Source organism: Marinobacter sp. AL4B, assembly GCF_019916045.1.
GTDB lineage: Bacteria > Pseudomonadota > Gammaproteobacteria > Pseudomonadales > Oleiphilaceae > Marinobacter.
Window position 1 is genome coordinate 634,386 of sequence record NZ_JAILWZ010000011.1, and the last position, 115,343, is coordinate 749,728.

Here is a 115,343-nt window from a genome sequence, read left to right on the forward strand (position 1 = left end):
CGCCCGGCACCGGCGCAATCTCGGTGTACCGGAGCACTTCCTGGATTTGCATCACGTTGATGCCGTATGTCTCCTCATCCAGGTGAAAGGTCACGTACTGAAGTACCTGATCTTCCTGGGCCTGATTCTGCTGTCCGCTCGGGGCTGCCATAGCTCGTTCTCCTGTTAGGCCACCCGGCGGGCAACCTGATCGTCAAAAAATCATCATCAGCGCCCAATACTATAGTTATGGGCATAATCCGTGCCAGCATTGCACGGTTTCATTCAGTAACCGGGAGTTAACTTAAATCCAACCGTTGTTCCCGCTCTGCGCGCATGAGCAGTTCAGACATGGTCCGCACATCAATCAACGCACACATATGATCAATCACCGTGCCAGCCAACCAAGGCCTTTGGCTTCTGGCAGTGCGCCATCGCACCTGTTCTGGATCGAGCGTGAACGATTGGCCCACACTGTCGCAGGCCAGCCCCCAAGGGCTGTCGTCCAGACGGATAATGAAGCGGTAGTTCTCTCTGGCATTTTCCGGAACACGACCCGCCATAATCCATTGTGCACTATCCACCACTCTCAGATTACCGGCGCTGCCCGGGCGAATACCCATGTACCAGTCAGGGCTCCCAGGAAGTGAACGGATCTCTTCTTCAATCTTATGTATAGCACCCAGCAACACCAAGGGCACAGCCAGTTGAAGCCCTGCCACTGTAAAGATCAGGCACTCGAACGGCTGCTCTGACCAGTCGGGTCTTGCGGGTGGAACGGTGAAAACCGGCTCCGCTTTTTCTTGAACCTCGGGAGCAGGTTCCGACACTTGCACTACCGGTTTTGCAGCCACTGGCTGAGGTGCTTCGGCAATAGGAAGTTCGACAGGGGCAGGCTCAGGCTCAACTGTCGTAGGAACCGGCTCCAAAAGCTCTTCTTGCTCTGCAGTTGACGTTGCGGTGTGCAACAGCTCGTCAAGATAACTGGCAATGGCGGCATCGGCTGTCGTTAGCTGTGTCATTTTTTCGTCAGCCATGATGCTGCCCTTTCACCGCTTCCGTCTGAGCGAGCAAGTCGTCAAGTAAATGACTATAGGCTCTCACACCGTGAGTGCGGGCATCGAGGACCGATGGAAACACGCCTTTCTCACTAGAATCGCGAAACTTGGTGTCTACCGGCACCGCAAATCGCCACAGATGATCCGGGTAGGTCTTGCGCAACAGGTTCAAACTTTTAACGGAAGCTTGTGTCCTTCGGTCATACATAGTCGGCACAATGGTGAAGGGCAACTCGTTCTTCTGCGAGCGCATGACCATGTGCAGCGTGTGCAGCATTCGCTCAAGCCCTTTGATCGCCAGAAACTCGGTTTGCACCGGAATAACCAAATGCTGGGCTGCTGCCAAAGAATTCACCATCAACACCCCCAGAGAAGGGGTATTGTCCAACAGAACGTAATCGAAATCGTCCCGAAGCTGCGCCAACGCCTTGGACATGATTAACCCCATGCCGCCAACGCCCACCATTTTCCGCTCAAGCGTAGCCAAAGCCGCACTTGCCGGCAGCAAAAACACATCGGGATGACTGGTGTCGGCAATTAACTGGGCTGGCAAACCTTCCGGCACCTTGCCTTGGTGCTGAAACAAATCAAAGACACTGTGGGCGATGGTATCCGGGTCGTAACCAAACCAGGAGGTCAGCGAACCATGGGGGTCCAAGTCAACCATAAGCACACGCTTGCCCCGCTGAGCCAACATTCCACTCAGTGAAACAACAGAGGTGGTTTTACCCACTCCACCCTTTTGATTGGCTACTGCCCAAATACGCACACGTGTTACTCCAGCTACAAGCCCGAACGTTCAATAACGGCTCAACAGTTATATCGGCGACAGCGCAAACAACTTGAAGAACGAACGTTCTACAAGCGGCAAGTATTTGCCGTTTCTGATTATAAGAATGAGTTAATACAGAAAGTGTGCCAGATCGGCTATACGCATGAACAACCTGTTGCTCTAACGGACAATGCCGCGAATGCTTGAATCTTTTGAAATTAACAAGATAACTCGACGATTCCGTCGCCGTCCCTCTTCCGTATCGTTTCGCGCAACAGGCTGATGTTCACCATAGCCGATAGCGGCCAGTCGTTCTGGCTCAATGCCCTGCATCACCAGCATTCGCGAAACTGCAGAAGCCCGGGCGGTTGAGAGCTCCCAGTTAGACGGGTAGCGCCCTGTGCGGATAGGCTGATTATCGGTAAAGCCCTCTACCTTTACCGCGTTATCTCGATCGCGCAACACTTTGGCGACCTTTTCAATAACGGCAAACGAGTCATAATGCGGTTCCGCGTCGCCGCTATTGAACAGCATACTGTTTGGCAGGCTCAGCTCTATCCAATGGTCACTGGTTTCAAGGCTGACCACGCCCTGATTAATCAGATCATCAAATTCCATCGCCAGCTGGTCAGCCATCGCTCGCAGTGTTTCAATTCTATCGTGCTCACTGACATCAGAGTTAGCAGGCGCGTCGGTGACAACCGGGGGAATGACATTTTCATGTTGCTGCTCAGGTACTGCTGCCACATGCTCCCCTACTTCAATAGGCTTCACCGAGCGCTGAGGCGCATTGAATACGCCGGTAAACGTTTCAGACAATACTTTGTATTTGCCTTCGTTTACGGACGACACCGAGTACATCACCACGAAAAAAGCGAACAACAAGGTGATGAAGTCCGCGTAGGAGATCAACCAACGTTCTTTATTGTGAGCTTCTTCTTTCTGGTATCTACGGCGACGCATAGGCAACCCGACTCCTGATCACTGCGGGTCAGAGAAAGCCCCGGAGCCGGAGCTCAATGGTTTTGGGGTTCTCACCTTCGGCGATGGCGATAATGCCATCAATCATCATGTCTTCGTAGCGCGTGCGCTCTCTGACAATACTGCGGAGCTTATTGGCAACGGGAAAGAACAACAGGTTCGCCAGCGCCACACCGTATATGGTGGCAACGAAAGCAGTTGCGATACCGTTGCCCAAGGATTGAGGGTCTTCAAGATTGGTCATGACCTGTATCAGCCCCATCACCGCACCAATAATACCGATGGTCGGCGAATAACCACCCATGGCTTCGTAAACCTTGGCCGATTCGGTATCTCGCTCTTCCCGGCACTCTAGATCGACTTCGAGGGTATTTCGTATGGTTGATGGTTCGGCACCATCAACCAACAACTGGAGCCCTTTCCGGGCGAATTTCTCTGGCTCGCGTTCGGCGAGTCCTTCCAACCCTAACAAGCCTTGTTTGCGAGCCTTCACACTCCAATCGACCACCTTACCGATGCCATCTTCCAAAGAAATATAAGGCGGTATAAACACCCAACGCACCTGGACGAAGGCTCGTTTCAGCGTTGGCCAAGATGTCTGAAGAATGGTGGCCGCCAGTGTCCCGCCGATCACGATCAGTGCCGCAGGCGTATTGAAGAGCGAACTGACGGCACCGCCTTCTAACAAGTTGCCACCTAAAATGGCAACGAAGGCAAGAATGATCCCCAGCAGGCTCAAGATATCCATTAGCTTACGCCTTCAATCAATCGTAAACCCACGTCGTTAAGCGGCAACACCGCGTCAGACAACCCCGCGGTCGCGACAGCCATAGGCATGCCGTAGATCACCGACGTTTCTTCATCCTGCGACCAAATCACGGCTCCGCCTTGCTTCATCATACGGCAGCCTTCACGGCCGTCGGCGCCCATACCGGTGAGAATAATCCCCAAGGTTTTGCCGGGAAAACTTCGAGCCAGCGAGCCAAAGGTAACGTCAACGCAGGGCCTGTAGTTCAACCGATCATCACCGGGCAAAATCCTCACACGCCCTCGTCCTCCACGATTTTCAATCATCATTTGCTTGCCACCAGGAGCAAGCAACGCAAGGCCCGGTTGCAGCAAATCACCGTCTTGGGCCTGACGAACTTCAATCTTGCACAGCTTATTCAAACGCTCGGCGAATGCCGGGGTGAAACTCGCGGGCATGTGCTGCACCAGGACAATGGGCGCGGGAAAACTGGCAGGCAATACACTGAGGACTTTCTGGAGTGCAACAGGACCACCTGTTGAAGTGCCAATACCCACGACACTGTATTGGCGTGCTGGTGTTTTATTGGCGCTGCGCCGAGGCGGGCTTGCCGCAGCCACTTCGTGACGGGCGGGCTTGGCAGTGGGCCGCACGGAAGTTGCCTCTGCCCGAGGAGCAAAGCCTTTTGGTTTCTCCGAGATAACCGGTGCCGACTTGGGTGGCGCGATAGGCGCGCGAGCACGGGGCTGACTTCTTGCAATATCCAGCACTCGGTTAATCAACACGGCCTGCAGCTGGCTGGTATCGCGGGCGATTTCTTCGAAATTTTTGGGCAGGAAATCTACGGCGCCCGCTTCCAACGCATCAAGTGTAACACGGGCCCCCTCATAGGTAAGCGACGAAAACATCAACACCGGTATCGCTTGTTTCGCCATGATTTCACGCACTGCCGAAATGCCGTCCATCACCGGCATTTCATAGTCCATGGTAATCACATCCGGACGCAGTTTTTCGGCCAGCTCGACCCCTTCGCGGCCATTGGTGGCGGCACCTACGACGGTGATCTGGCCCGAAGCCGTCAGGATTTCCGTCAATCTTTTTCGAAAGAAACCTGAATCATCCACGACCAGAACAGAAACTGTCATCATTTCTCCTAAATGCCCGGAATCACCCGTAATGCTGAAGCAAACTGGGCACATCAATGATCAGGGCAATGCGGCCATCGCCCGTAATGGTTGCTCCCGCCATCCCCGGCGTACCCTGAAGCGCACGCCCCAGGGGTTTGATAACCACTTCTTCCTGCCCAACCAGCTGATCCACCACGAAACCGACTTGTTTCGTACCCATAGCCACGATTACCACATGGGCATTGGCCACCTCATTCTGAGCCTCGGCGCCATGGACAAGCCAGCGCTTGACGTGAAACAGGGGGAACACTTTATCGCGAACCACAATGCATTCGCGCCCATCGACCATATTGGTCTTGGTCAGATCAAGATGGAAAATTTCCACCACATTAACCAAAGGCAGCGCGAACGACTGCTCGCCCAGCATGATCATCAGCGTAGGCATGATGGCCAGCGTGAGCGGAACCTTAATGATGATTTTAGTGCCTTTGCCCAACTCCGATTCTATGGAAATCTGGCCATTTAATTGGGCAATCCGGTTTTTGACAACATCCATGCCGACACCGCGGCCGGATACGTCCGAGATCTGCTCTTTGGTGGAAAAACCAGCAGCAAAAATAAGGTTAAAACATTCGTTGTCGGTCAACCTGTCTGCTGCATCCTGATCATACAGCCCCTTTTCAACGGCCTTCCTGCGCAACACATCGGGATCCATACCGCCGCCATCATCGGCAATTGACAGCAAGATGTGATCGCCTTCCTGTTGCGCCGACAACGTGACAGTTCCGACTCGCGATTTGCCTGCCTCCTCCCGAACACCCGGCCCTTCTATGCCGTGGTCAACGGAATTACGAACGAGATGGACCAATGGGTCAGCAAGTGCTTCTACCAGATTCTTATCCAGATCTGTCTCTTCGCCGTGCATCACAAGATTGACCTCTTTCTTCAGGTTACGCGCAAGATCGCGTACCACCCGAGGAAAACGGCCAAACACCTTCTTGATGGGCTGCATGCGGGTTTGCATGACCGCCGCCTGCAAATCGGTTGTCACCACATCCAAATTGGCAACCGCTTTGTGCATATGCTCGTCTTCGCTTTGCGACCCCAAACGCTGCAGTCGGTTTCGAACCAGTACCAGCTCACCCACCATATTCATGATGTCATCCAAGCGCTTGGTATCAACCCGAACGGTGGTTTCGCCTACCGGAGCTGTTTCCCTGGCCGGCGCTGCAGTTTTAGCTGTGGGTGCAGGCGCTGCTATGGGCTGGGATTTGGCTGCCGATTCCGGAACGGGTTCTGGCGAAGCACTGGCGGCCGGTTTAGATCCTTCATTCGACTCTGACTGCCCACCGGGGCCTCCGCCTTTGCCATGAAGCTCATCCAGCAGTCGCTCGAACTCATCGTCGGTGATCAGATCTGAACTTTCATCGCCCGCGGGCTGGCCGCCCGAGCCTGTTCGTGGGTCGTCGGTTTCAGCAGCATCGGGAGCGGCAAACTGCCCTTTACCGTGAAGCTGATCCAACAATGCCTCAAACTCGTCGTCGGTGATTTCATCATCGCCGCCCGCTTCGGACGCAGTTGCTGGTGTTTGCTCAACTACATCCTGCTGGGCCGACGCCTCGGCCTTGTCGTCCGCAATTGCGTCAAGCAGCTTTTCGAACTCTTCGTCGGTGATATCGCCTTGGTCCTGAGACACCGGTGTCGAGACTCCAGTGGGCGTTTCGGATTCGGGGATTGCCAATGCATCCAAAGCCTCAATCAAACTGGCTGGCGCCGGAGTCAGCTCTTCACGGTTACGCACTTCTTCGAACATGGCATTGACGTTGTCGAGGGCTTGCAGCACAACGTCCATCAACTCGGGGGTAACCTTGCGCTTGTGATTGCGCAAGATATCGAACACGTTTTCTGCGGAATGGCAGCAATTCACCAGCGCGTCTAATTGCAGGAATCCGGCGCCACCTTTCACCGTATGAAATCCGCGGAATATGGCGTTAAGCAGATCGCTGTCGTCTGGATGCTGTTCCAGATCAACCAATTGCTCCGACAGCTTTTCGAGAATCTCGCCGGCTTCTATCAAGAAGTCCTGGAGAATCTCTTCATCGGCATCAAACGCCATGGGGTACCCTCTTTGTCATTCAGAAACCGAGACTGGATAGTAAGTCGTCAACGCCGTCTTGCCCCGAGACAACATCGTCTCGCTCAGCGGCTTTGATTTGTGGACCTACTCCCTTTTCGGCCGATTCTTCTTTTTCTTCAATCTGATGGACTGTACCTGTCAACTGATCGACATGACTGGCCATGACCACCAAGCCCAACAGATTCTCTTCGACTTCTTTCACCAGCGCCGTGACTTTCTGAATCACTTGACCGGTGAGGTCCTGGAAATCCTGGGCCAGAAGAATCTCCGAGAGGTTTTTGTAGAGGTTGTCCGAGTCGTTACCCAAAGTTCCGAAAAAAGCATCGATTCTTGCGTACAGCTGACGGAACTCGGCAGGCTCAATCTCGCGACGACGCAAGCGCTCCCATTCGTCCTTGAGGCTTATGGCCTCATCACGGATGGCATGCGCCACGGGCATACTTTCCTCAACCAGATCCATGGTGCGGTTAGCGGCCTGACCGGTCATTTGAACCACATAAGCTAAGCGGTCTGAAGCATCCGACATTTTCGAAAGGGCTTCTTTCTGCTCCGCATTCCGGGGATCAATCTGAAAGTTGCGGATGGCCTCGTGCAGACTCCGGGTCAACCGCCCAACCTCTTGGTACAGACTTTGGTCACGAACTTCACTCAGCTCGTTGATGATGGTCATCGCCTGAGCGAAATCACCGCCGTTGACGCTTTCAACCAATCGAGAGGTCTGTTCCTGCAGCTTTTGCGTGACCTCCGGATCGAGACCCCGTTGGGTGTGCTTGCTGTCACTCATGGGAGCTACCCGACCTTTGGTTACTGAATACGTTCAAAAATCTTCTCGATTTTTTCTTTGAGAACAGCAGCGGTAAATGGCTTAACAACGTAACCATTTACCCCGGCCTGGGCCGCAGCGACAATCTGGTCACGCTTGGCTTCAGCGGTGACCATCAGTACTGGCAGGTTCTTAAGATTTCCATCAGCACGGACAGCCTTCAAAAGATCAAAGCCGGACATACCGGGCATATTCCAGTCGGTTACCAGAAAATCGTATTGGCCATTCTTGAGCATCGGCAACGCCGTGTTACCGTCGTCGGCTTCATCGGTATTGGTAAAACCCAAGTCACGCAACAGGTTTTTGATAATTCGTCGCATTGTGGAGAAATCGTCCACAATGAGTATTTTCATGTTCTTGTCCAAAGGGACCTCCAGTAAATAACACCCGGATGTAGGTCAACCTGCTGATATCCGACAGGCTGTGTAAGATTCTTTTCAGAACGCCAGTCGGTCAGCTGTCGCCGTTTTCTTGCCAATCTGACAAACGACCACGAAGACGCAAAGCCGCCTGGCTGTGAATCTGGCTGACTCGGCTTTCGCTGACCCCGAGCACCGCCCCGATTTCCTTAAGATTCAACTCTTCCTGATAATACAAACTCAATACTAACTTTTCTTTCTCTGGAAGCGCTTCAATCGCTTCGGCCAAACTCCGCTGAAAAGCACCGGCAGAGATGCCATCGAGAGGATTATCACTAGCTTCTTGTTCTTCTATCGGCAGTTCACCGGATTCATTGAGCTCATCCAGACTAAATAACCGTCCACTATTGGCGTCGGCAAGGGACGAGTGATATTCCGACAATTCGATATCGAGCTCTTCCGCCACCTCGGCATCCTGAGCTTCCCGGCCAGTGCGATCTTCAACGATTTTGATTGCGGCGGAGATTCGGCGGGCATTGCGATGCACGGAACGAGGCACCCAGTCGCCTTTTCGGATTTCGTCAACCATCGCGCCCCGAATACGAATGCCCGCATAGGTTTCGAAGGTTGCGCCCTTACCCGCAGAATAACGCTGGGCTGCTTCAAGCAAACCGATCATTCCAGCTTGCATCAAGTCTTCAAGCTGAACCGATGCAGGCAAACGGGCCATCAAATGTAGGGCTATCTTTTTGACCAGCGGCGCCTGATCTTCGATCAAACTCGAAGCGTTTGAGGCGCCCGCCTGATGATATATTCCCAGATTCTTCGTCAATGTCATGTATCCGGCTTTTATTGGACTGGATTCAGATCAGACTTCGACGAGCCGCTCCACGAAGAACTCCAGATGGCCTCGAGGAGAAGATGGCAGTGGCCAACTATCCACTCTGTCTGCCAATGCTCGCACAGCAATAGATGCTTTTGCACGGGGGTATGCCTCCAGAACAGCACGCTGGCGTTGAACGGCTTTTTTTACCGCTTCGTCGTAAGGCACGATACCCACATATTGTAACGCTACATCCAGAAAACGTTCGGTAACTCGCGTCAACTTTTCAAACAAATGCTTACCTTCTTCTTCGCTTCGAACCTGATTGGCAAGCACTCGGAAGCGGTCTGTTCCGTAATCACGATTCATTAGTTTAATGAGCGCGTACACATCCGTTATCGAGGTTGGCTCGTCGCAGACAACCAACAACAACTCTTGGGCGGCGCGCAGGAAACTCACAACCGACTCAGAAATACCGGCAGCGGTATCCACAATCAGCACGTCGATCTGATCGCCCAGCTCACTGAACGCATTAATCAAGCCCGCATGTTCCATGGGGCTGAGCTGGGTCATACGCTGGGTACCGGATGAAGCAGGTACGATTTTGATACCTCCCGGCCCATCCACCAGCACGTCTTTGAGATCACACTCTCCATTGAGGACATCGTACAAATTCTTGTTGGCTGTCACGCCCAGCAACACATCCAGATTACCCAACCCCAAGTCGGCATCCAGCACGACAACACGACGGCCTTTTTCTGCCAACGCTATCGCCAGATTGACCGACACATTGCTCTTCCCGACACCGCCTTTACCGCCGGATACCGCAATAACCTGAACCGGATGTGGTTTGCTCATACTGTTTAATGTCTCTTACTGCGTCGTTAAGGGGACTCTATGCCGGTGTCTGATTCGCAATAGCTATGCCAAAGCACCTTCAACAGCATCCTGCGAATGTTGCATCGTTCTCAGGCGCTCAACGCCCATTCGAACCAACGGAGCTGCCTCGGCTCGATGCAAATCTTCCGGTATTTTTTGACCGTCGGTATACCAAGCGACCGGAAGACCGGTTTCCATCACAAACCCTAGAGATTCGCCCAAGGTAAGCGCTTCATCAATTTTAGTCACGATGCAGCCGGCAAGGCTTGCCATCTTATAGCAATGCCAAACGGATTTCATGATACGCGGCTGGCTGGTCGCAGACACCACCAAGTGTGTATGAATATTGTGGTCGCTGCGAACCAACTCCGCGAGCTGCTCCTGATAACCCCGGTCGGCACTGGTCAGTCCAGCAGTATCGATAAGCACTAAATGTCGATCGGAAAGTTCATCCAGAATGTCGTCCAGCGAGTGGCTTTCGTCAACCACCCGCACTGGCACGTTCAGAATGCGACCAAACACAAACAACTGCTCGTGCGCCGCAACTCTATAACGATCTGTGGTGACCAACGCCAAGCTGTCAGCCCCGTGTTCCAACACATAGCGAGCGGCTAATTTTCCGATCGTTGTTGTTTTACCGGATCCAGTCGGACCAACCAAAGCGTACACGCCGCCAGACTCCAGCCAATCTTCCCGCCCGGTCCGAAGGCCGGTGGCGACCATTTTCAATGAGGCTTTCCACCCATCCTCCAACCGGCCATTTCGGTGCTGCCGCGCAACGGATGTTGCCAAATCGGGGCTCAAACCAAACTCTTGCAGGCGCTCGCTCAATAGTTGCTGAACGGCATTCTTAGCGCCCCCCTCGGCCGGCACATTTGAACCAGCAACAGGGGCGGATTGCGCCCCCATCATCTCCCGCAGCGAGCTGATCTCCGCTTTCATTGCGGCCAACTCATCGGAGTAACCTTGAGCCTGCTTTGACGCTAGCGCTTGAGACTCCCGATCCTCCACTAAACCTGCATTCACATCCCAATCCATCCCCGAATCATTGGTCAACGATACTTGAGGATAACGTGCACCCGCGGCCGCACGCTTCTCACGTACGCCCTGGATGCGACTGCGAGTCCGACTAAGTTCATCTTCCAAGCGACGATGCTGATCGGCCTGCATTTCAGCCAAACGGGAACCATTGGTAGCTTCCGCCGCTTTGTCACCCAGGCTTTGGCGAGCCATGTTTTCGTCGTAGTCGAGAGCCGTCACAATTTCGACGCCTCCATCTACCCGGCGATTGGACAAGATAACGGCATCAGGCCCCATTTCGTGACTGACCTGCTTCAGGGCCTCGGCCATGGACTGCGCAAAAAACCGTTTAACCTTCATAACTTCCATCCTCTGTCGTCGAGCTGCACTCAGCTGACTGCGTTGCGCTAATCACCTTTACTGGCCGACCGACGCAACGATCGTGATCTGCTTGTTGTCCGGAATCTCTTGGTACGAGAGCACGTGCAATCGCTCTACCCCGTAGCTGGCAAACTTCGCCAGCCCAGGCCGCAACGGCCCGGAGACCAACAGAATGGCTGGTTTACCCAACATTTCTTGCCGCTGCACGCTGTCTTGCAATGAACGCTGCAGCTTTTCGACCATGTTCGGCTCTAGCACCATGCCAATATCATCCTGTCCGCCGGATTGTTGACTCTGCTGAACAGACTTAAGCAACATTTGTTCCAGGTCCGGATCCAAGGTGATCACCGGAATTTCGGAATCGTTGCCACAAATGCTCTGCACGATCATTCGACGCAGCGACTGACGCGCCAACGTGGTAAGCAGCTTCGGATCCTGACTCTTTGGGTGAACGTTAACGATGGCCTCGGCGATCGAGCGCATGTCTCGAACCGGCACTTCTTCTTTCAGCAAGTTCTGGAGTACCTTGAGCAGAATGCTGATAGATATGGTGGTCGGAACCAGTTCTTCCGCCAGCTTAGGGGAGATTTTTTCAAGCTGATCCAGCCATTTTTGCGCCTCGTCGTGACCGATCAATTCGTGGGCGTGCTTCTGAAGGATCTGATTCAAATGGGTCGCAACCACAGTGCTGGCATCAACAACGGTATAACCCAGAGTCTGGGCTTGATCTTTCTGGTCCGGCTCAATCCAGATGGCATCCAAACCAAACGCGGGATCTTTCCCGGCAATACCCTCAACCTTCCCGAACACCTGCCCCGGGTCAATGGCCAGTTCCCGCTCAGGATGGATCTCGGCTTCCGCAATGGTGACGCCCATCAGGGTAACTCGATAAACGTTCGGCATCAGGTCCAGGTTGTCCCGGATATGCACCGACGGCATCAGAAAACCCATGTCTTGAGACAGCTTTTTCCGAACACCCTTGATACGGCTAAGCAATTGGCCACCCTGAGACTTGTCTACCAAAGGAATCAACCGGTAGCCCACTTCCAGACCCACAATATCGACCGTGGCTACATCATCCCAACCCAGCTCGCGAGTCTCACCGGGTGGCGGCAGTGCCTGCCCGTCACCACCTCGATCCGGAACAACCTCGCCTCCCTGGCGCGCCACGCTGGCCGGCATGCTGCCACGCCCCGCAAACACGCCATCTTCTTCAACTGTCTGACTTTGCCTTTTCCAGATAAACCAAGCCGCTGCTGCGGCCAGCGACCCCAGCCCCAAAAACGCTACATGCGGCATCCCCGGGATCAAGCCCAATAAAATCAAAATACCCGCGGCGATTCCGAGAACTTTAGGCGCACTGAACATCTGTTGCAGAATCTGACCACCCATATCCTGGCTGGACGTCACTCGGGTCACCATGATGGCGGCTGCCGTGGACAGCAACAGGGAGGGAATCTGAGCGACCAGACCGTCGCCAATGGTCAGCAACGCGTACCGCTCCATTGCCAACGTAAAGTCCAGGCCATGCTGAACCATACCAATGGCCACACCGCCAATGATGTTAATAGCGAGAATCAACAAACCGGCGACCGCATCACCTTTCACAAACTTAGACGCACCGTCCATGGAGCCGTAAAAATCAGCCTCTTGAGCAATTTCCGAACGCCGCGCTTTAGCTTCTTCCTGATTCACCAAGCCGGCGTTCAGGTCTGCGTCGATGGCCATTTGCTTACCGGGCATGGCATCCAAGGTAAAACGCGCGCTGACTTCGGAAACCCGGCCCGCACCTTTGGTTACTACCAGAAAGTTGATGATCATCAGAATTGCGAATACCACCAAACCAACGGCGTAGTTACCGCCAATCAACACCGCGCCAAACGACTCGATAACCTTACCAGCGGCATCGCCACCTTCATGCCCATTGAGAAGAACAATCCGGGTAGAGGCTACGTTCAACCCCAATCTAAGCAACGTAGCGACCAGCAACACAGTCGGGAAAGCAGCAAATTCCATTGGCCGGAGCGCATAGACACACACCAACAGAATCACGATCGACAGCGTTATGTTGAACGTAAAGAACACGTCGAGCAAAAAAGCAGGCATGGGCAAGATCATCATGCCCAACAACCCCATCAGCATCAGCGGGACACCGAGATTCCCTCGCGTCAGAGTTTTGACGTTATTCAGAACGAGCGCTCTGTCCATACTGCGTGCTTCTCCGGATCACTGTGCTTTGAGGCCATTCGGTGTCATCACCGGGTCGAAAATCTGACGCAACCCCCCTTCATGAAGACTGCTTCGCAAGATCTGTACCATCCCCTATAAATTTTATGATTTCTCACTAACAGATCGCCTGACGTGAGCGCCTGGATACGGTATCCTTTTGCCGTTTGACTGATCAAAAACCAAGCCAGAAAATCCGAACCCACAGGTGACCCCGATGCCTATCCACGAAGTGAAGCACCCACTGATCCAACACAAGCTCGGCCTAATGCGTCGTTCAGACATCAGCACCAAAAATTTTCGTGAACTGGCTCAAGAAGTTGGCGCACTACTGACCTACGAAGCGACGAAAGATTTCACCCTACAAGAAGAAACCATCGACGGCTGGGCCGGACCGGTAGCGGTAGAACAAATACACGGCAAAAAGATCACCATTGTCCCCATCTTAAGGGCAGGTTTGGGCATGCTGGATGGCGTACTCAGTCTGATTCCTGTGGCCCGAGTCAGCGTGGTCGGTCAGATCCGTAACGAAGAAACGTTCGAAGCAGAAACCTATCTGGAAAAACTGGTGGGTGAACTGGACCAGCGCACAGCGCTGATCATCGATCCCATGTTGGCCACCGGCGGCTCCATGATTTCCACCATCGACCTGCTCAAACAAGCCGGCAGCACTGAAATCCGGGCACTGGTTCTGGTTGCAGCACCGGAAGGAGTAGAAAAAGTACTGGAGAAACACCCGGACGTTTCCATCTACACTGCCTCTGTAGATGACTGCCTGAACGAAAAAGGCTACATCCTGCCGGGCCTCGGCGATGCGGGAGACAAGATCTTCGGCACCAAGCAAAAGGATGTTTAAGGATGCAGGACATCACGACTGACTCGACCTGGAAACAGGCCATAGCCGGCTCGCAAATGCTACTGGTCGCCTTCGGCGCACTGGTACTGATGCCACTGATCACAGGACTTGATCCTAACGTCGCGCTCTTTACCGCGGGGCTCGGCACACTGATCTTTCATGTCGTCACCGGCGGCCAGATTCCCATTTTCCTTGCCTCATCCTTCGCCTTCATTGCCCCGATCATGGCGGCCAAAAGCCAGTTCGGCCTGCAAGAAACCCTTGGCGGCCTGATGGCAGCAGGCATACTCTACATCGCCCTCTCCGGCATCATCCGCCTGCGCGGAACCGGCTTCGTCACCCGTTTGCTCCCGCCCGTGGTCATCGCACCGGTTATCATGACCATCGGCTTGGGGCTGGCCCCAGTCGCCGTGAACATGGCTTCGGGTCGCACCGGTGATGGTGGCACCCAACTCGTGCCCGAAGACACCGCATTGGTGATCGCAATGATCTCACTGCTGGTAACCATCATCATGACCGTCTGGGCAAAAGGCATCTTCCGCCTGATTCCGATCATGATAGGGATCATCGTGGGTTACATCCTCTCGGCCTTCGCCGGCATCGTAGACACCACCCCCGTCCAGGAAGCGGCCTGGTTCGCCATTCCGAACTTCGTCGCCCCGGCCTTCAGTTGGGGAGCCATCCTGTTCATGATCCCCGTCGCAATCGCCCCCGCGATTGAGCACATCGGCGACGTACTGGCCATCGGCAACGTCACCCGCAAAAACTACCTGGAGAAGCCGGGCCTGCACCGCACCCTGCTCGGCGACGGCCTAGCCACCAGCGCTGCCTCCATGCTTGGCGGACCACCCAATACCACTTATTCCGAAGTCACCGGTGCCGTCATGCTGACCCGTAACTTCAACCCTAAAGTGATGTGGTGGGCAGCTGGTACGGCCATCGTACTGGCCTTTGTTGGCAAATTCGGCGCGACCCTGCAAACCATCCCGGTCCCTGTTATGGGCGGCATCCTGTGTCTGCTGTTCGGCTCCATCGCTGTGGTAGGGCTCAATACCCTGATCCGTCATCAGGTGGATCTGTCCCAGGCCCGCAATCTGGTGATTGTCGGAGTGACCTTGGTATTCGGCATCGGTGGCATGGTCATCGGCCACATGGAAGGCATCGCCCTGTGCTCGGTGGTCGCAATTGTCCTCAACCTGCTGCTTCCGGGCGGCCGGGAGGCGTGGGGCAAGACCATTTACCAGCAAAATCAGGAATAGCCCCTCGGGCAGAACCAAAAACCGGTCTGGCACAGAGGTGACAGACCGGTTTTTTTGTGTCGGCTACCGACAGGCGTTTTACCGAATCAAAGTATTCCTACCGAAGTAATCATCACCTTCGTACTTTTCGATGACCGACATCAGGGACGCCCCGTTCTCTTTCGACAGCAGTTTGTGGCTCATGGCCGCCAGCTTGATCAGTATATCTTTGCACTCGATTCTAGCCTGCTGAACCTGACGGGAAATACCCATCAGTATCTGGGCAATGAACGCATTAGGCCGGTTAATAAGGCCAATCGAGAAATTCAGCAGCAAATCCCGGAACAGGTCAAAATCCTTTTCCATGAGCTCGCCAGACTCCACCAGTTCCTGGAAACTGTCTTCCTTTTCATCCGGGCACAGTGAGCGAGTCCAGTCCAGGTAATCACTGTCAGAAATCACGGAATAGGCCATGGCCTGGAACTCCTTGCTGTCCAGCAACACGTCCAGGCGGTCGCTGGCTTCCTCCGAGGTCACGTCCTGCAAAAGCCGATCTACGAACTGCTGAGTACTGATTACTTCCCTGAGCAACGAAAAGTGGCCGCCGGCCATGCTGTTATACATGCGGCTGATGTCGGCCATGTCCTCCAGGAACACCTTCAGAAACTGCTGCTGACCAGGAATCGAATCCAGAACCGGAATCAGGGTGTAACGGCGCTTCTCGATGGATTCATAGTAATTACCTACGGCCTCTTTGAATTCATCGGTCTTGGCAACCAGCCGTTCAAGAAATGCCGGATCACGGCCCACCTTGTCCGCCAACGCAGTGAGACCTTCAGATCGGCTGGCCCAGCGATCAATGGGATTTTCGAGTTTTGTGGACACATCCACCATGGCGCTGAAGGCATCTTCAAATTCAGCCTTGATACTGATGACCTTTTCCAGCGATGTGGCCTTCACCCGCTCATTGATGCCCTGGCGCTTCGATGCGACGACACGATAGATGGATGAAAAAGTAACCGCCAGTCCGGCAAAAATAATCGATATGCTGGTGGCGATATCAAAACCGAACTGTATATCTTCAACAAACGCGAAATCCATGGATAGGTTCTCTCCGAGGTGTATAGCGACGACGCCGCCATTAAGAAGCAAGCTATAGTACTCAGCGGGACTCTGGCAGGGCAAACGATTCGTGAGGGTATGAAGATGTGACCGGAGCAACCGGACCATCGGCCCGGAACTAAAATCAGTGGCGCAAATCCCGGGGAATGGGGAAATCGGGCATTCCAGGTTTGGGACCGCGCCCCTTCCGGAACTGCCGCAGCTGAAAAACGTAAGCCAATACTTGAGCTATCGCCATATACAGCCCGTCGGGAATTTCCTCACCAACATCCGAGTTATGATAAACCGCCCGAGTCAAAGGCGGCGTACGCAACACCTCCACCTTATGCTCCCGAGCTATCTCCATAATCTTGAACGCCACCTCATCAGCACCCTTCGCCACCACCACAGGCGCACCCATGGCATCCTGATCGTACTTTAGCGCCACCGCATAATGCGTCGGGTTCGTAATCACCACATCCGCCGTCGGCACATCCTGCATCATCCGGCGCTGCGCCATCTCCCGCTGAAGCTGACGAATCTTACCTTTAACCTCCGGCTTGCCCTCCGAATCCTTGTACTCGTCCTTCACCTCTTGCTTCGTCATCCGAAGCTTCTTCTGATGGTCATAAATCTGAAAGGGCACATCAATCATCGCAATAATGATCGTGGCGCAAGACAACACCAAAAAACTCCAGCCCAGCGTCCACAACACATGCTCCATCGCCGGCACCACCGGCTCTTCCGCAATGCTCAACAAATCATCCGTACGAAGATTCAGAATCATGATCGCAATCGCCAACACCAACCCCACCTTGGCAATAGCCTTCACCAACTCAATAAGCGATCGCATCGAAAACATCCGACCCAAGCCTTTGATCGGGTTCATCCGATTGGCTTTCGGAGCAATGGCCTTAGCACTGAACAACAAACCACCAATACCGATCGAACCGGCAATAGCGGCAATCAGCAGCAAAATCAGAATGGGAGATAAAGCCAGGGCGGCCTCTTTGGCCGAAACAATTAACTGCACACTCATGTGGCGAGTATCAAAAATCGACGCACGCTCGATCACAAACGCATCCCGCATGATGCCTTCGAAGGTGAGTGCCAACGACGTACCAAACATCAGTAAACCACCTGCCCCGGCAAGCAACACCGCCATGGTCGCTAGCTCTTTCGAGCGGGCGGCCTGGCCGTCCTCTTTGGCCTTTTCAAGCCTTCGGGGGGTAGGTTCTTCGGTTTTCTCCTGACTGTTGTCGTTCTCTTCAGCCATGATTAACGCCCCTGCAACTGGCGCATAAAGTCGAACGTCTCACGGGTGTACTGATCAAAGTGTGGCAGGAAATTTCCGTGTAAGACCCAAATGGCGAACAAACCGAAAATCAGACCTATCGGGAAACCCAACGCAAAAATGTTCATCTGCGGCGCAGCCCGCGTCATCACACCGAACGAAATATTCACGATCAGCACCGCCGTTACCGCGGGCAGCGCCAACAACATAGCCGACGCGAACATCCAGCTGATCCGATGCGCCAATGCCCACACCCCGCTTTGCCCTAAACCATCCAAACCAATTGGCATGGTATGAAAGCTTTCGATGAAGATCTCGAACGCCACCAGATGGCCGTTCATCAACAAAAACAAAAGGGTAATGGTAATTGTATAGATCTGAGCCAGCACCGGCACATTCACGCCGTTGGCGGGGTCCACCATGGAGGCAAAGCCCAAGCCCATCTGCATGGCAATCATCTGGCCGGCAATCACAAATAGCTGCCATAGAGCTGTTAACGCAAACCCCAACCCGACACCAATCAGAATCTGTTGAAGTGTGATCACAACAGCATCAGCACTCAAGGCTTCAACCTTGGGCACTTCAGGAATCATAGGGACAATCAGAATGGTCATCAGTAAGGCCAGCCCCAAGCGCACTCGCGCTGGCACCAGCTGCGTGCCGAAGATGGGAATAACCATCAGGAAACTGGCCAAGCGGAACAGCGGCCAAAGGTGCTGCCCGACCCACTGCCCCAACAGATCTGTACTGAACTCCGCCGGAAACATCCGCTAGCCAATCAAGTAAGGAATACTGGAAATAAGCCCGCGGGCATGGTCCAGCAGGGTGGTGAGCATCCATGGTCCGGCCGCAATGATCACGATCAGAGTAACCAACAACCGTGGCAGAAAACTCAACGTTTGCTCGTTGATTTGGGTGGCAGCCTGAAAGGTACTGACCACCAAACCAATCACCAAGCCGGGGCCAATGATGACGCCTGCGAACAGAACAATCATCCAAAGTGCTTCACGGACAATATCAATCGCGGTTTCAGGCGTCATGTCTTGCCTCCTATATGCCGTAACTGGCAGCAAGGGTACCCATAATCAGGGCCCACCCATCTACCAGCACGAAGAGCATGATCTTGAACGGCAACGATATGATGATCGGCGACAACATCATCATACCCATCGCCATCAAGACGCTGGCAACCACCATGTCGAGAATCAAAAAAGGTATAAACAGTATGAAACCAATCTGAAAAGCGGTTTTCAGCTCACTGGTAACAAACGCCGGCATCAAAACCCAAAATGACACGTCTTCCGGGGTTTCGTACTCCACCTCCGCCAGCCGCATAAACAACGCCAAATCTGATTCTCGCGTTTGCTCCAGCATGAATTTCCGGAACGGCTCACTGGCCAATTCCACGGCTTCCAGTGAAGTGACCTCCTCCTGCAGATAGGGCTGCAACCCCACCTGATTGGCCTCTTCCAGAACCGGCTTCATGATAAAAATACTGAGGAAGAGGGCCAGCCCTAACAAAATCTGGTTCGAGGGCGTAGCTTGAAGCCCCAATGCCTGCCTCAGGATTGCAAAAACGACAATGATACGAGTGAACGATGTCATCATCATCAACATCGCAGGCAAGAATGTCAGCGCTGTCATCAGCGCCAATATTTGTAGAGTTACCGTATATTCTTCTGTACCGTCTTCACCCGGTTGAACGGAAAAGGCCGGTATACCTGGCAAATCCGCCGAGGCGACAGCCGGCAAGAACAGGCCAGCAAGAAGGGCTAAATAAGGCAGACAAGATCGAATAGCGGCATTCACCATAGTGTTACTCTTTAGGCTCCGGGGCTGTCCAGGATTTCCCTATCAACCCCTGCAGCTTGCGGGCGAAGTCGCTGGTACCCGTATTGCCGGCATCCACGACGGGTTCGTCAAACACCTGTAGTGTTCTAATGCTGCCCGGCGTAATGCCCAGAAGGATTTGTTGGCCACCCACTTCTACCAGAGCGATGCGTTCGCGAGTGCCAATGGCGAGAACAGAAACCACTCGAATCGCGTTGTTATTCATGCCTGCCGTACCCGTCATGCGACGAATCAACCAGGCACACCCGTATATGACAGCAATAACCGCCACCAACCCGAGCCCGAGGCTAATAATCATACCGACCGTATCGGGCGTGTTGCGCGCAACTTGCTGAACAGGCTCTGCAGCCTGTTCAGCAATAGCCGGCATACTTAACAGTGCGGGTAGCAGACAACGCAACCAATAACTCACGCTATTTCTGCAACCGTTTGATACGCTCGCCCGGGCTGATGACGTCTGTCAGCCGGATACCGAACTTTTCATTCACCATAACCACTTCGCCGTGGGCAATCAGCGTGCCATTAACCAGCACGTCCAAAGGCTCACCGGCCAGCCGGTCCAGTTCGATAACGGAGCCTTGGTTCAACTGCAACAGGTTGCGAATAGGAATCTGCGTGTTACCCACTTCCATTGAGATCGTTACCGGGATATCGAGAATAACGTCCATATCCGGCGATCCCACGCCTCCTTCTGAACCGCTGTCTTCCGAAAACTCTTCCATCGGGGCGGCACGAACCTGCTGTTCAGCAGTTCCTTCAGACGCACTTCCCTCGGCTTCAGCCATAGCTCCGGCCCAGGCATCCTCGGTAGACTCCTCGGTGTTCGTATCGCCGGATTCACCCATCGCTGCTTCCCACTCGGCCGCCAGCTTTTCGTCTTCCGTGAGCTCTTTATCGTCTTTTTTATCGTCGTCAGCCATTGCGTCCCACCTTCAGTTGTTTCTTCACCTTGGGCAACGTCGCCCTTTCATGAATTCGTAGCGCCAACTTGCCGTCACGGGTTCCCATCGTTGCCTTGTATACGGGAACGCCGTTGGCCGTTACCGTGAGATGCTCAGCAAGCTCGACAGGAATCACGTCGCCCGCTTTCAACTTAGCAAGATCCCGAAGCGAGATTCTGCGCTGACAAACCGTGGTATTGATCGGCACGCTGATGTCTTTGACATCTTCCTGTAAGGCATTGACCCAACGCTCATCAACGTCATCAATATCACTCTGAACGCCCGCATCCAGTACATCACGAATGGGTTCGATCATGGCATAAGGCATCGCGAGATGAAGTTCGCCCCCGCCGCCATCCAATTCAATGTGAAAAGTGCTGACAACCACTACTTCACTCGGGCTGACAATGTTGGCCATTGAAGGGTTAACTTCAGAACTCATGTAATCGAAATCAATGTTCAAGACGGCTTGCCAGGCTTCCTTCATATCCGCGAATACCTGATTCAATACCATCTGCACAATCCGGTTTTCAGTCGGCGTAAACTCACGCCCTTCAATCTTGGCGTGCCGCCCCTCTCCTCCGAAGAAATTATCAACCAGTTTGAACACCAATTTGGCATCTAATACAAACAATGAAGTACCACGAAGCGGACGGACTTTGCAGAGGTTGAGACTGGTTGGCACGTAGAGCGTGTGCACGTACTCACCAAACTTCATAATCTGCACGCCGCCCGTCGATACATCCGCATTCCGGCGCAACAAATTGAACAAACTGATTCGGGTGTATCGGGCAAAGCGCTCGTTAATCATTTCGAGCGTGGGCATACGGCCACGGACGATACGATCCTGACTGGCAAGATCGTAATTCTTTACGCCAGTGTCGTCGCTTTCATCATAGGTATCGATATCGCCATCATCCACACCGTGGAGGAGCGCATCGATTTCTTCCTGTGATAATAAATCCTGCATAACGGGTCCTGCCCTGACAATGGCCTACTGCACAACAAAGTTCCGGAACAACACCCGAGCAATAGCAGGCTCCCCCTCTTGCTCCAGCATTTTGTTGACCGCTTCCAGCATTTTCTCAGACAGAGCGACCCGCCCTTCCGGCGTCTGCAAATCCGCAAATTGCGTGCTACCCAGCAACATGTTCAGCTGATTCAGAATCAACGGCATGTGCTTTTCAGCCCCCTCCAGCGCAGAAGTGTCTTTTGCCTCGAACGACAAGTAGATCTGGGCATAGCGCTGTCGACCTTGCGCTTGCACCGTGGTTCGCAAGGGTTTCTGGATATCACTGTAAATACTGGGCTGAAACTCTGGTTCAGAGGGTTCCGCTGAAGTGTCCTCAACCGCACTGGATGCACCATCTTTCAGAAACCAGAGTGTACCTGCGACAGACAAGCCAATTGCCAGCAGTGTGATCACCACCACCGTGATAACCATTTTCATTTTGCCCTTTTTCTCGGGCGCTTGTGCGGTATTGTTTTCTGCCATGATGTCCGCTTTGTCAGATTATCGTCACCCTGAAGTATTCAGAGTACGTTTTCCGAGGTTGATGCAAAGGGTGGGCCAAACGCGCCATCCTTTCTATTCAAACCAGCAGTTTAGCGCCGCGGAGGAGGATGGGCAAAAACGTTTTGAAGGGAGCTTCTCTCTGCCGTCAACCTGTGGACTTCAAGCAAAGATATCGAGCTCGCCTTTCCAAGCCAAATCGAGATGGCCCGATGCTGTTTCTTTCCCCTCAAGCTCAGCGGTATTCAACCCGCTCGTCCCCTGTCGGGAACCTTCGCCCTGCCCGGAGCTATCTCCTTCTGCATCGGCCTGACCTCCCCGCTGATCAGAGACATCGAACTCACTCAAGGCAACGCCCTGCTCCGCCAGCATGTCTCGCAATCGGTTGGAATGAAGCTCCAACTGCTCCCGAACCACTGGGTTAGCGGCGTGCACAGTGACCGCCGCCTGATCATTCTGAACCCTCACCTTCACCTCCATAGGGCCCATATCGGGAGGCGTGAGGTGAATTTCGGCAACTTGCAGGTTTTTAGCGGTAAGCCAACTTAACTTACCCATCACTTTATCACCCCACTCGGCCTGCCCCACCGGCACATCCACAGTGGTGGAATACCCCCGTAACGGTATGTTCGCATCACCTGCCAGCTTGCCTTGCATGACCTGTTGTGCGGCGTTATCCAGAGCACCTTGGAATCGGGGCGATGAGAGCATGCTGGTCGGATCAACTGGCCGCGCCGTTTCGGTTGTCACATTGGCCGCCAGTAAATCTGAAAATTGAGCGTTAGATATTAATCCGCCTGTGCCGGCACCCTGGCCATTCGCAACGAGCGGCTTTCCAGGCAGACCACTGTTCACCATTGCTACGTTGACGGTGCCCCCAGCGGTTCCGGCACTCCCATTGGTCGGCATCAAAGATTGCAGGTTGGCGAAGGTAAGAGGTGCCGGAGAGTCTGCCTGTTCGTGAGATTCACCCACTGGCGCGGTGTCTGAAGCTTCGTCAGCCGCTTGCGAACTGGGCTTCGTTTTATCACCTGCAGTATTTTTGCTGGTTTCGGCCGACACTTTGTTACTGGCGACTCGCTCTTGAGGCTGCGCATTTTGAGCTCTCGAGTCTTCCTGAGCGGCACTCGAAGCTTCTTTACGATCGGCGCGTTTTTGCTCCAGTCGACGCTTTTCAAGGCGGTCCTGCTCGGCTCGCGAAACCTGATCAAAAGGACTATCGCGTTTTTCTGAACGTCGACTGTTGGCAACAGTCTTAGGCCCGACAGCGTCTTGCTGTGTGCCGGAGGATGGCATTTGGGAAAGAATTGTCTGCTGCATGGCAACCTCTTGCCGTTTTATGTCTCAGGAGCACCCCCGATGGGACCCATCCTGTAACGCAGCAAAAGCGATGCCAAGTCTTGGTGTTTCTGGCTTTACCGATTAAAGCTTTCCAGCTCTCGCGCGACTTCTTCAAATTCCTGTTCGACCGAAGCCAGCAAATGCTCTGCCTCTTCCAAGCGATCTTCTTTACCCAACACCTCCAATTCAAAACACAAACTGCCGAGTTTCGGCACACCAATATTGATACAGCTTCCTTTCAGACTATGGGCCGCTTTTCCAAGACGCTCCGAATCGCCGGCACCCACTGCCTCTTTCAATCCGGATATCCGAGTACGCGAGTCCGCCAGATAAGTTTCGATGAGCACGCTAAACTCATCTTCCATAATATCCTGCAGCTCCGCTAAGGCTTCTTCATCCAAACGGGGTATGTGGCTCATTATGTGTCCTCGCGGTTGCGTTCAGCATCTTTCATCACCGATTCGTAGCCCCTTGCGCCGGGAATTCCCAATCATAGACGATTTCGACACAGTTACCCGAACCGCAGATGCTGACCTCTTTGGCCAAACGCTTCAAGATCCCCATTCCTCTCCCCGAATACTCGTGAACAGAATTCGTAGGGACGCTCGTTGTGTTCACCTTTGGATCAAAACCCTGACCACTGTCTTCGCAGCGAATTCTTAGCCGGCCCGCCTCTGCCAAGGGTTCATGATCCAATGTAAACCGGATATAGTGCCCGTGCGTGTCATACAGTCGGCGCATTCGCTCCTCATAGTAAAGGCTAAAGCCTTCCGCGGATTTTTTCCATTCTGAGGAGAGTTTCAGAACACCGTGCTCCAAGGCGTTGCTGTACAACTCCGACAAAAGGGTAAACACCTCACCACTTCGCCGCCGCAATCCCGGCACTTCCATGCATATGTGCAAAAGCAGTGGCAATGGGTTGAAATCCGCCAGAGCCTGGTCACGAACTTCATACACACAATGCCAACTTCCCGGGCCAGACAGCGCGGATTCAGGGGCTGATTCCGTGACTTCCTTAATGGCACCTTGGGCGACGACCTCCAAACAACACAACGTCATATCATCGGCCGGATCAGGGTGCCCGGTAAACGCTTGCAGTCGAGCCAGCAAAACGTCGAACGGGTGATCACCGGGGCCAAGCTCCGCGAGCACTTGACGGACAAGGTCCTCACCGAGGCGCTTACCGTGAGCGTCACACGATTCAGGGAAGCCATCGGTCATCAGGACCACGTAATCCCCAGGCGCCGAAGTGAGCAGTTCCATAGTCGCGTCAAACCGCTCCAGCGACTGAACTCCTAGGGGCAAGTGTAGTGAAGGAATGGCAAGTCGCTCACCACTTTTACGAACCAGCCAGCCATCTGGCAGCCCACCATTCCAAACACCTATTGTCCCCTGCTTGCCATCTGCCTCAAGCAACGCGCCACAACAAAACATGCCGACGGGTAAAATATTACATAACTTCTGGTTTATTTCTGTAAGAAGATCTGTCGCACCAAATCCCTTTGCGGTCATGCCATAAAACACTTCGGCGATAGGCATCGCACCGATGGCCGCGGGCAAACCGTGGCCGGTGAAATCCCCCATAAAAATCAACGTACCGCCCCCAGGGCGCTCAGCAGCAAACAAAACATCGCCGTTAAAAATTGAAAGCGGTGAGGCGTGATAACGAATATTCGGCGCATCCAGGCAGCCGGTATGTGCAACGTTGTCGAAAACTCGTCTTGCCAAACGCTGGTCTGCAAGCATCTGCTCGTTTTGCATTCGGATTTGATCGCGCTGCTGCATCACCGAACGTTGCAGGTTAAGCATTCGGCTGTAGGCATTAATTTTGGCTTCGAGGATCACGCGGCTGTATGGCTTCAGTAAAAAATCATCGCCCCCAGCTTCCAGGCATTGCGCTTGTTCGCGTTCGCTGGCCAGCGCGGTAATAAAAATTACAGGAACAAAACGTGTACCTGCCAGCGTTTTAATTCTTCGCGCTGCTTCCATGCCGCTCATGGTTGGCATCAACGCATCCATGAGCACAATGTCGGGCTCGAACTTTACGAACACCGAGACAGCCTTTAGCCCGTCAGAGGCCTCATACACATGATGCCCTAAGCGACGAAGCAGCGTGGCGAGAATCATCCGGTCGCCGTCGCTGTCTTCCGCGATTAAAAGATTCACAGTGGAAGTCTCAACGAATGCTGAAAAGCTGTTCGAAATTAGAGATGGAAAGGATTCGCCGCACATCGGCATTGCAGTTTTCGATTACCACACTGGCAACATCACCGTCAGCATGATCTCGCAGTAGCAACAGCATGCCCAACGCAGAGCTATCAAGATAAGTCGTATGAGTCAGATCAACCACGTACTCTTTAACCGGCTCATCACAATGCTCGTACGCATCCCGGAATGCCTGATGAGTGCTGAAATCGAACCGGCCCTGCACCTGAATCACCAGCACCTGACCGCTATCACTTCGCCGCGTACTTACCGTCATACGCCGTCCTCTGAGAGCTTTCGCTTAACGATCATCGCTACTCCTTATTCCGCAACGGAGGGGGTATCAGACTAAGGATAGACAAGATTAGTGGAAATGCACTGACGAGTGCAGGTACAAAACGGTGATCCCTATAGCGTCAGCGCTGACGCTGGGCAAAGGCTCTGCCGGCTGCTTCATCCGCCAGTTTTTGTTCTTTTGCATCTCGGGCTTGGTACTCCTGCTGACGGCAGGTCTCGATATAGCGCTCCATACCGCGCTTTCGTTCCCACGCCTGCAACCACTCCAGCCGTCGCGCCTCGAATATCTGCTCCGCTTGTTGAAGTTGTCGTTGCTGCTGGGCAATAACCTGATCGAGCTGCGCAATAAAGGCCTGCCAGGCTTGCAATCGGGCGACGGCCACAACACCTTGCTGGTTCGCCCGAATCTGATCCCGGTATTCCTCTTGGTAGCGTTCAAGATTCTCGACTTGCTCTTTGTGCGCTTCAACCTGCTTTCGGGCTTCCCCCAAGCGCTCAAGAGCCTCGCCCTCTTTACGCTCCTCCAATGCCAACACAACTTCCAACCGTTTGGAACGCAACATCAACCATTACTCCGGTCGGTCGCCGCGCCCGGAGCCGGGCTCTTGGCCCGGTCTGGCGAGCGTCGTTCCGGCACAACGGCCAATAGCTGCTCAATACTGTCGGCCAAAGGCGCGCTTTCATTGAGCTCCTGCTGAAGAAACTGTCGCATGTTGGCAATGTGCTGTATGGCAAAGTCAGTTTCGGGGTCGGAACCTTTTACGTAGGCTCCAACACTGATGAGATCGCGGGCTTGCTGGTATCGGGAGTAAACCTGTTTGAAACGCTGGGCACGGGAGAAATGGTCCGGCTGCGTAACTTGCGGCATGACCCGGCTGATGGAGGCTTCAACATCGATGGCTGGATAGTGCCCCTCTTCCGCCAGCCGGCGGGACAACACAATGTGGCCATCGAGTATCGCTCTCGCAGCATCGGCAATCGGATCTTGCTGATCGTCCCCTTCCGTCAGCACGGTGTAGAATGCGGTGATGGATCCGCCGCCCGGGCGGCCATTACCTGTGCGCTCGACTAATTGAGGCAATTTAGCGAACACCGAGGGCGGATACCCTTTGGTCGCCGGCGGCTCACCCACTGCGAGCGCGATTTCCCGCTGGGCTTGAGCGTAGCGGGTCAGCGAGTCCATCAGGAGCAAAACCCGTTTGCCTTGATCTCGATAGTATTCGGCAATTCTGGTGATCAACATAGCCGCACGCAGCCGCATCAACGGTGAATCATCGGCCGGAGATGCCACAACCACGGAGCGCGCCAGACCTTCTTCGCCAAGAATATCTTCGATAAATTCTTTAACTTCCCGGCCTCGTTCACCGATCAAACCAACGATGGTGATGTCCGCATTCGTAAACCGGGTCATCATACCCAGCAACATACTTTTACCAACACCACTACCAGCAAACAATCCCAATCGCTGTCCCTGGCCGACGGTCAAAAGTGAGTTGATAGCACGGATCCCCACATCCATCGACTCACGCACGGGTGCCCGATGCAGCGGGTTAATGATGTCGCCACTTAGCGGAACACGGGCTTCGGCCTGAAGCGGCCCTTTTCCGTCCAATGCTTCACCGGCACCGTTCAGAACCCGGCCTAGCATATGGGGGCCAACCGGCACTCTACTGGCAGATGAAAGAGGGATAACTCTGGCTCCGGGCTTCAGGCCCTCAATGGCGGCAAGGGGCATGAGGTAAACTTTATCTTCTTCGAACCCCACCACTTCGGCTTCCACGCTGCCGGTGCCCTCACCTTCAATCAGGCAGCGGTCACCAACCACCATCGGACAGCCCACGCACTCGAGCGTAAGCCCCACCATTCGGGTCAAACGACCAGAAAGCTCAGGCTCCGGTTCTTGCCCGATCGCAGCCTGAAGCTGGTTCAGACGATCAGCCAGTCGGGAGGTCATCACTGTCATCCTGAACGCCGTGATCGGGCTCGGACTTTGCGGAGCCCCCGGTATCGCTAAGAAGATCCCGATGAAAATCGGTCAGTTCGCCCATGGAGGTACCGGCTTGGCTGCTTTCGGATTCATCCTCGCTGGCCAACTGCTCTTCAAGCATATTCTGAACCGCCCGTTGAAAACGCTTTTCGACGGTGTAATCAACCAAACTGTTACGGGTTTCAACTCGGCAACCGCCAGGCATCAGGCTGTCATCCTGAATGATGGACGGTTTGACTTCTAAGCGTTCAGCTACTTCACTGACCGGTTCAAAATCGTCTGGATGGATGGACACGCGCACATTGTCTGCGGTTGAAGGTAGCGACTTGAGAGCCTTGCGGACCACGTCACGAATCTGAGAGGTGTCGATACTGAGCTCTCGATAAACCACTGCTCTGGCCAACACCGTGGTCAGGTTAACCAATGCAGACTCCAACTCGGCTTCATGGCGCTCGATAGGAAGCAACAACTCACCCAGAATGTTGTCGAGACGCGCCATTAGGGCTGCGTTTTCCTGCTGAATAGCCTCAGTCGCTTGCTGACGGCCCTGTTCCCTGCCTTCAGTTTCACCCGCCGCAACGCCCTCTTGATGGCCCTCAGAGCGCCCCTGTTCGAAACCTTCCTGATAACCGGCGTCGCGTCCCTCCTGATAACCGTCTGCGCGGGCAGCTTCCCGGATTTCCTGCAGATTGGCAGCCGTAAGCGGTTTCAGCTCTTCTTCACGAGCCACCTGATTGCCTTGCTCATCCAGCAAAGGCAGTTCCCACCGCTCCCAGGCAGTCAGGTTTTCTTTCGGGATAAGCTTGTCGTTTTGGTCGGGGTCTTTCATCACATCATTTCTTCACCGGCACCGCCCAGCGATATTTCGCCGGCTTCTGCCATTCTGCGAGCCACAGTGATGATGTCTTTTTGAGCCGCTTCGACTTCGCTGACCTTAACCGGCCCTTTAGCCTCAAGATCATCTTGCAGTAACTCAGATGCCCGCTTCGACATGTTCGAGAAAATTTTGTCTTTCACAGCGTCATCGGAGCCTTTAAGCGCAACCACCAACACTTCGGATGAGACTTCCCTGAGCAGAGCTTGAATGCCTCGGTCGTCCACGTCTTTAAGGTTATCGAACACGAACATAAGATCTTCAATGGTCGTCGCCAGATCAGGATCCATATCCTTGATGGAATCCAGCAAACTGCCTTCGATCGAACGATCCATGAAGTTCATAATATCCGCAGCCCGTTTTACACCGCCAATACGGCTCGCCTGGCCTGCGGACCCACCCGAGAATTGTTTCTCAAGGATGCTATTGAGCTCTTGCAACGCTTGCGGCTGAACCGTTTCAAGCGAGGCGACACGCATTACAACGTCTAGCCGTACTTTGGGGTCGAGCGTCGCCAAAATCTCGGCAGACTGGTCTGGGTCCAGATAGGAAATAACGATGGCCTGAATCTGCGGGTGCTCATAACGAATAATGTCCCCGACGGCGCGAGGCTCCATCCATTTCAGGGTATCAAGCCCCGTCGTGTTGCCTCCGACCAGAATCCGGTCAATCAAGCTGGCCGCCTTGTCGTCGCCCAGCGCCTGAGTGAGCATAGCCCGAATGTAGTCATCATTGCCCACTCCCAGACCGGTTTGCCCGCCTACGGCATCAACAAACTGATTCAAGACAAAGGAGACCTCGTCTTTGGTGACGTCTTGCATCTGCGCCATGGCTACCCCCACACGTTGGACTTCTTTCGGGCCCATGTGCTTAAGCACTTCTGCCGCGTCGCTTTCACCCAGCGACATCAGCAAGATCGCAGCCTGTTCAACGCGTGAGATTTTACGTTGCGGGGCTTGCCCCTGTGCGGCATTTTGTTCAGTCATCGACGTTCACCCATTGACGCATAACCTGTGCAACCCGACTGGGATCTTCTGCAATCAGGCCTTTGAGTGCATTCAACTGCCTATCATAGCTGTCTGTGGCACCCGGCAACAGCAGATCATCTTGTGGAGACATGGCTTTCTGCAACGCCTTGTCACCCTCGAACCCGTCGAACGAATCATAGCCATCACCGTCCGAGCCAAGGCCGCGATCACGCTGCCCGCCGCCCGACAAAGCTTTTAAGGTTGGCCGCAACAAACCGAGCACCAAAATCAGGATGACCAAACCCGCCAGCACTTGCTTCATCAAGTCCCAGAACCATGGCTGCTCCCAAAAGCCTGGCTGCTCGAAGGTTACAGCGTCCTCTGGCGCGAACGGGGTATTCATAACGGTTACACTATCACCCCGCTCTGCGGAATAACCTACCGCATCACGCACCAGCATGGCCAACCTCTGCAACTCGGCCTCTGGCCAGGGCTCATAGGTCACTTCACCTGTTTGAGGGTCAACGACCTTCATATCATCAACCGCTAGCGCGACAGTAACCCGCTTCACGGCGCCCATCTCTTGGCGGGTGTAGCTCACGGTACGGTCAATTTCGTAGTTGCGAGTGGCCTCTTTACGCACGTTAACCGGTGGCGCAATAGGATCACCATTCTCATCAACTGCAGCGCCTGCTACCTCAGGCACGGTTGCATCACCCGGTGGCTGATTCGACAACGCACCCGGCACACCCGACATCAGGTTACCCGCGCCACGCTGTTCTGTCAGTTCACGCTCACTGCGAATGGCTTGCTGTTCGGGGTTATACAGTTCTTCTGCTCGCTCAACTGCGGAGAAGTCCAGATCTGCCGAAACCTCTGCACGGTACCGGCCATCACCGACAATGGGCGAGATCAAAGATGTCACACGACGAGACAAGCGTTCTTCAACGCGGCTGGTGTATTCATACTGATCTTTCATCCGATCGGTATCGGCCTTGAGCTTGGACTCTTCCCCGGTCAGCAAATTACCGTTCTGATCAACCACCGTCACCTGATCACGGTTCATCATTGGAATGCTACCGGCAACCAGATTAACGATGGCCCGGATCTGCTCTTGCTCAGGACGTCGGCCCGCGAAAACTTCGAGAAAAATCGAAGCACTGGGCTCTCGGGCATCGCGAATAAACACAGAACGCTCAGGAATGGCCAAGTGAACCCGGGCATTGCGAACGCCACGCATGCTGGCAATGGTTCGGGCCAATTCGCCTTCCAGCCCCCGACGGTAGCTGATGGTTTCCATAAACTGAGAGGTGCCCAATCCACGTTCTTGGTCGAGCAATTCGTAACCGATGGTCTTCCGGTCGGTAACACCTTCTGCCGCTAGCTTCAGACGAGCGTCGTAAACTTGATCTGACGGCACCAGCAATGCACCGGTGCGCGTGTCCATTTTGTAGTCAATTCCGCTGCTATCCAGAATACTGGTCACGTCTTGCGGGTTATAGGCGGACAAGTCCCCTACTACAGGCTGGTAGTTAGGCTCCTGAGCCCAAAGCACCACGGCAACCCCCAACGCCACGCTGGCGGCCAATCCCACCATCAGGCCAACCTGCCGCAATAGATTCAGGCGATTAAACCCAAGCAACATGTCACTGCGAGTTTCTGCGGCACCGGAATCCTGAGAGGGCCGAAGATCGGAGGCGTTGGTTTCTGCAGGTAAGCTTGCCATGCTATTGCTCCGTTATCAGATCGGCATATTCATGATGTCTTCATAAGCCCGAACCACGCGGTTTCGCACCTGGGTCAGAGCCTCAAAAGACACGGTCGATTTCTGGGCGGCAATCATCACCCGAGTAATATCGACGTTGGGGTCACCCATTTCATAAGCGGTACGGAGTTCACTGGCCTGCTTCTGCACATCGTTCACACCATTGACCGCTTTACCCAGCATATCGTTAAAACTGGGTACTTCTTTCGTTTCCTGAACCGGCCGTGGACCGTCCACCCTGCCACGTACAGATTGATCCTGATCGATACGCTGATTTTGCACCATCTGGGATCGCAGATTCCGAATCTCTGACAGAACATTGTTTATATCGGCACGCTGGACCATTTTCCTCTCCCGGCTACCCCGATGGGGTATCAGTTATTCGCTCTATGCTGAACAGAAAAGCAAACAACAGGCCAGAACTGAGTTTCAGTTATATTTCAATACTTTAATTAAAACCAAAAACGAATGACAGAATGATTTGACGAGATTTTGACGACTAACAATAATCGCAAGCGGGGCAGAAAAAAAAGCGGCACCCAGAAAGGGTGCCCGAAGGAGTCAACACAAAGGAAAACAAGCCTGGTCAGACCAAGGCAAGCTCAACATCAAGGTCAATACCGGCATCGCGCATCTGCGCCAATTTGTAACGCAGAGTGCGGGGACTGATGCCCAATTGTTCCGCCGCACGATTCCGGCGACCACCCTCATGTTTGAGAGCTTGTATAATCATACGAAATTCTTGCTGGCGTAGATCATCTCCCAGTGAACCGACCGTATCGCCGGCCGGCGCAGCCTCATCCGTCACGTCATGTGCGGGAGCAGATAACTCAGCAACGGGCACCGATGCATCGGGATAAACCGTGGTTTGCGACATGTCGGCCGAACCGGTTATGCCCATTTCAAGACAAAGATCGCCCGCGTGAATCACATTGCCCTGATGCAATACCAAGGCCCGCTGAAGGGCGTTGTCCAGTTCCCGGACATTTCCCGGCCAACTGTAGTCCGCCATGGCCTTGCGAGCATCCTCAGCAAAACTGATGCCCGTCAGCTTCATTTTTCGGCAATGCTTTTTCAGAATCGATTTCGCCAACGGCATTATATCCAGCGGCCGCTCACGCAGCGGCTGCCAACGCATCGGGAATACAGTTAAACGATAGTACAAGTCTTCTCGGAACTTGCCTTCGCGGACATAGTCACCCAGATCCCGATTGGTGGTCGCCAGCACACGCACATCCAGAGGAATTGTCTTTCGGCCACCCACTCGCTCCACTTCTCGCTCCTGCAAAACCCGCAGCAACTTGGATTGGAGGCCTAGCTCCATTTCAGAAATTTCGTCAAGCAGAAGGGTACCACCGTTGGCCTGCTCAAATTTACCCGGAGACGTTGCTACCGCACCCGTAAAGGCGCCTTTCTCGTGACCGAACAGGATCGCCTCAAGCATATTCTCAGGGATCGCCGCGCAGTTAATGGCAACAAATGGCTTGTCTGCACGAGGAGACTGCTCGTGAATAAAGCGCGCCAGCACTTCTTTGCCGGTTCCACTTTCACCCGAAATCATCACCGTTGAATCGCTGGCCGCCACTTTTGTGGCGAGCTGAAACATGCGCTTACTGAGCGGGTCTTCTGCTATTGGCTGGTCACCGGAGGTTTGGCGAACACCACCCACAACTTTACTTACCGCCTCTACCAACACTTGTGGCTCAAAAGGCTTCACAAGGTAATCAATCGCACCAGACTGCATAGCAGAAACTGCGTGGCTTATCTGGCCATATGCGGTAATCAACATCATTGGTAACCCCGGGTACAGACGCTGCACTTCACCCAGCAGCTCGTGGCCAGACAAACCCGGCATATTCACGTCGCTGATTACCATGTCCACCGGCGTGCGCACCAAACTCGCGAGAGCCTCATCTGCATTGGCAGCCTCACAAACTCGATACCGAGCTAACTCCAGCGTCGTGACCAACGCCTCCCTGAGATCACGGTCATCTTCGACAATAAGAATATGAGCCTTTGCCATGCTTGATGCCTCCACCTATTCTTTAAACCCGACCGGCCAGGGTTGGTAGCTGTATGCGTGCAACCGCCCCACTTTGGCCAGCAGGGCGAATCGAAAACTCGCCTTGATGAGCCTTAACCACCGCCTGAACCACCGCCAAGCCCAAGCCCGTGCCATGGGACTTAGTGGTATAGAATGCTTCCATCATTTTTTGCGCCTGCTCCGGCTTGAAGCCTGGCCCGTTATCTTGCACTCGAATATCCAGACCGTCTGCCGAGGTTATAAGATGCACCGTGACCTCGGTCGCACCGGCTTCAAGGCTGTTGTTAACCAAATTTGTACAGGCTCCAACCAACGCGTCTAGGTTGCACATCAGGCTGCACGCTTTATGAAGCTCGTTGACGACCGATACCGAAATCCCCGCCTCTAGGCTCAAGCCGTCGACAGCGGCCTCCAGGGCTCCACTCAAAGTTTCCACTGACAGCTCTTCGGCAAGCCGGGTTTCGCCTCTCGCAAAAATCAACATATCGCGGACCTGATGCTCAAGGTGACTGAGCCGCGACATGAGCTTGCTAGCACAACGCTGACGCATTTCCTCATCAAGATCCGGTTGCCCTAAATGACCACCGTAAAGAATCGCTGCAGAAAGTGGCGTACGAATCTGGTGAGCCAACGAGGCCACCATCTTTCCCATAGCCGACAAGCGCTGGGCATGGGCCAATTGGGACTGAAGTTGGCGAGTTTCAGTGAGATCAGTCAGCAAAATGAGCTGGCCGGGCTGATTTTCCATGGTCCGGATTTCAATACTGACCCGACGACCATCTTTCAGAGACACCTCGTGACCATCGTCACTACGCGGAGCGAAGCATCGGTTGATCACGTCAATCCACCGTTCACCGTCCAGCGGCTCACCCAAAAGCGCCAGTGCGGCCGGGTTGCACTGACTGACGACACCCCGCTCATCCAAAACCACTACACCGGCGGGCAAGGCTTTTAACAAGGTAGACAAGCGATCGGCCAGTTGCTCTTTCTCTTCCAGCTCTTGCTGTCGTTGCTGGGTTTCTTGAGTAAGCTCGCCGGATAATTGATTCACTCGAGACTCGAGTGTTCGATAGGAATCCGTGATCTGTCGAGACATCTGGTTAAACAGTTCCAGCGCCGAACCTACCGCTTCGTTATCCTGCTGAGGAAACAGTGATGTGACTTTATCGTTCACATCAGCAGCCGCGTTGGGCGCTGTCTCAGCTCGAGCTGATTCGACGACAAACTGTACCTGACTCATAACTTCCCCCTGAGACCGGCCTGTCGGCCAGAACACTCGGATGTATCATTTAGAGTCGGTCAAGCCAGGAACGTGCCAAAACCTGTTTTTCTTTATATTTCAATGAGAAGGAAAAACAGGAGAGAGGAAGGTGACGACTTTACGTCGTTCTAAGATCAACGTAGTGCCAAAGGTATTCAAACCTTTGACACCCAAATGAAGGAGGAATCAGGAATCCGCTGCGTCGTCCCGCAGGCCGTACTTGCGGACTTTTTCAACCAACGTTGTACGCCGAATCCGCAATTTCTCAGCGGCTCTTGCGACCACACCCGAAGCTTCATCCAACGCTTGCTGAATAAGCTGGCGTTCCAAATTCGACAGATAGTCTTTGAGATCGATGCCATTAATCGGAAGCAGTGCCGGGGAGTCGAGCCCTACAAGCCCCGGAATGGCAGATGGCATGCCGGTTTCTTCCACCGGGCGGCTTTCATCGTAATCGTCCACATAACGGAATTTCTTCGGCAGCTCTTGCACTCCGATCACGCCGTAAGGGTGCATAATCGCCAGCCGTTCAACCAAGTTGGCCAACTCCCTGACGTTACCCGGCCAATCGTGCCGGCAAAGGCTCATGATGGCTGCCGAGTTCATTCGCAGGGAGCCACGCTTTTCTTTTTCCATTCTGGAAATCAACTCGTTGATCAACAACGGAAGATCTTCAACGCGATCTCTTAATGCGGGCATTTCGATGGGGAATACATTGAGGCGATAGTAGAGGTCTTCCCGGAAGTCGCCGGATTCGATCATATCCTCAAGATTTTTGTGAGTCGCGGCGATGATGCGAACATCAGCCGACTGAGTCCGGTTACTGCCGACCCGCTCAAAGGTCCGTTCCTGCAGGACCCGCAGTATCTTGACCTGCATATTGAGCGGCATATCGCCGATCTCGTCCAGAAACAGGGTGCCCCCCTCAGCGAGCTCAAATCGCCCCACCCGCGACGTAATCGCCCCGGTAAAGGCGCCCTTTTCATGGCCAAAAAGTTCACTTTCCAATAACTCTGCGGGGATTGCGCCGCAGTTAACCGGCACAAACGGCTTGTCCCGGCGCGAGGAATGGTAATGCAGGTTGCGGGCAACAACTTCTTTGCCGGTACCAGACTCACCCGTAATCAGAACACTGACATCTTTATCCGCCACCTGCTCCATGAGCTGGCGAACCTGTTGCACGCGCCGACTGGTGCCCACCAAACTGCGAAACAGCTGAACGCCTCGCTGCATGCCTCGTTCCGGAGCACGGCTATACTGGTCGCGGTAGATCTGTGCGCGATAGAGCGAATCGACGAATTTGGTGTAATTGAGCGGCCACTCCATATGGGCGATCAAGCGCGATACATGATCTTCGGGTAATTGCTCCGCATCGAGATCCCCCACCAATAGGATTGGCAGCCCTGGCGTGGCCTCACATACCGAAGCAATCACCGTCTTGGCGTTATGATCTTCACCATGAACAAGAGCAACCGATGCCTGCTCTATCTGAGCCGCTTCACCACTTTGTAAAAGCGCCAACGCCTCGTCACCGGCAACAATCTGCTCTTCGCCCACAAACTCCAGAATGGTGATCAAATCACGCTGTCTGGCTTCGTCGCTGCTGAGCACCAGCACTTTATTATTCTGAGGCATTCACGAAGATCTCTGTCGAAGGATTTGAGCCGTATTTAAGACTGTCTTTGGCCCGGAGTCAATTTTATGACACTTATGCCTTTGTTGATCCGAATGCAACCAAAAGTTACTGAGAGCGATTAGTGGAAACGTTCGCGTAGGCAGCGGCCGCATTACGATTTTGATTTACCCCCTGTAACGACTCCCGAGCTTCATCCCTGGCTTTGACCGCACCTTGCCCAGCCACCTCGACAAACCGGTTAAGGGCTTCCAATCGCTGTTTAACCGGCGTGGGTGCTATTAAGCCTTGTTCCATTGCCTCCATCAATGGGGCAACAGCGGGTTTCACCTGCTGGTTAAGAACAACCAACGCCTCCCAATCTTCAGCGTTTAGCGCCGCTTCAAGCTGCTCTTGCAAAGAATCGAGATCTGCCAGGAGAACATCTGGATTAGCCACCGCCGAATCACCTCTTAGAGTTGATGAAAATGAGATCTGGAGAAAACCAGTCATGCAGCCGCTACCCGGCCGGATAGCGGCTTGAGGTAACGACTTAGCGACGGGCCGCCCGACGGGCAGCAGAAGCCGTAAATTCGTTTCGACGATAACCCGGTGAAAAATCGTAGGCCGGGTAGCCATCATCCAGACCATCAATATAATAACGCTGAGCTTTGAGATCGTACGTCATTTCCATAGTAGTCCAGAACACGGGCTGACTGTAATAACTAATATTGTGCGCTTCAGAAACCCGCCACAGTTCGCCTGTGTGATCGTATTCCTCTGAAGCCAGGATCTGCCAGCTATCCTCATCGATGTAGAAGACGCGCCGGGCATAGATGTGCTGAATTCCGGTGCGGCGCTTTGCTTCCACCACCCATACCCGATGAAGCTCGTAGCGGGCCAGCTTCTGATTAATGTGATTGGCACGAATCACATCATTCGGACGAACATCTTCATCGTGCAATTTGTAGGCGTTATAGGGCACCAACACTTCGCGCTTGCCTTTCAATTCCCAGTCGTACTGGTTCGGGGCACCGTTATACATGTCTTTTTGATCCACCGACCGCAAAGACGAAGAGTTAGGTAAATCCGTTTCGTAAGCCAGATTAGGTGACCTACGCAGGCGGCGAGAGCCGGAATCATAGCGCCACGCCAATCGAGGTGACCGCACCTGATCAAGCGTCTCGTGCACGAGGGTGATGGTGCCCGCTAAAGTACTGGGCTCTAACGTGTCTGTTTTGAGGTAGAAAATTTTGTTATCGATGTCGGCAAGGTCCGCCCCGGGCCGGCTATACGCGAAGAAATAGTCGTACTGATTAACCACCGGGTTGAACGACCCATCTCGCTGGGGCGTGGCAGAGCCACTTCGGAAAGAAACTTCTTCACCTCGATAGCGAAGAATATGGTTCCAAACCACTTCCAAGCCATTTTTGGGAATGGGGAAGGGGCTAGTCATAATGGTATTTCGGACACCGTTGCCGTTATCGAGCAACTCAGCACTCAACGCATTCTCGTAAGATTTTTGATAAACCTCTTCGGGAAATGCAGCCGTTCGGCGTGTTTTATAGACTGGCATAAAGAAATTGGGGCCATACTGCTCAAGCATCTTAATATGACCATCCGTGAGCTTGTCCCGGTATAAATCCAGGTTGTCCCGGGTTACAACGAATAACGGTTCATCTTGGGGAAAAGGATTTACTTCAACGTTTCCCTCTTTCCAATTTGCTGGAGGGGTTGCCAAACCACCCTGCCAGGCCGGAATAGTACCGGCATCGTTGGCAGCCCGCACTGCGCCTACCGGTGTTAACTCGCTTTTTAAACGCTTCGCTTCCTCTGGAGCCACCGTGGCCCACGCGGAACCGGACACACTTAACGCAGCAATAGTGACGACTGCTAACAATCGGTTTCGCATTCCTTATTCTCCAACAATGATCTTTTGAGCACCTGCACTCTGCTCCAAGTGGCCCTTTTTGCCAAATTCAAACGATCGTTTCAAGAAATTCTTTGTAGTTTCTTGTGTCTAAGCACAAACCACGGGCGGAAGAAATGCCTGTTTAAAAATGATACGCTAAGCAGCTAACTTTAAAGGATCGGCTTAATTCAGCACGGGTCAACTATGGCGTCTCAATGGTACTCACTGACTTCCCAGAAATTGTATCTGGCGAAGATTTTACTAGCGCAGCTGGAACAACCCATTGAGCAAGCTCAAGTTAACCCCCAAAGCACTATGCTGAATGAAGCCACGACGCAGGGCGTTATTGAGCTATTGCTGCGAGCCCGAAGCACCTTGATGGTGATGATCGCACAGCATCATCAGCAAAAAGTCTCGGAACCACTGTCTCTTGAAGCACTCAGAACCCGAATCCCCTACGAGACTGAAGATCTCGAGGATTTAGAAACGTTACAGCGTTCTCCAGCCAGCTGGTGGTCTCATCTTGAACAACTTGAAAAGACTCTGAAGCAGCCGCCCACACCTAAAAAAACCGTCTCGGCTGACAACATCATTGCGGTTTCTGCAGAGGATGGTGCGGATCGATCAGCCAAGAGCCTGCAAAACACCCTGACGGCCATGACCGATTTTGCCCGAGCCGTAGAAAACAGACATAACGAGTGGTAACCACCTCTCCTGAACCGCTACTCACGAATAAATCGCACCAAGCAAAGGCCTAAAGAATGTCACCATCGTTTTTTGAAATCGTTGAATTACCTAACGGAGACTATGCTTTACGTCGCGTTGATGACGATGCCGCACCGCTGGTCCGCATTTCTTTCTCACCCGAAGCGAAGGAAATGATGGCAGACCGAGACATGAGCATCGCAAAAGCTATGATCGCGGCAGGCATCGAAGCCACCGGAACTATTTCTGAAGAAGTTGATTGGGGCGACGAGGAAGGCGACTTTGGCGACGCCCAACCTCACTACACGCTCCACTAGGTTTCGACATTACCGCTGGCGCAGTACGACTCCGTGACTCTTTCCTTTCGCAGAAGCTTTTTGCAGCGACTCGAGCGCAGAGCGCGCCAGCTTGTTAGTCCACAACACAACCGCATGGCAGGTGCCCGCTCCAAGCGCCAACTCAGCCAACTGCTGAGCCGGAATCTCTGGTGTTGAACGCAGCACCAGAATCTCACCCGTCACAATGCCATGCGTGTTTTGCCACTTCCCTACCAAAGAATGAGGGGGGTCTATCCAGGCCAACCAACGTTTTTCCTGATTCAATTGCGTCAACATCGGCAACAGCAACTGAAAATTCTCAACCTGACCCTCCGGCAGGATAATCTCAGTCACGTTCCCCCTGAGATCGACCTGCCCCGAGGTCGTGCGCCGAGATTCAGGTCGGCGATAATGCGATGAAGCTGCCTGCGCAGAAATCACAGCTGCGGGTTGAAACGCCATATTATGATTGAAGCTCAACTGTTCCATCACTCACCTACCTGCGTTGTTCGCATGTCTAATTGTCAGCTTTCAGTGCAACTCTGAACGCCGGATGACACCCACACCAAGCCCTTCAATGAAAAGCTCTTGCTCCGTCAGATCTACCTCAATGGGGCTGAACTCTTCGTTTTCGGCAATCAACCACACTTTATCGCCATCCTTACGGAACCGTTTAACGGTGACTTCGTCTCCCACACGCGCGATAACAATCTGACCATTCTGGACATCTTGAGTCCGGTGAACCGCCAGCAAATCCCCATCAAGAATACCGATGTCTTTCATGCTCATGCCTCGCACACGCAGCAGGTAATCCGCCTTTGGCGAGAAAAAGTTAGGCTGGAGTGCGCAATGATCTTCAACGTGTTCCTGAGCCAGTATCGGACTACCCGCCGCAACCTGACCGATAACCGGCAACCCCAAATCCGGCTCGGCTTCCGGCAGCCTTATGCCCCGACTGGCCCCGGGTACCATTTCAATAGCGCCCTTGCGCGCCAGAGCTCTTAAGTGTTCTTCAGCTGCGTTCGCTGAACGAAAACCCAGTTCTGCCGCAATCTCTGCACGGGTTGGCGGATAGCCAGTCTCATCAAGATATCGCCGAATAATATCCAGTACTTGGGACTGCCTGGCAGTTAGTTTCATGTTGGGCCACTCCAGATAATGATGACTGGTTTTTTATACAGTGATTTGACTATATACAGTGTTTTATCCAGTGTAAAGTCTGTTATCGATCATTTGTGGCCACTAACGTGAAACGTCATACCGCTGTGTTATGGTGGCTAACAAAGTCTTCAAAGGAACCGCGACATACTATGAGCTCTTCAAAACTCAGCAATATGCCTGTCAACACGCGCACCACTGATGGCAATGAACGCAAGGTTGGAGTAGAAATTGAGTTATCCGGGCTCAGTTATGATGCACTTATAGACCATGCCAGTCGGTTGCTTGGCGGCAAACCGGAACTCCAATCCCGGTATGTCACAAGCATCAAAACCAACGATGGTGATTACACAATTGAGTTGGATTCCGATCCGATCAAAGATCTTAATCTCGCTGATGAAGGGCTGCCCACTTCCATTCGGGAACTGGCCTCTCACGCGATGGATGCCATCGATTTCGCTGCCGAGAAAATTGTGCCCTTGGAAATTGTGGGCCCGCCCTTGCCACTGTCCAAGCTACACATCATGGAAACGCTGGTGGACGAACTCCGTGACTTAGGCGCGCTGGGAAGCAGGGAAGCGCTCTATTTTGCATTTGGACTGCAGCTAAACCCGGAACTGCCAGACTTGGAACCCGGCACCCTAGTGCGCTATCTGCAAGCGTTTGCGGCCTTGTATGAGTGGCTAAAATCGCGACACCAAATCGATATCAGTCGCAAGTTCACCACCTACATCGAACCGTGGAGCACTAAATATACGGAGAAGCTGATGCAGGATAACTACGCTCCTGACATCAGAGGTTTGATGAAAGACTACCTTGACAGCAACCCGACTCGAAACCGCGCTCTGGATTTGCTGCCGCTGTTTGCTCATCTCGACGCAGATTATCTGGCCGAGTATGTGCAAGATCCTCGCATCAAAAGCCGCCCTACTCTTCATTACCGGCTTCCAGACTGCGACATCGACAATCCGAACTGGCATTTTTCCACCGTTTGGAACGATTGGGTGGTACTTGAGAAACTAGCCAATAACGCTCAGGATCTGGCGGTACTGCGCAGGAAGTTCCGGGAAGCGCAAGAATTGAGCTTTCACAACCTGACCCATTCCTGGACCGACACCACTCAGCAATGGCTTCAAGAACACGGCTATGTCTAATACAGAAACCGAAACAGACATTCCGGGACTGACGATCGGTATTAGTGGCCCCGCCCGACGAAGTCTTGCTCAGAGGCTAATCAGCCTCGGTTTGCGCTTGTCGGGCGCACGTACCCACTACATTCGCCCTGGCTCACGGATCAACGTTGCGCTGCTGGACGGGTTGGTACTTTCCGGTGGTACCCACGTGCACCCGGAACGCTACGGCCAACAGTCCCAGGTGACAGCCAAGTACAACCCGAAAAGAGATGACACCGATCACCGATTACTGGAACAGGCGGAGGCCCTTGGTATTCCGGTACTCGGTATCTGCCGCGGAGCGCAGTTCATCAATATTTTCCACGGTGGGTCTTTGTGTCAGAACGTCACGCCTCTTCGGGTAAATACCCGGCATCGACCTTTGCTGCTACCACTGCAAACCGTAAGACTGGTTTCAGGCAGTCGGCTAGCGGAATTGATGCAGAGCTGGCGAATTGGTGCCAATCGCATTCATAGCCAAGCCATCAAGCAACTCGGCCAAGGCCTTCGGGTTACCGCGGTGGACAACGACTTGTTTGTTCAAGCTATCGAAAGTACCGGAAAACAATGGCTACTGGGCGTGCAATGGCACCCTGAATATCTGCTCTATCACGCCGGTCATCGGCGTATTTTTCGTCGGCTGGTTCAAGCAGCCTGCGAACGAAAGCTCCAACGTCTCGAGAACGAGAGTGCTCAATGGAGTGACGAGGCAAAACGCCTGTTCGAACGGGACAATAGTCGTTAAAAATCCCGGGTATAAAAGATGTCTAAAGAGGCGGCCAATCCACTGGCCGCCTCCAGATAGAAATACCTGCCAAGATCGTAGCGCAAAGCAACGGTGGTGATCGGCTCGAAAATACCAACGCCGTAGCGAATACTCAGCTCATCGGTAATGTAGCCACTCGCGACCACAGACGCCGTTTCCCCGGACCCTTCTGCTTCCAGCATCAGGTTTTTAATACCCAATTCGTCGCCGATGCTTTGCGTCAGATCGTTGGTCTGGGTCAAGCCGAGGGAAATAGCGGCCGCGCTCATTTGTCCTTCATCCCCACGCCCTTGCGGTGGTCGACCTAAAATCACATACGATAAGGCTTCGCTTTGGGGCATGGATGGTTCGGAAAACACTTCGGTTTCCGGTTCACTGATAGGCCCGCTAAGCCTTATACCGGCAACCACCGTATCGACCTCTCGCACGGCTTCGATATCCAGATAGGGCTCGGCCAGGGCTCCCACAAAGACGACCCGCGCCCTTCGCAAATCAAGGTCTTGGCCGTAAGCTTCGTAACGGCCATTCACCAATTGCAGAGCGCCACGTGTGTCCATGTCATTTCCGATGCGCAGCGTTCCCTTTAAGTCTCCGGTCAAGCCGAACGCGTCTAACGTTACTTCATCTTCACCGACCACCACGACCACGTCCATCAACATCGTGCGGATTGCGGGCTCTTCAGCCTCTGCACCGACAATTACTTCATCGCTTGATACCGATACCGCCGATTCAGGCAATGATTGAACTTCGATCCGTCCGCGAGGCACCTCAACACGCCCCGATACCGACAGCTCACCTGGCCGGAAGCGAATATTAATGTCCGGCCCCGCTTCCACCGATGCATAAGGCTCAAAATGCACTGGCAGCCTTTCACCTTTCACATTCAAGTTGAGCTCTGGCTCATCGCGCCAGTCCAGACTGCCAGAGAGCTGCCCCTCGCTGCGGTCGTTGCTCTGCCAACGCCCGCTGATATCCGCGTTGTAGCCGGAAAACTCTACCGCCAGTACCACATCTTCCATAGGTAGCGGCAAATCCGGATCTTGGAAGCGCCCTTCGGTGAGTGCAAGCTCACCGGTAACCGCCGGTTTTAGCAAGGGGCCGTCTAACCGGCCTTCGCCATTGACCTGACCCGCTACCTCATCGATACCCGAAAACGCCGAAACAAAGGCAAGATCGAGTTTTTTCAAAGAAAAGGTCCCGTCAACGGATCGATCTGCGGATACCGGGTCGACAGACAACTGCGTTGAGAACTGCCCCAGTTCAGGGCCTTTTAACAGCATCGACAGCTCGGCCAATTCGGGTTTGAGTATCGCGTTTAAAGTAAGCTGTTGGTGGCTCAATTTTTCCCAATCATCCAGAACCAAAAACTCAAAGGTGCCCTCACCGGCATCAACCTCAACCCGACCATCGGGCCCGGCGTCAGTCATGGCGACCTCAATATTAGCGTTCAAAAGGGCCTTCCACCGGAAGGTATCCGGCAACAACGGCTCTAAGGCAAGCGTTGGGAACTGGTTAATGCGATAGGCAACCGCTGGGTTTGGCCAAAGCTGCTGGTCCTCGGCACAAACGGAGCTGTCCTGCCAGCGCCAGCAGTGTTGTCCTAACTCCAGCACCCCCTGGTTGCTGTAAGAGAGGGCTGTGCGCTGATCCAATTCCCAAAGATGCCCTGGCTCCGGTACGTTTATCTCGCCGCGGGTTATAGCGCCACTCCAACTGGTAAAGGCCTCCCCCAACCCACCGGCCAGTTCCATCAACAATGACACATCCGGATGTTTTGCTTCTAACGAAAGCTGGTGTTGGCCCCGCGTGCCTTGGGCTGAGACGTTCACTTCGTCCAACACCTGGTCCGCCGCTTTAATAGCTCGCGCCATAATGTTGGCATCCAGCACCTCGCCAGAGCCCAGACTGGCCTGAATTTCTAGCCGGCCAACCTGCGCTTCGTCACGCCACGCCAACTGGTCAGCGTTCAGACGTATTTGCCCTTGAGGGTCTTCCAAAGAACCCCGCGCACTCAAATCGCCAGACAACTCGCCCTGCAGACCGGGTACGATTAGCTCAGGCTTGGGCAGCATAACGGATAAGTCAGCCCCTATTTCCGTGCCGTAACGTCCGCTACCTGTTACTTCGTTTTCTGCAACCGACACCAACAAATCCTTAAGCGTCCAGTCGGCGCCATCGCTACTTAACTTTCCTTCGGCTTTAGCTGGCTGCTGCTGCCATTCACCGGCAAGATCCCAGTCCGCCGTCATTACCGGCAACCCGCTATCCTGCATATGCCCCTGACTGATCACTTGGCCATTCAGGTCTGCCTCGAGAACGGGCAGCCAGTAACCCGGGTTGAAGGCGTTTAACTCAAGCGCAGCCTGCCAGGACAAAGGCCCAGTTAACCCGAGCTCCGCCTGCGCCGTGAGCGATCCAGCGCCCGTTTTCATATCTAATCGGTCTACAATCAATGCGTCGGAATCACCTTCCAAGCTGGCCACCAGATCGGCAGTTCCCTGAGGTCCTTTTACGCTTGCTTCGAGGTTTGCCTTATAATTGTCGCCCTGATAACTGGCTTGGCCCATTAACGTTTCCAGCACCACAGGTGGTTCTGAAACGTCAGGCAACAAACCAAACCAAGGGAAAGCGTCCAGACTGATATCGGCATTGGCCTGCAAGCCCTCCTTCCAAGATAGGTTCCCAGAGGCATTGAACGTGCCGGGGTCCGCGCGATCGATAACAGCGGGACCCGAAAGTGACAGGTGCAGATCAGAAGCGGCCTCTGTCGTCACTAACCCGTCCAAGCCAAGCTGCACGTTACCCGTCGTGCCGGGAAGCACCGCCCGAGCTTCTGTCTGAAACCCTTTAGCCAGAGAGCCCCCTAAACTCAACACAAGATCTTGTAATAACAGGGTGGACGGCAGGGTGTGATGGGCCATAAAGGCCGGCGAGGTTAATTTGAGCTGAGCGGGCAAACGCTCATCCAGTGGCTTAGCAGTGCCTTGTAAGTTCGCTTCCAGATAGCCGGTGCTTTGACCATCTACTCTCAAGTCCCGCACGCTGCCAGCGAGTTTCAAATCCACCGTCCACTGATCACCTGACGGCGGCGGCAAATCTACCTTCACATTCAAGTCCAGCGGCCAATCTCTGCGCATCTCCACCCAACCACTTGCGTTAACGCGAAGATCACCAAGGACATAGGAGGCTTGATCGATATCTAGGCTGGCCCCGGAACCACTCGTTTTCAACGAAAAAAGATCCCAGATGCGGCTACCGTTGACGGTCAATTCACCCAAAGCCACGTCTTTGACGTTCACTGCCAATGGCAAAGTGATGTCTGGCAGGCTTATTCCGCCGCTCGATTGCTCTTCCGTATCTGACGGTTGCACCGTGACATCAATACGGCTGGCCTTCAGAGCATCCAGGCACACGGTCAACTCGAACAAACACGTTGGAGACCAATCCACCTCGGGCGACTGAACGTCCACCCCCACGCCATAGCCTTGCCATTCAAGACGTTCGGCCTGCCATTGCCCCAACAACGAGCCGTAAGCCGCTTCTGTGTGTAGGCCCGGAATTTTTTCCAATGTCCACGCGGTGCCTTTATCGGTATTGAGTGCTACCAGTACAAGCCCCAACAAAACCAATGGCAGCAGTAAGGCCACCGCAAGTAAAACCAATAGCCAGAACCACCAGCGCCGCCGAGGCGTTTCTTTGGCCATCCCACTCTTCGGGTTATCGGTTGCTTCAGGCTGATCACTCACAATTCAGGCCCCATTGAAAAGTGGATTCGCCAGCCGCCACCAAGGGACTCGCTCAGCCCTTCCGCAATATCAAGGCGCAAGGGCCCAACCGGGCTTACCCAACGAATCCCCACCCCCACTCCTGTGGCTAACGGATCAAAGACATCGTCCACGGCATTACCTTCATCAATGAAGGCGGCAAGCCGCCAGCTTTTCGTGAATTCATATTGGTATTCGGCGCTCCCCACAATAAGGTAGCGACCACCCACCGCATCACCATCGCTGTTTTTTGGTGACAACGATTCGTAAGCGTAGCCTCGAACCGATTGGTCGCCGCCGGCGAAGAAGCGCAGAGATGGCGGAACGTCATCAAAATTATTCGTCGCCACGCCACCAAAATTAAACCGAGCCAAAAAGCGATGCTTGTCCGCCAAGGTATAAAGGCCTCGGGCCAGAAAGTTCACATGCAGAATATCCGCATCGGACAATGCAGCCCGGTGCGCCCCCGTCACATCTACCTGCAAGCGATAACCTTGAGAGGGGTCCAGAGGAGAATTGGAGTGCAGCTTCGAATAACCGACACTGGGCAGCAACAGGCTGGAAGTGTTCTGTGTTTCCTCACCGATAGTGTAACGCTCACCTTCCCATCGCAAACCCAGAATTTGCATCCACTCGGTATCAAGCTGATGTCGCCACTGCTGGCCCAGGGTTAAACGCTCAGAGGCAACGTCTTCAATTTCCTCGCGTTGGTAACCGGTGCTCAAACGAATGGAGTCGGTCATCGGCGGATCCAGCGGCAGTTCATACCAACCGGAAATGCTCTGACGCAATTCCGACACTTCGGTATCCAGTCCGCGCCGATGCCCCATGGGGTTTATATAATGCTCGCGCCAGGTACCACGGAACCTAGGCCCGACGTCGGTTGAGAAACCCACACCGGCTGCGATTGAACGGGGATCTCGCGGTGTCAGGTCGATATTGATAGGGATAACCCGATCTTCCGCATCGCTGGGCGAAGCATCCAGGTCCACCCCTGAAAAATAACCACTGTTCGAGAGGTCACCGCTCAGTTTGGCGACTTTCCCGGCATGGAATGGCTCACCGGGCTCGAACGTCACAAACTGATCAAGCAGCCTCTGCTCGAAGCCATGCCCTTCCAGAAAGGTGACTTCTCCAAGCCGATAACGCTCGCCGGATTCAAAGCTTAAATTGATGTCTGCGGTTTTCTCCGCCGGGTCCACCTTCAGCTCCCGTGCCTCAAACTTACCCTCGAAGTATCCCAGGCGCCGGGCTCTGTTATTAATGCTGCTTCGGAGATTGTCGTATTCGCCGTGGTTCAACACATCACCAACCCGAGGTCGCTCGGGCAGCTCTTCAACAAATTCGGCATCCTTTAACCCTGGCCCGTGAATATCCACGTTGCGCTGACGAACCCGAACCGGGGTTCCAGGTTCTACGGTGAGCTTGAGCTCCGCCAAGCCTACGTCGCCGTCATTCACTTCCCAGGTGATTTGCGGGTTGTAGTAGCCCAGTGCTCGAAGGGCCTCCTTAACCTGGCCTTCAGCTGTGGGGGCATACCGACGCAGACCATCTGCAGTGCGCCCTTCAACTTCCCCCAAAAAAATACGTGCATTGTCTTCCAGAGCGTCGTGATCGCCCTTCACTTGCACATCGACCTGATTTGCCAACACCAGTGCTGGAATACAGAGTATGAACAACGCTGTAGCTTTTATAGCCGTCTCTTTTGATAAGAAAGGTGGCAGCATACGGTGTACCGGCATCCCAACCAGATTGTTTTATGAAACGTAGAGTTAGACCTCGGAGTTTACCGGTCCCCCCACTCACGTGCCATGCCTGTTGCCCCAAATAAACGTAGATTAATTAGGTGTTCGAGCTTCGCCAGACTTCGCCAGAAAGTCGTGCCCAAGATGTAAATAGGCTACCCTGTCATAGACTTACGACTGGTTCCCGCTCCACTCACAGGTAACGAGAATGCTCAGGATCAACCGCGAAAACCTGAAATCCAGCCATCAGATGTTCTGGCTCCTCGTCGACTTTGCGATGCTGGGCCTGCTGATCGTCAACCTGGCGTTCATTATCTGGGATTCCATCTATAACTTCGTTGCCGTACAAAACCTGCTGAAAGACTACCTGCCAGCTGTGCAGAGTGCTTACCACCCTATTCACGAAAGGTTCATCTTCTACGACATGATTTTTGTGTCGATTTTCCTAAGTGAATTCGTCATCCGGTGGGGGTACTCCATTAAAGCGAAGATCTATGACCGCTGGTACTTCTACCCGTTCATTCACTGGTACGACCTTTTGGGTTGCATCCCGATCGGCAGCTTTCGTTTTCTGCGGGTGCTACGGATTATTTCCATCGGCTATCGGCTGCAGCAATACAAGATCATTGATTTCACCAATACCCGCATCTACACGTTCTTTGCGTTTTATTTCGACGCGTTTATGGAAGAGCTCTCGGATCGGATCGTTATCAAGGTGCTTTCCGGCGTTCAGCATGAGATTCAGCAAGGCTCCCCGCTGTTTGACCGAATCCAGAACGACATTTTGTACCCCAGAAAAAGCATGCTCGCCGACTGGTTGTCTGACCGAGTTGCCCATGCAGCGGAGCAAGGCTATATGCCAAACCGAGGCGCATTGCGCGCCTATCTGGAAGATCGGGTTGACCACGCATTAAAGCAAAACCTGGAACTGTCCCGGCTCAAGTACCTGCCGGTGGTCGGACCGACCATTCAGGACACTCTGGAAAATGCCGTGGGGGATATCGTCGCCAATGTCATACACCAGATACTTGAAGATCTTGCATCGTCGTCAAATCACGCGTTTATTGAGGACATCGTCAACGCCCTACTCCCCGACCCGAACGCAACGGCCGAAGAAGACAGCGATCAAGAGGCTTTGATTTCGTTGATTAATGAAATAATCGACGCGATAAAGGGGCAGGTTCGAGTGAAGCATTGGCGGAAGAACCTGCCTTAACCCATTGGCAACTGGCGCGGGACGCATCCCATTCATTACAGCAATAAATTTTAGCGAACGAACTTATGTCATAATGAGCTTATTCATTTTCGAAAAAAGAAGAGGCAAACAATGAAACCACTAAAAAACATGTGGATTAAAACCTTAGCTCTCAGCGCTATCGTTACGACCTGCTCAGTACAAGCAGGCATGCTGGAAGAAAGAATCGAAGAAGGTGATACCATACGCCTAGGCTTCGCAGCGGCGCCGCCTTGGGCCTACGCAGGGAACGACGGTTCGCCTCAAGGTTTTGTTAACGGAATCGCTGTAGACGTGCTGGAACGCATGGGGCATACCAACATCGAGCCTGTGCTGACTGACTGGTCTAGCCTGATCCCAAGCTTAAAAGCCGGGCGAGTCGACTTGGTAACCGGCGGGATGTATGTGGTTAAGGCGCGCTGTGAAAATATGGATTTCTCAGATCCGATCGGCGCATTCGGCGACACCTTTCTGGTGCCCAAAGGCAACCCTAAGAACATTCAAACCTATCAGGACTTGATTGATCAGGACCTAACGATGGTTGCGTCCTCGGGCTACAACACCCTGAAAGATGCCAAGGATGCCGGGGTGCCCTCAAGCAACATCACCGAAGTGCCCGGGCCGACACAAGCCCTTGCCGCCCTGCGCACAGGGCGTGTCGATGCAGCTCCGACAAACGTGCTCGAAGCTAAGCACGCCGCCGACATGGACGACAGCTTTGAAATGACTGACCCCGAGCAATTTGTCGGCCGTGACAAGCAAGTGGTCGGGATCGGCTTCCGTCCGGAAGACAAGGCGTTTCGTCTTGCCTTCAACAAAGCCCTGAAAGAGTACTTGGGCTCGGATGAAATGATGGCAACGGTGACACCGGACAACTACATCAAGGCCTTCTTGCCAGGCGACTTGACCACCGAAAACGCCTGTCAGTCAAACTAAGCCAGCGTTGACTTAGTTTGACTCAAGGACCGCACTTAAAAACTGCTGAGTGCGGTCTTTCTGGGGAGTATCGAGAAGCACTTCTGGAGCTCCCTGTTCCTCAATCCGGCCACTGAAGAAGAAGCAAATACGGTCAGAAATATCCCGGGCAAAGCCAATCTGGTGCGTGACCATCAACATAGTCAGATTGTGTTGATCAACGAGTCCGCGAATAACCCCAGTCACCTCACTGATGACTTCCGGGTCCAAGGCCGAGGTAACCTCATCGAACAACATGACTTTCGGGCGCATCGCCAAAGCTCGCGCAATCGCAACACGCTGCTGCTGACCACCTGAAAGCCTGGATGGATGCTGATCACGCTTATCCGCCATGCCAACCATCTCCAGAAGCTCCAGGGCGCGTTCCTCAGCCTCCTTTCTGGACATACCCAACACTTGCATCGGCCCCTCAATACAGTTCCCCAGCGCCGTCATGTGCGGGAACAAATTGAAGTGTTGGAAACACATACCGATCTTTGAACGAATTTTGCGTAAGTGAGCAGCATTGGCACGCACTAAACGACCGTTCTTTTCCATGTGCGTTAGAGGCTCTCCATCAACGTAGATCACCCCGCTGTCTATGGTTTCCAGCGTCATCAACATGCGCAGAACGGTGGTTTTACCCGAACCGGAAGGGCCAATGATAGTCACCATTTCACCTTCGGTGACATCAAGATTCAGGCCATCAAGAACAGTCAGGTTGCCGTATTTCTTGGTGACGTTATGAAATCGCACCATGGGCACATTGTCGCCCTCGAGTTTCAGGGGGTATTGGCTCATGTCGTGCTTCATCTGGTCAGTCCCATTTTGCGGCGTAATACAGTCTCGAATCGGCGAATAAGCCAAGCAATTGGTAGTGATATCGCCAGGAAGATCAGCCCTACGATGGTGTAAGGCTCAAGATAACGGAAATTTTCTGCGCCGATAGAGTTGGCGGCATGCATCAGCTCCGCGACCCCGATCACTGACAGCATTGGTGTATCTTTGAAGATCCCGACAAGATAATTCCCCATCCCGGCCAACGCCGGTGGCAAAGCCTGTGGAATGACGATTCGGCGATAGGTTTTGATCGTTGAAAGATTGATGGCCTTCGCCGCTTCCCATTGCCCTTTCGGAACATTCTCGATTCCGCCTCGGTATACCTCGGAAAGATAAGCTGCGTAATGTAACCCAATGGCAATAAGACCTGCGGTCCAGGGCGATAGGCGCAAACCAAACTGCGGCCCAACGTAAAAGATAAAGAAAATCTGCAGCAGCAACGGAGTTGAACGAACAAACTCGACCAGCTCACGCACCACAAAGGTAACGGCTCGTGATGGAGTGCGCTGAGCCAACGCGAAGATTAAGCCGAGCAGAACTGCGACGATATACCCTCCGCCGGCCGCCAGCATGGTATTACCGGCCGCAGCTAATAAACGAGGTAATATTTCCCAGGTAAAATCCAGTTTCCAATCAAGCATGGTTTAAGCCCGCCCAATTTTACGAGCCATAAACCGCTCGAGCCAACGCATGAGCGGCGTGACCATAAATCGTGCAAAGATGTAGTAAATGATGAGTGCCGTGCCAAAAGCCTGAGCTGACAGATAGGTATTACTGTTGACCTGACGAGTTTCAAACATCAGGTCCGCCACCGAGATCAGCGCCACCAATGCGGTCCCCTTCAATATCTCAATCATGAGATTGCCCCAAGGCGGCAGTATAGCCACCAACGCCTGCGGCAAGATGATCCGCTTCATGCGTTGTGCCGCTGACATGTTCAATGCCAGAGCAGCTTCCCACTGCCCTTTAGGCACCGACTGTATGGCACCGCGTACCAGCTCTGCGCCGTAAGCACCATAACACAGCCCCACGGTCAGGAAGCCAACCGTAAACTTGTCCATGGTGACACCAAACAATGGCATCACAAAGTAAAACCAATACAACTGAACGAGAAGAGAGGTACCTCTGAAAAGTTCAATATATACGACAGCGATGCCGCGCACCGCTTTTGACCGGGCCATCTTCATCAGGCCTGAAATAAGGGCAACCACAATCGCCACCACTACAGCCAGACCGAACTGGCCCAAGGTGACCAGCGCACCCTCGATAAATCGGTCGCTATAGGTTGTAAGGAATTCGAAATAAGACATCTTTTATGTAGCCTTCAGACTCATTGCCAGGGGTTCAATTCGAGACAACGAAGAAACTGAAGGGGGAGACCACCCCTTTACACAGCTAAATTCCATAGCGCTGTAAACATCCGCATCGCCAATTATGTTGGTTATTATTACACAAAGAGAGACGGACGTGCGGAACGGGCGCAACAACCATTCGTGCTGTAAGCTTTTCCAACCCAGCTTTCCGGGTTGAACGACATACAAAATGAGGGAATTTCGAGTGATGATTGTATTGGGTTAGGCGTGCGGCAAACTCGTCGACACGCCTAACCGTGAGCTTCAACTATACCGCCATCTCTGGAACATCGTCAGGAATAATAAGCGGCCCGGCTGTCTTTTCCGCAATTTCTTCAACAGAAACGCCCGGTGCCCGCTCTTTCAATATAAAGGTACCGTTTTCAATTTCCAGGTAGGCCAAATCTGTCAGTACCCTTTTGATGCATCCGGCCCCCGTCAATGGCAGCTCGCACTTGCTCAACAGCTTGGACTCTCCGGTTTTCGAGGCGTGGGTCATGGTGACAATGATGTTGTCTGCACCGGCAACCAAATCCATCGCACCACCCATTCCTTTGACCAACTTACCCGGTACCATCCAGGATGCGATATTGCCCTGCGCATCCACTTCGAAAGCACCCAATACGGTCAAGTCAATGTGACCACCACGGATCATTGCAAAGGATTCTGCTGAATCGACAATTGATGCACCAACACGCGCGGTTACGGTTTGCTTGCCGGCATTGATCATATCGGCATCAAGCTCTTCTTCGGTCGGAAATGCGCCCATCCCAAGCAGCCCATTCTCCGACTGCAGCATCACCGATATGTCGTCCGGTACATAGTTGGCCACCAAGGTTGGAATACCAATCCCCAGATTGACATAAAAACCATCTTTCAGTTCGCTGGCGACACGCTTTGCCATCTGCTCTCGTGATAAAGCCATGTGATTCTCCCCGGTTTGAATTAGTTGTTTTTGGCGATCAGGCCCTGACGGTGCGCTGCTCGATACGCTTCTCAAATGTGCCGCAAATCAGGCGATCCACATATATGCCTGGCGTATGAATCTCTGCCGGATCCAGCGTGCCCGCCTCGACGATTTCTTCCACTTCAACAACAGTGATCTTTCCGGCCGTGGCCATTAGCGGGTTGAAGTTCCTGGCCGTGTGTCGATAAATAACGTTGCCATAGGTGTCCGCTTTCCAGCCTTTAACGATGGCAATATCGCCGGTGATCGCCTGCTCCAAAACGTAGTTTCGGCCATCGAAATCACGCACTTCTTTGCCTTCGGCCACTTGCGTGCCATATCCGGTTGCGGTGTAAAAGGCAGGAATACCAGCACCACCAGCGCGCACACGCTCTGCGAGATTGCCTTGGGGAGTCAATTCAACCTTTAACTCGTCGTTTAATAGCTGCTGTTCGAACAGTTTGTTCTCACCCACGTATGAAGCAATCATGCGGCTAATCTGGCGGTCTTCCAGCAATAAACCCAAGCCAAAACCATCCACGCCACAGTTATTGGACACCACTGTCAGGTCGCGATTACCCCGGCGCTTGATCTCAGCGATCAGGTTTTCCGGGATACCACACAAACCAAAGCCACCGGCCAGAATGGTCATGCCATCTGCCAAGCCTTCCAAAGCCTCTTCGTACGAAGATACGCGCTTATCGAATCCAGCCATTTGAACCTCGTTATTTCTTGTTAATGAAACCCCATTATTACGAACGAGGTTTATTTATTTAATCGAATTTTTCGAAGTAATTATTTCGAAAAACAAAACAATAATACGATAGAATATTTCTTACAATCATCACAACGCCGAGCCTCATGAACGTAAAACAACTCAGATCATTCCTTGCCGTTGCCGAAACCCTCAGTTTCGTCATCGCCAGTGAAAGACTGCACACGTCACAGTCTGCTTTGAGCATGGCCATTAAAGGTCTTGAGGAAAGTTTGGGCGGGAAGGTGTTTGTGAGAACCACCCGATCGGTGCAGTTGACGCCAGAGGGGGAGTCACTAATGCCGTTGGCAAGGAAGCTTCTTGCTGACTGGGATTCGATTCACCACGAACTGCAGCAGCGGTTTTCTTTGGGAATTGGCAAGGTGAGTATTGCCGCCATGCCCTCCTTTGCCATCAACGTGCTACCGAGAGCCCTGAAGCAGTTTCGGGCTTTGCATCCGAAGATTTCAGTGCAAGTGCACGATGTCATTAATGAAGATGTTATCGATATGGTTCAGATCGGTGAGGTAGAGCTTGGAATTGGCTTCAAGCCCTACCCTGCTTCGCTGGCATTCGAGCCGCTGTTTATCGACCGATTTGTGGCAATTGTTCCTCCGGGGCTGAGTTTCGAAGGCGAAGCGCACGTGGAGTGGGAGGCACTTTTTCAACATCCCTTTATCTCACTGCAGAAACCGTCAGCGGTGCAGGCCTATCTTGAGGACAGTTTACGAGACAGGCATCTGGTTCTGAAAACAGAACTTGAAGCACACCAACTATCAACTGTGGGAAAGATGGTCGCCACCGGTTTGGGGGTTAGCGTTGTGCCAGCACTCTGTGCTCCCCAAATGGAAGCTCTGGGGGCGAAGGTTTTGAAACTGAAAGACGCTCTTATTGAACAACCAGTAGGGCTCATCTGGCATCGTGAGCGCGAGCGGTCCGCAGCCACTCATGCGCTTTACAATGTGCTTAAAACATCCTGATCAGACTTCTCACTCCCAGTAGCATCCGATATCCCCCCGACGCGCTGAGACACTAACGCCTGGGCTATACCGGAAAATACAATTAAAGCACTCCCGGCTAACTGCAATGTGCTCAAACTCTGCCCGAACAAAACCCACCCCAATCCAACCACAGTGATAGGCTCCAAATAAGCTAGGGTGCCGAATGTCGCAGCAGGAAGCGCCCTCAACGCCACAACCGCAAGCATGATGGCCAAGAAACCGGGCACCACACCGGCCGCCACCAACCAGCCCCACTGACTCGCATCTATGCTCTCGCCTTGCTGAAGCATTAAGGGCAGCATGCACAGAGCTCCCGCCAACATCTGATAACCGCTCCGGGTCAACACATGCACTCGGTCATGGATCAATCGGTTGGTGAGGATAAATGCGGCGTAGCACACCATGGCACACAGCGCATAGAAAAGCCCCAGAACCTCTTCGCCCCGCCCTGACAGGTTAAAATTGAACTCCAACATCATGGCAAAACCAAAAAGAGCCACCACGATTAAGGCTGCACTCATCCCGGAGAGGCGCTCACCCATAAAAAAGTGAGCCACGACAGATGCTGTCACGGGCGCCAAATACAGCAACATGATCGCGTTGGCCATACTGGTGTAACCCATCGCCATCACGTAAAAGACAACAAACCCCGCAAGAAAACCTCCGGTGATCAGCACCTTGAAGCCCGGCCAGGTAAAGATTCGGTCCTTCTGGCCGCTGACAAGCAGAAAGACCGCCATTAACAATGCACCGATGAACAGGCGATAGAAGGTTACAGTTTCTGCGCTAACGTCTGCGTAGACGGCAATGGCACCTATGGTGCCCATAAAAACGGCGGAGACCGCTGCTGCCAATATGTACAAACTCATCGAATCAAATAGTCCAGAGTAAAGGCGTGCTTCTTATCTTGCTGATGTTTTAACTCGTCGATTCACAACCAGCTCAAGCGCAAGAATGTAGCGTTCAACTCTTTCATCGTCACTAGGCTCGCGCATCTCAAGACCCTGCTTTCACAGCATGAAAAAGAGACTTAGCTCGGATTACGGCGGAGTCGCCGCGATAATACCGGGCACAGTTCTTCTGCTCAAGACGAACGCTTTCAATCCGCATCATGTGTACCGTATAGGCCAAGGCATTGCGACCTTGATCCAGCGGGTGCAACTAAAGTGCTTTAGCATTCAGGTTTGGCTGAACTGGAGCATCACCACGCCCAGCGCTACTAGACAGGCCGACACAATGCGACGGCCACCGAAAGGTTCGTTCAGATAACGGGCGCCAATCAAAGCGGCGATAATTACGCTGGTCTCCCGCAGCGCAGAAACATAGGTCATGGGTGACACGGACATCGCCCAGACCACCAAACCGTATGCGGTCATATAGAGAACACCACTGGCCAGCCCCTGCCGCCAGTGGTCCCGGAAGAAACCGACAATCTGACGGCCCTGACTCAGCCCCCCCCAAAGGAGAAGCAGCAAACCGTCCAGTACAAACATCCAGGCAATATAGGCCATGGTATCTGTCGACAGCCTAGCCCCCATGCCATCGACAATCGAATAGCAGGCAATCAATACGCCAATCGCCAATGCTACCAGCACCGACCGCCCGCTACCTTTGCCATCCGGTAGTCGGAACGCCAGCAAGGCAATGGCCAAGGACACCACACCAATACTCACAGCTCCAAGGGTACTCAGGCGCTCACCTGCAACAAAAAATGCACCCAGCGCCACCAGCGGCGGAGCCGATCCCCGGGCAATCGGATACACCAGTGACAAGTCCGCCAGCCGGTAGCCATAGGCCAGCAAAAGGTAATAAAACAGATGCACCAGCATCGATCCAAAAAGATAGGGCCAGCTCTCCGGGTTGGGAAAACCTAGATAGAGTGCGGGCAGCAGCATGACAATTGCCGCAATGCCATTCGTAATCGCCAGCCGGACAAACGGTGCCCCGCCACTCTTCACCAGCGTATTCCAACCAGCGTGCATCACCGCCGCAGCGAGCACCAGGCCGACGACCAAAGGATCCATTAGCATTCTCCAAAAACAGCAAACCCGCGACAGATCAAGGTCGCGGGTGCTGGTGGTGACTCAGTTTTCGCTTTAACACGGAGCTACGTTTAGCGCTCTGCCCCCACCAGTAACCCAGTCAACAGTGGGCGATAATGGTCAAACGTAGGGGTCGGAGCACCCGCAATTTTGCCTTCGTCATCCCATACCCTAAGTCGCAGTGCGTCCCGGTAATATTCGTGGGCTTCAAACGCTGCCGCTTCACCAGCCGACATAGGGCCACCCTGCACATTCAGTGAGTTGACTGATGCTGGCGACAATCGGTTGAAATATTCCGGCTTGGTAGCGCACAGATAACGCTTAGCGGCCACGTGAAGCTTGATGGGTTCATGCACCGATTTCGGGAAGAACGTCGTCAACACATCCGCGCCCGCCGTTTCATGGTAGTTGTCCTGCCCCTGCTCCAGCGATTCTTCCGGAAACTCACTGGTGTAGTGCCCGATATCATGGAGTAGGGAAGCCGCGACAAGGCTGTTCGGTGCCCCAGCCCTCTCGGCGAGGGCCGCGGTTTGAAGCATGTGTTCAGACATGCTGACCGGCTCACCCATATAGGATTCGCCACCTCGGCGGGCAAAAATATCCGCCAGGAAGTCTACGATGTTGTCGCGAGTGAGAGATTCAAACGCCATTACGCCATCACCTCTTCCTGCTTTGTTTGCTGTGCCTGCTTTTCCAAAACCGCTAGGGTCGAGCGCAGGCCGTCGAGGTCGGCGTATGCCCCCTGTAGCCAGCGCGAGCCACTGCCTTCATAGCCAACTCGACCATGAGTTACCCGGGTATTGTCCACGATGAACAGTTCTCCCGGCTGCAACTTGAAGGTGACTGCAAGCTCCGGTCGCTCCATGATGTCAGCCAGCTTGCGATAACCCTGGTAGAAGGCCTCCATCTGCTCGAAGGGGATGGAGGTCAGAGGCCCCAGCGAGCGGTTGTTGAAGCGCACCGCCAGCAATTCGCCATCCGGCCCCAACTCAATCATCGGTCGTTTCGAGCGAAGCCGCACATCTCCAGTGCCGGCATAGGTGTAGGTCGCGGGCAATGAACTCAAAGCCTTAAAAGCCTCCGGCGCCTCCTCATGCAATAGCTCTACCGCCTTGAAACTGTCGACCACCACCGAGTCGCCACCGTCGACGGAGTTCTCCTTACACATCAGCATTCGCCGGTCTCTTGGAAGTGTTCAACCATCAGGAAGATTTTCTGCCTTGCACGGTGCAAAATTACTCGCAGGTTAGAAGCAGTCAAATCCAAAATGTTACAGATATCGTCGGATTTATGTTGATGGGCTTCGTAAAGCATCAAGGCGCTGCGCTGAGTTTCCGGCAGTCGGGCCAGGTGTTTGTCCAAGCAGTCGCTGAGGGCACCATTCTCCAAAGGTGCCTCGGCGGTTTCCTCAAAGCGGAGCGTTGGCGGCGTGCGCCAGCGGCCTGTAGCGTTGAACCGATCGGCCATATCTGGGTCCAACTGCTCCTGAAAGTCGGTGGGAACCTCCCGCTTGGCGGAGCGCAGTTTGTTTTTGCTGCGATTCGCAACAATGCGGTGGAGCCATCCAAATAATAGCGGGCTACCGCCAGCATACTCGGAGAATACGGTAAGCGGCGGAATCACCTTGTTTCAGTTGCTCGACCAGTTGCTGCTCGAAATCAGTTGTATTAGCTTTTTCCATAGCTGGCCTTTTCATTCTTTAGCGAATGCTCAAGAATTTTAATTGAACCCTTACTGAACGGCTAGCACCGCGCTAGGCAAAGCTTATACTCAGTGGCCCCATGGCAGCCCTTCACTCAAGGCCTGCTCATAAACCACGGAAAAGTGCGCTTTCAGTTCATCCATCAGCCTGCGCACACGCAGGATCTGATATCGGTGTGGCGGGCACACCAGCGATAGCGGTGTGGTTTCGGACCACTGCGGCAACACCTCCAACAAATCGCCCTTGGCGATATCAGCCTGCACATACGCATCGGCAAGCCGGGTGACACCAAGCCCTGCAAGCGTGGCCTGGCGCATGGCTCGCCCACTGACGATTCTGATACCGTTTTTCACGTGTACCACATGCTGCTCCGCCCCCCGAACCAGCAGCCAGTGATCCACGCTGCCGTATATCAGCGGCAGGTCCTTGAGATCGGCAGGTTCCTTGATGCTCCCATGTTGCTGTAAAAACTCCGGGCTGGTCACGTATCGCGTCGTGACCTGATGCAGACCGCGTGCGACAAGGGTCGAGTCAGCCAGCTCCCCCATTCTAATGACCAGATCGTAAGGGCTGGTTAGCAGGTCTACCCGCAAACTGGAAAAATCCAGCTCGATCTCAACACCCGGATGATCACGCTGAAACCTGAACACCAAAGGAGCAATCAATTCTTCGCCAATCAAGCCACCAACGGAGTTCATGCGAATAACCCCTTTCAGCTCGTTGGTTGATTGCAACGCCCATTCTGCAGCGGAGTCCAATTGCCGAAACGCCAGCTGGCTGCGCTCCAAATAGCCTTGGCCGATCGTCGTCAACCGCAAGCTTCGAGTGGTTCGATGGAGTAGCTGTACGCCCAGCGCGCCCTCAAGTTCGGTTACCTGCTGACTGAGATTTGCCTTCGATTGGCCCGATGCGTTCGAGGCTGCGGTGAAACTGCCATGTTCGGCAACCAGCAAAAATGCACGCACCCAGCGCCAGGAGATATTGTTCATAAAAACTGAACAGCCTTTTTAGAATGTGACTATTTTTTATATTACTGCTTATTCCTAAACTACGCCTGCTTTTTTCGATGAGCTGACTGCCATTCCGGCGGCACGATCAACAGGAGAAAAAAATGACTAAACCACTGGTGGTTATTACCGGCGCATCATCTGGTATCGGCGCGGCCATCGCGCAACGATTCTCGCAGGCAGGCCATCCCCTGCTGTTAGTAGCCCGCCGTATAGAAAAAATCGACGCGCTTAGCCTGCCCAATGTACTTTGTCGCAAAGTTGATGTGACCGATGCTCAGGCATTTCGCAACGCCATCCAGGAAGCTGAAGGTGTTTACGGCCCTGCCGATCTTCTGATCAACAACGCCGGAGTGATGTTATTAGGTCAGCTCGACACCCAGGATCCAGCTGAATGGCAGCGCATGTTCGATGTGAACGTGCTCGCTCTGCTAAACAGCATGCAGGCGGTATTGGCCGACATGAAAGCCCGTGGTCAAGGGACGATCCTCAACATCAGCTCCATCGCCGGCAAAAAGAGCTTCCCGAACCACGCAGCCTATGTCGGTAGCAAGTTCGCCGTGAGTTCCATTACCGAGAATGTGCGCGAAGAAGTTGCGGACAGCAACGTGCGCGTAATGGCCATCCATCCGGGCGCGGTCGACACTGAATTGCTCAGTCATACGACGAATCCGGAAATCATTAATGGCTATGAAGAGTGGAAAGCATCGATGGGCGGCGTGTTGGTTGCCGATGACATCGCCCGGGCAGCAACCTTCATGTATGAACAACCACAGAATGTGAACATTCGCGACATTACTGTCGCCCCAACCCGCCAGCCAGCGTGACAGAGAGGGTAATCCCCCGAAAAACCGAGGTGTTCAAAAGTAGAATTTTCCGTAAGCTAAACGCAGGGAGATTCTGCATGAAGAAGTCACGTTTTTCCGATAGCCAGATCATGGCGATCCTGAAGCAAGCCGAAAACGGCGTGCCCGTTCCTGAGTTATGCCGCGAACACGGTATGAGCAACGGCAGCTTCTATAAATGGCGTGCAAAGTTCGGCGGCATGGATACTTCCATGATCAAGCGCATGAAAGAGCTTGAGGATGAAAACCGGCGGCTGAAGAAGATGTATGCCGAAGAACGGCTCAAGTCTGAGTTGCGCAAGGAAGCTCTTGAGGGAAAGTGGTAAAGCCATCTCTCCGCCGCGAGATGGCGCACAAAGCCGTTGCCGCTGCTCGTTGTAGCATTCGCCAAGCCAGCGAGGTCTTCAGTGTCAGTGAGTTCTGCTATCGCTACCGGGCTAAGCTCAGCAGTGAAAATGCCGAGATCGCGGATCTGTTGGTGCGCTTAACCCATAACCAGAGAAACTGGGGCTTTGGCCTGTGTTTTCTGTACCTGCGCAACGTGAAGGGTTACCCCTGGAACCACAAGCGCGTTTACCGGCTCTACCGGGAACTGGAGCTGAACCTACGTATCAAGCCCCGTAAACGACTAATACGTGAGAAACCCGAGCCATTGGCGGTGCCTACGGCCACCAACATCAGTTGGTCCATGAACTTCATGCACGACCAGCTAGAAGATGGCCGAAGTTACCGCCTGTTCAATGTGATCGATGATTACAACCGGGAAGACTTGGGCATTGAAGTAGACCTGTCACTGCCCTCTGAGCGAGTTATCCGGGCCTTAAATCAGATCATCGAGTGGCGGGGAAAGCCCATGCAAATTCGCTGCGACAATGGCCCGGAATACATCAGTGCCACCTTGGCCGCCTGGACTAAGAGGCACGATATTAAACTGGTCTTTATACAGCCCGGCAACCCGCAGCAAAACGCCTATATCGAACGCTATAATCGCACTGTGCGCTATGACTGGCTGGCCCAATACCTGTTCCACTCCATTGAGGAGGTTCAGGAATATGCAACTCGGTGGCTATGGACCTACAATAACGAACGGCCAAACATGGCCCTCGGAGGAATTACCCCACAACAGAAACTGGCCATGGTGGCCTGAACTCTACTTTTGATGCCCTCTTAAAATGGGGGGATTACCCTGTTAGACGCAACACCTAAATGGGCAAACATCATCGCAAAATCAGACAGTGCCTGCCTGAAACCCGAATATATCGATTGGAGACCTACCATTGAAAGCTGTACTTAAACTTGAGGAAATAAAGCGGTGTGTGGGTATTCCACAATTGATCCAAGCGATTGAAAGTGGGTTCGTTAGTTACTCAGAGGGGCGGTCTGAAGTGCCTCCTGTTGGATTTCTTCATTTTGATGAACCACCTGGTGATGTCCATATCAAGTATGGATACATTTATGGGGGCGATTATTATGTATTGAAAGTTGCTTCTGCTTTTTATAAAAATGCCGAGTTAAACCATCCAGTCAATGATGGTGTGGTTCTTGTATTTAGTGCTAAGACGGGTGGGGTTGAGTTTGTCTTACAGGATGAAGGTTGGTTAACGGATATTCGCACAGCGGCCGCGGGGGCTGTGGCTGCAAAACATTTAGCAAACGACACGATTGATACTATTGGTATTGTCGGCACAGGCATACAGGCAAGACTCCAGTTGGAACTGTTACGTGATGTTGTTAATTGCAAAAAATGCCTGGTTTGGGGGAGAAGTTCGACAAAAGCACAGCGGATGATTGATGAACTCAAGCAAAATCCGGTTATTCAGGAATGGGGGATTGAGATCACATTGGCAGATGATTTGGATAGCCTCGTCTCAAAAAGTCGGCTTATCGTGACGACCACACCTGCTCGTATTCCGCTGATCTTGGCAGATAAGGTTCAAGCCGGTACACACATAACAGCAATGGGTTCAGATGATCACGGAAAGCAAGAACTAGCCTCTGAGCTGTTGGCTAGGGCAGATCGAGTGGTTGCTGATAGCATTTCACAGTGTGTTGATCACGGTGAGTGCTATTCTGCCATTAAGGACAATAAGATTGAAGAAAGTGCCGTGCTCGAATTGGGTGATGTGATTAATAACCCAGAGAAAGGCCGGACTCATGAGAATCAAATTACAATAGCTGACCTGACAGGTGTTGCGGTACAAGATATTGAGGTCGCGAATATAGTCGCAAACGCCTACCTTAACCAGAATAAACCCGGATAATTACTATGACAATGTTGCCTGATTTCAAGCTTGAAACACATTTTTCCAAGTGGGAATTCAAAGCTAAATACCACATGACAGCCTCCGACGCTGAAAGCATGTCTATGCGTGATCTGTTGGCGATGGCAACGCCGGATGAGCGTGAATCGTTTGAAAATATGTGGCTGGGTTATACGGAAACGTTTGGTGCACCTGAACTGCGTGAGACGATTTCTATGCTATATGACAATCGAAGCACCGATGAAATTCTTTGTTTTGCGGGGGCGAGTGAAGGCATTTTTGCTGCGAACTCTGTGATACTGGATAAAGACAGCCACGCCATTGTTGTCACCCCGAATTATCAGTCACATGAAACCTTGCCGTTAGCCATTTGTGAAGCGACGGGTGTGCCATTGGATGCCAATGATGGCTGGTCATTAGATATAGACCGCGTGGCAGATGCCATTCGGCCTAATACGAAACTCGTTACCATTAACTTCCCACATAATCCTACTGGTACGATCCTACCACTTGATCGTTATATGGCGTTGGTAGAGCTTTGCCGGAAGCATGGTATTTATATTCTTCATGATGAGATATTTCATGGTCTTGGCCCCAGCGGAACACAGCATTTACCTTATGTAGCTGATGTGTATGAGCGTGGTTTATCGCTGAATGTGATGTCTAAAGCTTATGGCCTACCGGGGCTTAGAATAGGCTGGATTGCTTGCGCTGATAAGGAGATCATTTCAAAAATGGAGCGCATGAAGCATTACTTGTCTATTTGTAACTCGGGGCCAAGCGAGCAATTAACGCAGATTGCACTGAGGAATAGTGACAGGTTGTTGGCACGAAGTTGCGGAATTGTTGATGAGAACCTTCCGAAGTGGGAAGCCTTCTTTGCGAACTACCCGGATTTATTTGATTGGCAGTCACCAGACGGTTCTTGCATGGCTTTCCCACGCTACAAAGGTGCTGATGGTGTAGAACAGTTCTGTCGTACTTTGGTTGAAGAGAGTGGTGTTTTGTTTTTGCCCAGTACAATTTACAGTTCTGAGTTATGCGATACACCTACGGACCGCTTCCGACTTGGCTTTGGCCGTAAAGGATTGGACGAAGGGATTGCTGTTCTTGACGCTCATATGAAGAGATTTCTTTCATGAAAGCTTCGTGTGCATTAGCCATAGAAAGATAAACCCTGATTGGTAATATAAAGTGAGGAATACAGCAGTCGTCTAACAAGGCGCTGCTGTCGGACAAATTTTCCGCTTCGCTCTAAGTTTGCCTCAGAGCGCGGCGTTTTCCAAAATCTGAATGTTTGCTATGCGACCATGACCTGCCCCCAGTCTTTAATCCAACTGCTTCCTAGTAATGTCCGTTACTTTTGAATCAGTTTTCCAAGTCGGAGAGCGGAGGCAAACTCCAGGGGTGTCTGATACCCCAAGGATGAATGCGGACGCTGCTCATTGTAGTCCATGCGCCAGTTGCTGATTTTTTCTCGGGCGTGAGCGAGATCCCGGAACCAATGTTCATTCAGGCACTCATCCCGGAATTTTCCGTTAAAGCTCTCGACGTATCCGTTCTGCATCGGTTTCCCGGGCTGGATAAGTTTTAGCTCGACGCCATGGCGGTAGGCCCATTGGTCGAGCGCTCTACCAGTGAATTCCGGCCCCTGATCGGTCCTAACGGCTTTCGGGTAGCCTCGGAAGGCAGCGATGCCATCCAGGGTGCGGGCGACTTGTTCACCTGATATTCCCATGGCCACGGGAATGTCGAGGCACTCCTTGGTGAAGTCATCCACGATCGTTAGGCATTTGATCCTGCGGCCGTTAGCCAGGGAATCCATCACAAAATCCATAGACCACGTATGATTTGGCGCATTAGGCAACACCAAGGGTTGCCGCTCCACCATCACGCTTTTACGGCGCTTGCGTTTACGGACGGCCAGGCCTGCCTCCCGGTAAAGCCGATAGACCTTCTTGTGATTCACTTCAGCACCCTCACGACGTAGCAACTGGTGAACACGCCGATACCCAAACCTTCTGCGTTCGAACGCGATGGCTTTGATACGTTCCGTCAGCTCGCGATCTTCTGGAGAACGCTGAGACTGATACCGCATGGTTGCGCGGGATAACCCGACGAGTTGTCGCAGACCCCGTTTTTTAGCAGGCTTTGTTATGTCGGCTGCCTGTCGCTCTATCAGTTGACGGCATACCGCTTAGTTTCGGCTGAATAAATCGCGAATATATGCCCAAAAAATACCGGCACAAGTAAGGCAGCGCCAGCTGCTAGTTGGTAACCGTGGCCTTGTTGGCGATACGGTTCTGGCACGAGGTTAATGGCGTTAACAACATACAACAGGCCATATAGCACCCCGGGGCTAGCAGCGAATAGCGAGGCGAACCACAGCCACTCTTTCATTTTACCGAAGCGCTGGCTATGAATTGCGCGGGCTACCATGGCCAAAAACCATATTAAGAATATACCCGCTGCGGTATAGAACACACCGGCAAGCGAATGGGTATGGCTAGGCATGCCTAGTTGCCAACCCCAACGTAGGAAAATAATTCCAGTAACGGCTCCGGCTGCCAACAATACTTTGGGCTCTAACCACATTTTCTGAAGCTTTTCCGGGGTAGCAGTAAGCAAGCGAGCGGCTGTTGCGAGAAGAGCAGCTAATACGATTAATAATAATGCTGGCAATGATGAGTTCAGAATGGCGTCATGCCACAGCGCGGCACTGGCGGGTGCTTGTTGCTGCATAAAATCATTCGCCGCAAAACCCGGTGCGACGATGTAAAACACCGCGGCTAAAAGCCATACAACGAAGAAAACAGCATAGCTGCCGTAAGCCTTAAGCTCGTCGGCATAACTGCTACCGCTAAGAGTATTGGTCGAGTTCCGGAGTGGGCTACTTTCTCTGTTGAGGTAAAACAAGATATACCCGCCCAAGAAGGCTTGGGCGAACAAAGTTACATTCATCACAATGTTCATTTCATTGAAGGAAGCACCGTCGGAGAGCGGCGCCATTCCAATCCAATACAGGCGTTGAATGGGCGCGGTTAGAAAGCTGCCAAACGCAAATGCTTGCCAGCCTAGGTGTACTGCAATATTACGTTTTATGATGGCGTAACAGGCAAGGCTAAGACCTATTACCACGGTAGACAGCATGATCCACAGGCCGGCGTAAAAGACGAATTGGCTGTATATTTTTGATACTTCAGTATTCAACAAGTAATAAGTGCTCATTGCCATGGAGCTAAAACCGGCGATGATATAAACCACACCTAGCACGCGGTGCGTTTTGCGGTGTTTGCGCCGAAAAGCAGGCCAAAACTGGAAAAACCCTGTCGCCATCAGCACCAGTCCCAACATCATATGCGTGCTAAGAACATGCTTTTTTGTCTCCTCCATAGCGTAGAAGTGCTGTTCGGTATTCATAATGCTGTCGCTGCCATGAATATATTCACTGGACTCAATACGGGCGATCAAATTAATCCACGCTGGCAGCACTTCTGCTTCGGCAGTGCCTGCCATTTGTGTGCCATTGTTGGCTTGTTCGACAATGTAAGCGACCGTGTCGTCGGCGCCCGTGACGGGGTTGAGTATCGGCGAAACTTTTGAGCCGGCATTGAAGGCAAAGAGCCCGTAGGTGATTAGAAACAAGCCCGTTAAGCCCCACAGAAATGGCGAGAATCGTGACATGGCAGATGGTTGGTTGGATATTTGGCTGTGGTTCATGGCTGATGCCTCGTGTAAGCGGCGCTTGCGTCGGTTTTTTGCACTTGGGTAACGTTGCCCAAGTGGTTTAATTCATCTTCGGCTTCGTAGTCCATGTGATCAATTGAATCCTCTGTTTGGAGAAAGGCCAGTGGGTCGCGGCCATGCCTGAGCAGGTTTACTCGCAGTGCAATTCGCACTAACCGCTGCTTCCATCGTGACTCGTGTCGCTCGCCGATAAATCGGGCAGCCCGAAACAGTAGTAAGGCCTTTAATTCAGCAAAACTCTTCATTATTGCAGGCCTCCTATGCCTACAAACTGCCGTGGTGGCTCGGTGGGCGTTATGCGACAAGGAATGCCTTTGAGGTGGGGAATGCCCTGTTCTCTATCCAAATATTCGGGGTCGTCGGGAACAACCAGGCCATCATTGTGATCATCGGCACCGAGGTCTTTTTCTTCAGGCAACCACCAGCCGTGAGGTATGCGAATAAGGCCTTCTGGCACGTCGTCGCGAATTTTCACCATCATGTACACCTTGCCGGCAACGGTTTCGATCTTCGCCCAATCGCCTTCAACAAGGTTGTAGGTGGTTGCATCTGTTGGGTGCACGAACGTTCTTGGGTATCGGTTGCTCTTTCGCAACTTGCGGTTGTGCCGCTGGCCAGATTGAAAGAATTGCGGTTCGCGCAAGCCGACAAACATCTTGATGGGATAATCGTCAGTTGTTTCCAGATTTCGGTAATAGGGCAGCGGGTCACAGCCCAGGGTTTCTAGCATCGTTGAATACAGTTCTACTTTTCCGGAAGGCGTTGCGAACCCGGTTTTTTTGTAGTTGAAGTGCTTGTACTTGCCCAGGGTTAACTTGTATCGCGCCGAATATTGCTGCCAATCCATGCCTGTAGGCGACACCCTGTGATCAAAAAGCTCTTCAATATTTTTCCAGGGGAATTGTTCTTCCAGCCCCATACGAACAGCTAAGCCACGCCAGACATCGTAAATGTTGTGGCACTCCCCAGGCGGTGCGTACAGCTGCTCTGAGGTCATCGTTAGCGTGGCCCAATTGTAGAAATCCAGAAGGTTCGGGCGCTCCATCCAGCTATCGCCTGGCAGCACATAGTCGCAGAGGTTTGCGGTGGGTGTCATGAACTGCTCGAAGCAGACATTGAGCTCCTGATTGAGCATGGCATTTTTAACGAGCTGCTGGTTGCCGTACCCCATAAGCGCATTGTTCGCGATGGCGAAAAACGCTTTTACGGGGTACGGATCGCCATAAGCCATGGCGCGGAATGTTGAGGATGGCACCGCCATATGCGTGCCTTTAACGATGTTCGGGTAGCGCTCACCGAAAACCCGTTCGCTATGTTCAGCCAGTAAATCAGCCGCCTTAAACGTAAACGCGGGGTGGTCGTCGTAACCGAGTTGTTTACGTTTTTGCTCATCGCTGAGTTCTTCAGTGAGCTCAAGCTCTGGTTCTGAGATTAACCCGGAGTCTAAGCCCATCATCATTTCGCCACCCGGGGCATCGAGATTGCCGGTAATCGCCCGCAGAATGCTAATCGCACGGATTGCCGAGGTGCTGCTAACTTGCTGGTCCGTTATTGGCGACCAGGGAATGATAGCGCTAGGTGATGTTGCATAGAGACGAGCAGACTCGCGGATTTCAGACTCTGCAAGCCCGGTAACTTCACAAACGCGTGAAAGGGGGAAATCCCGGAAAATTCGCTCGGAAAGCGCTTCAAAACCGATAGTCCAGTCTCGTACGAAGGCCTTATCGTAAAGTTGTTCTTCAATAATGACGTTAAGCCAGCCGAAGCAAAGCATCGCATCGCTGCCGGGTTGCAATTCCAGATGAAAATCAGCGCGTTCAGCCGTCGGGCTCTTGCGGGGGTCCATCACGATAAGCTTGGCACCACGCTTTTCGGCCAAGCGAATGCGAATGTACTCCCAAACCCATGATTGTGTGTTCGGGTTGTGCCCCATTAATACGATGCACTGCGTGTTCTCAAAATCCGGCAGCGGCATCCAGCCGTAGGTTAGTCGGTTAACCGCTGCTGTATTGCCCAAACACAATGCCACCGGCGATAGGTAATTGGGCGTGCCCAACAGGTTCATAAAACGCCGGGTCATACCCGATTCTGTTGAGCAATTCCAAGGGCCGCTCGTTACGGCCAATGCCTCCGGGCCATAGCGTTCAATAATACCCGTGAGCTTTTGGGCAATTTCGTCGAGCGCTTGCTCCCAACTGATTTGCTCCCATTTACCTTCTCCTCGCTCGCCGACACGCTTCATGGGGTGCAATAACCGGTTAGGGTGGTCGAAAGTAGACTGCGCCAACTTGCCTTTTGCGCAGATCGCGCCGGGACCCATAGGGTTGCTTAAGTCGCCAGTTAGGGTGTAGTCCTTTTCTCCCGGCTTTCGCGTAGCAACCAGTTGGCAAGATATATCGCATGTGGCGCACAGCACGTGTTTGGTTTCCATGGGTTCTCCGGGCTCGCAGTCGGGTTGTCGCCGCTCTGTTCGCCGCGACTAATGAATCCCGACTCTACCTGGAAAAAAATTATCAGCTTTACCTTTTACGGTCATTGATTTATCTTTTCCGGCCTAATTGAGTGTTGAAGGTTCACGCTGCATGCGAGCGACTAAATCAGGGATTCACAATAGCCCCTATGTGCTAAATAGCTTTCTTAACCAGTTTCCCCAGCTTGTCGTATCGCGTGGAGGAGACCTTAAGTCATTATGTGCGAGGTCGGGGTTATCTCTTCAGGATGTCACTGGACAGAACCAGCTAATCCCCTTTGATCGGTTTATCCACTTACTGGAAGAGGCGGCGACCACCCTGAATGCTCCTGATTTCGCACTCCTTCTGGCGTCTCGGCAAGACTTGCGAGCACTCGGCCCCGTGTCTCTGATGCTGAAAAATTGCGATACGGTCGCTGATGCATTTTTAGCGACCACCGGGCATTTAAACCTGCTTGTATCGGGTATCGAAATTTCTGCGAGCGAAAGCGGAAGTCAGTTCTTGGTCCGTATCGACGTAAATCTTCCAGGGCTCAGGCAACGCAGGCAATTTCAGGACTATTTAGTAGGTTCAGCATTGATGGTGTTGAGGCAGCTGCACGGCACTGCATTTACGCTCAACGGGTGCCATTTGCTGGCAGCACCTGCGGGCCCCACAAACGTTGCAGAGCTATCGGAGTATCTGGGCTGCGAGCCGCGCTTCGGGTCGCACAACATTCTTCTTTATGTACCGCAAGCAATCATGCGGTCGCCGCTTAGCCCTTACGCAGCCCCTGCCACTCCATTCGCGGCAGATGTTAGCTCCGCCCGGCAGGTGGTGGAAAAATCGATAGCGGATGCGTTGATGTATTTATTTGTAGAAAGTAAGCCGAGCATCGTGCAGGTGGCTTCCCTGCTTGGGTATTCGGAACGAACCTTGCGTCGGCGACTCAGTGAGCTTTCATTATCCTATGCCGATATTCTGGATGCTGTAAGGCTGGAACAAGCCAACAAGTATTTAAAAAGTACACACTATCGAATCAGCGATATCGCCAACCTTCTTGGTTACGCTAACCAGAGTGCATTTACGCGAAGCTACGTTCGCTGCACTGGGTTAACGCCCAGTGAGTACAGAACCGGCTTACGAGGCCGTCATCGGGTCTGATGCGAATTATCGCTTCACAACACCGGCTCAATGGTCGCAATTACGTTGTTCCAAATACGGTGATGGGCGGGCCACGCGAGTACATCGGCTAACTGGACAGCGCTGGATTGAGTAATGTAATTGACCTGCTCCCAACTTTCTAATCGATTCTCCTGCTTGTGAAGCGGTGTAATACATCGACATCACACCGCTTCAGGGTCAATAACATCATCGCTCAACGAGCCTCTAGGGCTGGCAGCCAATAAGTGTTCTGTCCAAGTTTGCCAAACCCTTTCAACTCACGCCGTTTAAAGGCCCGCTTCTGGTTATCCGCCATGGCACTTTGCCCATCGGCATCTCGCACGTATCGAGCCAATGTCATTGCCGCAGGAATTCCATACCGAGCACCTGGCGACGCGCACGTCCAGATATGGCGTAGCGTCAGTGCGGCATCCGGGTCCACCGTTTCAAGATAGGAAAGCCCAATTGCGCAGGCTTCCAACGTTAGAGCATCATGGCTGCACAGCCTTGCTGTAGCCGTGGGACGCCCTTTTACATCGTAGGTGTAGGTCTTTCCAATATCGTGAAGCAGCCCAGCCACAAAACCCAATTCTTGAAGGGAAAGCGGCATATCAGGCTCATGAATTTGAGCCATACTTACAACCCCTCTGGCTACCTCTAAGGAGTGAACCAGCAGTCCCCCGGGATAGTTGTGGTGGTAGTGTGTGCTCGCAGGCGCCCTCAGGAAAACCTCCAGTCGATCTCGTCGCTCTAGCACTCGTTTAATACACATTTTCAAATGATCCGATTCTAGCGACCGTACCGATTCAACGAGTTGATCCAGATCTTCCGGGCGCGGGCACAGGGTGCGAGGCAACGTTTGCAGCGCTGGTAGGCGAATTACATCGAGCCGGAACGGGCGACGAATGTCGGTTAAGAGAATCACACCCTCTTCAGGCCCAACACACACTCGCCCCTTCACCTCGACTAACTCCATGTGGCCGAGCCGCTCTGGAATAACAATCGTTTCTAAGGCTGCCAATACGACCACTTCAGCACTGCAACTGCTCAAACGCATTTTGACGTACGGAATCCCTTCATCATCAAACGAAGCCACTCGTCCGGTTAAGCAATAAGTGCCGCTAAAAGTCTCCTGCTGGATTGGCCGAAGTTCATTCAGTTTCATTGCTCGCCCCCTTCATGGTGGTCACACGGCTCTGGATCAAACGCTCAAAGGCGCTGCCATCCATACGAGTTAGGTTCGGGATGTACCGGGAATACACTTTGAACAGCATTTCGGTAGACGAGTGTCCCAGAGTACGGGCAACCCACTCGGGGTTTTCTCCAGACGCAAGGAGAAGGGTCGCGGCCGTGTGCCGGGTTTGGTACGGGCGACGCTTCTTAAGCTTCAACACCTCCAGCAATGGGTACCAGACCCGTTTGGTCACGTTGTTATGGTCTAGCGGCTCACCCAGGCGATTACAGAATACGAACTTGCTCAACTTACCCGTGGCTTCATACTGAGCCTTGAGCGCTTCGTACACCGGCCCAAACATGGGAATATCACGCTGAGAACCGTCAGTTTTCGTGTACTCGGTCTGGCCGTGAACCAAAGTTTCACGGACCAGGATTTCGCGTTTATCGAAATCCACGTACTCCCACTTCAGACCATCCACCTCACCGGTTCGCATACCGGTGTAGAAGCGAACCAAATAATAGATCCGGTAGTCCTCCCGGACGTGCTTGAGGATCTTGTCGACTTCATCCATTGAGAAAGGCTTAATGTGAACCTTCTGGAGCTTCAGTGGTTTGATGTTGCGGTACGGATTATCAAACTCATAGCGTTCCGCCGCTTCCGTCAGAATCATCCGCAGGATCGTCATGTGACTGTTGATCGTCTTAGGTGACATCAGACCGTTCGCTCCCCTGCCCTTGCGCTTCGCCATTTTGTTCCGGGCGGCAAGAATGTCGGCCTTAGTGATCTCGCCCACCTGCTTGTTCTTAAAAGCTGGTTTGAGCGAGCTTTCAAGAATGGAGGTCACATTGCGGGTGTGGGAGTTCCGCCATTGAATTTTGCTTTCGCCAAACCATTGGTCAGCGAAATCTGAAAACATAGGGGGATGCTCGCCAGTATCAGAACCCGTCTGTAGGGAACCATCAACGTCATCGCCCCCCGCTTTCAGCTGAAACTTCTTAAGGTTCTTGCTCTGCGGAAACTGCTCTGCATAATTAAATGAACCCACCAGAATGCTCGCTTCCACTTTCTGAAGCAGCGCTTCAACACGCTTACGATTAGCTGCCGTATTCGGCAACGCTGTCTGTTCGCGGCAGCGGTGTCCTAGGTACATAAAATCTAGGTACAGCTTCCCGGTCTCTTTGCGCACTCTCACTTTACCCATGACACACCACCCCACTGGCCATTGGAATGGACAAGTGCTCATGCTCACGAGCATTAACTAACATTTCTTTCTCGACTTCCTCCCAGAGGAAGAGGATTTTCCTGCGGCCAAAGGGCTTGATGTAGTGCTTGCCCTCCAACAGAACAGTGTCCTTTAAACACTGACGGATAGTTCTGCAGTCGTATTTGATACGACCAGCTAATTCTTCAGTCGTCAGGTAGGTGTAGGAATTTTCCATCGAATTGTTCCTTCTGTTGCGCTACGCTAGATCAATAAAAGACATTCCTCGTATCAGAATGTCATCCTAAATGGCATTTTAGGCGATAAAAGTACATTTGCAAACACTTTTTGCCATTCTGGATGACATTTATTCATTAAGGACGACACAGTTAATGATTAGATGCCATCTAGCCCGACTCATGGGCGAGCATAAAATGAAGATTGTGGATGTAGCTCGAGAAACAGGACTCAACCGAAATACAGTGACGCTTCTCTACAAGGAAACAGCCCAACGTATTGAACTCGACGCACTCGATAAGCTCTGCAAGCTATTTGAATGTGAAGTCGGTGACCTGCTGGAATTTCAAAAAGACGAATAGATAGGAGAGAACCGCATTTCATAGCGATTCCAAGGAAGGAGCCGACTAAAGAATACGGGAAAGCGAGGACACGTCCGCGATAGTTAGATTCTGTGACACAAGAAGCCTTACGGTCACTTTTGGAAAAGAGTCCAAGTTGGGGCTTTCACGTTTTGGCACAAATACGTCACATATTTGTCACAGGGACTTTCCCTCACCCCAAACGCAAAAAAGGCAGACCAGTAAGTTACTGATCTGCCATTCTTTTATATGGTAGCGGGGGCTGGATTCGAACCAACGACCTTCGGGTTATGAGCCCGACGAGCTACCAGACTGCTCCACCCCGCATCAAACTGGTTGTTAACCAAGTCGCCCTGATCAACGTGGCGCGAATAATACGAGGTGAAGCGCCTTATGTCAAAGGGAATTACAACATTCCTGAAAATTAGCGCTCCAGAATGGCAGTAATGCCTTGACCGCCGGCTGCACAGATGGAAATCAGGCCACGACCGCTCCCCTTCTCTTCCAGCAATTTGGCCAGTGTCGAGACAATACGACCACCGGTGGCTGCAAACGGGTGGCCGGTTGCCAGACTGGAGCCTTTTACGTTCATCTTCGAACGGTCGATGCTGCCCAGCGGCTTGTCCAGACCGAGGCGTTCCTTACAGAACGTAGGGTCTTCCCAAGCTTTTAGCGTTGAAAGAACCTGAGCGGCAAAGGCTTCGTGAATTTCGTAGAAATCGAAATCCTGCAGTGTCAGCCCTGCCCTTTCCAGCATACGCGGAACGGCATAAGCAGGCGCCATCAACAAGCCCTCTTTCTTATCCACGAAATCAACCGCAGCAACTTCCGAGAAAGTCAGCCATGCACGGACTTCTAAGCCATTTTCTTTGGCCCACTCTTCACTGGCCAGCAACACGCAAGAGGCACCGTCAGTTAGCGCGGTACTGTTGGCAGCCGTCATGGTGCCGTTTTCACGATCAAAGCAGGGCTTCAGTGTGGCCAGCTTTTCAAGCGTTGTGTCCGGGCGCAAAATATTGTCTTTATTCAGGCCCGCCAGCGGCGTGATTAAATCCTCAAAGAAACCCTCTTCGTAGGCCTTAGCCAGCTTTTGATGACTCTCATAAGCGAGCTGATCCTGATCTTCCCGCGCGATGTTCCACTCTTTCGCGGTGATCTGGCAGTGATCGCCCATGGACAAGCCAGTGCGCGGCTCTCCGTTGGTCGGAATTTCAGGAGCCAGATGGCTCGGACGGAAACGGGTTAGGATTTTCAGTCGCTCTTTAGCTGTTTTGGCGCGGTTAAGGTCCAACAGAATCTCACGCAGACCTTCGCCAACACCAATAGGAGCGTCTGAGGTGGTATCTGTACCACCCGCAATACCGCACTCGATTTGCCCCAAGGCAATTTTGTTTGCCACAAGAATGGCAGCCTCAAGGCCAGTGCCACACGCCTGCTGTATGTCGTATGCCGAAGTTTCGGGCGCCAGGCCAGAGCTAAGCACCGCCTCACGGGTCAGGTTGAAATCACGCGAATGCTTGATAACCGCACCAGCAACCACCTCACCCAAACGCTTACCTTGCAGGTTGCAACGATCCACCAGGCCACGCAGGCTAGACGTCAGCATTTCCTGATTGCTGATTTTGTTGTAGGCCGTGTTGGAGCGGGCGAACGGAGTACGATTACCGCCGATAACCGCTACGCGACGAATACCGTTGCTCGGTTTCGCAGTTTTGGATTTCGAGCTTTTCTGAGCCTGTGCCATATCAAAATGTCCTGTATAACGATGAATAGTTGAGAAGTTTGACGTTGTGCTGAAGTCTATCGATAAACCGGCATGTCTCATTGGCAAGTCTGACAACGCCAACTCTGGCTTCAGTCAATCCAATAGGCTGAGGAATCCTTACCCTCTATGGCATTCTATGCAACACGCCCTAATAGGAAGCAACTATGTCAGATCTCTATCTTAAGCTCGTCAACACACCTGTCGGCAAATCTGCCGCCCAATCGTTAGGCTTGCCCTCACCTAACCCGCTAAAGCGCCTGAAGCGTTCCGACCAGCCTTATCTTGAAGGCGATGTACTGGTTGGCGCCGGCTCCGGCGCAAAAGCGGTCGCAACATTAGGTGCCACACTAGGAGCCAGCCCGGCCAACTTATTTCACGCAACCGGCCTGGACACATTGGACGAATCCGCAAAAGTAGGCAACAAAGCCGAAGCATTGGATGTGACCGGCGAACTGAACGGAAAATTCTCCGCTTTGGTTTTTGACGCAACCGGCCTGAAAACGCCACAAGAATTGCGTGCATTGTACGATTTCTTTCACCCGAGCATCCGCAAACTAGCCGCCAACGGCCGCATTCTGGTGATCGGACAGGACCCACACACATGCCGTAAAGCGCCTCAGGCGGCTGCACAACAATCGCTTGAAGGCTTTGTGCGGGCCATGGGTAAAGAAATCGGCAAAAAAGGCGCCACCGCTAACCTGATATGGATGGCACCGAATGCCGAGAACCAGCTGGACTCCAGCGTACGTTTCTTCCTGTCGCCTCGCTCAGCCTATGTGTCAGGTCAGTTTGTCCGCATCGGAAAGGCCGACACGGCGAAGGCCACTAATCCGGTTGCCCCTCTCGCCGGTAAGGTCGCACTGGTCACCGGTGCGTCTCGCGGTATCGGCGCATCCATTGCCGAAACCTTGTCTCGCGATGGTGCAACCGTCATTGGCCTGGATATCCCCCAAGCTCTGGAGGAGCTGAAAACCGTCACAGACGCCATCAAAGGTAAAGCTCTGGCCTGCGATATCACTGACGAAAAAGCGCCTAAGCTGATCGCAGACTTCATCGCCTCAGAAACCGGCGGTTTAGACTTTGTAGTTCACAACGCAGGCATCACCCGCGACAAGACTCTTGGCAACATGCCTGAGCACTTCTGGGACATGACCATTGCGGTCAACCTAACAGCAGAAGAGCTGATCGACGAAGAGCTGATACATCGCAACCTGCTAAACGAGAACGGCCGCATTGTGTGCATCTCGTCCATCAGCGGCATTGCGGGTAACTTCGGTCAGACCAACTACTCCTGCGCTAAAAGTGGCGTAATAGGCTACGTTGAAGCCATGTCTAAGCAGCTTAAGGACGGCATTACCATCAACGTTATCGCCCCAGGCTTTATCGAAACGCAAATGACGGCCGCCATGCCCTTCACCATCCGTGAAGCCGGACGACGCATGAACAGCCTGTCTCAGGGCGGCCAGCCAATTGACGTTGCGGAAGCTATTGCCTGGTACTGCAACCCAGCTTCTGCGGGCGTTACCGGCAACGTTGTACGGGTCTGCGGCCAGTCTTTGATTGGCAAATAAAGCTCGATAGGCAAATCCAAGCCGGGCGACCAAGGTTTCCCGGCTTTTTTGTGAGCACACGGAAAGATTTCTGAAGACAAAAAAAAAGCAGATCCAATTGGATCTGCTTTTCTTCAAATATGGTGGGTGGTACTGGGATCGAACCAGTGACCCTCGCCTTGTAAGGGCGATGCTCTCCCAGCTGAGCTAACCACCCGAAAAGTGGCGGAGCGGACGGGACTCGAACCCGCGACCCCCGGCGTGACAGGCCGGTATTCTAACCAACTGAACTACCGCTCCGCATGACTCAACCTACTCGGCTAAATCGGGCGCCAGAAACTCGCCTGGCTTTCTGCTTTAAAGTGGTGGGTGGTACTGGGATCGAACCAGTGACCCTCGCCTTGTAAGGGCGATGCTCTCCCAGCTGAGCTAACCACCCACTTCGAGGCTTTACTGTTCTTCAAGCCTTAAGCAGTCACTTGTGCGCTTTAGCGCTTGTTGATTCAACGCTGCTGTCTCAACCAAGTGAGATGCGCATTTTAAGCATTTCTTCGGCGGTGTCAAACGTTTTCCCGAAAAAATCTGAAGTTTTTCAAAACACCGTGCAAGCCGAGCATTTATTGACCAAAAACAGCGACTTGAACCCAGATGGCGCTATGCTTTAGTTCGCTGCCCTAGTGTAACCACTCAGTGCTCAAAAAATCCACCAGCCCCCAGAAGACTCTGCTTCCTTACGACGTTCGCGCTCTTGCTCCAAGAGTGCATACTGTTGCTCAAGCTCTTGCAACCGTCGGTCGCTCTCAAGCGGCTCAGTGGGACCGCCGCCTAACGGCCAATACCATGAAGCCGACTCGTACTTACCCTGCTCTTTCAGCCGTTCGATCTCCAGCTCTCTCTCTTCCTCAAGAGCCGCCTTCCGCTTTTCATAATCGTCCTCTTGGTTTTCCTCAACGATAGAAGCAGCTGCGTGATTCGGAGCCAACAGATCACTGTTCAAAAACAACGTGGAAACAATCTCACCGGGCTTCATGGCATAGCTTCGTGTCACCCACTGCAAATCACCGGAAGCCAACGGCTCATCGGGATCTAATTCAGGGTGCAACTCTTCCGGCTCGGTAAGCTCATTATAGCGTAGGTAGTAAATCTTTCCTGGCTCAACGTTCAACGTGGCATCGGCAATCAAGCTAAGGCTGAACGAGCCCAGCCCCTCAAGCCCCAATAAAGGACGACGCATAGCGATATGCCGCTCACCAGGCGCCACTTCAAGCCATGTGAAACTGTTGTTGCGGATATTGAAATAATGATGATCGTCGATGTAGACGCTGGGCGCTTCGATTTCATCACCCGCCCATTCAGAATGGGTCCGATAGAAGTAAAGCAGCGCGTTATTCTGACTCCACTCATCGGTATCAATGTGCACAAAGTTGTGCCCCGACACCGGGTGCAGAAAGCCGCCCACACTTTTTCCGATAGATTGGTACACCGTACAACCGGATAGCGCCACCACACAGTAAAGGATGGCGGCGCTCTTAAGGAAAGGCACTCGGATTCTCATTGTTTTACACTCTTCATCCCTTCTCGAGTTGCCTGATCATATCAACTGCCACTCGAGAGAAATGAGAGCTACCGCAAGGGATGAATACAAACTGTTACATTCATCCTCGCACAGCTTCTGCTTAAATCACTGACCGCCAGCTCTGGACCGAATCTGATTCACCTCTTCCGACAAACGAACCAACCGGGACGTTAGCTGCGCCCTTGAGGCATCGATAGACGCGACCGCTTGCTTCACCTCCGATACCTGAGCCTTCAACGCTCGAACATCCGGACCATCGGCTTGCGACCCCACCGTCTTTTCCAGTGTCGCAATACGAGCCTCTAAACCATCAATGCCCAGTTTTTGCTCTTGTTCAAAACGCTTAATACGACGGTCAACCAGAGGTTCAACTCCCTCGATTTTTTGCTCGACACCAGCAACTTGTTTTTCAAGGGTCTTATCCGCCTGTTCAAGCGCCGCAACAGCTCCCTTCAGACGCTCCGACACCTGAGCCACATCTCCAGCCAGCCCGGTGCGAACCTTTTCCAACTGTGCCTCAAGGTCCGAAACAGCTTTCCCTGCACCAACCAGCTGCTTCTCTAGGCTAGCGATATTTTCTTGTTGCTCGTTCAACCGCTGCTTATTCTTCTCGTTAGCGATCACCCAAAGCTTGCGTATCTCGCTATCGGCCGAGTCCAGGCGCTTTTCATTGCCGGCAATCTGCTGCTCTAACCGCGCCCCTCGCTCCTGAAACGATTCCCCGGTTTCAGACAACTCGCCCTCAAAGCGGGCCAGCGCGAGATTACTTTGCCTAGCCCAATAGTCTGCGTCCTGAAGCTGGCCTTCAAGAGCCTGAATACGTTGCTCTTGCAGATACCAACCTGCCCCAGTCGCTGCAGCAACAATCACTAACAACACCCCGATCAACGCGACACCACCGCCCGCACTTCCCGTATCTTTGTCCGGCTTTGGCGATTTCGGCGCTGTGACAGGCTTATCCTGTTTTGTTCTGGGCTTAATAGGCTCTCTTGGCTCGGCTCCACCAAAAGAATCGTCAGCTCGCAGCTCGTCTTCATCGGGACGAATGGGTTCCATTACAACTCCTGAATACAGAGGGTTTAATAAAGAAGACTAGATAATACGCTCGCCAATCAAAACGTTAAAATGAATAACCATACAGGTGCCTTATATGTCAGCCCCTCTATCTTGCATGGCGGGGGGGCAATCCATACAATGGCCGGCTTTCCAATTATCACAGGACTGTTGTTTATGCAGCCGCTTGTAGGTCTCATCATGGGGTCGAAATCTGACTGGCCCACCATGGAACACGCCGCCAACATGCTCGACAAGCTTGGCGTGCCCTACGAAACACGAGTCGTCTCAGCCCACCGTACGCCCGATCTTCTGTTTGACTACGCGAAAACGGCTTCAGATCGTGGTTTAAAGGCTATTATTGCAGGCGCAGGCGGTGCTGCGCATCTTCCAGGCATGGTTGCATCACAAACTTCCCTGCCCGTCTTGGGCGTTCCGGTTCAGTCCAAAGCACTGAATGGCCTGGACTCACTGCTTTCGATCGTACAGATGCCCGGAGGCATCGCGGTTGGCACACTCGCCATCGGTAAAGCTGGCGCTACTAACGCCGGCTTATTGGCTGCCCAGATTATCGGCACCTTCGATGACAAGGTGCGCAAAGCGGTCGACGAATTCAGAGCAACTCAAACACAGACCGTGCTGGACAATCCTGATCCCAGCGATCAGTAATGCCCACTTCAAAACCTTAAGAGGCAGGAGCGTTCGAATGAAAATCGGTGTACTAGGAGCTGGCCAACTAGGCCGCATGCTCGCGCTTGCCGGATACCCACTAGCCAAAGACTTTGTCTTTTACGACATGTCGGGAAGCCCTAGCGCTGGCCTTGGCGAGACCATCGTAGATCGTAACGGCGAACAACTGGACAGCTTTCTATCAAAAGTTGACCGTGTCACCTACGAATTCGAACACTTGCCGGTGGATGTTGCCGAAAAACTGGCCCAGCAAAAACCGGTACACCCCTGCCCCCGTGCATTGAAGGTATGCCAGAATCGCGAGGCAGAAAAAACCTTGTTCGGCCAACTTGGCATCCCAACGCCCGAATGGAAAACAGCCGACAGCGCGGAATCATTGAAAGCCGCAGCCGAAGCCCTCGGTTGCCCGGTAGTTGCTAAGTCGATTACCGAAGGTTACGACGGCAAAGGCCAAGCGGTACTGAAAAGCCCGGAAGAAGCCGAAGCCGCCTGGGCATCCATCGGCCACCCACGGGTTATTGTCGAGAAGTTCGTCAACTTCAGCCGAGAAGTGTCACTGATTGCTGTGCGATCGGAAGATGGTGATGTCGCCTTCTACCCGATCGCAGAAAACACCCATCACGAAGGCATTCTGCGCTACTCCGTCGCGCCTGCACCCGCGTTACCCGCCCACGTTCAGCAAGACGCCGAGCACCACATCAAAGCACTACTCAACGAATTAGGGTACGTTGGCGTGCTCACTCTGGAGCTGTTCGAAACCAAGAACGGCCTGGTCGCTAATGAAATGGCGCCCCGAGTTCATAACTCCGGCCATTGGACCATTGAAGGTGCCATGACAAGCCAGTTCGAAAACCATATTCGAGCGGTCAGCGGCCACGCACTGGGTAATGTCGAAGCTCGAGGGGTAAGCTGCATGATCAACATCATCGGCGAACACGGCGACATCGAACGCATTCTTGAGCTACCCTACGCTCACCTCCACCTCTACAACAAAGGCGAGCGAGCCGGCCGTAAGCTGGGGCACATCAACATTCTGGCGGACAGCTACGAAGAACTGGTCTGGCGCGTAAAAAACTGCGCCCAGTTCCTACCAGGCAGTCCCGACTTTACGTGCAGTCTCACAGCATAGGGTTGAATTAAAACAATTCGCCCCTATATTGCTGATACGCACACTCATAAACAAAGAGAGAAAGGGAGAACGACCTCATGGCATTTGAACTTCCCGCACTGCCTTACGAAAAGAATGCTCTAGAACCGCATATGTCCCAGGAAACTCTTGAGTTCCATTACGGCAAACATCACCAGACCTACGTAACCAAGCTGAATGGCCTGGTTGACGGTACTGACAATGCTGATAAGTCTCTGGAAGAGATCATTAAGAGCGCCAGCGGCCCTCTGTTCAACAACGCTGCCCAAGTGTGGAACCACACTTTTTTCTGGAACTGTCTGACGCCTAACGGCGGCGGCGAGCCAACTGGCGCAGCTAAAGAAGCCATCGAAAAAGCCTTCGGTTCTTTCGATAACTTCAAGAAAGAATTCAACGACAAAGCCGCCAACAACTTTGGTTCTGGCTGGACTTGGTTGGTTAAAAAGGCCGACGGCAGTGTTGAGATCGTCAACACCAGTAACGCCGAAACACCACTGACTGGTGCAGACAAGCCGGTTCTGACTGTCGACGTATGGGAACACGCCTACTACATCGACTACCGGAACAGCCGTCCAAACTACTTGGAAGGCTTCTGGAAGCTGGTTAACTGGGATTTCGTGAACGAAAACCTAGCGTAATACAGCAGCCAAAATAAGCAGCGAATCATCCTTCGCTGTCTGAAGCAGAAACGCCCGCCTGGCAACCCCCGGCGGGCGTTTCTGTTTTTGACATGGTTCAAACTGCAACAAATCGATACACGCGTTTTCAGGACATAACAGAAATTTCAGGCATACTCGGTGGCACCATATTCCGCATCGACCATACTGACGTGTGGGCAGCTTACTGATGCGACCCAACCCCCTTTTTTAGCCCATGACAAATGAGTTGCAATGATCCGTACACGCAAAACGCTTGAAGCCGAAAACCATCTGGGTTTTAGAATCCTGGGGTGGGTGCTGGCTGTTGCGTTAATCACGGGACTCGCTCTCAGCACGGTGCAAGTTGTTCTGGACGCACAACGAATGTCATCCGAACTCAAACATCAAGCAGAACAAACCCTTGCCATGGTCTATGACTCAGCCACCCAAGCGGTTTTCAGCATTGATCAAACGTTAGGGCAGCAAGTTGTAGACGGGCTTTTCGCTTTAGAGTCAGTTAACCTTGCCCGCATCTCTCATCCCGATGGCAGCGAGCTAAGCAGCCGACAACGCGCGCCTAGCAAAATGAATTTTCGACCCATTACCGACCTTATTTTCGGGAACGTATGGGTTTATCGCGAAACCCTTAAACGCGGCGATAATCCGAACGAGCCATACGGCTACCTTGAGATTCATCTGGATACCGCCCACGATGCCGAAACCTGGTTGTTGCGAGGGCTCACAACGTTTGCATCCGGCATCATGATCGCTTTGATACTCGGTTTGGCACTATTCATTCTGTTCCACTGGCTATTGGCCAGCCCCTTACTTCGGATTGTGCACTCCCTTAAAAAGGTCGACCCTGATTACCCGGACCAGCACCTCCTTAGCGTCCCGAAAGGTCACGAAAAAAACGAACTCGGAGTCCTGGTAAACGCCACCAACAACTTACTTGTTGCGATCGCCGAGGGCCAACAAAAACACCGTGAAGCCGAGGATCGCGTTAATGAACTTGCGCGAATCGATACGTTAACAGGCCTACCCAGCCGGGATGCTTTCTTAGAGGATCTGCAGGAAATCATACAAACCTCTTCGGCCAGGGGCATCGCCTTCTCGCTGATCGTATGCGGTATTGATGATTTTAAGTCCGTGAACGAGCAATGCGGCTTCCGCACCGGCGATCTGATTCTAAAAACGGTTGCCAATCGATTGAATGCTAACTTCCCGAAAGATCGATTCGCTTTGGCGCGTTTAGGAAGCGACCAGTTTGTTATTGTCGAGAAACAGCTTCGCGACAATTTTCACGCAGCAGAAACGGCGGAGAAAATACTGGCTATCGTTGGCACCTCCATTGACGCCGGCAGCCACCGCATTTCCATGACATCAAAACTGGGCATCTCGATCTTCCCAAACGATGCAATCGAAGCCGACCGTTTGCTGCAAAGCGCAGAACAAACGATGGCGCTCGCGAAACAAAACAGCAACACCCGCTTTCAGTTTTACGTTGCTAGCATCGACCAGGAAATCCGTGATCGCAAACAGATGGAAAAAGACCTGTCTCAAGCTATCGAAAACAGGGAATTCCATGTGGTTTATCAACCCCAAATTAACCTGGAAACCAAACGGGTTATTGGGGCTGAAGCCCTGTTGCGGTGGGTGCATCCCGAACACGGTTTCGTAGCGCCCGACAAATTCATTCCAATCGCAGAAACCAGCGGCCATATCGTCAAGATCGGAAAATGGGTGCTGGAGCAAGCCTGTAAACAGGCTGCACTGTGGGCGGCTTCCGGCTCCCATTTGAGGATCGCGGTGAACCTGTCGGCCGTCCAATTGCGGCAGGACTCTATTGTGGAAGATATTCTGGCGTGCATCGCCGAGTACCAGATTCCGCCGGGCCGGTTAGAACTGGAAATCACGGAAACCAGTTTCATGACCAACATGACCGATGCAATCGCCAAACTCCATCAATTGCACCGAGCCGGGATAAGCATAGCCGTCGATGACTTCGGTACCGGCTATTCGTCACTGACTTATCTGAAAAAGATGCCAGTCCAGCACCTGAAAATCGACAAACAGTTTATTCAAGATCTTCTGGTCAACGAAGAAGACACCCGAATTGCCAATACCATCATCGATCTGGGCCGAAGCTTGAACCTGACTGTTATTGCGGAAGGTGTGGAAACTGAAGAGCAAGAGCACTACCTCACTCAACGCGGCTGCAAACTCGCACAGGGGTATTATTTCAGTAAGCCTTTATTGCCGGAAGATTTTGAGAAATTCATAAAGACTTTCCACACCAACATCGTGGAAAATAACGCCTAAACACAGCTCGAGGGTTAAGCATGGGAATGACAACAGTCATCGGTCTTGTTGTTATCGCGGTTGTCGTGATTTATCTGATTTTCATCTACAACAACCTGGTATCACTGCGCAATCAGTTCAAAAACGGCTTTGCCCAGATCGACGTTCAACTACAACGTCGACATGACCTCATCCCCAACTTGGTCGAGGCTGCTAAAGGTTACCTGGACCACGAAAAATCCACGCTCACTCAGGTCATGGAAGCGCGCAACAATGCCGTTAGCGCTCAGAAAGACGCCGCCAAAGACCCTAGCGACAATACCAAGATGCAGCGGTTAGGTAGTGCCGAAAACTTGCTGACCAAGGCACTGGCCAATTTCTACGCCGTTTCCGAGAACTACCCGGAACTGAAAGCCAACGAAACCGTTCAACAGCTGATGGAAGAGCTGTCCAGCACGGAAAATCGGGTTGCTTTCGCTCGTCAAGCTTACAACGATGGCGTAATGACCTATAACATCTTCCGCGAGAAGTTCCCCAACAATTTCATCGCAGGCATGTTTGCGTTTAAAGAAACTGCCCAACTTCAACTGGAATCTCCTGAAGCCCGCCAGGCCCCGAAAGTCAGTTTCTGAGGCCTGATTCATGGCAACCCCCGGCTTTTTTCAGCGCCAGGCTAATGCCCGGCGCAATACCAGCGTTCTTGTCGTTTTGTTTCTGACCGCCGTCGTGCTCATCACGCTGGCGGTTTGTCTGGTCGGTTATCTGGTCACTCGAAGCGAAAGCACCCCCCTCCCCTTTCATCATTGGCTCCTGTCTCCACACGGAATAACCACCGCGGCGGCGGTCGTCGTTTTGATCGTAATTGGCTCGTTAGTGCGCTGGGTAGATCTGGCCGGAGGCGGTTCGCGCGTTGCGAAGATGGTAGGGGCACGCCTGATCGATCCGGACACCCGCGATCTCGACGAACGTAAACTGCGCAACATTGTTGAAGAAATGGCGATCGCCAGTGGCGTGTCTGTGCCCGAACTGTACGTGATGGACGGTGAAACCAGCATCAATGCATTTGTGGCAGGCTACAGCCCGGGTGAAGCCGTGATGGTGGTTACCAAAGGGGCTCTGTCGCAATTAGACCGGGACGAACTACAAGGTGTGGTGGGACACGAGTTCAGCCACATCCTGAACGGTGACATGCGCCTTAACGTGCGTCTGATTGCCATTCTTGCGGGGATTCTAATGATTGGCCAGATTGGCCAGTTCTTGCTGCGAGCCGGCTTCTACAGCAGCGCCATCCGAAGCCGAAACAGGGATGGCCGGGCACAGGCCGCCATGGGCGTTCTTGGCCTTGCTCTGATGATTATCGGGTATGTGGGAGTATTCTTCGGTCGCCTGATTCAAGCCGCGGTGTCACGCCAACGAGAAATGCTGGCAGACGCGTCTTCGGTACAGTTCACCCGAAATCCCGGGGGCATAGGCGGGGCGTTATTCAAGATTGGCATGACCAGCGGTTACCTCGATACGACCAGCCACGCCAGCGACATGAATCACATGTGCTTTGGCGAGTCTGCCCGCATGAAATTTAGCTCGCTGCTGGCTTCTCACCCGCCCGTCAACGAGCGCATTAATGCGATACAACCCGGATTATTAGCACGCCTTCGAAGCCGCTTGAGAGATACCGAGCCGAGCGCGAAGCTACACACAAACACCCCGCAACCAGAGGCTGCTCGGTTCGCGGACCTGGCCAATCAGGTTGCTGGCCCTGTACGTGGCACACCAGGTGCCCGACTTTCTCCGTTGCGGTCCTCTTTCAACGAAACTGCACCACAACCAGCCACCCTGCTCTCCTCTCGGGTGGGCACCGTTACACCACAGAGTGAAGCCTTTGCAGCTGATCTGTTGCAGCAACTGCCGGCTACTTTTCGAAACCTGCTCTACACCCGGGCCGGAGCTATCCAGCTTTGTTACGGTTTACTGACGTATCATCTACCCCCCAATGAACGCGAGCGCTGCTTAGCACTTCTGCCCGAAAACACTCTGCTGGGAGGACAAAGTGAAATATTGGCCAAGTTGTACCCCACTCTTATGACATTAGATGAAGCGGCCCGATTCCCGATTCTCGAATTGGCAATGCCGGCGCTGAGAAAATTAGATGCCGACGAGCGTCGTCTAATGCTAGGCAACGTTCGAAAGCTGGTCGCTGCCGATAAACGTTTGAGTTTGTTCGAGCTGGCATTAAACACGTTCCTGAACCGGCACTTGGCACCCAACGCAGAGCAAGCAGTGCCTGTGAGGCACAGAAGCTATCGCTCGGTGAGGGCCAACATTGAATGTGTTGTCGGACTATTCGCCCGCGCGGGCTCCCACTCCGAGCAAGAGGCGGAAAACCTCTATCAGGAAGCCATTGCAGGCTTCTTCTCGGAGCCAAACCAACCTCCGGCCTCGTCAGTCTCTATCAAAGAGCTGCAGACCACTCTGGCCTCTCTGAGCCGGTTGTCGCCGTTATTGAAGCCAGGCATTATCGATGCCTGCGGACACTGCATCCTGCATGATGGCAAAGTGGAGGTTCGGGAATACGAACTGATGAGGCTGGTAGCTGATCAGCTGGATTGCCCAATGCCGCCGCTGTAACTACAGTAGAAACGACGTGAAGGCGGACAATGTTGCGCAGGGCGAACAGCAATGGCTTCTTCCCCCAAAAGCCGGGATTGAAAAAGCGCACCGCGATTTTAAAATTGATTGGGGACCACATCCTGTCAGCCCCTCAAATGAAGTTCATGCTCTTTACCCTCGCTAGAGAGCGCCGAATTTTCCTGCTTGAAAGTCGAGCATGGCCTTTTTTATTTCTCCCTCCGTGTTCATCACAAAAGGCCCATAGCCCACGACAGGCTCATCAATGGGCTCCCCACTCATTACGAGCAACCGAGCGTCATTATTAGACTCGAGCACAATCTCTTGGCCTTCTCTGTCAAGGTTTGCAAGCTCAGCTTCACGCAACACATCGGTGTCATTAATTTGAACCGAACCGTTCAATACTGCCACCAAGGTGGTGTGGCCTTCGGGCACCGGCAAATTCACACGGGCACCGGGCTCTAGGCTTAGATCCCACACATTGATTGGCGTGAACGTCTTGGCAGGACCTTTATGTTCCAGATACTCACCAGCGATGACCCGCAGCGTTCCACCCTCATCTTCCAAGGACACACGAGGGATCTCTTTATTGAGCAACGTTTGGTAAGCCGCCGGCGTATCCTTAGCCGATGCGGGTAAGTTGACCCAGAGCTGCACCATATTCAGCAAACCACCTTGTTCAGTGAATCGCTGTGAATGGAATTCCTCGTGCACGATACCCGCTCCAGCGGTCATCCATTGGACGTCTCCCTTACCGATAAGCCCTCCTGCACCCGAGGTATCCCTGTGCTCCAACTCACCGGCGTACACCACGGTCACAGTCTCGAAGCCTCGGTGAGGGTGTTGACCAACCCCCCGGCGGCGTTGAGTTGGTTGAAACTCTGATGGTCCGGCGTAATCCAGAAGCAGAAACGGCGAGATATTCGATGCGCCCATCCGATCGTAGGAGAAGAGCGAACGAACCGGAAAACCATCACCCACCCAATGACCACGAGGGGGACCATACGTCGTCAGAAGCTTCTTCACTTTGACCTCCTACAGGGTCGATCGACCCAACATTTTCAATGCATCAATGTGACGATAAACAAGCGCACGAGCCCTGAATAGATAGCGATATTCACACTCAGTGTTCTGTTCTTGGAACGATCGCCGTCCGACAAAATTAGAGCGGACGGCTCCGTTTGACCCACTCAGTCAGTCATTATCGGTCACGGGAAGAACACGAATCCCCCTTCATCGCGCTACTGCTTCTCAGGAAGCGTGTTGTAACTCGTAATCAAGTTTCGGTAGTCAGGGATGTGGTTTGAGAACAGCGCTCCTAACCCATCAATATCATTTCGCCAATCACGGTGCAGCTCGCAAGCCAGCCCAAACCAGGTCATCAGTTGGGCACCGGCTTGCGACATCCGATCCCAGGCGGAGTGCCGGGTCAGTTCATTGAACGTGCCGGAGGCGTCCGTCACCACGAATACATCATAGCCTTCGGCCAACGCAGAAAGCGCCGGAAAAGCAACACACACTTCGGTCACCACGCCAGCGATGATAAGTTGCTTCTTCCCCGTATCCTTAACGGCTTTCACAAAATCCTCGTTGTCCCAAGCGTTAATCTGCCCCGGGCGAGCAATGTAAGGAGCAGAGGGAAACTGCTCTTTCAGTTCCGGAACCAATGGGCCGTTTGGGCCGGTCTCAAAGCTGGTTGTCAGAATGGTCGGAAGCCCAAAGTATTGAGCCAGGTCACCCATGGCTAACACATTGTTCTTGAACTTGTCCGGGTCGATGTCTCGGACCAAGGAGAGCAGACCGGTCTGATGATCCACCAACAATACCGCAGCGTCGTTTTTATCGAGTCGAACGTAAGGCTTACTCATAGCATTCTCCTTTATTGAAGCGGTGCGTCGCACCCTGCTCGTTGAACCCTTTTCCCGTAATTGGGAGCCAAGGGATAAATCTAACAATAGCTCAGCAGGGGTGGCTCGAGTAGATGCGAAAATTTATACTATGAGTTCTATGTATAGGACGATCGAATATGCAGGATTTGAACGATCTATTTTACTTTGTGAAAGTGGTTGAGCATGGCGGGTTTGCGCCGGCAGGCAGAGCGCTTGGCGTCCCCAAGTCGAAGCTCAGCCGGCGGATTGCAGAGCTTGAGAAGCGCCTTGATACTCGGTTGATCAATCGGTCACCACGAGTTTTTACAGTTACTGAGTTAGGCAAAGACTATTATCGTCATTGTGTGGCGATGCTGGCTGAGGCCGATGCAGCGCAGGAAGTCATCGATCATTCCCGCTCAGAACCAGTGGGCTCGATACGAGTCAGCTGTGCTCCGGGCATTATCTACTTTCTGGTTGCACCTCTGATCGTCCAATTTATGCAGAAATACCCGAAAGTAAAGATCGAGATGGACGCGACGAGCCGGCGAGTCGACGTTGTCAGGGAAGGTTTCGATGTTGCTTTGCGAGTGAGATATCCTCCGCTCGAAGACAGTGACTTAACAATGAAAGTACTATCCAAAAGTCCCCAGTGCTTGATGGCAGCACCCGAGGTGGTTGCCCAGTACCCCGTGGCGATTACGCCCGATGATTTATCAAAACTCCCCAGTATCGATTTTGAACAATGGGATGGGCAGCATGTCTGGTGCCTAGATGGACCTGCCGGTGCTGCTGTTAAAATCCATCACCAACCACGCCTGGTTACTGATGATGTCTTTACGCTGCTCAAGGCTGCTGTGGGTGGTTTAGGTGTGGTCAAAATGCCGCTCATCGTTGGTGGGCAGGACCTGGCTGACGGCAATCTCGTGAGCATACTACCGGACTGGCGACCTCGCGGAGGTATCTTCCACGCTGTTTTTCCATCGCGCCGCGGTCTGCTTCCGGCTGTAAGGGCATTTCTGGACTTCCTGGCAGACTCGCTAGACGACGTCGATTTCAGGCTGCCTGACGACCACTAATCCGTTCGGCGTTTATTGGTTTGCCATCCGGTTGCGGATGATCTGGATAGTGTCAATGTCGGCAGCGATATAGGCTTGCTGAACAAACAGATCGTAGGGTAATAGAAAGATTAGTCTTTCTTAAAGCGAACGACTAGCTCGTGCAACTCGACCGCAACTGCCTCCATATTTTTTACACTTTCGGATGACTGTTCGCCTTTTTCCAGATTTTCGGACGCCAACGTTGAAATCTGTTCAACCTGCTGATTAATTTGATCAGAAACCGTAGCCTGCTCCTCGACCGCTGCGGCCATCTGCGAGGCCATATCGGCAATTTCGGCAACCGAACCAGTAATCTCACCCAGTGTTTTTTCTGCCTCCAGCATCTGCTCCAGCCCCGTGTCAGCAGCCTGATTGCCTTGCTGGGCTTTTGCCACTGACTCAGAGGAGCGCGTTATAAGGCTTTCAATGATGGCGTGAATTTCTTGTGTTGAATCCTGGGTGCGCCTTGCAAGACTTCTAACTTCGTCCGCCACAACCGCAAAACCGCGACCATGCTCACCAGCCCTTGCCGCCTCAATAGCCGCATTGAGAGCGAGCAGGTTGGTTTGATCAGCGATACCCTCAATCATCTTCGCTACGCCTGCGATACGCTCGCTCTCTTGCGATAACTCTTCAACCGAGGTACTGATGTCGTGAACGGTGTCCTTGAGGTTCTGAATGGATTCCCGGGTTTGCGCTACGACGGTCGAGCCTTTTTTTGCATGGTCCCGCGATCCCTCGGCGTGCTGGGCGGTCTGCTGTACATTAGAGGAAACCTCACCAATGGTTTGTGACATCTCATGGACGGCGGCTGCGACCTGCTCGGTTTCTGCTTGCTGTTTGCGCAGGGTTTCCTGAGCTTCGTAATTAATCTCCATGCCTTTCGTCGCACCAAGCTTTACCTGAGCAGCGGCATCTTCCATTCGGGTAAGCACAGCGTCCAAGTGCGACTGCTGAGCGAGGATCGCAACTTTCAATCGACCAAGAGACATGTCGTCATCGGTGTAACTTTCGGCGGCAAGATTATCCGTGAAGGTGTTTCCCATCATTCCGGCCATTGAGGCCAAAAGTTTACGCTTGGAGGCATACATCCAGAGAGCAAACGCGATAACGCCACCTGACAGAACCAGCTCCGACCAAACCGGCTGGTTCAGCCAAAATAAAAGGCCCGCCACAGCAAACACGAGGCCCATAAAGAGTCCACTGAAAGGTACTCGTTTGAGTATAGAGTTCGCGTATTTGCCCTTACGCAACTTTGCATACAGGCAATCGGCGCGTTCAACATCTTTGCGATTCGGGCAACTTCGCACCGACTCATAACCGACAATCTCACCATTCTCCGTGACGGGCGTGATATAGGCACTGACCCAGTAGAAGTCACCATTTTTACACCGATTTTTGACAAGCCCCATCCAAGGCCGACCACTTTTCAGGTGAGACCACATGTTTTCGTAGGCTGCTGGAGGCATATCGGGGTGACGAACCATATTATGAGGCTGCCCAATCAGCTCGTCCCTGGAAAAACCGCTGACTTCAACGAAGGCATCGTTGCAATGCTGAATCTTGCCGCGCAGATCGGTCGATGAAATTAGTTTCTGGGAGGCTGGAAATGTTCTTTCATTGTCGGTAACAGGAAGATTTTTTCTCATGACTGCCCTTGGCCATCCGCGAATGATGTTTTTCTTGCCTATGAATTATTATTGCCTGAAATTTTGATACCTGTCGCCTTTTTTTGATGATTGTTGCAATTATTTTTTTTGTTTAACCCCTTTTGCGACCGAAATGGCCAACCTAAAATGACGCCATCAGTAGGCCTTCGGTAGAAGCTCTCACCATCTTGAAGCCAATTCCGAGCACAAAAAAAGGCCAGATCACGGCACGGCTCGCAAGCCTTTAAGTGTGCCGGGAACTGGCCCCTTTCATGTCCGATCAGCGTTTAATAACGGCGCCCATCAAACAGCATCTCTACACTCGGCTCAGCCTCAGGTTCCGGGAGGCCCAGTTTTTTGCGAACTTCCAGATTCACGTCCCACAACCGGTTGAACTTCTGAAGAGTCGTTGCTGCTGCATCTTGCTTTCCAAGCATGATGGTCGGGCGCAGAAACACCAGCAAATTGCGCTTCACACGGCTTTCGCTCTCAGACGAGAATAGACGACCCAGATACGGAATGTCGCCCAATAGCGGCACCTTGCTCGTGTTAATTTGATAATCGTCTTTGATCAAACCACCCAGTACAACGGTTTCACCATCGTCTGCAAGAACCGTGGTTTTAATCTCTCGTTTGTTGGTAATCAAATCCGAAGCGCCGGCTACAGCTTTGGTTGAGATATCCTCAGTGGTCTGCTCCACCACCAAGCGCACTAGGCCATCTGCGCTGATAGTCGGGGTCACCTTCAGCGACAAACCGATATCACGACGCTCGATGGTGGTAAACGGGTTGGTTGTGCCATCACCCGTGACGGTCGATTGGCCCGTTCGGAACGGCACGTTCTGGCCAACAATGATTTCCGATTCTTGGTTATCCAGAGTAATGATGCTCGGCGTGGACAACAGGTTTGCGGCGGAGGCTGAGGACAGTGCCTGAATCAGCACACCCCAGGTAATTCCATTTTCGTCACGATTACCCGCGCCCAGAGTGATACCGCCGGCCAGTTGGGGGACCACGTCGCCGACTAACGCACCGATCACCGAGTTCAGGCCAACCATGTCAGAACTGCTGGTCAGGTTGGTACCCAATACTGGCAAGGAGGATGCAGACTCATCGCCGGCTGCCAACTGCACACCCAGTTCTTCGCCTAGCTCATCGCTGATCTCAACAATCGCCGCTTCGATCATCACCTGAGCACGGCGAACATCCAATTGGGAAACGATCTGTTCCGCCTCTTGCATCAAAGAAGGATCACCACGAACCACCAAGGCGTTCAACCCCTCATCTGCGAAAACAGCGAAGTTGTTGTTCGGGTTTCCTGCATTGCTCCCCGTACCGCCAGAGCCACCACTTTCTTTAATCGCTTCGCCCATGACTCCCTTCAGTATTTCAGTCAGGGTTTTCGCATCGGCGTGACGGAGGCGAATGACCTTAGTAGTACCACCACTTGCGGAGGGTTGGTCCAGTTTGCGAATCAGCACTCGCATCTTTTCACGGAAGACTTCGTCACCGCGCAGAATCAAACGATTACTGCGTTCATCAGCAGTGACGTTGTATTTTTTGGCGGAATTATCATTGCCTGCACGGCCCAATTCACTCGGTGCTAATTCCTGTAGCAACTTCACCATGTCGCCGACCCAAGCTTCACGCAACTGGATGACTTCTACTTCAGAACGGGAAGGGCTATCAAGCTCACGAACGATCTGTTCAATGCGCTGAATGTTGGAAGAGTGATCACTCACGATCAAAGCATTGGCCGCCGCCACGCCGGCCAAATGCCCGTATTTAGCAACCAAGGGGCGAAGTATTGGCACCAATTCCAGCGCATTGGCGTTATCAATCTGGATAACCCGGGTAATCAGTTGTTCCGAGGGCGTTGTGTTGAACCGATCCAGTACTTCAGCAGATTGTTTGGCATCCACCTGCTGCACCACTTTCACGACCTCTTCACCGGGAATGGCGGTAAAGCCGTGCACGTTCAGAACCGCCAGAAAGAGATCGTAAATTTCGTCTTTGTTCATCGGTGCGCTCGAAAGCACCGTGACTTTACCCTTCACCCGCGGGTCCACCACAAAACTGTAGCCTGTGATGTCCGCAACTTGCGTTACGAAGGCCCTTATATCTGCTTCCTTGAGATTCAGTCTCCACGTTTCTTCCTGCGCCTGTGCCACGGCCATTAACGGCAGTAGAAGAACAAATAAGAGAACCCTGAGGATGTTTGTTTTATGGTTATACATCTGGCGGTATCGTCCTGTATTGAATTACCCGATCAGTTGCGCCATTGCTCGGGAATGGCATAGCTGACCGTAAGTAGACTTCCATTACGTTCTATTTCTATATCCAGCCGTGGCTGGCTGCGCCATTCGTCAAACAACGCTTTATCCTGTTCAAAATCGCCCAATCGCTGGCCATTCAATGCAGTGATCACATCACCGGGCTTTAGGTTAACGGCGTTCAACATGGCGTTCGAGCCATCGTAAACGTATCCGGTTTGGCCATTGTCGCTGGCCGGGCTCAACCCATAAGCCCGGAGAGCCGCTGCCCCCTGTGTATCAAGTTGAGCCCTGGCACTGGCCAGAATCTCGTCTGGAGACCCCGCAGGGCGGGATTCGTCCTTTGGCGTTTCCGCCACAATCCCTTCAACACCGAGCACTTCTTCAAACGCCAACGATTCGTATCGCCCACCCCGTCTTATTAAAATCCGCGCGGACTCAACTTCGGCGAGCTCCGCGTTACCCGGTAGCCTATCGCCTACTCGGTAGTATTCCGTTTCGCCATTGCTTCCGGCAACTATAGCACCGGAGTCTTCTGGACGCTGCCCTATCAGCACGCCTTCCAAGCGCAACCGCAGCCCGGTTTCGGGCGCAGATTCTCTAATAACATCCGCTACACCGGCCTGAGACTCAGACCGACCAAACAATTCGTACCCGGCTATCGGTGCCAAACCACCGCTCTGTAACGCACTCTGCGCCCCGGCGACTTGCCCGTACAATTCGGGTACAGGCTGCTCCGGCCAGGCATACAACCAGGCAACCCGAGCAAGCTCCACGCCCAAATACATAACCAAAGCGAGAAGCAATAGATTTGCTAATGTTCGAGACACCCGTTCTTGCGATTTAACGGACAATGCAGACACCCTACAAACCTCCTGGCAGGAGAGGTTGCTTAACCCGAAAAACCACATCGCTTGGGCTGCTGTTTTCAGACCAAGGCTGTTGCGCCAAATCCACCATCCGTTTGTACACGCGAATTTCCATCATGCCGTTCCAGAGAATCCTGGCATCTGCCGCGGGCCCGTCACCACCCTGCTCCGAAATATCGAAAGCGACACCGCCATCTACCGTATCCAAGCTGGCTTGCATCGGCGGGAACTGAGCCTGCCCGGTTTGATTTCCCATTGGCCAGACAACCAGACCACCACCCCAGCGCCCTATGCCTTCGGCATGTTGCAACCGCTCATTAGCCCAGCGCAGGTTCAGGTGATCGATGGCTACCTTGCCCTCTATCATGGCCCCACCGCTTTGGCGGATCAGGTCTTTAAACTCCGCAACGGTAACAATACCCTCAGCCATGACGTCAAGGTTACCTGTCCAACTGGCACGGGCTAAGCCTTGCAACCGAGATTGCGAAGACGAAACTGTGAATTCGAGCGGAAGGGTCAAGTCCGTAAACGAGGGCCAGTTCAGATGCCACTGCAGCCGCGCTGGGAACCCCGACAAGTGCACTTTCGCAGCGCCATCCCACAAACGACCAGACACTTGACGGACTTGCACTTGGGGTGGAAGGTCTATCTGCCCTGACACCTGATGCCAAGCCCAGCCAATAGGCATCCTAACGACGAGCGTCACCGCAAAGACAAGCACCCCAAGCAACAACAGCAAAAAGAACTTGCCGGGGCGAAAAAAAGGTTTTGGGGAATCTTCACTCATTACATCGCGCACATTTGTAAGCCGGTTGCCGAGTCTAACAAACACAATTGCCAAGCGCATGATTAAAGCAACAAAAAACCCCGCGTGGATGTGATCCAGCACGGGGTTTTTCTGTGTAGATCAGGCCAGAGCCCGCCATTCAGGAAAATTTAAAGGTCGACGGAATAAGTGAGGAGGAAATCTTCTTGGATCTTGATTCTGCAAATCTTAAACCCGATTCATTGACCTTAGAAAAACGAATCATTGAGGTGTCGTGCAAATAACTCTGTATCACTTTCCATGGGCCACTTTTACCTTGCCTCGGCAATAGATGCCTGGCGCGCGCCACATAACCCGATTGCAGGTCGAGGAAAGGCTCATCGGAAAAATCATTTCCCTGCGCTTCGGGTACACAGTAAGGGATACCCTGCTTATCCATGTAATTGATTAACCGACAGCAGAACTCTGCAATCAGATCCGCTTTCAGGGTCCAGGACGAGTTGGTGTAACCAAAGGTCATCGAAAAATTCGGCACACCGCTGACCATAGAGCCCTTATAGGTTAAACACTCACCGACATTAACCTCCTCACCATCAACTACAGGCGTCACTCCACCAAATATCTTCATATCCAGCCCTGTCGCTGTAACAACAACGTCAGCTTGGAGCTCTTTGCCTGATTTCAACCTGATACCTTGTTCAGTAAAGCTTTCAATATGATCCGTAACCACTGAAGCTTTCTTTTCCTTCAACACTTTGAACAAATCACCATTGGGCACTGCACACAACCTTTCATCCCAAGGGTTATAGTTGGGTGCAAAATGCTTCATATCGAAATCGCTCCCCAACTGCCGTTTGGCTGCCATAAGCAAAAGTCGCCTAATCGCTTTAGGCCGTTGCCTAGAGAGCCGGTACACGCCCAACTGGAGACCTACATTTCTTGCCCGAGCCATTTTATAAACCAGCTTTTCTGGCAAGAATTTACGCAAACCAATCGAAATATGATCTTTCTCTGGGACAGCAGCCACATAGCTTGGAGAACGTTGCAACATAGTCACGTGCTCCGCTTGATCACACATAGCGGGTAACAGCGTGACAGCGGTGGCACCACTCCCAATAATCACAACTTTCTTATCTTTGTACTGAATATCGTCTGTCCATTTCTGGGGATGAACAACATCCCCCTTAAACTTTTCAAGCCCAGGAAAATCAGGCGTATAACCCGCTTCATAATTATAGTAGCCAGTACAGCCCATCAAAAAGCCGCAGGTAAAAATCTGCTCTTCTTCGCTACCTTCTCGAGTGGCGATGACTTTCCACTGAGCTTTTTCACTGCTCCACTCTACACGGGTGACTTTCACCCCATAAGTAATGTGTTGAGTGATGTTATATTCCTGAGACGTCTCTTTTATGTAATTCAAGATCGATGCGCCATCAGCAATACTCTTCTCACTTGTCCACGGCTTGAAGCTATACCCTAGCGTAAACATGTCAGAATCTGACCTTATGCCCGGGTAGCGAAATAAATCCCAAGTTCCACCCATCGAAGATCGACTTTCTAAGACTGCAAATGTCTTTTTAGGACAATTCCTTCTCAAGTGAGCAGCTGCACCTATCCCGGACAAACCTGCCCCTATGATCAAAACATCAACATGCTTATTCATAACCCCTCCGAATTCACTGGCCCCATTATAAGACCGCCCTCCACTTGCCAAGGACTCAGCCAGCAGAATAGTTAAACGCTAGACAATGCTACACCGACCAATGTAACATTGTCTAGGTAACAAATTGGCGCACGTGAAAAATCAACTCCAGGTGGAGGCTAATATGAGTCAGCCGAACAAAAAAACGCCCATGCTAATGCCAACCAGACGCGACATTAAGTTCAAGCTCGATCCTAAGATTATTAGTGAGTGGCACCATTCTGGCGGCCCCATTTTCACAACGTTTCTTAACACCTTTTCGACCATTCTCCCGGTCGGCGAACGCTTTTTTATCGATAGCGTTAGAGTCTATCGAGATAAAATCGAAGACCCTGAGCTAAAAAAGGCCGTCACAGCCTTCATTGGTCAAGAGGCCATGCATGGACGTGAACATGAGGACTATAACTCCCCGTTTTTAGCCAAAACGCCGGCTGCAAGAACATTCGAAAAGGGGGTTACCAAGCTACTTAAATCACTGACAAAACGTGCACCCAAACCTTTTAACCTTTCGGCCACGATTGCCCTGGAACACTTTACGGCTCTATTGGCTGACGGAGTGCTTTCTGACCCCCTCGTTACCGAAGGTGCTGATCCGCAATACGCAGCCTTATGGCGCTGGCATGCCATGGAAGAAACCGAGCACAAAGCCGTTGCTTATGACGTTTGGGATGTCGTTATGGGAAGAGGTACCGGCGCCTATCTAGGCCGAAGCGCCGGCTTCGTTGCTGCAACCGTGATTTTTTGGGGCTTAACGATTCCTGCCTTTGTTGGGGCATTACGTACTGAAGGTCAGATCACCAATTGGGACGGCTGGAACAAATTTTTTAGGTACACTATGGGTGACATTGGATTACTACGCAGACAAATCGGTAACTATCTGGATTACTTCAGACCAGATTTCCACCCGTGGGATCACGACAACCGGGAATACCTGGAGCAAATAGATAAGTTCCTTGCTGATCAAGAAGCCGTAGCTGCTTAATCACTGCTTGCTAGGGCGCGGTCTGTAGCCTCTACATTCCGCACCCTTTTTCAATGTGTTTATTTCGCAGTTAAAGCCAGCGATTTTTGCACCAAAGATTGATACGACGCTGGCAAAGCTCTCGTCATATAGTCCAACACCTTCGCATCTGGACCAATCAATATCCTGCGCTGATTTTTCTTTACACCTTTCAAAATTACCGACGCGGCGGTCTCAGGAGTCGTTCTGAAAAGGCTTTCAAATTGATCGCGCATTTCCTCGGCATTTGCTTGCTTGGAAACACTTTCAATACTCTTATTCAGTCGAGCATTCTTGGCAATATTGGTCTTAATGCCACCAGGATGAACGCAGCTGGCAGAAACCCCGCCCCTCTCCAGATCCAGTTCTTGCCTGAGCGATTCGGTAAATCCTCTGACGGCAAACTTCGAGGCATTATAGGCACTCTGAGTCGGCTGAGAGAACAAACCAAACACACTCGAAATATTCACCACATGCCCCTCTTCACCCGAGGACTTTATATACGGCAAGAATGCTTTAGTGCCGTATATCACCCCCCACAGATTAATATTTATAATCCACTCGTAGTCTTCCAATGGGGTTTCCTCCACCGTACCGCCCAACGCGACACCGGCATTATTAAAAACCAGGTTTACCTTTCCGTGATGATCGACAACCTTGTCGGCCCACTGATTCACCGCCGCGTTATCAGATACATCCAAGATGTCATGACACACTTTGACATCGTACTTTTGCAACTCAGATACCGTTTTCTTTAATCCGACCTTGTCCACATCACTCACCGCAAGATGGCAACCTTCCTTCGCCAAGGCAATAGCAAGGGCACGACCAATACCAGAAGCCGCTCCAGTAACCGCAGCCACTTTATTTCGAAAATTTTTCATTGATGAGAACTCCAATAGTTAGCAATCCGAGTTGCTTTTGGGGACAGCCATGTCAGCACTACGACAAACACCAGTCCATCAGAGGCAACTAATCTATACACTACCTAGTGTAACATAGAATGATGAACCGGTTAATTCATCCTAAAACCTGACGTCTACCCAAAAAATGAAGAAAGCCTAACCACGAAGCCAATAAAAAACCCCGAAAGCCAGGGACTTTCGGGGTTTTTAGACGCGATGAACGCGGGCTAACCATCTACATGATGATTTACATCATGCCACCCATACCGCCCATTCCACCCATGCCGCCCATGTCTGGCATAGCAGCACCAGCGCCTTCTTCTGCCGGCTCGTCAGCAACCATCGCCTCAGTGGTGATGATCAAAGACGCTACAGAAGCAGCGGCCTGCAGTGCGGAACGCGTTACTTTGGCTGGGTCAAGAATACCCATCTCCAGCATATCGCCGTATTCTTCAGTTGCAGCGTTGTAACCGAAAGCCTTATCGCCTTCGCGAACCTTCGCAACCACTACTGAAGATTCACCGCCTGCGTTGAATACGATCTGACGCAGAGGCGCTTCCATAGCGCGACGCAGAATGTTCACACCGGCTTTCTGCTCTTCGTTGATCGCGTCAACCTTGTCCAGAGCTGCGATAGCACGGATCAGGGTAACACCACCACCGGCAACGATGCCTTCTTCAACGGCAGCGCGAGTAGAGTGCAGCGCGTCTTCAACACGGGCCTTCTTCTCTTTCATTTCAACTTCGGAACCAGCACCGATCTTGATAACCGCAACTCCGCCAGCCAGCTTGGCTACGCGCTCTTGCAGCTTCTCTTTGTCGTAATCGGAAGAGCTGTCTTCGATCTGCTTACGGATCTGCTCAACACGGGCTTCGATGTCAGCCTGAGCACCAGCACCATCGATAATCGTGGTGTTTTCCTTGGTGACGTTGACACGCTTAGCAGTGCCGAGGTCGTCCAAAGTAGTGTTTTCCAGAGTCAGACCAACCTCTTCGGAAATCACAGTACCACCAGTCAGAATGGCGATGTCCTGCAGCATTTCCTTACGACGATCACCAAAGCCCGGCGCTTTAACTGCGTTCACTTTGACGATACCGCGCATGTTGTTCACAACCAGAGTAGCCAACGCTTCGCCTTCGATGTCTTCAGCGATGATCTGCAGCGGCTTACCGGCTTTAGCAACGGCTTCCAATACTGGCAACAACTCACGGATGTTGGAGATTTTCTTGTCTACCAGCAGAATGAACGGGTCGTCCAGCTCTGCAGACATGTTGTCTTGGTTGTTGATGAAGTACGGGCTCAGGTATCCACGGTCGAACTGCATACCTTCAACCACGTCCAGCTCGTCTTCCAGGCCACGACCTTCTTCAACGGTGATCACGCCTTCTTTACCAACACGCTCCATAGCGTCGGCGATGATCTTACCAATGGTCTCGTCGCCGTTGGCGGAGATAGTCCCTACCTGAGCGATGTTGCGGCTGTCGTCGCACGGAGTGGCCATTTCACGAATCGCTTTAACGGCTTCAGCAGTCGCTTTGTCGATACCGCGCTTCAGGTCCATCGGGTTCATGCCAGCGGTTACGGCCTTGATGCCTTCGCTAACAATAGACTGAGCCAGAACGGTTGCAGTGGTGGTGCCGTCACCGGCAGTTTCGTTAGCCTGGGAAGCCACTTCCTTAACCATCTGCGCGCCCATGTTTTCGAACTTGTCTTTCAGTTCGATCTCTTTAGCGACAGATACACCGTCTTTAGTTACGGTCGGCGCACCGAAAGACTTTTCCAGAACAACGTTACGGCCTTTGGGGCCCAAGGTAACCTTCACGGCGTCAGCCAGAACGTTTACACCTTTTACCATGCGCTTGCGGGCGCTATCACCAAACTGAACTTCTTTTGCTGCCATGTCTCTAATTCCTGTTCGTTAAACCGAAATTTGATCGATCGGATAAATGTTCGTTCGCGCGAATCGCTCAGGCGATCATTCAAGCACGCCGTAGATATCGTTCTCGCTCATGATGAGCAGCTCTTCACCGTCTACCTTCACGGTATTGCCGGCATACTGGCCGAAAACAACGGTGTCACCCACTTTGACTGCCAGTGAACGAGTTTCGCCATTCTCGAGAATGCGGCCGTTGCCCACGGCGATAACTTCGCCCTGAGACGGCTTCTCTTTAGCGTTACCCGGCAGCACGATGCCACCTGCAGTTTTCTCTTCTTCTTCCTTTCGGCGTACGACAACACGGTCGTGTAACGGACGAATCTTCATTGCTCGGTTGCTCCAATAGTCAGATTAATGTGGCAATGACAATTGCTTGTTAAAAATGTCTGGCCGGAAAGCTCAGGCCTGACAAACTGCCCGGTCTCCAAACATCTGATAGACAGAGCTTTTCGACCCGCGGCGAATCTGTGAAAACTAAATGGGGCTGGCTGGCACGTTTTCAACACCCCCGATGAAAATTTTTTACTTTTTTTCTAACTTATCCCGGTCGAATTCCGTCTGATCTTTATACTCGCCTTCAATGATGTCGCCGTCAGCATCACGATCAAACGGCCGCTGCGGTCCAAACGGCCCCGCGCCAAATCCAGCACCTGACTGGAAGTGAAAACTTCGGCTTTGCCCCGCTACCACCATGCGCTTCATCGCCTGCGCGGCCAGCCAGTGCCGCGTACCCGGCAGCAGACAGAAAAAACCAAACGCATCGGTGATAAAACCGGGCGCCAGCAACATCGCGCCACCCACGGCCAGAATCAGCCCTTCGGCAACTTCTTTGGCGGGCAACTCACCGCTATTGAGGCGCTGATTGGCACGCAGAAGCGTCGCAAGCCCTTGTTTTCTCAACAACCAAGCCCCCACAATCGCCGTTAGAAACACCAACGCAATGGTGTTGAGCGCCCCGATCACGCCCCCCACCTTGATGAGCACCACCAGTTCGGCAACGGGCATGACAATAAACAGAAAAAGGAAAACCGGCATATCGGCCTCGAGCTCGTGAATGTGTGTTCGGCAACGTCTGGTATACTCCGCGCCATACAATAATGACTCAAAGCCACGGGCACACAGTTAATTCTTACCACCATTGAGATCCTAACTAAGGGCAAACTATGAAACTTCAAGACTCCGTAATTGCAATTACTGGTGGCGGCCAAGGTCTCGGCCGCGCTATGGCCGAGTATCTGGCAGCTAAAGGCGCCAAACTCGCTCTGATCGATCTGATGGAAGACAAACTGGCCGAAGCGGTTGAAGCCTGCAAAGAGGCCGGTGTCGAAGCCAGCGCCTACGTTTGCAACGTCGCCAAAGAAGAAGACGTAGAAAACACCTTCAAAGCCATTGTCGCAGACTTCGGCCAGCTCAACGGTCTGATTAACAACGCCGGCATCCTGCGAGATGGTCTGATGGTGAAAGCTAAAGACGGCAAGCTTGAGAAGCGCATGGAGCTAAGCCAGTGGCAGTCAGTCATCGACGTTAACCTCACCGGTGTATTCCTATGTGGCCGTGAAGCCGCTACCCGCATGATCGAAAATGGCGATAAAGGCGCGATCATCAACATCGCGTCTATCTCTCGTGCCGGTAACATGGGCCAAAGCAACTACTCGGCAGCCAAAGCTGGCGTATCGGCACTGGTACCGGTTTGGGCGAAAGAACTGGCCCGTTACGGCATTCGCTGCATGGGCATCGCTCCGGGTTTCATCGAAACCGAAATGACCGCCTCTATGAAGCCGGAAGCCCTGGAGAAAATGACCGCGGGCATCCCGCTCAAGCGCATGGGCAAGCCGGAAGAAATCGCCTCAGCAGCCGCGTTCATCTTTGAGAACGATTACGTATCCGGTCGCATGATCGAAGTCGACGGCGCACTCCGCCTCTAGTCGACGCAATCGCGGAGTTCTACGTGGACGAAATTGAAAACGAACCCACCAAAGAACAAAAAATCTGGCAAGTAGTGGTCGCAATCCCTCCGGGGAAAGTGGCCAGCTACGGTCAGGTTGCCGCCATGGCGGGTCTTGGTCGCCAAGCCCGCTTTGTTGGCCGGGCATTGGGCAAATTGCCCACCGGCCACAGCATCCCCTGGTACCGGGTTCTCCGGAGTAACGGCCAGATTGCTTTTCCTGAAGGTATAGAAACCCGCCAACTGCAAACCGAACAGTTGCGCCTGGAAGGGGTGGAGGTATTGAAAGGAAGGGTATCGATGAAACGCTTTCAGTGGCAGCCCTGAACGCTCGTTCCGGGCTGCCACTGATCTTACAGAAGACTCAGATCACACAGACTTGGCTGCAATAATCTTTTCTTGCCACTCCACCGGGCCGGTCTGGTGCACAGAGCTACCACGAGAGTCGACCGCCACGGTTACCGGCATGTCTTCTACTTCAAACTCGTAGATGGCTTCCATACCCAGTTCTTCAAAGGCCACCACTTCTGCACCTTTGATTGCCTTGGACACCAAGTAAGCAGCACCGCCAACGGCCATCAAATACACCGCGCCAAACTCTTTAATAGCATCAATCGCTATCTGACCACGCTCTGCCTTACCAATCATGCCCGTCAGGCCGGTCTTATCCAGCATGGTGCGGGTGAACTTATCCATCCGGGTTGCGGTGGTCGGGCCCGCAGGACCAACGACTTCTTCACGAATCGGGTCAACCGGTCCCACGTAATAGATGAAGCGGCCTTTCAGATCGACCGGCAGCTCTTCACCACGCTCGATCATGTCTACCATCTTCTTGTGAGCCGCATCACGACCCGTCAGCATCTTGCCAGACAGCAGAACGGTTTCACCTGGCTGCCAGTCCTTCACATCTTCCGGAGTGACGGTATCCAGGTTCACACGGCGAACGTTCTCACCCACTTCCCAGGTAATTTCCGGCCAATCGTCCAGGCTCGGCGGGGTTTGCAGAGATGGGCCAGTGCCATCCAACGTGAAGTGGGCGTGACGAGTCGCCGCACAGTTCGGAATAATCGCAACCGGCTTATTGGCAGCGTGAGTCGGGTAATCTTTCACCTTCACGTCCAAGACCGTGGTCAAACCACCCAGACCTTGAGCACCAATACCCAGATCGTTCACTTTCTCGAACAACTCAAGGCGCAGCTCTTCAGCACGGTTAGAGGCACCGCGCTCTTGCAGATCGTGAATATCGATTGGGTCCAGCAAGGATTCTTTCGCCAGTTCCATCGCCTTTTCCGCGGTACCGCCGATACCAATACCCAGCATTCCAGGCGGACACCAGCCGGCACCCATCTGAGGAATCATTTTCAGCACCCACTCTACAACCGAGTCGGACGGGTTCAGCATGGCAAACTTGGATTTTGCTTCAGAACCGCCGCCCTTGGCTGCCACGTGTACTTCAACCGTATTACCCGGAACCATCTTGTAGTGAATGATGGCGGGGGTGTTGTCTTTGGTGTTCTGACGCTTGCCGTCCGGATCTGCCAGTACCGACGCACGCAGCACGTTGTCCGGATGGGTGTAGGCACGGCGAACGCCCTCGTTGATTACGTCGTCCAGCGCTTTGTCGCACTCAAACTTCACATCCATACCGATGTTCACGAACACGGTCACGATACCGGTGTCCTGACAAATCGGGCGATGGCCCTGGGCACACATGCGGGAGTTGATCAGAATCTGGGCCATGGCGTCTTTCGCCGCCTGAGACTCTTCCCTCTTGTAGGCCTCGTACACGCCCTGAATGAAATCCTTCGGGTGGTAATAGGAAATAAACTGCAGCGCATCGGCTACGCTTTCGATCAGGTCGTCCTGGCGGATTACGGTGGTCATAGTCGCCTCATCAGCTTTCTGATTATGGAAGTGCGCAGAACCGCCAAAGTGGCCCTGCTTATAAAGGAAGCGAGAGTTTACCAGAAATTTCGACAAGCGAGCGATGCGACGGAAGGCGAAACAAGCTATAACCCTGCTAGCCAGAATTTATGGAGCATTCCGGGAATTTTCGAAACAATTTGTTAAATACCGCAACTGCTGCCCCCCCTTGACTCGACAAACCCTTAAAGGCGCTCTATTTTTCAAGGAGACGAATCCATCTGTGCGAGGAGGGGGTCGCAGCGCAGAATCACACTTTTGGCTGATCAACACTTGCCAAGGTGTCGCTATAGTCGATGCTACAGAAATTGGCTTAAAGTGCTGGCTACGATTTCAGACAAATAAGCAGAACAGGCAAAAGAGCGGAATTCAGGGGCCGACCGGTTCCGTCTAAGCCGGATATAACGATACAACAACAGGAAAAGGTTCCACCCATGTTCAAGAAAACTCTATTAAGTCTTGCCGTGGCTTCTACTCTGGGGTTAACGGGCTGCTTTGATAGCGGCAGCGACGACAGTAACGCTAACCCGAGCCCGAATTACAAAGATTCTTCTATTGATGGGAAGACTTGGCCGGTTTTTAATCCGGCGACCAGTCAATTGCCTCTGCCTAATGACTTGATTTTTGATAGCGAGCAAGGTGACGGGACCTTTGGCGTTGCAGATACTAAACCACCTGTTACAACTGCGCTTAATGAACTTTCTGGCGCCTCCACCGTGGCTCCTGCCGTTATTCAGACCAACGGACAGCTAGATATAGAGACCGTCGTATATGGCAAGTCTGTACACCTCATCGAGCTAGATTACGCTAGCGAGGATCCTCTCCGAGCTCTCTCTATCAGCGAGCCCCCCACTCTGGGTCTTGCCGTGGGCAGTTCACCTGTTCTGGCAAGAGCTGATGTGGAAACACTGGACGGCACGTCGGCGATTCGCATCCTGCCGCTTGAGCCCCTCAAGCCCAAAAAGCGTTATGTCGTTCTTATCACGACTGATGTTAAAGACATCAATGGCGACTCTATTATCCAGGATCCCGTTTACGCCAACATAACTGCAGCTGGCACAGCAGAGGACCCAAATTCCGGACTGCTTAGCAACGCGCTTGTTCCAGTCAGGAGTCTGGTCAACAAGCTTTGGGAGCCTTTAGCGCTCGCGTATGCCAAAGCGGCCGGCAGCCCAATTACCGAAGACCAGATTGCGTTGACTTACAGTTTCACGACTTCCAACGATGAAAAAGCACTTCAATACATTGCTGAGCCTGCTGCGTGGTTTGAGGACCAACTTGAATCATTCATTAAAGTGTCTGCAGCTCAGCAAGCAGTTGCAGGCGGAGCAACTGATTACGCTACCGTGAAAGCAACGGTAGGCGGCGCATTCGCAGCATTCCCGAACATCCCCCTTGGCGATAGTGGAAAAACAGCGACTGAAGTACTTTCTAATCTGTACGGCACAGGTGCGCCGTGCGAAGCCACAGTATCTGCCGGCGGTGATGCAGCAGTGGGCTGTGCAGCGGTTGCACTCGCCTCAAACTTCGCAGCTTCCGGAGTCTTGCCGACACCTTCGCCACTTAATAGAAGTGCGAGCGACTTTACCTTGGGTGCACCAGCGCCCGTCGGCTTAGTTTCAGCGGTAGCTTCCAGCACCCTTACAGCGCTCAAATCATCAGGTTTGGCACCGAACGATGTATTGGCGGCACAAGGCACCGTAAAGCTTCCCTACTACCTCGGAACTTCAGGCGCGGATCTGGTCACCAAATCCTGGGTCGCAGACAGCAGCCTGGCAGCAGCGCTGAACACTGCATTCACAGGTACTGGACTTTCTATCCCACAAGCGGACCCGTCCGTTTCGACAGCTGTGAACCACATCTTCCCCTTCCCTAAGAAGCAAACAGATGTAGACGCTCCGGCACTGGTACTTTACCCTGCGAGCCCAACCATTAAAGGCGTTGTGCTGTTCCAGCACGGTATCACTACCGACCGCAGTACAGCCCTGACCATTGGCAGTGCCATGGCCGCCAACGGGTATGTAGTGGTTGCTATTGACCAGCCTTTGCATGGTATCGCGCCTATAGATCCCACCGCCCAGAAAGCACTGGCATCACAATTGATCGATGGAGGTATTGCGGCAGGTGTCCCTCTGACCAATGATGAAGCAAGCGTTAGCGCTCTGATCGCAGGCACTCTGAATATAGGGTTCGTAATTCAGTCTGGTGCGGCTAGCAATTCGACTGAAGCCCAGACAATCATCAACGATGTGCTAACCGGAGGAACAACTGGCAACGCATCACTTGACGCGGCAATACAGTTCATCGCTTCAGCAGAGAACACCGTTGAGAACAGCGGCAGCATCATCCCAGGCATTGCGCCACAAGACGGTGACGAGCGCCATTTTGGCTTCTACGCAGCACAACCCGGCGTACCAAGCCCCATGACCGAAACAGCGGGCGACTCTGGAAGCTTATTCATCAACCTGACCAACTTCTTAGGCACTCGCGACAACTTGCGTCAAAGTGCTGTTGACCAGATGAACCTGCGCGCCAGCCTCGCCGGCCTCAAGCTCACGGTTGACCAGTCGAACAGCATCACCATTGCGCCGAATACTCCGGTACTGTTTGTCGGTCATTCGTTGGGCACAATAACCGGCGCACCATTCATAGCTGCGGTTAACGCAGATCAACTAGGAACCACGATCAGCGATGGAACGCCTGCAGGCACGGTAACATCAGTGTTCAACAATATTGCCGGTGCGGCCTTGCTAACTCCGGGCGGCGGCGTTGTGCGCACTTTGGAAAACTCTCAAACCTTTGCCCCTCGCATTCTACCTGGATTGCAAGCAGCAGCTGGCCTGACACAAGGCGACTCTGGTCTTGAGAGCTACTTCAACATTTTCCAAGCAGCGATCGATACCGCTGATCCGATCAATTTCGCAGACAACCTGGCTGACTTAGCTACGCCGCTGGTTTTGGTAGAAGCACCCAACGATGCGGTCATTCCGAATTCGGCTGATCCTATCTGGGGTGGCTCACCACTGAAAGGTACCTTCCAAACAGAGAGCGGTGGCAATATTACGATCGACAGTTTTAACGCTCCGCTAGCGGGCACCCAGCCCCTCGCATTGACCGGCACAGCTGTCACAACCATTCCAGCTGGCACGCATAGTGGCCCTGTAGACCCTCAGGACGCAGGATTTGCTGCATTCGTGCAACAAACACTAACCCTACTTGGTACTGTGGCACCGTAAAACAACGAGCAATCTATAACAAAAAACCGGCCATATAGGCCGGTTTTTTGTTTATTAAAGCGAAATAAGTTTAAGCAAATCGAATCGGCACCCCCATCTGCCTCTGACCAACACCATCCCCCCGATCCCTCTCAACAACCATCCCTCTAGCTTTCATCTGCGGATGCTCCGCAGCCTCTTCAATCGTTAGCACCGGCTCCACACAAGCATCCACCTCCGCAAAAATCTCGCGCCATTCCGCAAAGGTTCTCACTTCGACCTTTTCCTTGATGGCTTTTTTGAGTGCCTGCTGGTGTTCCGGGTTCTGGCTTAGGGCAAAACTCTGCATCTCAGGAATTTCCAGCGCATCGCACAAACGCGCCGAGAACTGAGGCTCTAGGCTACCCACAGACAACCAACGGCCATCGCTGGTCTGGTAATAATCATAGAACGTGCCACCGTTCAGCATGCCAGTTTCCGGCTTCTGAGTTTGGCCACCCGCGATGGCTGCGGCGCCAGACATGGCGTTCATGGCGAAGGCAGCATCTGTCATGCTGATATCGATGAAAGAACCCTCACCGGTTTGCTGGCGCCGTATAACGGCAGCGAGGATACCCATCACTGCGTGATGGGAGCCGCCGGCGACGTCAGCTATCTGAATGCCCATGGGCGGTGGCCCACTGTCTGCTCGGCCGCAATGGCTGGCCACACCGGAGATGGCAAGGTAGTTAATGTCGTGGCCGGCGCGGTCTTTGTAAGGGCCAGTTTGGCCATAACCGGTAATGGCGCAATAAATCAACTTAGGGTTAATGGCTTTGAGAGTTTCGTAACCAATACCCAGACGGTCCATCACGCCGGGGCGGAATTGTTCCACCACCACGTCGTACTCTTTAACCAGCTCTTTAACCCTGTCTGCGCTGCCTTCTTGCTTGAGGTTGAGCTGAAGGGTTTGCTTGCCACGGCCAAGATAGGAATACGCCGTGCTGAATTTGCCATCAAAGGGTGGCAATACTTTCACCAGATCCACTCTGTCTGGCGCTTCAACACGAAGCACGTCGGCCCCCATATCGGCCAACATCATGGTGGCGTAGGGCCCGGGTAGTAACGTGCTGAAATCGAGGACTTTCAGTTCTTTGAGCGGGGCTGTCACGGCAATCTCCTGTTGTTTTGTTTTCCGTTATTAGCTCATAAACTCATGCTGCCGGTTTTTAATGCTCTGGCCAACTACCCGTTTGGTCAAAGCCATTGGCGAAATCTTCCATCTCGTTGATCATTCAGGCGGTTGCATTGTCTTTCTGGGCACTTATGATGAATGGCATCTCACAAAAGGTTCGCTTATGTCTGCTCTTACGGTTTCCAAACACTTTGTTGAAGCCTCCCTTACGGGCGCTGAGCGCTTGGGCTTTGATGTTCGCGGACTGTTGCTGGAAGCCGGAATTTCACCCGATCTACTGCGCATTGAAAAGGCCCGTGTAAACAGCGACCAATTCAGTCGATTAATGCAAGTGATCTGGACAAACACCGGTGATGAGTTTATGGGGCTGGGGCCGAGGCGTGCGCGATCAGGCACTTTTGCGACCATGTGTGAGCTGGCGATTAACTGCCAGACATTGGAAGAAGTTTTGCGACAAACGTACGAGTTTTCCCGCCTGTTTGAGCCGATGGTTGGCATGGAGCTGGAAATCAATCAAACCAGTGTTCGTCTGATTTCAAAGATCGAAGGCGAGATACATGACCCGAATCAGTTCTTTCAGGAAAGCCTGCCTGTAATCTGGCACCGCCTAGCGAGCTGGCTTATAGGACAGCCCGTGGAACTGGAGAAAGCAGAGTTCAATTATTCAAAACCTGCACATGGCGATGAATTGCGGCACATTTTCCGTTGCCCACTAGCGTTCGAATCCGACTGCACCGCCCTTACCTTCAGCACGCGGTTTTTGTCGGCACCGGTAATCCGGGACAAACCCGAGATGCGACAATTCCTGAAAACGTCGCCGGCGGATTTATTATCCCGACCCGACGAAAGCAATACTTGGACAGGTCGAATTCGCGGCTTAATTGGGCGTGACTTCTCAAAACCCATGCCCGATTTTGACTGGATTGCTCAAGAACTGCACACCAGTCCGCAAACGCTAAGGCGTCGGCTTAAGCAAGAAAATACGTCGTTCCAGGAAATTAAAGATCTACTGCGGCGGGATATGGCCATCTATTACCTGAGTCACCAAGACTTGCCGATCAATGATATTGCGGAGCGAGTAGGCTTTACAGAACCGTCTACGTTCCATCGCGCATTCAAGAAATGGACCGGTGTTACCCCGGGTGCCTGGCGTGATGGCGAACGGGGCAATCTGGCTACGCTCTAAGGCTCAATTACCCGCACTGCCTTGTTGAAGGTTTCGAATGAGCCGGCCTAAGGTTTGGGAAATCTCGCTCACTTTCGCTTGATTGGGTGCAAGCTGGAACAATCGTGAACCGTCCCGAGGGTCGTATATCCAGCAAGCGCCGACGACGGCCTGGCAATCCCAACGAGGCTGAGGATTCACACCATAGACCGGTAGCGGGCTGGTTTTGCGCACCAATGTGCCGTCAATCTCTCGCTTCACGTGCTGGATAGTCAGTTCACTTCCATTAATAGTCACACGATATTGAATATCCGCTGGCCGGTCCAAGCGCACGACCGCCTTGTCTTTACGCCAACCATTGGCATCCAGCAAAGCGTTCAAGTGAATGGTCAGTGCTTCCTGGTCGGTTTTGGCAAGATATAACTTGCGCAAAGTGTCTAGGTTTTCGCCACCGGCAGGCTCAATCACAGCCACAGGCTCTCGGGCGTTTACTTTACCTTCAACCAACGCACGGGCGTTGGCTTTACTTTGCTTTTCAATATCCGTAATCAACGTCAGCGACTGCTGATAATGCTTACCCTCCGCTCCGACGCGACTGACGTACCCTTCTAGGGCTGAGCGCGCTTCGTTAAAATGTTTGGCTTGCAACATAGCTCTGCCACGGTAATACAGATATTCCGCGGGCTTTTCGGCTTTCATGGTCTGGAGACGGTTTAGGTATTCCCCCGCCTCACTCCAATGCTCTGCGCTCACAGCTTCTTCGGCGGCCAGCATAAGCCGCCGAACTTCGTGCTCCGGCTCCAGTGCCTGAGCTGGCCCCGCGCACATCAAAAATGAAGAAACCACCAATCCAACAAGCCATGAATGGGCCACCGGCGTACACCGCTTTCGTGTTAACAACATACTTCTACTCCTGATGACTTTCGGTGTCGCTTGAAATCGTGTCTGCTGACTCTGGTTCAAAACGCGATTCGGGCTCTTCCCCACTCTCAACATCGTCAGCATCCACCTCGGCTTGATCAACAATGCTTTTCGGCAGTTCCTTCTTCACCCGAACACCCAATTCCACAAACCGGTTAGCCTGAGAGATTAGATTACCACGGCCTCGGGTCAGGGTATTCATCGCATTATCGTACGTACCCTGTGCCGTGTGCAGCTGGCTGCCAAGTCGCTCCATGGCTTCTACAAACACTCGCAACTTATCGTAAACTGCACCCGCGCGATCGGCGATGCGGCGCGCATTCTGGCTTTGCCGCTCGTAACGCCAAATGTTCTCAATGGTGCGCAACGTCGCCAACAAAGTGGTAGGTGTCACCACAATAATCTTTCTCTCGAACGCTTCAGCGAACAAGTTATCATCTTGCTGAAAAGCAGCAACAAACGCGGGTTCAATGGGCATAAACAGGAGCACGAAGTCAGGCGAATGCAACCCGTGGAGCTGGCTATAATCCTTCTCGCTCAGGGTACGGATGTGATTTCTCACCGCGTCAACGTGTTGTTTCAAGGCTTGTTCTCGCGCCTGATCATCCTCGGCGATCACCCATTGCTGGTAGGCCACCAGTGAAACTTTTGAATCAACCACCAGATTACGCTGGTCTGGCAAATGAACGATAACATCCGGACGCAAGAGCTGATTATCGTTGTCCCGGTAGCTACCCTGGGTTTCGTACTCAATCCCTTTGCGTAAACCAGAACGTTCTAGCACTCGCTCAAGAATCAATTCTCCCCAGTTACCCTGCACCTTCTTATCGCCCTTCAGCGCTTTCGTCAGATTAGCGGCTTCCTCGGTAATCTGACGGTTCAAATCCTGCAGCGATTTGATTTCGCTGCGCAGGGCTTGGCGGTCTCGGGTTTCAGTGGTGTAAACATCTTCTACCCGCTTGCGGAAATCCTGAAGCTGATCCCGGAACGGATTCAACAAAGAGTCCAAACTGTTTTTCGATTGCTGACTGAAGCGCTCGCTTTTCTGATCGAAAATGCGATTGGCAAGGTTCTCGAATTCCTGCTTAAGGCTGTCCCGGTTTTTTTCCAACAACTCCAGCTTTTCACTGGCGTTCCGGCGCTCCTTGTCCAGCGTAACCTGTTGCTCACGCAGATCGGCCTTGAGAGCTGCAACTTGATCCCGCCAGTTGTCCACGGCAATTTCCAGCTTATCCGCACGCTCCTGTTTTTCCACCAAGGCCGATTCCAGATGCTTAACTTGCTGGTCGTGAAGCGCTTGGGCTCGCTGAGCAGCATTTAACCGCGATGTTCTGTTCACCAACAGGCCCATCAGAGCGCAACAAACGGCCAGCAGAACCACACTCCCTCCGAGTACGATCTCCGGGTTAACTGTACTGAACTGAGCGAATCTCTCTAACACTGACCGTAACTCCTGAAACATGCATCGGGTTAATCTAGGCAATCATCAACCGCCGAAGCCTGACAGTCTAACCCAGAGACCTGTTTGGTTGGGAAATTGGAAAAGCACCTCAACAGCAGCCTCGACTGCTTGGCATTTAACACAATTCACTGAAGTCGCTCTAGACGCAGGATGCAAATTCATCTAAAAAGAATGAAAACGCCGTTCACTTTTAGATGGCAAACCAGCTAAATGCTCACCTCCAGGATAAGAGCATGTTAAAAGAACTTTGGAGAAAACTAGGCTCAGAATTTCTACAAACCAATGAGCCTGAAGTAGATGACTGTTGGGCCCAAGGTAAAGCGGCTGAGCGACGTAGTGGCGCAAAAATGCTGCCTCACATCACCCATACTGGCGAATTTCATCTCGAACGGCTTAACCAGCTGATACGTAACCGTTACGATCACACCTTTACCGCACCTGATAACCCTGCCGCGAATGACGAAACACTGAAAGATGTCATCAGCTATGCCTCACGTATTCAGGACCAAGACATCCAGCGTGAATTACTCCTGTTCTACCTCAATTGCTCACCGGTGATTCAAGAATACTTGCGATCCCAAACCACCCTCGGAACGGGTTCATTTCTTTGCAAATAAGCCCGCGCCTTAACCATCTGTAAAGGCGCAGAACATTCCGGTTGCTGTATACTCACGTTCCCGAACGAAAACACAATGAAGGCTGACCGGAAAAACTCCACGACCGGTTTATCGCTCAGTCAATTCAGGGGATATACATGGGTGACAGGTTCTTCAAACCTCGACCAATAATTGCTTTCGGTATGACAGCGCTTATTCTGGCTCTATCCGGATGTAGCGCCGACCAATACTTCATGGTTCCCAAGGAAGGGGTCGACGATATGCGTGCCTCGCTAAACAATCAGCGAGCCACACTCGTAACGATGGAAAATAACGCCGGCGTACGTCACAAACAAATGCTGGACGACCAACAGCAATCCACACAAACGATTCTGGACGCCATAGCCACTCAGGTTGAAAAACCTAGCTGCCCCCCGGTTGTGCAGCGCAGTTGCCCCTCTGTCCCCAAAGATCCCGGCCGAGCAGACCGCCTGAAAGGCAAAGTTGTCGTAGGGGAAGTCGAGAAGTTATACCTGGCGGACTCCGACACGGTTTACACCGCCCGTATCGACAGTGGTGCTGAGACTTCGTCAATACACGCCCGAAACGTTAAGCGGTTTGAACGCGATGGCGGCAACTGGGTCAGATTTGAGGTCCCGGTTCCTGGTACATCGGCTGAAGAGTGGGTGACTCTGGAGAAAGAAATCTCCCGCCGAGTCAAAATCATACAATCCGCCGCTGATGAGGCGGAGCGGCGCGTTGTAGTGGAGCTTCAATTCGCCATTGGCGACCATGAGCAAGTTGCCGAATTTACACTCGCAGATCGGACAAACCTTACCTACGAAGTGTTAATTGGCCGTAATGTTTTGAGAGATGTCATGTTGATTGATGTCGGCAAAGAGTTCGCTACCGAACTCCCTAAAAGCTACCTCAACAAAGCCCCTAAGGGAGATGACGCATGACCGTGAGGTCCCGCATTCCATTTTATGTTGCTGTATTTCTTCTCATCACCGCGGGGCTCTCCGTTGCAACGTGGCGGCATTTCGAAATGGGCATCCCGTGGATGACCGGTGAACAGCAACCGGTATGGATGGTTGAAGCCCGAGTGGACTTCCAAGGGTATGGTGACTCTGCACAGGTTAACTTACATGTGCCACAACAACCTCCTGGCTTCCGTATTTTAACCGAGCAGGCAGCATCACCTGGTTACGGCTTTTCTATTCTCGAGAACAACGGCGGCCGACGCGCGGAATGGACCAAACGAGAAGTGGCCGGCCCACAAACGCTCTACTTCAAAACTCAATTCGTTCCTGATGAAACGATCGTTCAACAACCTCCGACCCGTGTGCCGAAGCCCTATACGGTCTTTTGGGAAGAACCCCAAGCAACCGCCGTAAGAGAGCTTCTGAACCAAGCAACAGAGCGATCAAGCTCTCCGGAAAGTCTGACCCGGGAACTGATCACACTGATGCAACCGGATAACCGCACGCAAAATTCCACCATGCTGGTCTCTGATGAAAACTACCTTCAGGTATTGGTTCGCATGCTTAACCATGCGGGCATCGCGGCTCGCACAGCGGATGCCTTGAAACTTGAAGATGCTCGTCGGCGCCAGCATCTTGTGCCCTTCCTTCAAATATTCAATGGCGAGCGCTGGCTGACGTTTGATCCGCGCACGGCTGAGCAAGGCGTACCAGAAAACCTTCTGCTTTGGCGTCAGGGTTCTGAGTCGCTGCTCGATGTAGTCGGTGGCGACACCTCCCAGGTGAGTTTTTCCATGCTCCGCCAAACCATCCCCGCTCTGCAGCTAGCAGCGCGTGAAGCGGCCTCGAATGGACTGAGTGCTCTAAGCTTCTACCAGCTTCCCATTGAGGAGCAGAGTATGTTCCGGATGCTCCTGCTGCTGCCGATCGGAGCATTAATGGTCGCGTTCATGCGCATGGTGATCGGCATTCGCACCTCAGGTACCTTCATGCCGGTGCTGATTGCCGTCGCTTTTGTCCAAACCACTCTGGTGCCCGGGCTGATCGCTTTTCTGTCCGTTGTTGCCATCGGGCTGCTGCTCAGAGGCTATCTATCAAGCCTGAACCTGCTGCTCGTTTCCAGAATCTCAGCCCTGATCATTCTGGTGATATTCATTACTGCGGGTTTGAGCATCGTCGGATACCAAATGGGCTTTAATACCGGCATGACCGTCACCTTCTTCCCTACGGTGATCATAGCGTGGACCATCGAACGCATGTCGATCCTCTG

107 protein-coding genes, 4 tRNA genes and 1 pseudogene (2 of these 112 cut by a window edge) are annotated in these 115,343 nt (G+C 52.8%); 31 read left to right on the forward strand and 81 right to left on the reverse strand.

Annotated elements, in window-relative coordinates; translation table 11 throughout:
- The 13 genes from K5L82_RS07085 to flhA form a co-directional block, all read right to left on the reverse strand.
- A protein-coding gene (locus K5L82_RS07085) for a chemotaxis protein CheW (RefSeq protein WP_133005958.1) crosses the window boundary here: on the reverse strand, window positions 1-151 show its beginning. Its footprint begins 338 nt before the window's first position; only the first 151 of its 489 coding nucleotides appear in the window; the start codon lies at window positions 149-151; its stop codon lies off the left edge, out of view.
- Between the two features lie 127 nt (window positions 152-278).
- Window positions 279-1,016, reverse strand: coding sequence for a chemotaxis protein CheW (locus K5L82_RS07090; protein WP_223133650.1), 738 nt, complete (start codon window positions 1,014-1,016; stop codon window positions 279-281).
- The gene (locus tag K5L82_RS07095) at window positions 1,009-1,806 is read right to left on the reverse strand and encodes a ParA family protein (RefSeq protein ID WP_223133651.1); all 798 of its coding nucleotides are present in this window, start codon (window positions 1,804-1,806) and stop codon (window positions 1,009-1,011) included. Before K5L82_RS07095 ends, K5L82_RS07090 begins: the two co-directional genes overlap by 8 nt.
- A gap of 183 nt (window positions 1,807-1,989) precedes the next feature.
- Window positions 1,990-2,772 carry a flagellar motor protein MotD gene (gene motD, locus K5L82_RS07100; RefSeq protein ID WP_133005961.1) on the reverse strand — a complete coding sequence of 261 codons (783 nt, stop codon included), beginning with the start codon at window positions 2,770-2,772 and terminating at the stop codon, window positions 1,990-1,992.
- A 28-nt stretch (window positions 2,773-2,800) separates the two neighbouring features.
- The gene (locus K5L82_RS07105) at window positions 2,801-3,538 is read right to left on the reverse strand and encodes a flagellar motor protein (RefSeq protein WP_114333356.1); all 738 of its coding nucleotides are present in this window, start codon (window positions 3,536-3,538) and stop codon (window positions 2,801-2,803) included.
- On the reverse strand, window positions 3,538-4,683 hold the full coding sequence (locus K5L82_RS07110; RefSeq protein WP_223133652.1) for a chemotaxis response regulator protein-glutamate methylesterase: 1,146 nt from the start codon (window positions 4,681-4,683) through the stop codon (window positions 3,538-3,540). Before K5L82_RS07110 ends, K5L82_RS07105 begins: the two co-directional genes overlap by 1 nt.
- A gap of 22 nt (window positions 4,684-4,705) precedes the next feature.
- Complete coding sequence (locus tag K5L82_RS07115; protein ID WP_223133653.1) at window positions 4,706-6,781, reverse strand: chemotaxis protein CheA; 2,076 nt, start codon at window positions 6,779-6,781, stop codon at window positions 4,706-4,708.
- A gap of 19 nt (window positions 6,782-6,800) precedes the next feature.
- Window positions 6,801-7,586: a protein phosphatase CheZ gene (locus K5L82_RS07120; RefSeq protein WP_133005964.1), complete on the reverse strand. Its 786-nt coding sequence runs from the start codon at window positions 7,584-7,586 to the stop codon at window positions 6,801-6,803.
- Window positions 7,587-7,606: 20 nt separating this feature from the next.
- Window positions 7,607-7,990, reverse strand: a complete 384-nt coding sequence (gene cheY / locus K5L82_RS07125; RefSeq protein ID WP_223133654.1) for a chemotaxis response regulator CheY — start codon at window positions 7,988-7,990, stop codon at window positions 7,607-7,609.
- An 88-nt stretch (window positions 7,991-8,078) separates the two neighbouring features.
- Window positions 8,079-8,822: an RNA polymerase sigma factor FliA gene (locus tag K5L82_RS07130; RefSeq protein WP_223133655.1), complete on the reverse strand. Its 744-nt coding sequence runs from the start codon at window positions 8,820-8,822 to the stop codon at window positions 8,079-8,081.
- A gap of 30 nt (window positions 8,823-8,852) precedes the next feature.
- Window positions 8,853-9,665: a MinD/ParA family protein gene (locus K5L82_RS07135; protein WP_223133656.1), complete on the reverse strand. Its 813-nt coding sequence runs from the start codon at window positions 9,663-9,665 to the stop codon at window positions 8,853-8,855.
- Between the two features lie 63 nt (window positions 9,666-9,728).
- Window positions 9,729-11,066 carry a flagellar biosynthesis protein FlhF gene (flhF, locus tag K5L82_RS07140; protein ID WP_223133657.1) on the reverse strand — a complete coding sequence of 446 codons (1,338 nt, stop codon included), beginning with the start codon at window positions 11,064-11,066 and terminating at the stop codon, window positions 9,729-9,731.
- 57 nt (window positions 11,067-11,123) lie between these two features.
- Complete coding sequence (gene flhA / locus K5L82_RS07145; RefSeq protein ID WP_133005969.1) at window positions 11,124-13,295, reverse strand: flagellar biosynthesis protein FlhA; 2,172 nt, start codon at window positions 13,293-13,295, stop codon at window positions 11,124-11,126.
- Between the two features lie 235 nt (window positions 13,296-13,530).
- Between flhA and upp the strand changes: the two genes are divergently transcribed.
- Together upp and K5L82_RS07155 are read left to right on the forward strand one after the other, a co-directional pair.
- Window positions 13,531-14,169: a uracil phosphoribosyltransferase gene (gene upp / locus K5L82_RS07150; RefSeq protein ID WP_223133658.1), complete on the forward strand. Its 639-nt coding sequence runs from the start codon at window positions 13,531-13,533 to the stop codon at window positions 14,167-14,169.
- Between the two features lie 2 nt (window positions 14,170-14,171).
- Entirely contained in the window at window positions 14,172-15,428 is a 1,257-nt protein-coding gene (locus K5L82_RS07155) for a uracil-xanthine permease family protein (protein ID WP_133005971.1), read from the forward strand.
- A gap of 78 nt (window positions 15,429-15,506) precedes the next feature.
- On the opposite strand, the gene K5L82_RS07160 is transcribed toward K5L82_RS07155, so the two are convergent.
- From K5L82_RS07160 to K5L82_RS07275, 24 genes are all read right to left on the reverse strand, one after another.
- Window positions 15,507-16,508, reverse strand: a complete 1,002-nt coding sequence (locus K5L82_RS07160) for a hypothetical protein (protein ID WP_223133659.1) — start codon at window positions 16,506-16,508, stop codon at window positions 15,507-15,509.
- 145 nt (window positions 16,509-16,653) lie between these two features.
- Window positions 16,654-17,784, reverse strand: a complete 1,131-nt coding sequence (flhB, locus tag K5L82_RS07165; protein WP_133005973.1) for a flagellar biosynthesis protein FlhB — start codon at window positions 17,782-17,784, stop codon at window positions 16,654-16,656.
- Between the two features lie 2 nt (window positions 17,785-17,786).
- On the reverse strand, window positions 17,787-18,569 hold the full coding sequence (fliR, locus tag K5L82_RS07170) for a flagellar biosynthetic protein FliR (RefSeq protein ID WP_133005974.1): 783 nt from the start codon (window positions 18,567-18,569) through the stop codon (window positions 17,787-17,789).
- Window positions 18,570-18,572: 3 nt separating this feature from the next.
- The gene (fliQ, locus tag K5L82_RS07175; protein ID WP_114333343.1) at window positions 18,573-18,842 is read right to left on the reverse strand and encodes a flagellar biosynthesis protein FliQ; all 270 of its coding nucleotides are present in this window, start codon (window positions 18,840-18,842) and stop codon (window positions 18,573-18,575) included.
- 10 nt (window positions 18,843-18,852) lie between these two features.
- Complete coding sequence (gene fliP, locus K5L82_RS07180) at window positions 18,853-19,611, reverse strand: flagellar type III secretion system pore protein FliP (RefSeq protein WP_410505856.1); 759 nt, start codon at window positions 19,609-19,611, stop codon at window positions 18,853-18,855.
- A gap of 7 nt (window positions 19,612-19,618) precedes the next feature.
- Window positions 19,619-20,023: a flagellar biosynthetic protein FliO gene (gene fliO, locus K5L82_RS07185; RefSeq protein WP_223134015.1), complete on the reverse strand. Its 405-nt coding sequence runs from the start codon at window positions 20,021-20,023 to the stop codon at window positions 19,619-19,621.
- Window positions 20,024-20,066: 43 nt separating this feature from the next.
- Window positions 20,067-20,573, reverse strand: a complete 507-nt coding sequence (gene fliN / locus K5L82_RS07190; RefSeq protein ID WP_133005976.1) for a flagellar motor switch protein FliN — start codon at window positions 20,571-20,573, stop codon at window positions 20,067-20,069.
- The gene (gene fliM / locus K5L82_RS07195) at window positions 20,566-21,564 is read right to left on the reverse strand and encodes a flagellar motor switch protein FliM (RefSeq protein ID WP_133005977.1); all 999 of its coding nucleotides are present in this window, start codon (window positions 21,562-21,564) and stop codon (window positions 20,566-20,568) included. The genes fliN and fliM overlap by 8 nt, the downstream gene beginning before the upstream one ends.
- A 24-nt stretch (window positions 21,565-21,588) precedes the next feature.
- The gene (locus K5L82_RS07200; protein WP_223133660.1) at window positions 21,589-22,089 is read right to left on the reverse strand and encodes a flagellar basal body-associated FliL family protein; all 501 of its coding nucleotides are present in this window, start codon (window positions 22,087-22,089) and stop codon (window positions 21,589-21,591) included.
- Window positions 22,090-22,269: 180 nt separating this feature from the next.
- The gene (locus K5L82_RS07205) at window positions 22,270-23,427 is read right to left on the reverse strand and encodes a flagellar hook-length control protein FliK (RefSeq protein ID WP_223133661.1); all 1,158 of its coding nucleotides are present in this window, start codon (window positions 23,425-23,427) and stop codon (window positions 22,270-22,272) included.
- Between the two features lie 95 nt (window positions 23,428-23,522).
- A complete protein-coding gene (locus K5L82_RS07210) occupies window positions 23,523-23,867 on the reverse strand; it encodes an Hpt domain-containing protein (protein WP_133005980.1) in 345 nt (114 codons plus the stop codon).
- A gap of 34 nt (window positions 23,868-23,901) precedes the next feature.
- Window positions 23,902-25,614, reverse strand: coding sequence for a fused response regulator/phosphatase (locus K5L82_RS07215; RefSeq protein ID WP_316933374.1), 1,713 nt, complete (start codon window positions 25,612-25,614; stop codon window positions 23,902-23,904).
- Window positions 25,615-25,624: 10 nt separating this feature from the next.
- On the reverse strand, window positions 25,625-25,930 hold the full coding sequence (locus K5L82_RS07220; RefSeq protein ID WP_133005981.1) for an STAS domain-containing protein: 306 nt from the start codon (window positions 25,928-25,930) through the stop codon (window positions 25,625-25,627).
- 139 nt (window positions 25,931-26,069) lie between these two features.
- On the reverse strand, window positions 26,070-26,513 hold the full coding sequence (gene fliJ, locus K5L82_RS07225) for a flagellar export protein FliJ (RefSeq protein ID WP_133005982.1): 444 nt from the start codon (window positions 26,511-26,513) through the stop codon (window positions 26,070-26,072).
- Complete coding sequence (fliI, locus tag K5L82_RS07230; RefSeq protein WP_410505850.1) at window positions 26,513-27,913, reverse strand: flagellar protein export ATPase FliI; 1,401 nt, start codon at window positions 27,911-27,913, stop codon at window positions 26,513-26,515. Before fliI ends, fliJ begins: the two co-directional genes overlap by 1 nt.
- Window positions 27,885-28,766 carry a flagellar assembly protein FliH gene (locus K5L82_RS07235; protein WP_223133663.1) on the reverse strand — a complete coding sequence of 294 codons (882 nt, stop codon included), beginning with the start codon at window positions 28,764-28,766 and terminating at the stop codon, window positions 27,885-27,887. Before K5L82_RS07235 ends, fliI begins: the two co-directional genes overlap by 29 nt.
- Window positions 28,766-29,797 carry a flagellar motor switch protein FliG gene (gene fliG / locus K5L82_RS07240; protein ID WP_223133664.1) on the reverse strand — a complete coding sequence of 344 codons (1,032 nt, stop codon included), beginning with the start codon at window positions 29,795-29,797 and terminating at the stop codon, window positions 28,766-28,768. Before fliG ends, K5L82_RS07235 begins: the two co-directional genes overlap by 1 nt.
- Entirely contained in the window at window positions 29,790-31,505 is a 1,716-nt protein-coding gene (gene fliF / locus K5L82_RS07245) for a flagellar basal-body MS-ring/collar protein FliF (RefSeq protein ID WP_223133665.1), read from the reverse strand. Before fliF ends, fliG begins: the two co-directional genes overlap by 8 nt.
- A 15-nt stretch (window positions 31,506-31,520) precedes the next feature.
- A complete protein-coding gene (gene fliE / locus K5L82_RS07250) occupies window positions 31,521-31,889 on the reverse strand; it encodes a flagellar hook-basal body complex protein FliE (RefSeq protein WP_133005987.1) in 369 nt (122 codons plus the stop codon).
- Between the two features lie 241 nt (window positions 31,890-32,130).
- Window positions 32,131-33,567: a sigma-54-dependent transcriptional regulator gene (locus tag K5L82_RS07255; protein WP_223133666.1), complete on the reverse strand. Its 1,437-nt coding sequence runs from the start codon at window positions 33,565-33,567 to the stop codon at window positions 32,131-32,133.
- Between the two features lie 22 nt (window positions 33,568-33,589).
- On the reverse strand, window positions 33,590-34,828 hold the full coding sequence (locus K5L82_RS07260) for a sensor histidine kinase (RefSeq protein ID WP_223133667.1): 1,239 nt from the start codon (window positions 34,826-34,828) through the stop codon (window positions 33,590-33,592).
- A 207-nt stretch (window positions 34,829-35,035) separates the two neighbouring features.
- Window positions 35,036-36,484, reverse strand: a complete 1,449-nt coding sequence (locus tag K5L82_RS07265) for a sigma-54 dependent transcriptional regulator (RefSeq protein ID WP_223133668.1) — start codon at window positions 36,482-36,484, stop codon at window positions 35,036-35,038.
- A 106-nt stretch (window positions 36,485-36,590) separates the two neighbouring features.
- The gene (locus K5L82_RS07270; RefSeq protein ID WP_223133669.1) at window positions 36,591-36,920 is read right to left on the reverse strand and encodes an SOS cell division inhibitor; all 330 of its coding nucleotides are present in this window, start codon (window positions 36,918-36,920) and stop codon (window positions 36,591-36,593) included.
- 94 nt (window positions 36,921-37,014) lie between these two features.
- A complete protein-coding gene (locus K5L82_RS07275) occupies window positions 37,015-38,373 on the reverse strand; it encodes a DUF1329 domain-containing protein (RefSeq protein ID WP_223133670.1) in 1,359 nt (452 codons plus the stop codon).
- A 204-nt stretch (window positions 38,374-38,577) separates the two neighbouring features.
- On the opposite strand from K5L82_RS07275, the gene K5L82_RS07280 reads away from it, so the two are divergent.
- Both K5L82_RS07280 and K5L82_RS07285 read left to right on the forward strand, forming a co-directional pair.
- Window positions 38,578-39,078, forward strand: coding sequence for a DUF6586 family protein (locus K5L82_RS07280; protein WP_223133671.1), 501 nt, complete (start codon window positions 38,578-38,580; stop codon window positions 39,076-39,078).
- Between the two features lie 56 nt (window positions 39,079-39,134).
- A complete protein-coding gene (locus K5L82_RS07285) occupies window positions 39,135-39,395 on the forward strand; it encodes a hypothetical protein (RefSeq protein WP_133005994.1) in 261 nt (86 codons plus the stop codon).
- 9 nt (window positions 39,396-39,404) lie between these two features.
- Here the strand turns inward: K5L82_RS07285 and K5L82_RS07290 are convergent, their stop codons facing one another.
- Both K5L82_RS07290 and lexA read right to left on the reverse strand, forming a co-directional pair.
- On the reverse strand, window positions 39,405-39,884 hold the full coding sequence (locus K5L82_RS07290) for a cell division inhibitor SulA (RefSeq protein WP_223133672.1): 480 nt from the start codon (window positions 39,882-39,884) through the stop codon (window positions 39,405-39,407).
- A gap of 42 nt (window positions 39,885-39,926) precedes the next feature.
- Window positions 39,927-40,535: a transcriptional repressor LexA gene (gene lexA, locus K5L82_RS07295; protein ID WP_133005996.1), complete on the reverse strand. Its 609-nt coding sequence runs from the start codon at window positions 40,533-40,535 to the stop codon at window positions 39,927-39,929.
- 170 nt (window positions 40,536-40,705) lie between these two features.
- Between lexA and K5L82_RS07300 the strand changes: the two genes are divergently transcribed.
- Both K5L82_RS07300 and K5L82_RS07305 read left to right on the forward strand, forming a co-directional pair.
- Entirely contained in the window at window positions 40,706-41,707 is a 1,002-nt protein-coding gene (locus K5L82_RS07300) for an amidoligase family protein (RefSeq protein ID WP_133005997.1), read from the forward strand.
- Window positions 41,700-42,470: a gamma-glutamyl-gamma-aminobutyrate hydrolase family protein gene (locus K5L82_RS07305; RefSeq protein ID WP_223133673.1), complete on the forward strand. Its 771-nt coding sequence runs from the start codon at window positions 41,700-41,702 to the stop codon at window positions 42,468-42,470. The genes K5L82_RS07300 and K5L82_RS07305 overlap by 8 nt, the downstream gene beginning before the upstream one ends.
- On the opposite strand, the gene K5L82_RS07310 is transcribed toward K5L82_RS07305, so the two are convergent.
- Both K5L82_RS07310 and K5L82_RS07315 read right to left on the reverse strand, forming a co-directional pair.
- Window positions 42,467-46,237 carry a translocation/assembly module TamB domain-containing protein gene (locus tag K5L82_RS07310; RefSeq protein ID WP_316933375.1) on the reverse strand — a complete coding sequence of 1,257 codons (3,771 nt, stop codon included), beginning with the start codon at window positions 46,235-46,237 and terminating at the stop codon, window positions 42,467-42,469. The genes K5L82_RS07305 and K5L82_RS07310 overlap by 4 nt on opposite strands.
- Window positions 46,234-47,982, reverse strand: coding sequence for an autotransporter assembly complex protein TamA (locus K5L82_RS07315; RefSeq protein ID WP_223133674.1), 1,749 nt, complete (start codon window positions 47,980-47,982; stop codon window positions 46,234-46,236). The genes K5L82_RS07310 and K5L82_RS07315 overlap by 4 nt, the downstream gene beginning before the upstream one ends.
- 226 nt (window positions 47,983-48,208) lie before the next feature.
- Between K5L82_RS07315 and K5L82_RS07320 the strand changes: the two genes are divergently transcribed.
- Together K5L82_RS07320 and K5L82_RS07325 are read left to right on the forward strand one after the other, a co-directional pair.
- Complete coding sequence (locus tag K5L82_RS07320) at window positions 48,209-49,216, forward strand: hypothetical protein (RefSeq protein WP_133005999.1); 1,008 nt, start codon at window positions 48,209-48,211, stop codon at window positions 49,214-49,216.
- Window positions 49,217-49,327: 111 nt separating this feature from the next.
- Window positions 49,328-50,170, forward strand: a complete 843-nt coding sequence (locus K5L82_RS07325; RefSeq protein ID WP_223133675.1) for a transporter substrate-binding domain-containing protein — start codon at window positions 49,328-49,330, stop codon at window positions 50,168-50,170.
- A 12-nt stretch (window positions 50,171-50,182) separates the two neighbouring features.
- Here K5L82_RS07325 and ehuA read toward each other — a convergent pair whose 3' ends face one another.
- The 5 genes from ehuA to K5L82_RS07350 form a co-directional block, all read right to left on the reverse strand.
- Window positions 50,183-51,001 (reverse strand): ectoine/hydroxyectoine ABC transporter ATP-binding protein EhuA, encoded by an 819-nt coding sequence (gene ehuA, locus K5L82_RS07330; RefSeq protein ID WP_133006001.1) that lies wholly within the window; start codon window positions 50,999-51,001, stop codon window positions 50,183-50,185.
- Complete coding sequence (ehuD, locus tag K5L82_RS07335; protein WP_133006002.1) at window positions 50,998-51,669, reverse strand: ectoine/hydroxyectoine ABC transporter permease subunit EhuD; 672 nt, start codon at window positions 51,667-51,669, stop codon at window positions 50,998-51,000. The genes ehuA and ehuD overlap by 4 nt, the downstream gene beginning before the upstream one ends.
- A 3-nt stretch (window positions 51,670-51,672) precedes the next feature.
- Window positions 51,673-52,338, reverse strand: coding sequence for an ectoine/hydroxyectoine ABC transporter permease subunit EhuC (ehuC, locus tag K5L82_RS07340; protein ID WP_223133676.1), 666 nt, complete (start codon window positions 52,336-52,338; stop codon window positions 51,673-51,675).
- 310 nt (window positions 52,339-52,648) lie between these two features.
- Entirely contained in the window at window positions 52,649-53,305 is a 657-nt protein-coding gene (locus tag K5L82_RS07345) for a 3-oxoacid CoA-transferase subunit B (RefSeq protein ID WP_133006004.1), read from the reverse strand.
- 37 nt (window positions 53,306-53,342) lie between these two features.
- Window positions 53,343-54,041 (reverse strand): CoA transferase subunit A, encoded by a 699-nt coding sequence (locus K5L82_RS07350; protein WP_133006005.1) that lies wholly within the window; start codon window positions 54,039-54,041, stop codon window positions 53,343-53,345.
- A 146-nt stretch (window positions 54,042-54,187) separates the two neighbouring features.
- On the opposite strand from K5L82_RS07350, the gene K5L82_RS07355 reads away from it, so the two are divergent.
- Window positions 54,188-55,060, forward strand: coding sequence for a LysR family transcriptional regulator (locus K5L82_RS07355; protein ID WP_133006006.1), 873 nt, complete (start codon window positions 54,188-54,190; stop codon window positions 55,058-55,060).
- Here the strand turns inward: K5L82_RS07355 and K5L82_RS07360 are convergent.
- The 6 genes from K5L82_RS07360 to K5L82_RS07385 all read right to left on the reverse strand — a co-directional run bounded on the left by K5L82_RS07360 (window position 55,036) and on the right by K5L82_RS07385 (window position 59,814).
- The gene (locus K5L82_RS07360) at window positions 55,036-55,950 is read right to left on the reverse strand and encodes a DMT family transporter (RefSeq protein ID WP_223133677.1); all 915 of its coding nucleotides are present in this window, start codon (window positions 55,948-55,950) and stop codon (window positions 55,036-55,038) included. The two genes, K5L82_RS07355 and K5L82_RS07360, sit on opposite strands and share 25 nt — an antisense overlap.
- 309 nt (window positions 55,951-56,259) lie before the next feature.
- Window positions 56,260-57,105: an EamA family transporter gene (locus tag K5L82_RS07365; RefSeq protein ID WP_223133678.1), complete on the reverse strand. Its 846-nt coding sequence runs from the start codon at window positions 57,103-57,105 to the stop codon at window positions 56,260-56,262.
- An 89-nt stretch (window positions 57,106-57,194) separates the two neighbouring features.
- The gene (locus tag K5L82_RS07370; protein WP_223133679.1) at window positions 57,195-57,773 is read right to left on the reverse strand and encodes an HD domain-containing protein; all 579 of its coding nucleotides are present in this window, start codon (window positions 57,771-57,773) and stop codon (window positions 57,195-57,197) included.
- Window positions 57,773-58,297 (reverse strand): TauD/TfdA family dioxygenase, encoded by a 525-nt coding sequence (locus tag K5L82_RS07375; protein WP_223133680.1) that lies wholly within the window; start codon window positions 58,295-58,297, stop codon window positions 57,773-57,775. The genes K5L82_RS07370 and K5L82_RS07375 overlap by 1 nt, the downstream gene beginning before the upstream one ends.
- On the reverse strand, window positions 58,291-58,746 hold the full coding sequence (locus tag K5L82_RS16740) for an RNA polymerase sigma factor (protein WP_316933376.1): 456 nt from the start codon (window positions 58,744-58,746) through the stop codon (window positions 58,291-58,293). Before K5L82_RS16740 ends, K5L82_RS07375 begins: the two co-directional genes overlap by 7 nt.
- Before the next feature lie 147 nt (window positions 58,747-58,893).
- Window positions 58,894-59,814, reverse strand: coding sequence for a LysR family transcriptional regulator (locus K5L82_RS07385; protein ID WP_223133681.1), 921 nt, complete (start codon window positions 59,812-59,814; stop codon window positions 58,894-58,896).
- 122 nt (window positions 59,815-59,936) lie between these two features.
- Between K5L82_RS07385 and K5L82_RS07390 the strand changes: the two genes are divergently transcribed.
- The 4 genes from K5L82_RS07390 to K5L82_RS07405 all read left to right on the forward strand — a co-directional run bounded on the left by K5L82_RS07390 (window position 59,937) and on the right by K5L82_RS07405 (window position 64,080).
- Window positions 59,937-60,659: an SDR family oxidoreductase gene (locus K5L82_RS07390; RefSeq protein WP_223133682.1), complete on the forward strand. Its 723-nt coding sequence runs from the start codon at window positions 59,937-59,939 to the stop codon at window positions 60,657-60,659.
- A 77-nt stretch (window positions 60,660-60,736) separates the two neighbouring features.
- Window positions 60,737-61,824 (forward strand): IS3 family transposase gene (locus K5L82_RS07395; RefSeq protein WP_223133683.1). Its coding sequence is split into 2 segments (ribosomal slippage): window positions 60,737-60,992 and window positions 60,992-61,824, totalling 1,089 coding nucleotides; the frame shifts between segments, so codons are not numbered across the junction.
- Between the two features lie 130 nt (window positions 61,825-61,954).
- Window positions 61,955-62,938: a hypothetical protein gene (locus tag K5L82_RS07400; RefSeq protein ID WP_223133684.1), complete on the forward strand. Its 984-nt coding sequence runs from the start codon at window positions 61,955-61,957 to the stop codon at window positions 62,936-62,938.
- A gap of 5 nt (window positions 62,939-62,943) precedes the next feature.
- Entirely contained in the window at window positions 62,944-64,080 is a 1,137-nt protein-coding gene (locus tag K5L82_RS07405) for an aminotransferase class I/II-fold pyridoxal phosphate-dependent enzyme (protein ID WP_223133685.1), read from the forward strand.
- Between the two features lie 186 nt (window positions 64,081-64,266).
- On the opposite strand, the pseudogene K5L82_RS07410 reads toward K5L82_RS07405, so the two are convergent.
- The 4 genes and pseudogenes from K5L82_RS07410 to K5L82_RS07425 form a co-directional block, all read right to left on the reverse strand.
- A pseudogene (locus tag K5L82_RS07410) lies at window positions 64,267-65,099 on the reverse strand (IS3 family transposase); the annotation flags it as partial.
- 17 nt (window positions 65,100-65,116) lie between these two features.
- Window positions 65,117-66,658, reverse strand: coding sequence for a DUF2306 domain-containing protein (locus K5L82_RS07415; protein ID WP_223133686.1), 1,542 nt, complete (start codon window positions 66,656-66,658; stop codon window positions 65,117-65,119).
- On the reverse strand, window positions 66,655-66,930 hold the full coding sequence (locus K5L82_RS07420; RefSeq protein WP_223133687.1) for a hypothetical protein: 276 nt from the start codon (window positions 66,928-66,930) through the stop codon (window positions 66,655-66,657). Before K5L82_RS07420 ends, K5L82_RS07415 begins: the two co-directional genes overlap by 4 nt.
- Complete coding sequence (locus tag K5L82_RS07425; RefSeq protein WP_223133688.1) at window positions 66,930-69,116, reverse strand: molybdopterin-dependent oxidoreductase; 2,187 nt, start codon at window positions 69,114-69,116, stop codon at window positions 66,930-66,932. Before K5L82_RS07425 ends, K5L82_RS07420 begins: the two co-directional genes overlap by 1 nt.
- A gap of 151 nt (window positions 69,117-69,267) precedes the next feature.
- Here K5L82_RS07425 and K5L82_RS07430 point away from each other — a divergent pair, with 151 nt between their 5' ends.
- Window positions 69,268-70,299: an AraC family transcriptional regulator gene (locus K5L82_RS07430; RefSeq protein WP_223133689.1), complete on the forward strand. Its 1,032-nt coding sequence runs from the start codon at window positions 69,268-69,270 to the stop codon at window positions 70,297-70,299.
- Between the two features lie 214 nt (window positions 70,300-70,513).
- On the opposite strand, the gene K5L82_RS07435 is transcribed toward K5L82_RS07430, so the two are convergent.
- The 3 genes from K5L82_RS07435 to K5L82_RS07445 are packed head-to-tail and all read right to left on the reverse strand — an operon-like array spanning window position 70,514 to window position 72,915.
- On the reverse strand, window positions 70,514-71,464 hold the full coding sequence (locus tag K5L82_RS07435; RefSeq protein ID WP_223133690.1) for a TraI domain-containing protein: 951 nt from the start codon (window positions 71,462-71,464) through the stop codon (window positions 70,514-70,516).
- Entirely contained in the window at window positions 71,451-72,677 is a 1,227-nt protein-coding gene (locus K5L82_RS07440) for an Arm DNA-binding domain-containing protein (RefSeq protein ID WP_223133691.1), read from the reverse strand. The genes K5L82_RS07435 and K5L82_RS07440 overlap by 14 nt, the downstream gene beginning before the upstream one ends.
- Window positions 72,670-72,915: a hypothetical protein gene (locus K5L82_RS07445; protein ID WP_223133692.1), complete on the reverse strand. Its 246-nt coding sequence runs from the start codon at window positions 72,913-72,915 to the stop codon at window positions 72,670-72,672. The genes K5L82_RS07440 and K5L82_RS07445 overlap by 8 nt, the downstream gene beginning before the upstream one ends.
- 154 nt (window positions 72,916-73,069) lie before the next feature.
- Between K5L82_RS07445 and K5L82_RS07450 the strand changes: the two genes are divergently transcribed.
- Window positions 73,070-73,276, forward strand: coding sequence for a helix-turn-helix domain-containing protein (locus K5L82_RS07450; protein ID WP_223134019.1), 207 nt, complete (start codon window positions 73,070-73,072; stop codon window positions 73,274-73,276).
- A gap of 250 nt (window positions 73,277-73,526) precedes the next feature.
- Here K5L82_RS07450 and K5L82_RS07455 read toward each other — a convergent pair.
- Both K5L82_RS07455 and K5L82_RS07460 read right to left on the reverse strand, forming a co-directional pair.
- Window positions 73,527-73,603 (reverse strand) — tRNA-Met (locus K5L82_RS07455).
- A 97-nt stretch (window positions 73,604-73,700) separates the two neighbouring features.
- Window positions 73,701-75,020, reverse strand: a complete 1,320-nt coding sequence (locus K5L82_RS07460; protein ID WP_223133693.1) for an acetyl-CoA C-acetyltransferase — start codon at window positions 75,018-75,020, stop codon at window positions 73,701-73,703.
- Between the two features lie 185 nt (window positions 75,021-75,205).
- Between K5L82_RS07460 and K5L82_RS07465 the strand changes: the two genes are divergently transcribed.
- Window positions 75,206-76,612: a 3-oxoacyl-ACP reductase gene (locus tag K5L82_RS07465; protein ID WP_133006016.1), complete on the forward strand. Its 1,407-nt coding sequence runs from the start codon at window positions 75,206-75,208 to the stop codon at window positions 76,610-76,612.
- A 120-nt stretch (window positions 76,613-76,732) separates the two neighbouring features.
- Here the strand turns inward: K5L82_RS07465 and K5L82_RS07470 are convergent.
- From K5L82_RS07470 to K5L82_RS07490, 5 genes are all read right to left on the reverse strand, one after another.
- Window positions 76,733-76,808, reverse strand: a tRNA-Val gene (locus K5L82_RS07470).
- Between the two features lie 6 nt (window positions 76,809-76,814).
- Window positions 76,815-76,891, reverse strand: a tRNA-Asp gene (locus K5L82_RS07475).
- A gap of 63 nt (window positions 76,892-76,954) precedes the next feature.
- Window positions 76,955-77,030 (reverse strand) — tRNA-Val (locus K5L82_RS07480).
- 255 nt (window positions 77,031-77,285) lie between these two features.
- A complete protein-coding gene (locus K5L82_RS07485; RefSeq protein WP_223133694.1) occupies window positions 77,286-78,146 on the reverse strand; it encodes a DUF2846 domain-containing protein in 861 nt (286 codons plus the stop codon).
- A gap of 126 nt (window positions 78,147-78,272) precedes the next feature.
- Window positions 78,273-79,223 carry a hypothetical protein gene (locus K5L82_RS07490; RefSeq protein ID WP_223133695.1) on the reverse strand — a complete coding sequence of 317 codons (951 nt, stop codon included), beginning with the start codon at window positions 79,221-79,223 and terminating at the stop codon, window positions 78,273-78,275.
- Between the two features lie 174 nt (window positions 79,224-79,397).
- Here K5L82_RS07490 and purE point away from each other — a divergent pair, with 174 nt between their 5' ends.
- From purE to K5L82_RS07520, 6 genes are all read left to right on the forward strand, one after another.
- On the forward strand, window positions 79,398-79,889 hold the full coding sequence (gene purE / locus K5L82_RS07495; protein WP_133006019.1) for a 5-(carboxyamino)imidazole ribonucleotide mutase: 492 nt from the start codon (window positions 79,398-79,400) through the stop codon (window positions 79,887-79,889).
- Window positions 79,890-79,926: 37 nt separating this feature from the next.
- Window positions 79,927-81,039 carry a 5-(carboxyamino)imidazole ribonucleotide synthase gene (locus K5L82_RS07500; protein WP_223133696.1) on the forward strand — a complete coding sequence of 371 codons (1,113 nt, stop codon included), beginning with the start codon at window positions 79,927-79,929 and terminating at the stop codon, window positions 81,037-81,039.
- A 77-nt stretch (window positions 81,040-81,116) separates the two neighbouring features.
- Window positions 81,117-81,695 carry a superoxide dismutase gene (locus K5L82_RS07505; RefSeq protein ID WP_133006021.1) on the forward strand — a complete coding sequence of 193 codons (579 nt, stop codon included), beginning with the start codon at window positions 81,117-81,119 and terminating at the stop codon, window positions 81,693-81,695.
- Window positions 81,696-81,947: 252 nt separating this feature from the next.
- A complete protein-coding gene (locus K5L82_RS07510) occupies window positions 81,948-84,017 on the forward strand; it encodes a putative bifunctional diguanylate cyclase/phosphodiesterase (RefSeq protein WP_223133697.1) in 2,070 nt (689 codons plus the stop codon).
- 26 nt (window positions 84,018-84,043) lie between these two features.
- A complete protein-coding gene (locus K5L82_RS07515; protein ID WP_410505857.1) occupies window positions 84,044-84,628 on the forward strand; it encodes a LemA family protein in 585 nt (194 codons plus the stop codon).
- A gap of 10 nt (window positions 84,629-84,638) precedes the next feature.
- A complete protein-coding gene (locus tag K5L82_RS07520; protein ID WP_223133698.1) occupies window positions 84,639-86,621 on the forward strand; it encodes a M48 family metallopeptidase in 1,983 nt (660 codons plus the stop codon).
- Between the two features lie 162 nt (window positions 86,622-86,783).
- Here K5L82_RS07520 and K5L82_RS07525 read toward each other — a convergent pair whose 3' ends face one another.
- Together K5L82_RS07525 and ycaC are read right to left on the reverse strand one after the other, a co-directional pair.
- A complete protein-coding gene (locus tag K5L82_RS07525; RefSeq protein WP_223133699.1) occupies window positions 86,784-87,647 on the reverse strand; it encodes a pirin family protein in 864 nt (287 codons plus the stop codon).
- A gap of 215 nt (window positions 87,648-87,862) precedes the next feature.
- Window positions 87,863-88,489, reverse strand: a complete 627-nt coding sequence (gene ycaC, locus K5L82_RS07530) for an isochorismate family cysteine hydrolase YcaC (protein ID WP_133006026.1) — start codon at window positions 88,487-88,489, stop codon at window positions 87,863-87,865.
- A 158-nt stretch (window positions 88,490-88,647) separates the two neighbouring features.
- On the opposite strand from ycaC, the gene K5L82_RS07535 reads away from it, so the two are divergent.
- Window positions 88,648-89,568 carry a LysR substrate-binding domain-containing protein gene (locus K5L82_RS07535; protein WP_223133700.1) on the forward strand — a complete coding sequence of 307 codons (921 nt, stop codon included), beginning with the start codon at window positions 88,648-88,650 and terminating at the stop codon, window positions 89,566-89,568.
- Window positions 89,569-89,678: 110 nt separating this feature from the next.
- Here the strand turns inward: K5L82_RS07535 and K5L82_RS07540 are convergent, their stop codons facing one another.
- The 5 genes from K5L82_RS07540 to K5L82_RS07560 all read right to left on the reverse strand — a co-directional run bounded on the left by K5L82_RS07540 (window position 89,679) and on the right by K5L82_RS07560 (window position 96,809).
- Window positions 89,679-91,238: a methyl-accepting chemotaxis protein gene (locus tag K5L82_RS07540; RefSeq protein WP_133006028.1), complete on the reverse strand. Its 1,560-nt coding sequence runs from the start codon at window positions 91,236-91,238 to the stop codon at window positions 89,679-89,681.
- Window positions 91,239-91,525: 287 nt separating this feature from the next.
- Entirely contained in the window at window positions 91,526-93,475 is a 1,950-nt protein-coding gene (gene gspD / locus K5L82_RS07545; protein ID WP_223133701.1) for a type II secretion system secretin GspD, read from the reverse strand.
- A gap of 32 nt (window positions 93,476-93,507) precedes the next feature.
- Window positions 93,508-94,374, reverse strand: a complete 867-nt coding sequence (locus K5L82_RS07550) for a type II secretion system protein N (RefSeq protein WP_223133702.1) — start codon at window positions 94,372-94,374, stop codon at window positions 93,508-93,510.
- Window position 94,375: 1 nt separating this feature from the next.
- A complete protein-coding gene (gspN, locus tag K5L82_RS07555) occupies window positions 94,376-95,167 on the reverse strand; it encodes a type II secretion system protein N (protein ID WP_223133703.1) in 792 nt (263 codons plus the stop codon).
- Window positions 95,168-95,306: 139 nt separating this feature from the next.
- Window positions 95,307-96,809 carry a flavin-containing monooxygenase gene (locus K5L82_RS07560; protein WP_223133704.1) on the reverse strand — a complete coding sequence of 501 codons (1,503 nt, stop codon included), beginning with the start codon at window positions 96,807-96,809 and terminating at the stop codon, window positions 95,307-95,309.
- A 163-nt stretch (window positions 96,810-96,972) separates the two neighbouring features.
- Between K5L82_RS07560 and K5L82_RS07565 the strand changes: the two genes are divergently transcribed.
- Entirely contained in the window at window positions 96,973-97,830 is an 858-nt protein-coding gene (locus tag K5L82_RS07565; RefSeq protein ID WP_223133705.1) for a metal-dependent hydrolase, read from the forward strand.
- 59 nt (window positions 97,831-97,889) lie between these two features.
- Here the strand turns inward: K5L82_RS07565 and K5L82_RS07570 are convergent, their stop codons facing one another.
- The 4 genes from K5L82_RS07570 to K5L82_RS07585 all read right to left on the reverse strand — a co-directional run bounded on the left by K5L82_RS07570 (window position 97,890) and on the right by K5L82_RS07585 (window position 101,724).
- Window positions 97,890-98,732 carry an SDR family NAD(P)-dependent oxidoreductase gene (locus tag K5L82_RS07570; RefSeq protein ID WP_223133706.1) on the reverse strand — a complete coding sequence of 281 codons (843 nt, stop codon included), beginning with the start codon at window positions 98,730-98,732 and terminating at the stop codon, window positions 97,890-97,892.
- Between the two features lie 268 nt (window positions 98,733-99,000).
- On the reverse strand, window positions 99,001-100,653 hold the full coding sequence (groL, locus tag K5L82_RS07575; RefSeq protein WP_223133707.1) for a chaperonin GroEL: 1,653 nt from the start codon (window positions 100,651-100,653) through the stop codon (window positions 99,001-99,003).
- Between the two features lie 75 nt (window positions 100,654-100,728).
- A complete protein-coding gene (gene groES, locus K5L82_RS07580; RefSeq protein ID WP_114333243.1) occupies window positions 100,729-101,016 on the reverse strand; it encodes a co-chaperone GroES in 288 nt (95 codons plus the stop codon).
- Window positions 101,017-101,211: 195 nt separating this feature from the next.
- Window positions 101,212-101,724 (reverse strand): FxsA family protein, encoded by a 513-nt coding sequence (locus tag K5L82_RS07585; RefSeq protein WP_133006036.1) that lies wholly within the window; start codon window positions 101,722-101,724, stop codon window positions 101,212-101,214.
- 128 nt (window positions 101,725-101,852) lie between these two features.
- Between K5L82_RS07585 and K5L82_RS07590 the strand changes: the two genes are divergently transcribed.
- Entirely contained in the window at window positions 101,853-102,614 is a 762-nt protein-coding gene (locus tag K5L82_RS07590; protein WP_223133708.1) for an SDR family oxidoreductase, read from the forward strand.
- Between the two features lie 23 nt (window positions 102,615-102,637).
- The gene (locus K5L82_RS07595) at window positions 102,638-102,961 is read left to right on the forward strand and encodes an MGMT family protein (protein WP_223133709.1); all 324 of its coding nucleotides are present in this window, start codon (window positions 102,638-102,640) and stop codon (window positions 102,959-102,961) included.
- Window positions 102,962-103,003: 42 nt separating this feature from the next.
- Here the strand turns inward: K5L82_RS07595 and K5L82_RS07600 are convergent, their stop codons facing one another.
- A complete protein-coding gene (locus K5L82_RS07600; RefSeq protein WP_223133710.1) occupies window positions 103,004-104,518 on the reverse strand; it encodes a fumarate hydratase in 1,515 nt (504 codons plus the stop codon).
- 473 nt (window positions 104,519-104,991) lie between these two features.
- On the opposite strand from K5L82_RS07600, the gene K5L82_RS07605 reads away from it, so the two are divergent.
- Window positions 104,992-107,793, forward strand: a complete 2,802-nt coding sequence (locus tag K5L82_RS07605; protein ID WP_223133711.1) for a hypothetical protein — start codon at window positions 104,992-104,994, stop codon at window positions 107,791-107,793.
- A gap of 70 nt (window positions 107,794-107,863) precedes the next feature.
- On the opposite strand, the gene K5L82_RS07610 is transcribed toward K5L82_RS07605, so the two are convergent.
- Entirely contained in the window at window positions 107,864-108,922 is a 1,059-nt protein-coding gene (locus tag K5L82_RS07610) for a CaiB/BaiF CoA transferase family protein (RefSeq protein ID WP_223133712.1), read from the reverse strand.
- A 187-nt stretch (window positions 108,923-109,109) separates the two neighbouring features.
- Between K5L82_RS07610 and K5L82_RS07615 the strand changes: the two genes are divergently transcribed.
- Window positions 109,110-110,132: an AraC family transcriptional regulator gene (locus tag K5L82_RS07615; protein ID WP_223134020.1), complete on the forward strand. Its 1,023-nt coding sequence runs from the start codon at window positions 109,110-109,112 to the stop codon at window positions 110,130-110,132.
- Window positions 110,133-110,135: 3 nt separating this feature from the next.
- On the opposite strand, the gene K5L82_RS07620 is transcribed toward K5L82_RS07615, so the two are convergent.
- Together K5L82_RS07620 and K5L82_RS07625 are read right to left on the reverse strand one after the other, a co-directional pair.
- On the reverse strand, window positions 110,136-111,014 hold the full coding sequence (locus K5L82_RS07620) for a hypothetical protein (RefSeq protein WP_223133713.1): 879 nt from the start codon (window positions 111,012-111,014) through the stop codon (window positions 110,136-110,138).
- Between the two features lie 4 nt (window positions 111,015-111,018).
- Window positions 111,019-112,383, reverse strand: a complete 1,365-nt coding sequence (locus tag K5L82_RS07625) for a DNA recombination protein RmuC (RefSeq protein WP_262492610.1) — start codon at window positions 112,381-112,383, stop codon at window positions 111,019-111,021.
- Window positions 112,384-112,727: 344 nt separating this feature from the next.
- Between K5L82_RS07625 and K5L82_RS07630 the strand changes: the two genes are divergently transcribed.
- The 3 genes from K5L82_RS07630 to K5L82_RS07640 all read left to right on the forward strand — a co-directional run.
- On the forward strand, window positions 112,728-113,111 hold the full coding sequence (locus K5L82_RS07630) for a hypothetical protein (protein WP_223133714.1): 384 nt from the start codon (window positions 112,728-112,730) through the stop codon (window positions 113,109-113,111).
- A gap of 137 nt (window positions 113,112-113,248) precedes the next feature.
- Window positions 113,249-114,052, forward strand: a complete 804-nt coding sequence (locus K5L82_RS07635) for an ATP-dependent zinc protease (protein WP_133006044.1) — start codon at window positions 113,249-113,251, stop codon at window positions 114,050-114,052.
- Window positions 114,049-115,343 carry the 5' portion of an inactive transglutaminase family protein gene (locus tag K5L82_RS07640; RefSeq protein ID WP_133006045.1) on the forward strand. It continues 223 nt past the right edge of the window, so only the first 1,295 of its 1,518 coding nucleotides appear in the window; its start codon is at window positions 114,049-114,051; its stop codon lies off the right edge, out of view. Before K5L82_RS07635 ends, K5L82_RS07640 begins: the two co-directional genes overlap by 4 nt.

Coding starts and splice junctions, on each gene's coding strand:
- K5L82_RS07445 (WP_223133692.1), bottom strand. CDS start 72,915: ATGGAAAATTCCTACACCTACCTGACGACTGAAGAATTAGCTGGTCGT.
- lexA (WP_133005996.1), bottom strand. CDS start 40,535: ATGAAACTAACTGCCAGGCAGTCCCAAGTACTGGATATTATTCGGCGA.
- K5L82_RS07440 (WP_223133691.1), bottom strand. CDS start 72,677: ATGGGTAAAGTGAGAGTGCGCAAAGAGACCGGGAAGCTGTACCTAGAT.
- flhB (WP_133005973.1), bottom strand. CDS start 17,784: ATGGCTGAAGAGAACGACAACAGTCAGGAGAAAACCGAAGAACCTACC.
- K5L82_RS07490 (WP_223133695.1), bottom strand. CDS start 79,223: ATGGAACCCATTCGTCCCGATGAAGACGAGCTGCGAGCTGACGATTCT.
- K5L82_RS07325 (WP_223133675.1), top strand. CDS start 49,328: ATGAAACCACTAAAAAACATGTGGATTAAAACCTTAGCTCTCAGCGCT.
- K5L82_RS07615 (WP_223134020.1), top strand. CDS start 109,110: ATGTCTGCTCTTACGGTTTCCAAACACTTTGTTGAAGCCTCCCTTACG.
- K5L82_RS07345 (WP_133006004.1), bottom strand. CDS start 53,305: ATGGCTTTATCACGAGAGCAGATGGCAAAGCGTGTCGCCAGCGAACTG.
- K5L82_RS07120 (WP_133005964.1), bottom strand. CDS start 7,586: ATGAGTGACAGCAAGCACACCCAACGGGGTCTCGATCCGGAGGTCACG.
- K5L82_RS07265 (WP_223133668.1), bottom strand. CDS start 36,484: ATGCCTCAGAATAATAAAGTGCTGGTGCTCAGCAGCGACGAAGCCAGA.
- fliF (WP_223133665.1), bottom strand. CDS start 31,505: ATGGCAAGCTTACCTGCAGAAACCAACGCCTCCGATCTTCGGCCCTCT.
- K5L82_RS07585 (WP_133006036.1), bottom strand. CDS start 101,724: ATGCCGGTTTTCCTTTTTCTGTTTATTGTCATGCCCGTTGCCGAACTG.
- K5L82_RS07205 (WP_223133661.1), bottom strand. CDS start 23,427: ATGCAGCAGACAATTCTTTCCCAAATGCCATCCTCCGGCACACAGCAA.
- flhF (WP_223133657.1), bottom strand. CDS start 11,066: ATGAAGGTTAAACGGTTTTTTGCGCAGTCCATGGCCGAGGCCCTGAAG.
- K5L82_RS07500 (WP_223133696.1), top strand. CDS start 79,927: ATGAAAATCGGTGTACTAGGAGCTGGCCAACTAGGCCGCATGCTCGCG.
- K5L82_RS07280 (WP_223133671.1), top strand. CDS start 38,578: ATGGCGTCTCAATGGTACTCACTGACTTCCCAGAAATTGTATCTGGCG.
- ehuC (WP_223133676.1), bottom strand. CDS start 52,338: ATGTCTTATTTCGAATTCCTTACAACCTATAGCGACCGATTTATCGAG.
- gspD (WP_223133701.1), bottom strand. CDS start 93,475: ATGTATAACCATAAAACAAACATCCTCAGGGTTCTCTTATTTGTTCTT.
- K5L82_RS07385 (WP_223133681.1), bottom strand. CDS start 59,814: ATGAACAATATCTCCTGGCGCTGGGTGCGTGCATTTTTGCTGGTTGCC.
- K5L82_RS07620 (WP_223133713.1), bottom strand. CDS start 111,014: ATGTTGTTAACACGAAAGCGGTGTACGCCGGTGGCCCATTCATGGCTT.
- K5L82_RS07110 (WP_223133652.1), bottom strand. CDS start 4,683: ATGACAGTTTCTGTTCTGGTCGTGGATGATTCAGGTTTCTTTCGAAAA.
- K5L82_RS07255 (WP_223133666.1), bottom strand. CDS start 33,567: ATGGCAAAGGCTCATATTCTTATTGTCGAAGATGACCGTGATCTCAGG.
- fliN (WP_133005976.1), bottom strand. CDS start 20,573: ATGGCTGACGACGATAAAAAAGACGATAAAGAGCTCACGGAAGACGAA.
- fliM (WP_133005977.1), bottom strand. CDS start 21,564: ATGCAGGATTTATTATCACAGGAAGAAATCGATGCGCTCCTCCACGGT.
- fliE (WP_133005987.1), bottom strand. CDS start 31,889: ATGGTCCAGCGTGCCGATATAAACAATGTTCTGTCAGAGATTCGGAAT.
- K5L82_RS07515 (WP_410505857.1), top strand. CDS start 84,044: ATGACAACAGTCATCGGTCTTGTTGTTATCGCGGTTGTCGTGATTTAT.
- K5L82_RS07290 (WP_223133672.1), bottom strand. CDS start 39,884: ATGGAACAGTTGAGCTTCAATCATAATATGGCGTTTCAACCCGCAGCT.
- K5L82_RS07360 (WP_223133677.1), bottom strand. CDS start 55,950: ATGAGTTTGTACATATTGGCAGCAGCGGTCTCCGCCGTTTTTATGGGC.
- purE (WP_133006019.1), top strand. CDS start 79,398: ATGCAGCCGCTTGTAGGTCTCATCATGGGGTCGAAATCTGACTGGCCC.
- gspN (WP_223133703.1), bottom strand. CDS start 95,167: ATGAGTGAAGATTCCCCAAAACCTTTTTTTCGCCCCGGCAAGTTCTTT.
- K5L82_RS07350 (WP_133006005.1), bottom strand. CDS start 54,041: ATGGCTGGATTCGATAAGCGCGTATCTTCGTACGAAGAGGCTTTGGAA.
- K5L82_RS07540 (WP_133006028.1), bottom strand. CDS start 91,238: ATGAGAAAAAATCTTCCTGTTACCGACAATGAAAGAACATTTCCAGCC.
- K5L82_RS07460 (WP_223133693.1), bottom strand. CDS start 75,020: ATGGCACAGGCTCAGAAAAGCTCGAAATCCAAAACTGCGAAACCGAGC.
- K5L82_RS07355 (WP_133006006.1), top strand. CDS start 54,188: ATGAACGTAAAACAACTCAGATCATTCCTTGCCGTTGCCGAAACCCTC.
- K5L82_RS07365 (WP_223133678.1), bottom strand. CDS start 57,105: ATGGATCCTTTGGTCGTCGGCCTGGTGCTCGCTGCGGCGGTGATGCAC.
- K5L82_RS07565 (WP_223133705.1), top strand. CDS start 96,973: ATGAGTCAGCCGAACAAAAAAACGCCCATGCTAATGCCAACCAGACGC.
- groES (WP_114333243.1), bottom strand. CDS start 101,016: ATGAAGATTCGTCCGTTACACGACCGTGTTGTCGTACGCCGAAAGGAA.
- ehuA (WP_133006001.1), bottom strand. CDS start 51,001: ATGAAGCACGACATGAGCCAATACCCCCTGAAACTCGAGGGCGACAAT.
- fliQ (WP_114333343.1), bottom strand. CDS start 18,842: ATGACGCCTGAAACCGCGATTGATATTGTCCGTGAAGCACTTTGGATG.
- K5L82_RS07285 (WP_133005994.1), top strand. CDS start 39,135: ATGTCACCATCGTTTTTTGAAATCGTTGAATTACCTAACGGAGACTAT.
- K5L82_RS07090 (WP_223133650.1), bottom strand. CDS start 1,016: ATGGCTGACGAAAAAATGACACAGCTAACGACAGCCGATGCCGCCATT.
- K5L82_RS07520 (WP_223133698.1), top strand. CDS start 84,639: ATGGCAACCCCCGGCTTTTTTCAGCGCCAGGCTAATGCCCGGCGCAAT.
- K5L82_RS07415 (WP_223133686.1), bottom strand. CDS start 66,658: ATGAACCACAGCCAAATATCCAACCAACCATCTGCCATGTCACGATTC.
- K5L82_RS07105 (WP_114333356.1), bottom strand. CDS start 3,538: ATGGATATCTTGAGCCTGCTGGGGATCATTCTTGCCTTCGTTGCCATT.
- K5L82_RS07135 (WP_223133656.1), bottom strand. CDS start 9,665: ATGAGCAAACCACATCCGGTTCAGGTTATTGCGGTATCCGGCGGTAAA.
- K5L82_RS07320 (WP_133005999.1), top strand. CDS start 48,209: ATGCTCAGGATCAACCGCGAAAACCTGAAATCCAGCCATCAGATGTTC.
- K5L82_RS07635 (WP_133006044.1), top strand. CDS start 113,249: ATGGGTGACAGGTTCTTCAAACCTCGACCAATAATTGCTTTCGGTATG.
- K5L82_RS07485 (WP_223133694.1), bottom strand. CDS start 78,146: ATGAGAATCCGAGTGCCTTTCCTTAAGAGCGCCGCCATCCTTTACTGT.
- K5L82_RS07155 (WP_133005971.1), top strand. CDS start 14,172: ATGCAGGACATCACGACTGACTCGACCTGGAAACAGGCCATAGCCGGC.
- K5L82_RS07130 (WP_223133655.1), bottom strand. CDS start 8,822: ATGACATTGACGAAGAATCTGGGAATATATCATCAGGCGGGCGCCTCA.
- K5L82_RS07590 (WP_223133708.1), top strand. CDS start 101,853: ATGAAACTTCAAGACTCCGTAATTGCAATTACTGGTGGCGGCCAAGGT.
- fliR (WP_133005974.1), bottom strand. CDS start 18,569: ATGTTTCCGGCGGAGTTCAGTACAGATCTGTTGGGGCAGTGGGTCGGG.
- K5L82_RS07300 (WP_133005997.1), top strand. CDS start 40,706: ATGAGCTCTTCAAAACTCAGCAATATGCCTGTCAACACGCGCACCACT.
- K5L82_RS07570 (WP_223133706.1), bottom strand. CDS start 98,732: ATGAAAAATTTTCGAAATAAAGTGGCTGCGGTTACTGGAGCGGCTTCT.
- K5L82_RS07375 (WP_223133680.1), bottom strand. CDS start 58,297: ATGCTGATGTGTAAGGAGAACTCCGTCGACGGTGGCGACTCGGTGGTG.
- K5L82_RS07305 (WP_223133673.1), top strand. CDS start 41,700: ATGTCTAATACAGAAACCGAAACAGACATTCCGGGACTGACGATCGGT.
- K5L82_RS07630 (WP_223133714.1), top strand. CDS start 112,728: ATGTTAAAAGAACTTTGGAGAAAACTAGGCTCAGAATTTCTACAAACC.
- fliJ (WP_133005982.1), bottom strand. CDS start 26,513: ATGTTGCGTTCCAAACGGTTGGAAGTTGTGTTGGCATTGGAGGAGCGT.
- K5L82_RS07420 (WP_223133687.1), bottom strand. CDS start 66,930: ATGAAGAGTTTTGCTGAATTAAAGGCCTTACTACTGTTTCGGGCTGCC.
- K5L82_RS07535 (WP_223133700.1), top strand. CDS start 88,648: ATGCAGGATTTGAACGATCTATTTTACTTTGTGAAAGTGGTTGAGCAT.
- K5L82_RS07160 (WP_223133659.1), bottom strand. CDS start 16,508: ATGGATTTCGCGTTTGTTGAAGATATACAGTTCGGTTTTGATATCGCC.
- motD (WP_133005961.1), bottom strand. CDS start 2,772: ATGCGTCGCCGTAGATACCAGAAAGAAGAAGCTCACAATAAAGAACGT.
- K5L82_RS07275 (WP_223133670.1), bottom strand. CDS start 38,373: ATGCGAAACCGATTGTTAGCAGTCGTCACTATTGCTGCGTTAAGTGTG.
- K5L82_RS07220 (WP_133005981.1), bottom strand. CDS start 25,930: ATGACGGTAAGTACGCGGCGAAGTGATAGCGGTCAGGTGCTGGTGATT.
- flhA (WP_133005969.1), bottom strand. CDS start 13,295: ATGGACAGAGCGCTCGTTCTGAATAACGTCAAAACTCTGACGCGAGGG.
- K5L82_RS07505 (WP_133006021.1), top strand. CDS start 81,117: ATGGCATTTGAACTTCCCGCACTGCCTTACGAAAAGAATGCTCTAGAA.
- K5L82_RS07625 (WP_262492610.1), bottom strand. CDS start 112,383: ATGGGCCTGTTGGTGAACAGAACATCGCGGTTAAATGCTGCTCAGCGA.
- K5L82_RS07600 (WP_223133710.1), bottom strand. CDS start 104,518: ATGACCACCGTAATCCGCCAGGACGACCTGATCGAAAGCGTAGCCGAT.
- K5L82_RS07560 (WP_223133704.1), bottom strand. CDS start 96,809: ATGAATAAGCATGTTGATGTTTTGATCATAGGGGCAGGTTTGTCCGGG.
- K5L82_RS07235 (WP_223133663.1), bottom strand. CDS start 28,766: ATGAAAGACCCCGACCAAAACGACAAGCTTATCCCGAAAGAAAACCTG.
- fliI (WP_410505850.1), bottom strand. CDS start 27,913: ATGACAGTGATGACCTCCCGACTGGCTGATCGTCTGAACCAGCTTCAG.
- ycaC (WP_133006026.1), bottom strand. CDS start 88,489: ATGAGTAAGCCTTACGTTCGACTCGATAAAAACGACGCTGCGGTATTG.
- K5L82_RS07450 (WP_223134019.1), top strand. CDS start 73,070: ATGATTAGATGCCATCTAGCCCGACTCATGGGCGAGCATAAAATGAAG.
- K5L82_RS07315 (WP_223133674.1), bottom strand. CDS start 47,982: ATGCTGCCACCTTTCTTATCAAAAGAGACGGCTATAAAAGCTACAGCG.
- fliO (WP_223134015.1), bottom strand. CDS start 20,023: ATGCCGGCTATTGCTGAACAGGCTGCAGAGCCTGTTCAGCAAGTTGCG.
- K5L82_RS07605 (WP_223133711.1), top strand. CDS start 104,992: ATGTTCAAGAAAACTCTATTAAGTCTTGCCGTGGCTTCTACTCTGGGG.
- K5L82_RS07510 (WP_223133697.1), top strand. CDS start 81,948: ATGATCCGTACACGCAAAACGCTTGAAGCCGAAAACCATCTGGGTTTT.
- K5L82_RS07465 (WP_133006016.1), top strand. CDS start 75,206: ATGTCAGATCTCTATCTTAAGCTCGTCAACACACCTGTCGGCAAATCT.
- K5L82_RS07425 (WP_223133688.1), bottom strand. CDS start 69,116: ATGGAAACCAAACACGTGCTGTGCGCCACATGCGATATATCTTGCCAA.
- K5L82_RS07430 (WP_223133689.1), top strand. CDS start 69,268: ATGCGAGCGACTAAATCAGGGATTCACAATAGCCCCTATGTGCTAAAT.
- K5L82_RS07405 (WP_223133685.1), top strand. CDS start 62,944: ATGACAATGTTGCCTGATTTCAAGCTTGAAACACATTTTTCCAAGTGG.
- K5L82_RS07435 (WP_223133690.1), bottom strand. CDS start 71,464: ATGAAACTGAATGAACTTCGGCCAATCCAGCAGGAGACTTTTAGCGGC.
- K5L82_RS07210 (WP_133005980.1), bottom strand. CDS start 23,867: ATGAGCCACATACCCCGTTTGGATGAAGAAGCCTTAGCGGAGCTGCAG.
- K5L82_RS07200 (WP_223133660.1), bottom strand. CDS start 22,089: ATGGCAGAAAACAATACCGCACAAGCGCCCGAGAAAAAGGGCAAAATG.
- groL (WP_223133707.1), bottom strand. CDS start 100,653: ATGGCAGCAAAAGAAGTTCAGTTTGGTGATAGCGCCCGCAAGCGCATG.
- ehuD (WP_133006002.1), bottom strand. CDS start 51,669: ATGCTTGATTGGAAACTGGATTTTACCTGGGAAATATTACCTCGTTTA.
- K5L82_RS07115 (WP_223133653.1), bottom strand. CDS start 6,781: ATGGCGTTTGATGCCGATGAAGAGATTCTCCAGGACTTCTTGATAGAA.
- K5L82_RS07260 (WP_223133667.1), bottom strand. CDS start 34,828: ATGAGTCAGGTACAGTTTGTCGTCGAATCAGCTCGAGCTGAGACAGCG.
- upp (WP_223133658.1), top strand. CDS start 13,531: ATGCCTATCCACGAAGTGAAGCACCCACTGATCCAACACAAGCTCGGC.
- fliG (WP_223133664.1), bottom strand. CDS start 29,797: ATGACTGAACAAAATGCCGCACAGGGGCAAGCCCCGCAACGTAAAATC.
- K5L82_RS07390 (WP_223133682.1), top strand. CDS start 59,937: ATGACTAAACCACTGGTGGTTATTACCGGCGCATCATCTGGTATCGGC.
- K5L82_RS07370 (WP_223133679.1), bottom strand. CDS start 57,773: ATGGCGTTTGAATCTCTCACTCGCGACAACATCGTAGACTTCCTGGCG.